The following is a 113,648-nucleotide window of genomic DNA, read 5'->3' on the forward strand; positions in this document are numbered from 1 at the left end:
TAACAATCGTGTGTGTGTTCTATACGGCGGTCCGCCTGGTGGCGAATCGCCTCACCCTGCCCTGCTCCGCAGGAGACCGATTCCTCCCCCGCCTGAAGGCGGGGGTCTCCTCGGAGGTATCCGATGAACCGCTTGAAAGACGCGACGAGCCCCTACCTGCTCCAGCACGCGGACAACCCCGTCGACTGGCATCCGTGGGGCGAGGAGGCGTTCGCGGAGGCCAGGCGCCGCGACGTGCCGCTGCTCATCAGCGTGGGCTATTCGGCGTGCCACTGGTGTCACGTCATGGCCCACGAGAGCTTCGAGGACGCCGAGACCGCACGGCTCATGAACGAGCACTTCGTCAACATCAAGGTCGACCGCGAGGAGCGGCCCGACGTCGACGCCGTCTACATGGGCGCCACGCAGGCCATGACGCACCAGGGCGGCTGGCCGATGACGGTGTTCGCGACGCCGGACGGGCACCCGTTCTACTGCGGTACCTACTTCCCGCGCCCGCACTTCCAGCGCCTGCTCACCGAGGTGCACCGCGTGTGGACGGGCGACAAGGAGAGCCTGCTGCGGCAGGGCGCGAAGGTCGTGGAGGCGCTCAACACGCACACCACGCTGCCCAGCGGCCCGCTGCCGGACGCCGACACGCTCGACCGCGCGATCGCCAACCTGCGCGAGACCTTCGACGCCGCGAACGGCGGGTTCGGCGGGGCGCCCAAGTTCCCGCCGTCCATGGTGCTGGAGTTCCTGCTGCGCTCCGGGGAGCGCGAGATGAGCGGGCAGACCCTGGAGGCCATGGCCCGCGGCGGCATGTACGACCAGCTCGGCGGCGGGTTCGCCCGCTACAGCGTGGACGCGGAGTGGGTCGTGCCGCACTTCGAGAAGATGCTCTACGACAACGCCCTGCTGCTGCGCGTCTACACCCACTGGTGGAAGGCGGGCGGCGGCGAGCCGGCCAGGCGGGTCGCGCTGGAGACGGCCGGCTGGCTGCTGCGCGAGATGCGCACGCCCGAGGGCGGTTTCGCCTCGGCGCTCGACGCCGACAGCGAGGGCGTGGAGGGCAAGTTCTACGTCTGGACGCCCGAGGAGTTGCGCGCCGTGCTCGGCGACGACGACGGCCGGTGGGCCGCCGGGCTGTTCGACGTGACCGGCACGTTCGAGCACGGCACGTCCGTGCTGCAGCTGCCGGACGACCCCGGCGACCCCGCCCGCTACGCGAGCGTCCGCGAGCGGCTGCTGGCCGCCAGGGAGCGGCGCGTGCGCCCGGGGCGCGACGACAAGGTCGTGGCCTCCTGGAACGGCCTGGCCATCGCCGCGCTGGCGGAGACCGGCCTGGTGTTCGAGCGGCCCGAGCTCGTCGCCGCCGCCACCGACGCGGCGGGCCTGCTCGCCGGCACCCACGTGGTGGACGGCAGGCTGCTGCGTACCTCGCGCGACGGCCGCGCCGGCACGAACGACGGGGTGCTCGACGACTACGCCAACCTGGCAGAAGGCCTGATCACGCTGTACGGCGTCACCGGCGAGGCCAGGTGGCTCCGGCTGGCCGGCACGCTGCTCGACACCGTGCTCGACGGCTTCGCCGACGGCGCGGGAGGCTTCTACGACACGGCCGACGACGCGGAGCGGCTGTTCCAGCGCCCCCAGGACCCTACCGACAACGCCACCCCCTCAGGCCAGTACGCCGCCGCGGGCGCGCTGCTCTCCTACGGGGCGCTGACCGGCTCCACCAGGCACCGGGAGGCCGCCCACGCCGCGCTGGGCACCGTGTCCGTGCTGGCGGACCAGCACGCCCGGTTCGCCGGCTGGGGGCTGGCGGTGGCGCGCGCGGCGCTCGACGGGCCCGTCGAGGTGGCCGTCGTCGGGCCGCCCGACGACCCGCGCACGGCCGCGCTGCACCGCGCTGCGCTGCTCGCCGACGTGCCGGGCGTGGTGGTCGCGCTCGGCGACGGCGACGGCGACCGCGGCTCCGGCGATCCGCTCGTGCCCCGGCAGGCGTACCCCGCCCTGCTGGAGGGGCGGCAGCCGGTCGGCGAGGCACCCGCGGCCTACGTGTGCCGGGGCTTCACCTGCCGGATGCCCGTCACCACGGTCGAGGACCTCCGGGCCGAGCTGGCCGGCTGACACCGTCGCACCGGCCGGACACCTGGTGGGCGGGTTGGACGGCTTAGTTGGCGGGTGATCGGCCGGCGCGGTCGTCGGGGCGGGCGCCCCTGTTGGCGGGCGCGTCGGCGGAGGCGTCGTCCTGCCGTCCCAGCGGCTGCTCGGGCAGCAGCGCGGGCGGGTCGTCGGACGGCTCGTCCGGCCGGCTCTCCTGCCGGTCGCCGTCGGGCTCCTCCGTGGCCGACGGGTCGTCGGTGAGCGGCGGCGCGGTGATCTCCGGCTCGGACGTGTCCCCGTCGTCGGGGTTCACCGGGGGCGTGTCCTCCTGCTCGGGCGCGTCACCGTCGTCGGTGGGCGCCGAGTAGTCGTAGCCGTAGCCGAGGTCGGACGGCTCGGGGAACTCCTCGACCGGCTTGCCCTCCATCGCCTCGGTCATGAACGCCCGCCAGATCTGCGCCGGCAGCTGCCCGCCGAACTGCGTGCCGTAGCCGGGGATGGTGACGGTGGCGTTGTCGTCGCGGAACATGGTGACCGCCGCCGCGAGCTGCGGGGTGAAGCCGTTGAACCAGACCGACTTCGACTTGTCCGTGGTGCCCGTCTTGCCGGCCACCGGACGATCGTAGAGCCTGGCCGCCGCGCCGGTGCCGTACTTCACGACCTGCTGCATCGCGTACGTGGTGTCGGCGGCGGCCTGCTCGCCGATCACCCGGGTCGAGGCCGGCTTGACGACCTCCTCGCGGCCCTCGGCGTCGGTGACGGACCTGACCACGTGGGCCTCCATGTGCACGCCCTCGTTGGCGAACGTGGAGAACCCGGAGGCGTTCTGGACGGCGCTGACCGAGGCCACGCCGAGCGGGAACGACGCGGCGGTCTTGTGCCGGTCGAGCTGGGAGGCGGGGATGCCGGCCGCCTCGGCGACCTCGGCGACCTTGTCCAGGCCCACCTTCTGGCCGAGGTCGACGAACGCGGTGTTGACGGAGTTCTGGGTGGCGCTGATCAGGTTGATCTGGCCGTACGAGCGCCCGCTGTCGTTGGGGATCGGTTTGGACGCCGAGGCGACCTGCAGCGGCGAGTTGCCGTCGACCCGGGTGGACAGGTCGAACCCGTTGTCCAGGGCGGCCGCCAGGGTGTACGGCTTGAACGTCGAGCCGGCCATGACCTTGGCCGAGAACGCGCTGTCGTAGTAGGCCGACTGGGAGGGCCGGCCGCCGTAGAAGGCGACGACCTCGCCCGTCGCGGGGTCGACGGCCGCCAGCCCGGTGCGCACCTTCTCCGGTGTGGCGTCGGGCAGCGCGTTCGTGACCGCCCGTTTGGCCGCCTGCATGAGCTTCTTGTCGAACGTGGAGACGATCTTGAGCCCGCCGGAGTTGATGTCCTCGTCGCTGTAGCCGCGCCGGTTGAGCTCGGCGGTGACCTGCTCCAGCATGTACTGGGCCTGGCCCTTGAGCTCGAACGGCTTCTTCGGCGCGGCGAGGCCGGGGAACCGCTGGGCGGCGACCTGCTGGGGCGTGAGCGCGCCGGTCTGCCCCATGGCGTCGATCACCGACTTCCAGCGGGCCCTGGCGGCGGCGAGGTCGGGGCCCTTGGGCGCGGCGAAGCGGCTGGGCTGCTGGATGACGGAGGCGAGATAGGCGCCCTCGGCCACGCTCAGCTCGCCGACGTCCTTGCCGAAGTAGGCCCGGGCGGCCGACTGGACGCCGTTCGCGCCGCGGCCGAAGTAGATCGTGTTGAGATATTGCTCCAGCACCCAGTCCTTCGGCTTGGACTGGTCGACCTTCATCGCGATGAGGATCTCTTTGAACTTGCGGGTGACGGAACGTTCCTGGCTGAGCCCGCTGTAGTAGTTGCGCACGAGCTGCTGGGTGATCGTCGAGCCGCCCTGGAGCTGCTGCCCGGTGACGGTCGACCAGACGGCCCTGGCGGTGCCCTTGACCGAGACGCCGGCGTCTTCGTAGAACGAGCGGTTCTCGGCGGCGATGACCGCGGCGCGTACGTGCCGGGGCACCTGGGCCAGCTCGACCTTCTTGCGGTCGACGCCCTGCCGGGCGAGCACGGTCTTGCCGTCGCGGTAATAGATCACTGAGCCTTGTGCGGTGGCCTGTTTCTGGGTGCTGTCGGGAATTGGCGTCATCGCCCACGCGATGGCAAAAAGTCCGACAAGTACGAGGATTGCGGCGCCGAAAGAAATGGCCAGAAGTCGGAGAATCCGCCGTTTTCGCATCCTGTTTCCACCACCGCTCCGCACTCTCGACCCCCTTAGTCACGTGCCGCCCGACCCCCCGCAAGCAGGGCGAATGTCAAGGTTAAACGGTCGATGACGGTGCCTCGTCCCCAAGCGATAGTACGGCTAGCGCGCCCCATGCCGCGGAACATCGGCGACCAATGGCAACACTCGGTAGGGAACCGGGGTGTCAAGGGCGATGATCGAATTAGTCCTCAGCACGCCGTGGACATCGACGATCTGATCGATGACGCGCTGCAGATCGGCGTTGGTCCGCGCCACCACGCGGCAGAGCAGGTCGCTGTCGCCGGTGATCGTGTGCACCTCCAGAACTTCGGGGATGCGGGCGAGCCGGTCGGCCACGGGGTCGTGCCCCGCGACCTGCCTGATCTCCATGCTGACGAACGCCGTCACGTCATATCCGAGCGCCGCCGGAGAAACGTCGGGCCCGAACCCGGTGACCACGCCCCGGGCGACCAGCCGGTCCAGCCGGGCCTGGACCGTGCCACGCGCCACGCCGAGCCGTCGCGAGCATTCGAGCACGCCCAGCCGTGGCTCGGCCGTCAGGAGGGCGATCAGTCGGGCGTCCAGGTCATCGATCGTCATACTGTACAGATTTACCCGACATCGCCCATGGCTGCTAGGCAGATTGTCCACCGTACGAGGTAACTCTTGCGCAACTCGTCTAGGAATATCGAGAGTTGGAGCTATGAATGATGTCTTTCCGGTTAACGGCATGGACGCCGTCGTGTTCGCCGTCGGCAACGCCAAGCAGGCAGCCCACTACTACTCGACCGCTTTCGGCATGAAGCTGGTGGCCTACCGGGGGCCGGAGAACGGTAGCCCCGACGTGGCCGCGTACGTGCTGACCTCGGGGAGCGCCACGTTCGAGTTCCGGGCCTCGATCAGGCCGGGCACCGACGTGGCGCGGCACGTCGCCGAGCACGGCGACGGGGTGATCGACCTGGCCATCCAGGTGCCCGATGTGGAGGCGGCCTACGCCCACGCGGTCGCCCACGGGGCCGAGGGGCTGGCGGAGCCGTACACGTTGGAGGACGAGCACGGCAAGGTGTTGCTCGCGGCCATCGCCACCTACGGCGAGACGCGGCACACGCTGGTCGACAGGTCCAACTACGGCGGCCCCTACCTGCCCGGCTACGCTCCGGCCGAGCCTCTGGTGGCGCCGCCCGCGACCAAGGGCGGGCGGCTGTTCCAGGCCGTGGACCACTGCGTCGGCAACGTCGAGCTGGGCAAGATGGACGAGTGGGTGGAGTTCTACCGCAAGGTCATGGGCTTCACGAACATGGCGGAGTTCATCGGCGACGACATCGCCACCGAATACTCGGCGCTCATGTCCAAGGTCGTGGCCGACGGCACGCGGAAGGTCAAGTTCCCGCTGAACGAGCCGGCCGTCAGCCGCAAGAAGTCGCAGATCGATGAATATCTGGAGTTCTACCGCGGCCCGGGCGTGCAGCACATCGCGCTGGCCACCAACGACATCCTCACGACGGTCGACCACATGCGGGCCGGCGGCGTGCAGTTCCTCGACACGCCCGCCTCCTACTACGACGACCCCGAGCTGCGGGCGCGCATCGGCGAGGTGCGGGCGCCGATCGAGGAGCTGAAGAAGCGCGGGATCCTCGTGGACCGCGACGAGGACGGCTATCTGCTGCAGATCTTCACCAAGCCCGTGCAGGACCGGCCCACGGTCTTCTTCGAGCTCATCGAGCGGCACGGCTCGCTCGGATTCGGCAAGGGCAACTTCAAGGCGCTCTTCGAGGCCATCGAGCGCGAGCAGGAACGCAGGGGCAACCTTTAGTTTGTCCCGACCCGGTGGTGGCCATCAGGACTCCATGGGATCGCAGCCACCGGGGCTGGCGGGACGGTGGCGGCGGTTGTTCGCCGGCCTTCTCGACTGGCTCATCGTCAACGTCGCCACCGCCCCCTTCACCTGGACGAGCTGGGAATACGCCTGGGACGGCGCCGGGGGCGGCTGGGAGCGCTATCCGGTGGAGCACACCTTCGCGGCCGGACTCGTGGCTTTCCTCTACTTCTGGCTCCTGCATGCCTTCTGGAATGGTCAGACGCTGGGCAAGAAGCTCTTCGGAATCCGCGTCGTGCAGGAGAACGGGGCCAAGATAGGCGTGGGACAGGCCGCGATCAGGCAGGCCGTGATGAGCGCACTCGCCTGGGCCTGCTGCGTCGGCCTCCTCCTCGACCTTGCCTGGATCCTCTTCGACCCCCGGAAGCAGGCCATCCACGACAAGGTCGCGAGGACGGTCGTCGTCCTCACCTGACTCACCGTAGGATTCTCGTCACGATGCGAAGGGGGCTCGTTCGCCCATGCGACAACACAGGCGCGCGATCGCGCTGCTGGTGACGTTCGCCAGCCTCCTGGCCTGCTCGCCCGCGGAAGCGCCGGCGGCGGCCGGGCACCGGCCGGGCGCGTCCGGCATCGGCGACACCGACTTCCCCGACGACGGCAACGGCGGCTACGACGTCAGCCACTACGACCTCGCCATCGACTACACCCCCGCGACCAGGCGGCTGGACGGCGTTGCCACCATCAAGGCCGGCGCCACCCAGGGCCTGTCGAGCTTCAACCTCGACCTGCTCGGGCTCGACGTGCGCCAGGTCACGGTCAACGGCTCCCCCGCCACGTTCACCCACCGGGGCGGCGAGCTGAGCGTGCGGCCGGCCAAGCCGATCGACGACCGCGCGGCGTTCACCGTGATGGTCCGCTACTCCGGCCGGCCCCAGCCGGCCACGAGCACCACCAACCTCGGCACGTTCGGGTTCATCCCGACCGCCGACGGCGCGTTCGTGGCCTCCGAGCCCAACGGCTCCAAGACCTGGTTCCCCAGCAACGACCACCCCTCCGACAAGGCCACGTTCGCGTTCACGATCACCGTGCCGGCCGGGGTCACCGCGCTGGCCAACGGCGAGCTGACCGGCGAGCCCGCGACGTCCGGCGGCAGGACCACCTTCCGGTGGAGCGAGCGCCATCCGATGGCGACCTACCTGGCGACGGCCACGATGGGCACGTTCAAGCTGCGCGAGGGCAGCACGCCCGCGGGCGTGCCCAACCTCGCCGCCGCCGACCCCCGGTTCGCCTCCTCCCTCGACAAGCTCTACAAGGCCTCCGGTGAGATCACCGACTACTGGTCCACGGTCTTCGGCCCCTACCCGTTCGCCTCGACCGGCGGCGTGGTCGACGACTACGCCGCCGGCTACGCGCTGGAGAACCAGACCAAGCCGCTCTACGGCGGCTTCGACCCCCCCGAAAGCATCATCGCCCACGAGCTGGCGCACCAGTGGTTCGGCAACAGCCTGACCATCCGCCGCTGGAAGGACCTCTGGCTCAACGAGGGGTTCGCCACCTACGCCGAGTGGCTGTGGTCCGAGCACAAAGGCAAGAAAACCGCCGACGAGATCTTCAAGGACCATCACAGCCGCCCCGCCGGCGACCCGATGTGGAAATACCCGCCGGGGCGGGCCAAGCCCGACGACCTGTTCAACCAGTCCGTCTACACCCGCGGCGGCATGACGCTGCACGCCCTGCGGCGGGCCGTCGGCGACGACACGTTCTTCAAACTGCTCAAGGCGTGGGCCGCCGACAACCGTTACGGTCATGTCACCACGGAGAAGTTCATCGAGCTGGCCGAGCGGATGTCGGGCAAAGACCTCAAACCCCTCTTCGCCGCCTGGCTCTACCAACCCCGCCGCCCCGCCTGACCCCGGGCCGCCGGGAAACGCTTCTCGTCGCTCCGTCCAAGTACGGATGTAAGGGCGAACGACGAAGGGAGCGAGGCCAGTGCGCCTCAACGAAGACCCTGCGGCCTTTGAGGCCTTCTATCGCCGCCACGTCGATGCCGTCATGAAGTTCGTGGTCCGGCGGGTGAGCGATCCTCACCTCGCCGCCGACCTGACGGCGGACATCTTCCTGGCGGCCCTCGACTCGGCGCACGCTTACGTGCCCGGCAGGGGCAGCGAGATCGCATGGCTGTACGGCGTCGCGCGCAACGTCGTGTCGGCACGGCATCGCCAGGCGGCCAGAGAGACGCGGGCGGCCGGCCGCGTCGCGGGCCGCCGGCTGATGGACGACGACGATCTCGTTCGGATGGAGGAGCGGATCGACGCCGAGCGCCAGATGCGCGGCGCTCTGGAGGCCATGCGTGGTCTGCCGGAGGGCGAACGCGCGGTGCTGGAGCTCGTCGTGATCGATCAGCTCACCGTCACCGAGGCCGCGAAGGCTCTGGGCATCAAGCAGGTGACCGCACGAGTCAGACTGCATCGGGCCCGGCGTGCCCTGGAAAACGTCGCTTCGCCATCGACCGTGTACCTGGAAGGACACGCATGAGCACCTTCGAAGAGCGCCTTCTCAGTGCACTCAAGGAAGAGATCACGACAAGGACGGCGGAGGACGAGATGACGACTGTGACACCGGTTCGGCGTAGCTCCCGGCGGCGCTTCTTCGGGCTGTCCGCCGCGGTGGCGGGGGCCGCGGCGGCCACCACGGCTGTGGTGATGCTGACCGGGATGACCGGCAGCCCGGCCTACGCGGTGACCACGGCCGCCGACGGCGGAGTGCGGGTGCAGATCAACGAGCTGACCGATCCGGAGGGACTGCAGTCCGAGCTGGCCGGCGCGGGGGTGAAGGCCGTGGTCGACTACCTGCCGTTCGGGCAGACCTGCGAGGGGTCCCGTGGCCAGGCGGGATCCGTGAAGGGGCAACTCGCGGTGAGCGTCGGCAAGGCGGGGGACGGCATCTCGTTCTCGATAGAGAAGGGGCAGGTGCCCGCGGGCGAGACACTCGTCCTGGCCGTCACCAAGGCCAGGGAGGGCGACGACAAGCCGCCGGTCGCGACTCATCTGCAGGTGGTCAGGGGCTCCGTCGTCCCCTGCCAGGCGACCTCGATGTCCATCCCGTCCCCCGGCGCGGACGACACGGGTGAGCGAGGAACGAACGACACGGGCAGGAACGACACGGGCACGAACGAGGACGAAGGGCCGAGCCTCTCGACCAAGACGGAGGGCCGTGACGCGGGGCCCCACCTCGACCCCAAGACCAGGTAACGCACCTTGCGCGGCCGGCGATCCCTCACACTGAACCATTCGCCGGCCCGTTCCCCGGCCCGGCGGTCCTCCCGAGCAGAAGGGCCGCCGGGCCTTTCACGTGCTCCAGTAGCTGTCCGTCGCGAGGATCAACGCGGCGGCTCCCACCAGCCCGGCCTCCTGACCGAGAGCGGCGGGCACGACCTTGACCCGGCGGGCGAACTCCACCCTGGCGTGCTCGCGCAGCGCCTCCTCCAAGGGGCCGAACAGCGGCTCGCCGGCCTGGGACAATCCGCCGCCGATGGTGACGAGGTCCAGGTCGCACAGGTGGGTCGCGGAGGCGATGGCGAGGCCGATCGCGCGACCGGCCCGGCTCATCGCCCGCAGCGCGACCGGGTCCCCGGCCAGCGCGTCGGCCGCCAGCGCCCTCCCGGTAACGGCCCGATCCTCCCGATAAGCCGCCCCGGCGTCCCACACCGCCCCGTTACCGGGCCGCGACGCGTCCCCACCCGGTCGCGGCACTTGCGGAGGTCCGTCCGCCGGGGCGGCTCCGGGGGTCCAGCCCTGGGCCAGGGCCCAGTCGGTGAGGGCGGGGCCGCGGGCGACGGCCTCCAGGCAACCGTGGCCGCCGCAACCGCAGCGCGGCCCGCCCACCGGCTCGACCACCACGTGCCCGATGTGCCCGGCGTTGCCCGTCCTGCCGTTCACCAGCCTGCCGTTCAGGATGAGCCCGCCCCCCACCCCGGTCGAGACGACCATGCCCAGCATGTCGGCGACGCCCCGCCCGGCCCCTTTCCAGTGTTCCGCCACGGCCAGGCAGATCGCGTCGTTGTGGAGGCGTACCGGTAAATCGGGGAAACGCGCGGCCAGCCGAGCGCGCAGGGGGAAGCCGCGCCAGGCGGGGATGTTCAGCGGCGAGACCTCGCCCTCGGGCCAGCGCATCGGCCCGCCACACCCCACCCCCACTCCTTCGACCCGCCGCGACAGCGGCTCGATGAGGTCCACGAGGGTCTTCCACAGGGTTCCGGCGTCCGTGTCCTGCGGGGTAGCGGCGCGCCGGGCCTCGACCACCGTGCCGTCGTGGGCGACCAGGCCCGCGGCCATCTTGGTGCCGCCCACGTCGATCGCGAGGATCACGGACGGCCCGCCGTACGGCTCATGGCCCGCCCGCCGTGTTGGAGAACACCAGGACGGAGGCGGTGAAGCCGTGCACGTGGTTGTGGCCCGCGACGGGGCCGACCTCGCCGGCCGCGAAGAAGCCCGCCACGCCGATGGGTCCCAGCGTGTCGCGCAGGGCGACCGGGTCGTGGTCGGCGGTGCCGAACATGGCCGAGCCCCGGCCGTTGCAGGAGAACAGCAGCGCCCCGTCCACCTTGCCGATCTCCTCGCGGTGGGCGTCGAGCAGGTCATAGAGGTCCTCGTCGGCGGTGGCCGCGTCGCGCACCTGGAAGCGCACGGTCCTGCCGATCTCCACGATGTCGCCGATGGCCACGGCCTCACGTTCGGGATCGATGCCGATGACCCCTCTGATGAGGAAGTCTCCGCGTTCGTGGCGTTCGGCGTATTCGTCCATCGCCACGCCGATCTGCAACCCGGAGGCCACCAGCTCGCGGTCGTCCTCGTCCAGCTCGCTGACGATGTCCTCGAGCCGGGCCAGCGCGGGCTGCCCGGCCAGTTCGAGCAGCAGGTTCTCTTCCGCCGCCGTGACCACCATGCTGGGGCCGATCGGGCGGCAACCCTGGCTCACCACGGTGCTGATCTTCACCTGCCCGCTGATGAGCACGCCGATCGCGCCCTCGGAGTAGATCTCTCCGTCGGCGAACAACCGTACGGAGCCCCGCCCCTGCAGCCCGTTGGCGAGCCCGCCGATCAGCGGCAGGTCGCCCAGCACGTCGGCCGAGCGCTCGACGAAGGCATCGGTCGGGAACGTGTACGGATCGGCCAGCAAAATCGCCACATGGTCGTCCCCGTTGCGCTCCGGCAGCCCGACCACCACGAACCTGTCCTCGGCGGCCAGCGTCTCCAGCGCGAACGTGGTCAGTCTCGCCCCGTCCAGGGTCGCGGCCCAGGCGCTCACGGAGGGCGTCAGCTCCACTCCCTGCCCGTCGCCGATCACTCCCGTGGCGCTGCATCCGATCACGTGTGCTTCGGGCGCGAGCTTCATCGCGGCCTCGCCGGCGCGTGCGACGTCGTCAGGATCGTCGCCGCAGATGAAGAAGCAGACCAGGTCGGCTTGGCCGCTGAGCCTCGACAGTGCCCGGCCGACGGCACTCTCCGCGGCCTCCACCAGGTCGGAACCCACGGCGAGGCCGTCGGCGAAGCGGCTTGTCATCAAGGCCACGCGTCTCGCCTCCCCTCGACATGTCCAAGTCCCTAGGCCCGATTCTCCCCACTAAAGGGACAAGCACGCGCACGAACCGTCACGCAATAGTCAAGATCCGAAATCTCCGCCAGATGCGAAAGACTCTGCCGCATTCCGCGCGGGGGACGTAGTCTCGATCCCGTGCATCAGCCACGTATTCTCCGCACGTTGCGAGAGAGCGGCCACGTTCATCGCACCGTCAAAGCCGAGGTCCGGGAAAACCTGCTGGCCAAGCTGCGGGCGGGTGAGCCCCGCTTCCCCGGCATCGTCGGCTTCGACGACTCCGTGCTCCCCCACCTCGAACGGGCCCTGCTGGCCGGCCACGACCTGGTCCTGCTGGGCGAGCGCGGCCAGGGCAAGACCCGGCTCATCCGCACCGTCACCGGGCTGCTCGACGAGTGGACGCCGGTCGTCGAGGGCTGCGAGATCAACGACCACCCGTACGCACCGGCCTGCACGCGCTGCCAGGCGCTGGCGCGCGAGCTGGGCGACGAGCTGCCGGTCGCGTGGAAACACCGGGACGAGCGCTACGGCGAGAAGCTCGCCACACCCGACACCTCCGTGGGCGACCTGATCGGCGACGTCGACCCGATCAAGATCGCCGAGGGGCGAACGCTCGGCGACCCCGAGACGGTCCACTACGGCCTGGTCCCGCGCACCAACCGCGGCGTGTTCTCCGTCAACGAGCTGCCCGACCTGGCCGAGCGCATCCAGGTGTCGCTGCTCAACGTGCTGGAGGAGCGCGACATCCAGGTGCGCGGCTACAACCTGCGGCTGCCGCTCGACATCCTGCTCATCGCCAGTGCCAACCCCGAGGACTACACCAACAGGGGCCGGATCATCACGCCGCTGAAAGACCGGTTCGGCGCCGAGATCCGCACCCACTACCCGCTGACGGTCGAGGACGAGCTGACGCTGATCCGCCAGGAGTCGATGCCCGACATCGGGGCCGACATCCCCGAGCACCTGGTCGAGGTGATCGCCAGGTTCACCCGGCTGGTCCGCGAGTCGACCGCGGTCGACGCCCGGTCCGGCGTGTCCGCGCGGTTCTCGATCGCGGCCGCCGAGACGGCGGCGGCCTCGGCGGTGCGCAGGGCGGCCCTCGCGGGCGAGGAGCAGGCCGTCGCGCGCGTGGTCGACCTGGCCTGCGTGGTCCACAGCCTGCGGGGCAAGGTGGAGTTCGAGGTCAGCGAGGAGGGCCGGGAGACCGAGATCCTGGCCCACCTGCTGCGCAGGGCGACAGCGGAGACGTTCAGGAGCCGGCTGGGCGGCATGGACCTGTCGCCGGTGACCGACAAGTTCGCCGAGGGCAACCAGGTGGAGTCGGGCGAGTTGGTCCCCGCCGGGGAGTTGCTGCACCGGATCGGGCCGGTCACCGGGCTGGCGAAGGTCATGTCGAGGCTCGGCATGGGCGCGGGCGAGGAGTCGCCGGGTCATGCGGCGGCGGCCCTGGAGTTCGCGCTCGAAGGCCTCTATCTCATGCGCCGCCTGTCCAAGGAGGACCTTGACGGAGTGACCGTCTACCGGACGTGAACATCTGGGCGGTCTCCCGCGTCTTACGTGATAGCAGCTCACGACGTCGGGGGAGACCGTCCATGCGCCCGCTTGCCTGTGCCACCGCAGCCGCTCTCGTTCTGTACGGCATCGCCGCGCCCGCCGAGGCCGCCACCACCAAGACCGTTTACGGGTACGCCTGGCCCGACGGCCAGGGCCGCCTGCGCATCGTGCCCCAATCCGCTTCGTTCGTGAAGCAGAGGGGTTTCCTGGGCTACCGCCTCAAGGCGGCCCCGGGCGCCAAGGAGCTCAGGCTCGACTACTCCAGGGCCGCCTACGGGCGGATCACGGTCGCCTGCGACCTGAAGGAGACCGAGGGCCGGGTGGCCGTCGACCGCAAAGGGCTCGGGCGCACCAGGTGCTCGCCCCGCGACCTGTCCACCGGCCTCGGCCGCGGCCCCCTACCCGTGCGCGTCGAGCACCGTGGGGGCAAGGCCACCAGGATCAACGAGTTCGTGGTCGCCGACCGGCCTGACCAGCGCACCGCGCGCGGCACGATCAAGCGGATCGACGACACCACCGTCGTGTTCGCGTCCGGCGGGAAGAAGCTCAAGCTGGGCTACACGTACGCCACGAGCTTCTACCGCACCACCGCCCAGTGCGCGAGCGGCTGGCTCGCGGGCCGGCCGGTCAACGCGGACGCCAACGGCCTGGGCAAGAAGCCGTGCACCCCGGCCGACCTGACGAAGGCGCTCAGGTCGCTCCGCCACCCCGTGCTGGTGAAGATCGAGTACACCCCCGGAGCCGACTCCCTCGACCAGGTATGGGAGGTTTTCGGGGACGCGTGACCGCGCTTGTGGGGTTAGCGTGGTCCTGTGATGGCCTTTCGCTATGGCGAGTACCACGATGGCCCCGATCCCCTGGCCCCGCCCTACGACGTGCGGGCGGCGCTCGACGAGATGGGCGATGCGATCCTGTCGGGCTCGACGCCCGTCCACGCGCTGCGCGACCTGCTCAAGCGCGGTCTGCCCGGCACGCAGGACCGCCGGGGCCTCGACGACATGCTCAAGCAGGTCCGCAGGCGCCGCCGTGACCTGCGCGAGCGGGGGCGGCTCGACGGCACGCTGGAGAAGGCACGGGCGCTGCTGGACAAGGCCATCGGGCAGGAGCGGGCCGAGCTGTTCCCCGACCCCTCCGACGAGGCGCGGCTGCGGGAGGCGGGGCTCGACGCGCTGCCCGAGGACACCGCCGCCGCCATCCAGGAGCTGAGCACGTACGAGTGGCGTTCGGCCGCCGCGCGCCGGACGTTCGAGGAGCTGCGTGACCTGCTGCGGCGGGAGGTTCTCGACAGCCAGTTCAGGGGCCTGCGCGACGCGCTCGCCAACCCCGACCCCGAGGCGATGGAACGCGTCCGCCAGATGATGTCGGACCTGAACGACATGCTGGACAAGGACGCCCGCGGCGAGCACACCCAGGCCGACTTCGACACCTTCATGGCCAACTATGGTGACCTGTTCCCCGAGAAGCCGCGCAACCTGGAAGAACTCGTCGACATCCTGGCCCGCCGCGCCGCCGCCACGCAGCGCATGCTGGCCTCGATGACGCCCCGCCAGCGCGAAGAGCTCGCCGGCCTCATCAACCAGACCCTCGACCAGGCCGGGCTCTCCGAGCAGATGCGCCGCCTCGGCGAGGCCCTCCACGCGCGCCGCCCCGACCTCGCCTGGAACGCCCCCGAACGCCTCACCGGCGAGGAACCCCTGGGCATGGGCGACGCCGTCACCGCCCTGGAGGAGCTGGCCGACCTCACCCAGCTGGAAACCGCCCTGCGCCAGGACTACCCGGGCGCGCGGCTCGACGACATCGACGAGGCCGCCGTACGCCGTGCGCTGGGCCGCTCCGCGGTCGACGACCTGGAGGCGCTCAAACGCATCGAACGCGAGCTGGAGGAGCAGGGCTACCTCCTGCGCCGGCGCGGCAAGCTGGAGCTCACCCCGAAGGCGGTACGCCGGCTCGGCGAGACGGCCCTGCGCCGCGTCTTCTCCTCACTCGACGCGGGCCGCCGCGGCGACCACGACCAGCACGACGCGGGCTCGGCCGGCGAGCTCACCGGCTCGTCGCGGCCGTGGCGCTTCGGCGACGAGCAGCCCATCGACGTGGTCCGCACCCTGGTCAACGGCGTCCGCAGCGGCGGGCTCGCGATCCGGACCGGCCGGGAGAGCACGCGGGCCGGACGGGACGCCGCGCGGGCCGGTGGACGGGCGGCCGTGCGGTTGTCGGTGGACGACTTCGAGGTGGCCGAGACCGAGCGGCGCAGCGCGGCGGCCGTGTGCCTGCTCGTCGACCTGTCCTACTCGATGGCCCTGCGCGGCACCTGGGCCGCCGCCAAGCAGACGGCGCTGGCCCTCCAGGCGCTGGTGGCCTCCAAGTTCCCGCAGGACGCCGTACAGATCATCGGCTTCTCCAACTACGCCAGGGTGCTGCAGCCCGACGAGCTGGCGGGCCTCGACTGGGACATGGTCCAGGGCACCAACCTGCACCACGCGCTCCTGATCGCCGGCCGCCACCTCGACCGTCATCCCGACTTCGAGCCCGTGGTGCTGGTGGTCACCGACGGCGAGCCCACCGCGCACCTGATGCGCAACGGCAGGTCGGCGTTCGAGTGGCCGCCGTCGAGCGAGACGCTGGAGCTCACGCTGTCCGAGGTCGACAAGATGACCCGGCGGCGGGCCACCCTCAACGTCTTCATGCTGGCGGCTGACGACCGGCTGAAGGAGTTCGTGGACGAGGTGGCCCGCAGGAACGGCGGCCGCGTCTTCTCCCCCAGCGCCGAGCGGCTGGGCGAATACGTGGTCAGCGACTTCCTCCGGCTGCGCCGGGCCCGCTGAACTGTCGGTGCTCTCTGCCACACTCGCAGGCCATGAGCGAAGACGTGCGCCTGCGCGACGTGGAGACGACCGACCTCGAGGTGTTCCTGGCCCACGAGCATGATGCCGAGGCCGCGCGGCGGTCCAGGTTCGCGCCCAGGGAGCGGGAGGCGTTCATGCGCCACTGGACCACGCGAATTCTCGGCGACCCGGCCGTCCACGTCCAGGCGGTCACCGTCGACGGCGCGCCGCTGAGGTCGCCCCATCGTCCAGGGCGCACGGTGGCCGACGAGGTCAGGCGTCGACGAGGCGGCAGTAGAAGTCGAGGGCGACGTCGAACCCGTCGCGGCAGTTGCGGTGCGAGCGGTAGCACGGTCGCCAGGCCGAGCTGGCCCCCACGCCTGCTCTGGCGTCGCTGAGCGCCGACGGCACCCGCTCAGGCCTGGGCAGCAGCCCGTGCCCCAGATAGCGCACCCCGGCCAGCTCGCTGCGCACGCCCGGCCCGCCGGAGACGAAGGTGCCGAGGCGCCAGCCGCTCTCCTCGTCCCAGACCAGCGCGCTCCCGTCGGCGAGCTTCAGCGTGACGTCGCGCGGATCGCACGGGCCCTCCCACCAGCCGGCCACCTCTGGTCCCAGCACGTCGATGACCCGCTGCACGTAGCTGATCGGCTGCTGCAGCCACTCGTCGCTATACGGCTCGACATGACTGATGGCCACGGACGGCACCCCCTTGTGCCCTTACGGTAAGAAAAACCGAACGGTGACCAACCATACCCGCGCCGAACTTATTCCGTTGCAGGCTCGTCTAGTCATTACGGACGATATTTACGGTCCAGACGGGGAAGGAGGAGATCCCATGATGGCGGTTCTCCTCATCGTGCTCATGGTCGTCGCGATCGTGATGACCGAGTTGATCATGCGCTGCGCGGAAGACGGCGAAGAGAGTGTCGAGTCCCCGGCCGAGATCGCCGGCGACTAGTCTCTCCCCCATGTCGTCCCTGTTTCTCTGGCTGCACGTCGGGTTCGCGATCTTCACGATCGGCCCGGTCACCGCCGCGACGATGGCCGCTCCGCGCGTCATCCGCAACAAGAACGTGCCCGTGCTGCAGAACATCCAGCGCATGACGAGGGTTTACAGCCTCGGCAGCCTGGGCGTCTTCGTGTTCGGGCTGATCCTCGGCATCGTTCTCGGTGGCGGGGTGCTCGGCCGGTGGTACATGACGGCGTCGATGACGTTGTTCATCGTGGGCGCCGTGCTGCTCGTCATCATCGACCGCGACCTGCGCACCGCCGTCCGCGTGCTCTCCAGCGAGGGCACGGGCGACGACGCGCAGGTGCAGAACGGCCGGATCGCCGCGATCAGCGGGTTGCTGTCGGTGATCTGGCTGGTCATCCTCTTCCTGATGGTGGTGCCCGGCTAGCCGAGCGCCGGGGGCCGGCCGGGCGCCCCGGTTTAGCCGAGCGCCTGGGTGAGGTCGGCCAGCAGGTCGTCGACGGTCTCGATGCCGACCGAGAGCCGCACCAGGTCGGCGGGCACCTCGAGGGGCGACCCGGCCGCCGAGGCGTGGGTCATCCGGCCGGGATGCTCGATGAGCGACTCGACGCCGCCGAGCGACTCTCCCAGCGTGAACAGCCTGGCCCTGTCGCACACCGCCACGGCCTCCGCCTCGCCTCCGGCGACGCGGAACGACACCATGCCCCCGAACCTCTTCATCTGCTTGACCGCGACCTCGTGCCCGGCGTGCTCGGCCAGGCCCGGGTAGAGGACGTGGGTGACGCGCGGGTGGGCGAGCAGCAGGTGGACGACGCGTTCGGCGTTGTCGCAGTGGCGGTCCATGCGCACGCCGAGGGTCTTGAGCCCGCGCAGCGTCAGCCAGGCGTCGAACGGCCCGGCCACGGCGCCGATCGCGTTCTGGTGGTAGGCGAGCTCCTCGCCGAGCCCTCTGTCGGCCGCGATCAGCGCGCCGCCGACCACGTCGGAGTGGCCGCCGACGTATTTCGTGGTCGAGTGCACGACGACGTCGGCGCCGAGCGACAGCGGCTGCTGCAGATAGGGCGAGGCGAACGTGTTGTCGACCACCAGCAGCGAGCCGTTGTCATGGGCCAGCTGCGCCAGCGCGGCGATGTCGGCGATGCCGAGCAGCGGGTTGGTGGGCGTCTCGACCCAGACGATCTTCGTTTTCTGTGTCATGGCGGCGGCCACGGCGTCGAGGTCGTGCAGCGGGACCGGGTCGTAGTGGAGGTCCCAGCGCTCGTTGACCTTGGCGAACAGCCGGTAGGTGCCGCCGTAGGCGTCGTTGGGAATGATCACATGGTCCTGCGGCTTGCAGACCGCGCGCAGCAGGGTGTCCTCGGCGGCCAGACCCGAGGCGAACGCGAGCCCGCGCGCCCCGCCTTCCACCGCCGCCAGCGCCTCTTCGAGCGCGGTCCTGGTGGGGTTGGCGGAGCGGCTGTACTCATATCCGGAACGCAGGCCGCCCACGCCGTCCTGCTTGTAGGTGGACGTGGCGTAGATCGGCGGCACGACCGCGCCGGTCAGCGGGTCGGGCTCCTGACCTGCGTGGATGGCCAGGGTCTCAAAACCGTTGCTCATACAGGCCACGTTAACGGAAGTCGGCCCGCGATCCGTTCCCCTCCGGATCGCGGGCCGCCGACGGGACACCGCCCCCAGAGGGCTCCCGTCGAGGCTCGCGCACCATGCCCGCGCGAGCCACGGATGGTCAGGCGGCCCTGGGCTCCTGACGGTCCCCGCCTGACCGGGGCGGGAGCCGTACGACGTCCGCCTTGATGAACCGGCCGCTGCCGCCCTCCGCGTGCTCCCCGTTGATGCGGGAGAGCAGCACGGGGTCGGCCAGGGCGAGCAGCACCCCGACGACCAGCCCGATACCCAGCAGTGCGAACCCGATGGCCACCATTTCCTGTCCCCTTCCGACCTCTCCAGCATCGGCGACAGGCCCCTGCTCGCGCCTCAGCTCTAGGGCTGGTCTCGTACGCGGTCCCTCGGCCGAACGACTGATACGACCTGTCCGACTTGCGGCTTAGGCTCGGGGCGTGGGGGATTCCAAGCGCGTCGTGTACTGGGTCCGCCGGCTGAGTGAGCTGGCGATGCTCGGCTGGCTCGCCATGATGTGGCTGATCGACCTGGTGCTCGCCCATTCCATCGGGGGGTTCCAGTGGCTGGTCCCCGTCTGCGGCGCGGTGGGCACGGCGGCCGTGGTGCTGCGGCGCCGCCACCGCCTGAGCGGCTTCTGCGTCACGCTGGCCACGTCGTTCTGCGCCTCGCTGACGATCGGCGGCACCGGGCTCGCGGGCGTGCCCGGCATGGCGGAGACCGGGTCGCTGCTCATCCTGCTCATCGGCGCGCTGCGGCACGTGGAGCCGGTGCGGCGGGCCGCGGGCCTGGCGTGCGCGGGGCTGGTCGTCCTGATGTCGGAGTCCATCGGGCGCGACTACAACAGCTCGGGGCTGGTGTTCTCGTTCCTGCTGTTCGCGGCCTGGTCGACGGCCGCCGGCGTCGGCGGCTACCTCCGCTTCCAGCAGGAGCGCCGCGTGGAGGCGGTCCACTCGGTACGCAGGGCCGAACGCCTGGAGCTGGCCAGGGAGCTGCACGACCTGGTCGCCCACTACATCACGGGCATCGTCGTCCAGGCCCAGGCCGCAAGGACGGTCGCCCAGACCAGCCCCGAGGCGGTGACGCCCGCGCTGGACGCGATCGCCACGGCCGGTTCGGAGGCGCTGACCTCGATGCGGCGCATGGTGACGGTGTTGCGCGCGGAGGACGACCCGTCCCGCAAGCCCGGCGTCACGCTGGCCGACCTGCGGATGCTGACGGAGAAGTTCTCCTCCGACGGGCCGAAGGTGGCGTTCGAGATCGGCCAGGGGATCGACGATCGTACGCTGCCTCCCGAGGTGATGACCACCCTGCACCGGGTGCTGCAGGAGGCGCTCACGAACGTGCGCAAGCACGCATCCCGCGCCGCCTGGGTGGAGGCCGACTTACGGCGGCACGCGAAGGTGGTGACGCTGCGGGTGCGCAACTTCGGGGCGGCCTCGGATCCCCGGGTCGCCCGCCTGGGCGGCGGGTTCGGGCTGGTCGGGATGGCCGAACGGGTCGAGGCTCTGGGTGGCAGGCTCTATGCGGGCCCGTCCCCCGAGGGGGCCTGGGAAGTGATCGCCGAGTTCGCGCTGCCCTGAGCCGAAGGACTGCTCGAACGCCTCGTCGCCCAGGGCGGCCCGCAGGCGCCGGGTGATCCTCTCGACGTCCCACCGCTCACCGGACGGCAGCGGCGTGCCGACGGCCTGCCTGATCGCGGTCGCCGCCCCGAGCAGCCCGGCGGCCTCGTGGCCGTGCCCGCCCGGCTGGATGGACAGGGCACCGGCCAGCCCTTCGAGAGACAGGGCGATCGCGCGGGGGTCACCCGTCGCCCGCGCGGCTTCGTACCCTTCGCGCTGCCTGGCCAGCGCCGGCTCCGCGTCGCCGCGCTGCTCGGCGGCGAACCCCAGTTCGGCCATGATGAACGCGACGCCGGGTGTCCCCCGGACCTGTCTGAGCCAGCCGAGCACGGGCTTGAGGTAGGACTCCGCCTGCTCGTAGCGGCCCCGCCGCCTGGCGCTCATGGCCAGGCCGAGCACGGCGTTCTCCTCGGCGGGCTTGTACGACTGCTCGACCGCGAGCCGCCTGGCGCGCTCGTGGTAGTCGTCGGCCCGCTCGTGGTCGCCCGCCAGCAGCGCGATCCGCCCGAGCCCCGCCAGCTTGAACGACACCTCGAACCCCAGCTCCTCCGCCAGCCGCAGCGCCTGCTCGCGCAGCCCCGCGGCCCTGGGGTAGTCCCCGCGGATCTCGGCCGCCCGGTCGAGCGCGTCCATGGCCTCCATCTGCCCCCACGCGTCGCCCAGCTCCTCGAACAGCACCAGCCCCCGCTCCGCGTCGCGCTCCATCGCCGCCAGGTCGCCGCGGCCGACGGCGAGCTTGGCGCGCAGGCACAGCGCCGCCGCCGCACCCCACCGATCACCCAGCTCCTCGTACGCCGCCAGCGCCCGGTCCGCCGCCGCCTCGTGCGCCTCCTGGTCGCCGTAGGCCCAGTGGACGTGGCTGAGGAACCAGTCGGCCAGTGCCGTGCCCGGCCGGTCGAGCTCGGCGGACCGTACGGGCGAGGCGGGCTCCCCGATCAGCCGTTCGATCCCCGCCAGCCAGACCGACGCCCGCGCCACCTCCGTGGGCGCTCCCCCACCCGCGATCGCGGCGGCCAGGGAGCGGCGGGCCTCGCGCAGGCGGCCGCGCAGGACCCAGTACCAGGCCAGGGCGTTGACCAGGCGCAGCGCGTACGGTCCTTCGGCCGCCAGCCGCAGGTTCGCGTGGTCGGCGTCGAGCCTGGCCAGCCACTCCCGCTGCCCGGGGCCTCGCAGGTCGGCGCGCTCGGCCATGGCGGTGTAGTGGCGGGCGTGGCGCTCCCTGATCAGCTCGTGCTCGCCCGCCTCCCCCAGCCGCTCCACGCAGTAGGCGGCCACGGACTCCAGCAGCCGGTAGCGAGGCCCCGGCGTGCGCACCACCAGCGACCGGTCCACCAGCCTGGCCAGCGTGTCGAGCACGTCGACGCCGGGCTCGGCGCACACCTCCTCGGCGGCTTCCAGCGTGCACCCGTCGGTGTGCACGGCGAGCCGGCGCAGCACCACCCGCTCCTGGTCGGTCAGCAGCTCCCAGCTCCAGTCGATCATCGCCCTGAGCGTGCGCTGCCGGGCGGGCGCGCCCCGCAGGCCGACGTTCAGCAGCCGGAACCGGTCGTCCAGGCGGTCCGCGAGCTCCCGCACCCCGAAGGCGCGTACGCGGGTGGCGGCCAGTTCCAGGGCCAGCGGGATGCCGTCGAGCCGCCGGCAGATGGTGTCGACGGCCTCGCCAGGCCCGACGCCCGCCCTGGAGGTGAACAGCCGTGCCGCCTCGGCGAGGGGCAGCGGCGGCACCACGTGGACGCGTTCGCCCGTCACGCCCAGCGGTTCCTGGCCGGTGGCCAGCACGCGCAGCCCGGGGGCGGACCGCAGCAGGCCCGACGCCAGCCCGGCCGCCTGCTCCACCAGGTGCTCGCAGTTGTCGAGCACCAGCAGCGCACGTTTGCCCGCCAGCGCGCCGGCCAGCCGGGAAGCCGGCGGCACGGGGTCGTCGTCGCGGAGGCCGAGCACGGACGCGACCGCCTCGGCGACGTCCGCCGCGCCCGCCAGCTCGACCCACCACACGCCGTCAGGAGATCCGGCGGCGGCGGTGTGGGCGGCGGACAGGGCGAGCCTCGTCTTGCCGACGCCTCCCGTCCCCGTGAGCGTCACCAGCCGGTGGGCGGCCAGCAGCCGGCGCACCTCCGCCAGCTCCCTGTCCCGCCCGACCAGGTCCGTGAGCGGCGCGGGCAGCCCCACGATCGGCGCAGCAGCGCCGGAAGGCGGACGAGAGGCCGGAGGACGGCCCAGGGCCGGAGCTGGATGAGGGCGCCGGTGAGAAGTCGGGGCAGGGCCCGGGTGAGAGGCCGGGGCGGCCAGGTCGGGGTCGTGGCGCAGCATCGCCTGGTGCAGCGCGGCGACGTCAGGCGACGGGTCCAGGCCGAGCTCGTCCGCCAGCCGCTCACGCAGCGCCCCGTACGCCGCCAGCGCCTCGCTCTGCCGCCCGCCCCGGTAGAGAGCCTTCATGTGCGCGGCGACCAGCCGCTCCCGCAGCGGGTGGCGGGCCACCAGGGCGGCGAGGTCCACGGGCCGGCCCAGAACGAGGCGCAGCTCCGCCTGCTCTTCCAGTGCCGCCAGCCGCGCCTCCTCCAGGCTCGCCGCCTCGGCCCTGGCGAAACCCGCGTCGGCGAAGTCGGCGTACGCGGGCCCGCGCCACAGCGCCAGCGCCTCCTCCAGCTCCGCCGCCCGCGTGCGCGGGCAGGTGGAGCGGCGGGCGAGGAGGGCACGGAACCGGGCGGCGTCGCAGTCGTGGGCGGCCAGCGCGTAACCGCCGGGCCCGAGCGTGACCAGGGAGGGGTCGCCGAGGGCGCGTCGCAGCTGGGAGACGCGGGCCTGGAGGGTGCCTGCCGGGTTGCGGGTGGGCCGCGTGCCCCAGAGGTCGTCGATGAGGCGGTCGGGCGTGAGCGGCCCGCCGCCGCTGGCGAGCAGGTCGGCGAGGAGCGCGCGCACCTTGTACTCGGCCACCCGCACGGGCGACCCGTCCTCCGCCCGGACCTCCAGGGGGCCGAGCACCGCGAAACGCACCACATCAGGACCAACCCGTAGCGTGCCCGAAGGAATTCCGAAGCGCCGTGCCGCAGGGTGGCGGGCATGAGTGATGTGACAGTCGTGGGACTGGGCCCGATGGGCTCGAAGATGGCGGAGACGTTCCTGGTCGCGGGCCACCGGGTGGCGGTGTGGAACCGTACGGCGAGCAAGACCGGGCCGCTGGTCGCGAAGGGCGCCAGGCGGGCGGCGACGGCGGCCGACGGCGATCTGCTGGTGGTCAGCCAGACCCACTACCAGGCGATGTACGACAGCCTCGGCGACGCCCGGCTGGACGGCAAGGTGGTGGTCAACCTCAGCTCGGGCACCCCGGAGGAGCTGCGCGCGGCGGCCCGCTGGGTGGAGGGGCGCGGTGGCACCCTGGTCACGGCGGGCATCATGGTGCCGCCGCCCGGGATCGGGCAGCCGGGGGCGTACACGTTCTACAGCGGTCCCAAGGAGGTCCTCGACCGGCACTCGGCCACGCTGGCGGCGCTGAGCGAGGTCACCTACGTGGGGGCCGACCAGGGCCTGGCGATGGTGTACTACCAGGCCCAGCTGCTGATCTTCTGGTCCAGCCTGACCAGCTTCATGCACGCCCTGGCCCTGATGCGCACGGCGGGAGTGTCGCCGGAGGAGTTCCTGCCGTTCGCGCGGGAGACGTTCCAGCAGCTGGGCGGCGACGGCCCGATGGGGTACGCCAGGATCATCGCGGGCGAGGTGGCGGCCGGGGTCTATCCGGGTGCGGACAACTCCCTGCACATGCAGGCCGTCGGCATGGGCCACGTCGTGGAGACGCTGGAGGAGGCCGGGGTGGAGACCACGGTGCCGAAGGCGGTGCGCGCGTTGTTCGACCGGGCCGACGCGGAAGGGCGCGGCGACGAGGGCATCAGCACCGTGATCGAGTCGATCGGGAAGCCCTGACGTCCCTTCCCCAGGCCGCCGTCCTGCGGCGGCCTGGGGAAGTGGGTCAGTGGTTGGCGAGGAAGGCGAGCAGATCGTGCCTGGTGATCAGGCCCGCGGGTTTGCCGTCTTCCAGCACAACGGCCGCATCGGCCTTCTCCAGCGCTTCGACCGCACGCGCCACAGGTTCACCGCTGCCGATCGTGGGGAGCGGCGCCGACATGTGATCGGCGATCGTGTCGTCGGAGGAGATCCTGCCGTGGTAGAGGGCTTCGAGGAGATCGCGTTCGACGATGGAGCCGACCACCTCGGCCGCCATGACGGGCGGCTCCTCCTTCATCACGGGAAGCTGCGACACCGAGTATTCGCGCATGATCGCGATGACCGTGCTGACCGACTCGTACGGGTGCGCGTGCACGAACTCCGGCAGCCCCGCCCCCTTGCGCGCCAGCACGTCGCCGACCAGCCCTTCCTCGGACGTGGTGGTCAGGAAGCCGTAGTCGGCCATCCAGTCGTCGTTGAAGATCTTGGACAGGTAGCCGCGGCCGCCGTCGGGCAGCAGCACGACGATCATGTCGTCGGGCGCGGCGGTGGCCGCCACCCGCAGCGCCGCCACCACGGCCATCCCGCAGGAGCCGCCGACCAGCAGCCCCTCCTCGCGGGCGAGCCTGCGGGTCATGTTGAACGACTCCTTGTCGGTGACCGCGATGATCTCGTCACAGATCTTGGTGTCGTACGTGGCCGGCCAGATGTCCTCCCCGACCCCCTCGACGAGGTAGGGACGCCCGGACCCGCCCGAGTAGACCGACCCCTCGGGGTCGGCTCCGATGATCTTCACCCGGCCGCCGGAGACCTCCTTGAGGTAGCGGCCCGTGCCGCTGATCGTGCCCCCGGTGCCGATGCCGGCCACGAAGTGGGTGACCCGGCCGTCGGTCTGCTCCCAGATCTCGGGGCCCGTCGAGTGGTAGTGGGAGTCGGGGTTGTTGACGTTGGTGTACTGGTTCGGCTTCCAGGCGTTGGGCACCTCGCGGGCCAGCCGGTCGGAGACCGAGTAGTAGGAGTCGGGGTGGTCGGGCGAGACGGCGGTCGGGCAGACGACGACCTCGGCCCCGTAGGCGCGCAGCACGGAGATCTTGTCCTGGGCCACCTTGTCGGGCACCACGAACAGGCACCGGTAGCCCTTCTGCTGCGCCACGATGGCCAGGCCCACGCCGGTGTTGCCGGACGTCGGCTCGACGATGACGCCTCCGGGACGCAGTTCGCCGGACGCTTCGGCGGCCTCGATCATGCGTGCCGCGATGCGGTCCTTGACCGAACCGCCGGGATTGAAGTATTCGACCTTCGCGACCACCTGGGCGGGCAACCCCGCGGTGACTTTGTGCAGCCGGACGAGCGGAGTGTTCCCCATCAGGTCGACCAGGGAATCGTAAACGCGCACCGAGGTGCTCACCTTCTTTGCCGAAGCTTGATCAGCTTGCTTGTGGCCGAGGTCCCAAGGGGGTGGCGGGGCCTCAGCTAGTTTTCAAGCAAACGCTACCGCCGAGTTCGACCAGGGAGGTCCGTACGTGGTGTGGGCAGCTGGCGTGGCGCGCGCGGCGCGGAGGATCGCGACGGCGGCGGCTCTCGGAGGTGGCGGGCTGACCGCCCTGGGAGCCACGGCATACGGACTGCTGATCGCCGAGGGCTTGCTCGCCCGCAGGGTCATCGGGCAGCCGCACGGCCTGGACGGCCCGGTCTCCGACGGCACGTACGGCGACTTCCCCGGCGTGCCGCTCACCCTGGCCATGCTCGGCGACTCCACCTCCGTGGGGCTCGGGGTGAGCGAGCCCAGCCACACCCCCGGCGTCATGCTGGCGAACGGCCTGGCCGCGGTGGCGGAGCGGCCGGTGCGCCTTCTCGTGGCCGGCAAGTCGGGCACCCCGTCGGCCGAGCTGGGCGAGCAGGTCGACGCAGCGCTGGCCATGGGCCCCGACGTGGCGGTGATCTTCGTGGGGGCGAACGACATCATCACGCAGACGCCGCCCGCGGTGGCCGTACGCCATCTGACGAAGGCCGTGCGGCGGTTGCGGGACGCGGGGGCGGAGGTGGTCGTGGGCACGTGCCCCGACCTCGGCACGGTGCGGCCGATCGCGCAGCCGCTGCGCTGGGTGACGCGGCGGTGGAGCCGGCAGCTCGCGGCGGCGCAGACGGTGGCGGTGGTGGACGCGGGCGGCCGTACGGTGGCGTTCGCCGACATCCTGGGGCCGGAGTTTGCGACAAATCCGACAGAAATGTTCGGACCGGATCGATTCCATCCATCTGACCAAGGTTACGCACAGGCCGCTTACGCGGTGCTACCGTCAGTGTGCGCTGCGTTGGGGCTGTGGCCTGAGCCCAGACCCGCACGTGGCGAAGCACTGCAACCGATTTACCTTGCGGCGGCTACGGCCGCGGAGGAGCCCGGCACCGAGGTCACCGCGACCCGGGTCGACGGGCGGGCGACGGGCCTGCACGGCAAGTGGGTGACGTTGCTCCGCCGGCGACTCGGCGAGCCGCTCAACGACGCCTGACCGCGGTCACCCTCCGAGCCCGAGCCGTCACTCCTCGTCCATTTTGGAGTGAATTGCCTGTGCTCCGGCCCTTGTGGAAATCGTCTATCGCCCTCGCGGGAATCCTCGCCGCGACCGCATGCTCCGGCAGCGACGCGGCCACGACGAGCTTCCCGACCTGGCACAACGCCGACGTCAACGCCGTCAGCCGGATGGCGGCGGGCGGCGGGGTCGTCGCGACCACGTCGCTGAAGCCCGACGGCACGCTCGAAACCGTCGCCATCGGCCTGCGCGACGGCAAGCGCCTGTGGGCCTACCCGGCCACGATGGCCGGCCGCCTGCCCGGCATGGGCGTCTCCACCCCCGCGGTCGTGGAGACCTCCGAGGGCCAGAGCGTGGTCGTCGCGCTCGATCCCGCCAAGAAGGGCGGCTGGAACGCGACACTCGTCGCCCGCGACGCCTTCTCCGGGGTGCGCAAATGGACCAGGCCGGTGCACTCGACGTTCGGGCCGCAGCGCTGCGGCCCCTACGTCTGCCTGTCCGAGCACACCGCCCTGGCCAGGGCCCGCATGGTGGTGCTCGACCCGGCCACGGGCAGACAACTGTGGAAGCTGCCCGGCATCGCCGAGGTGGAGTGGTCGGACGGGCGCCGGGTCCTGCTGCTCAGGTTGTCGGCCAACCCCGTGGTCGAGTCGTACGAGCTCAAGACCGGCAAGCTCCAGTGGCAGCAGCCGATCGAGCAGGCGCTCGGCCCCGGCATCGACATGTCGGGCGGGTGGGCGTTCGGCTCGACGGGCGGCAACCTCGTCGGCTACGTCGCCCCCTACACCGACCCGCAGACCAAGAAGATCTCCACGTTCGGCCTGTTCTCGATCGAGATCAGCGACGGGACGATCAACTGGATGCGGCCCTCGGTGGTGCGCGTCTATCCCAGCGGCAATCCCGGCTACGCCCCGGTCGTCCGCCCGGTCGACCGCCAGGGCGCCTATGGCGGCTTCGCCCGGCTCGACTCCGAGACCGGGCGGGTGGTCGGCCAGATCACGGCGGCCGACGTACCGGGCTCCGGCTGGTGGCTGGCCTTCCCCGACGAGATGGACAAGCTCGGCTTCCTCCAGCACAACGCCAAGGGCTCGGCCTTCGACCTCGTCACCGGCAAGCAGGTGCCCGTGGAGGGGCAGCGGGGGTGGTCGTTCTGCGTCACCGACCCCAAGCCGCTGACCCTGCGCGGGCAGGCGCCGGGCTTCTACTCGACGGCCGCCATCTGCCAGTACGACCTCGGCACCGGCAAGCGGGTCTCCCCCGAGTCCGCGCCGCCGGCCTGGTTCACGGGCAGCCAGGACGGGTGGCGGTTGTGGCGCGACGAGAAGGGGGCGATCCACGCCGTGAACGACCACACCGCCACGGCGCCAGGAATGTACGGATAACGGGGGCCCCTCGGGGCTTGCGCGTAGAACTGGAATATAGTTCTACTATTAGCGCCGACAAAGGAGGGGCCATGCCCGAGGCAGTCATCGTCGCAACCGCGCGTTCGCCCATCGGACGAGCCTTCAAGGGCTCGCTCAAGGAGATCCGGCCCGACGACCTGACCGTGCAGATGATCCAGGCGGCGCTGGCCAAGGTGCCCCAACTGGAGCCCGCGTCCATCGACGACATCATGCTCGGGTGCGGGCTGCCCGGCGGCGAGCAGGGGTTCAACATGGCCCGGGTGGTGGCGGTGATGCTCGGGCTCGACAACGTGCCCGGCACCACCGTGACGCGCTACTGCTCCTCCTCCCTGCAGACCACCAGGATGGCCTTCCACGCGATCAAGGCGGGCGAGGGCGACGTGTTCGTGTCCGCCGGGGTCGAGACCGTCTCGCGCTTCACCAAGGGCAACTCCGACTCGCTGCCCGACACCCAGAACCCGGTCTTCAACAACGCGCTGGCCCGTACGAAAGCCTTCACCGAGGGCGGGCGCGAGTGGCACGACCCGCGCGAGGACGGTGAGGTGCCCGACATCTACATCGCGATGGGACAGACGGCCGAGAACCTCGCCCAGCTCAAGGGGGTCACCCGCCAGGACCAGGACGAGTTCGGCGTACGGTCGCAGAACCTCGCCGAGAAGGCGCTGGCCGACGGGTTCTGGCAGAAGGACATCACGCCCGTGACCCTGCCGGACGGCACGGTGGTGAGCAAGGACGACGGCCCGCGACCCGGCACGACCTACGAGAAGGTCTCGACCCTGGCGCCGGTGTTCCGTCCCGACGGCACCGTCACGGCGGGCAACTGCTGCCCGCTCAACGACGGGGCCGCCGCCGTCGTCGTGATGAGCGACGTCAAGGCGGCCGAGCTCGGCATCACGCCGCTGGCCAGGATCGTGTCCACCGGGGTCACCGGGCTGTCGCCGGAGATCATGGGCCTCGGGCCGGTGGAGGCCTCGAAGCAGGCGCTGTCCAGGGCCGGGATGGCGATCGACGACATCGACCTGGTGGAGATCAACGAGGCGTTCGCCGCGCAGGTGATCCCGTCGTACCGTGACCTCGGCATCGACCTCGACCGGCTCAACGTCAACGGCGGGGCCATCGCCGTGGGGCATCCGTTCGGGATGACGGGGGCCCGGATCACGTCCACGCTGATCAACAGCCTGCAGCACCACGACAAGAGCATCGGGCTCGAGACCATGTGCGTGGGCGGCGGGCAGGGCATGGCGATGGTCCTGGAGCGCCTGTCCTGATCAGGTCCGTACGGCAGGCGGCGGTTCTCCGACCGCCGCACGTGGCCGGCCCCCTCCAGGGAAACGGCCGCTGACCGGACGACGGTGGCCCGCCGTGACGCGAGCCCCCGTCGCCCGGTCGCCGTGGCCGGCCCTGGGCCGGGGTCTAACCGTGGCGATCCGGGCCGGCGTGGGTGGGGGCGATGCGGAGGATGACGCGGCGTTCGCGGGTCATGGCGGCGCGGTAGTCGTCCCAGTCGGGGTGCTCGCCCGAGATGTCGCGATAGTAGGCGACCAGGTGGTCCATGGCCTCGGGCAGCGAGATGATCTCGGCCGTGCCGTCCACCTGGATCCACTCACCGTAGAAGCGGTCGGTGAAGGCGCACAGCGAGACGCTGGGATCGCGGCGGGCGTTGTGCACCTTGCTCGCCGTCTCCCTGGTGCTGATGACGACGTGGCCGTCCTGAACGCCGGCCACGACCGGCGACATCTGCGGGCGCCCGTCGCGGTGCCTGGTGAGGAGGATGGCGTGATGATGGGTGCGGAGGAAGGCCAGTGCCTTGTCGACGTCCATCCCCTCATGATGACGCGCCCGTGTGCGGCACACGGGCGCGAGGATGGTAGGGCTTAGACAAAGCCCATGCGGTTACGGCGGTGCCGCTCATGCTCGTGAACGATCGCGGCGGCGTAGCCGTGGGTCAGCCCGTGCTCGTCGGCGAGCCAGTTGGCCCGCTCGTCGCATCTGAGGAAGCTCGGGCCGTTGTCGATGGCTTGGAACCACTCTGGGAGTTCGCGTCCCGTTATGGTCGGGACCCTTGCGATCAGCTTCGTCTGCGTCTCCGGTGAGTGGTTCAAGGACATGGGCACCTCCGCGGATAAGGTTCCTTTCGTTGACACTGCAACACCAGCGTGAGAATGGCAAGCCCTGAGTCAGGCATCATTTTGTGACGGCGGGTAGATTTTCGGTCGCACACAGGCATGCAGAGAGGGCCCCGCCTGAACGGCGGAGCCCTCCGGATGACGCGGGGATGAACGATCAGTCGCTGCTGCTGAAGTAGCTGACGAAGCGCAGCACCTCGAGGTAGATCCACACCAGGCTGAGCGTCAGCCCGAACACGCACTGCCAGGCGAACTTCTCCGGGGCGCCCTGCTTGACGCCCTGCTCGATCGCGTCGAAGTCGAGGAGCAGGAAGAAGCAGCCGATCAGGATCATGACGATGCTGAAGGCCCAGCCGATCGGGCTGTCGGTGCGCAGGCCGAGCCCGCCGTCGTTGAACAGGCCGACGAGCAGGTTGACGAGCAGCAGGCCGATGGCCGCGATGGCGGCGGCGATGCCGAACTTCACGAGCTTGGGCGTGACGCGGACGATGCGCAACGAATAGACGGTCAGCACCGCGCCGAACGCGAATGCCGTGCCCAGCACCGCTTGGAGCACGATGCCGCTGATGGCGCCCTCGAACACGGCGCTGATCTTGCCGAGGAAGATGCCCTCGAACACCGCGTAGGCCAGGATGAGCGCCGGGTTGGTGCTCATCGTGAACGAGGCGACCAACCCGATGATCAGCGCGATGACGGCCGCGCCGATGGCGACCATGGGCGGGACGTTGAGGACCCAGGCCGCGGCCGCGGCCAGGACGAGCACCCCGAGCGTGAGGAACCCGCGCACCACGACGTCATCGAGGGTCATGGTCCGGTGTGCGGGCCTGGCCGGCGGTGCGTACGACGGGGCGTCGTACATGTTCTGCAACTGGTCGGGGGACGGGGTCGGCCCGCCCCAGCCCGCGGCCTGCTGCCGCGACCTGCTGAATACGGGGTTCTTGCTCTCCATCGCTGCCTCCTGTGACGCCGAGCCTACGGGGCCTGGCGGCACCTTGGTCAACTGACGCGTCAGATCGATGTTGGTTCGGGACTTCGGCAGCGTAGACAACGAACGTCCCGGGCTCCGGGTTCCCGAGGTCGGCCAGGAGTTCGGGAGATCATCCCGGCCCGGCCGGCGGCGGCCTTCCGGCGAGGGTCCGTGACGGAGCCCTTCCGGTGCGTGATGACTTTTTCCAACGAGAAAAGGGCGAGCGGTCGTATTCCGTAGTCAACCATTCACACTAAGAAACTCCGGCGATCCCGGAAAGCAGAAAGCGGGCCGTTTGTCAATATGGCCGTGGCGGCCTGGATAGTTTTCCAGGGCGGCAAACGCGGACCCCGGTCGGCGGGCGGGGTCGCCCACCCCAGGACAGGGCCTCCACCAGCGATGGAGCACCCGGAACGCGACAAATCCATAACAAGTCGATATCAGCCGGGAAACGGCCGAAGGGGGCTGTCCGACGATCGCGGCAAACCTCCAGGTCAGAGCCCTGAAGGCGGCGAAAGATGGCAGGTGCCCCCGGCGGGATTCGAACCCGCACGTCAACCCTTTTAAGGGGTTTGCCTCTGCCATTGGGCTACGGGGGCGCCGCAATCATACGAAACGGACCATGCTTCCGAGGAGCACAACTTCGTATCAGGCGTCACAAGTGTGATGACTGCGGTGGAGTGATAGTGCTCCCACCACTCTGTCCAAGAAGAGTAGACCGTCCAGATGGTCCAGTTGGTGCTGAATGCAACGGGCTTCCACGGCATCCGCCTCGATGGTGACCGGCTCGCCCGTGCCTGGCAAATGCCCATGTACGGTGATGCGCGTCGCACGACGTACGTCGGCGGTGAGCCCGGGGACGGACACGCACCCCTCGCGCAGGTGGTTCCAGTGGGCGGCCGTCGCGAGCCGTGGATTGGCCATGACGACCTCTCCGGTGCACGACCGACTCCTGGGGTGGCGCCCGGCGTCAAAGGCGATCAGCCGCCAGCTCAGGCCGATCTGGGGGGCAGCCAGGCCGGTCGTGGAGGGCTCGTGGCGCAGGGTGGCCAGCAGATCGGCGGCGGCGGCCACGACCTCGGGGTCGGTCGGGTCCACCGGCTCGGCGGCGGTGGACAGCAGGGGGTGCGGGGCGTCGATCACCTCGCGGGGCCTTCCGTCCGCCGGCCGGATCACAAGAGATCCGGTTCGACGGGTCGAAACGTTATCTCGGAGTCGAGCCCGGCGCCGACCGCGGCGAGCCTGCGCATGAGCGCCGCCACGTCCACCTCCTTCGGCAGCTCGACGTCGGCGATCAGCACGTAGAGCCGCCCGGTGAGCCGGGTGCTCATGCCGGTGATGTTGCCTCCATCGGCCGCGAGCACGGCGCTGATGGCGGAGATGATGCCGGGCCTGTCGGGGCCGTGGACGGTCAGCACGTAGCCGAGGCCGCCGCCGTCGTCGCAGAAGTGGCGGCGCGCCTCGATCGCCGAGGCGGTCACCACGAGGTCGGGCGCGCACAGGCGCTTGCTCAGCTCGGCCGCGTCCACCTCACCCGACACGAGCAGCATCATCGCCACGTGGCCGCCGAGCAGCGTCATGGTCGAGTCCTGGATGTTAGCCCCGCAGTCGGCGAGCGAACCGGTGACTGCGGCGATCACGCCGGGCCGGTCCACTCCGAGCACGGTCACCGCTGAGAGCCCCACCCGTGGTTCCCCCTTCCGCTCATGCGACCAGGGGCGCCGCCGTTGCCGGGCTAGCGGCGAGTCGTCGCCACCGCGGCCCTGAAGCCCTCTCGCGGGTGCTCCATCTCACCCAGCGAGATCGTCTCCCGTTTGAAGAACAGGGCCAGGGTCCAGTCGACGACGACGCGGACCTTGCGGTTCAGCGTCGGCACCCGCGACAGATGGTAAGTGCGGTGCATGAACCATGCAGGGAATCCGCGAAGCTTGACGCCATAGACGTTCGCGACGCCCTGGTGCAGGCCCAGCCCTGCGACCGATCCGACGTACTTGTGGCGATATTCCGCCAGGTGCTGCCCGCGCAGATACCGCACGATGTTGTCGGCCAGCACCTTGGCCTGGCGCACGGCGTGCTGGGCGTTCGGCGCGCAGTATTGACCGGGGTTGGTCACGTCGGGCACCCCGGCCGCGTCGCCGGCCGCGAACGCGCCTTCCCTGCCCGCGACGGTCAGCATGGCCGTGGCCTTGATCCGGCCGCGCTCGTCGAGCGGCAGGTCACTGTCGTTGACCACCGTGCTCGGCTTGACCCCCGCCGTCCACACGAGGGTCTCGGCGTCGAACTCCGAGCCGTCGGAGAGCACCACGTGGCCGCCCTCGCACGACTCCAGGCGGGTTTCGAGCCGGACGTCGATGCCGCGCTCGCGCAGCTGCTCCAGGGTCCACTTGCCCATCTCGGGGCCGACCTCGGGCAGCACCCGGTCGGTGGCCTCGACGAGCACCCAGCGCAGGTCCGACGGCTTGATGTTGCGGTAGTAGCGCGTCGAGTGCTTGGCCATGTCCTCCAGCTCGGCCAGCGCCTCCACGCCCGCGAAGCCCGCGCCGACCACGACGAACGTGAGCGCCCTGCGCCGCACCTCGGGATCGTCGGCCGACTCTGCCACGTCGAGCAGGTGCAGCACGCGGTTGCGCAGCGCGATGGCCTCGCCCACGGTCTTGAACCCGATGCCGATGTCGGTCAGCCCCGGGATGGGCAGCGTGCGGGAGATCGACCCGGCGGCCATGACGATCACGTCGTAGGCCACCTGCCGCGGCTCGCCCTCGGCGGGCTGGAAGGTCGCGGTGCGCTCGGCGTGGTCGACCTTGGTGACCGTGCCGTTGAGGATGCGCACCTTCGGCAGCACGCGCCGCAGTGGCGCGACCATGTGGCGGGGGGACAGGTTGCCGGCCGCCGCCTCGGGGAGGAACGGCTGGTAGGTCATGTAGGACTGCGGATCGATGATCGTGATGCGCGCCTCGCCGCTGCGCAGCTCGCGGTGGAGTTTGCGCTGCAGCCTGAGCGCTGTGTAGAGGCCGACGTATCCTCCGCCGACGATGAGAATGTGCTGGTTCATCCTGCCCACATCCCTTGGGGAGTGCTTGTGAAAGCATTCACAAGCCTACGCCAAAGATGTCCCATGAAGCCATTCCTGGCATGGTGCGACGCGTCACACAGCCAGCGACCTGGCACGGGCGAAGAGTTCGTCCAGCATCTGCGCGGTGACGCGGCCGGTGAACGTGTTCTGCTGGCTCGGGTGGTAGCAGCCGAGCAGCGTGACGGGCGCGCCGTCGTACGCGATCTCGACCTCCGCGCCGTGCCCGAACGGCGGCCTGCTGCGCGGCAGCGCGTAGCCCGCGTCCTTGAGCGCCGGCCACACCGCCTGCCAGGCGTAGCCGCCGAGCGCCACCACCACCCGCACGTCCCGCGCGACCAGCGCCAGCTCCCGCGCCATCCACGGGAAGCACGCGCTCTTCTCCGCCGGCGTCGGCTTGTTCGCCGGCGGCGCGCAGCGCACCGGCGCCACCACCCGCGCGCCGATGAGCCGCTGCCCGTCGCCCGCGTGCGTGCTCGTCTCCTGCGCGGCCAGGCCGGTGCGGTACAACGAGGCGAACAGCCAGTCGCCGCTGCGGTCGCCGGTGAAGATCCGGCCGGTCCTGTTGCCGCCGTGGGCGGCCGGCGCGAGCCCTGCGATCAGGATCCGCGGATGCTCGTCACCCCAGCCGGGGACGGGACGGCCCCAGTACGTCTCGTCCGCGAACGCGCGCCGGCGCACCCTGGCGACCTCCTCGCGCCACTCCACCAGGCGGGGGCAGGCCCGGCAGACGGACTGCCTGGCCGTGAGCTCCGTGAGGGTGTCGCTGGCGGCGGCCAGGCGGCGCACGTCCGCGGGGTCGAGCGCGACGGGGGTGTCAGGGGTCGCCGGGTCGCCTGGCCATCCTGTGCCGGGAGGTACGAAGCTCATGACATCGATGGTGCCCGATCAGCGCGTCGCCTTGGGACTCGGCGTGGCCGTCGCCGTCGGCTCCGGATCGGTGGCCGACGGGGTGGCGCTCGGCGCCGGCTCCGCACAGGAGGGCGACGGTGACGGCGAGCCGGCGCGGGAGAAGTCCTGCCGGGTCAGCGGCAGCGGGTAGCGGTTGAGTATCGGCTCGCCGCACGACCGGTCGACCGTGTAGCCGTACTGCTCGGGGTCGATGGTGAGCGGGTTGCCGTCCTGGTCGTAGAGGTAGACGTCGGTCAGCGGGGTGCCGTCCTTGGCGTACGGCTTGATGTTGTAGACGCCGTCGGACGACGCGTTGCGCACCCACGCGGGCTCGGCCATGTAGACCGACTCCGGGGCGGGCGAGCGCGGCGCGTCGACCATCGCGGCGAACAACGCCAGCCCGGCCACCGCGTTGGCGGCCACAGCGAGCAGCACGACCAGCCGACCCTTGCGCCTCCTGCCGAACCACACCGAGGCGAGGACGCAGGCCACCGCCACGGCCCAGTCGGCGGCGGTCACCGGAGCGAGCGTCCTGTCGCCCGCCATCGACACCAGGATCATGGCCAGCACGTAGCCGCGCAGCACCCACCACCCCGGCCGCAGCTCCGGCAGGAAGCCCACAAGGCTCCTGTAGGGCGTGTAGCCCATGAGGAAGGCATGCGCCCTCAGCGCCTGCTCCCGCGGGCCTCGACGGCGCCCACGCCGGCGCTCGGGGCGCTCTCCGTAGGCGGCGGCCAACTCCTCGGCGTAGGCGGCGGGCGGCCCCAGCCGGTCTTCCAGCGGCAGGCCGGACTCCGCCGCGATCTCGGCCAGATGGTCGTCGAGATCGTCGAGCAGTTCCTCCCGCTCCGGATGATCGGCCAGAGCATCGCGTACGGCCTGCGCGTATTCTTCTGGAGTCATTCTTGGCCCTCCTTGAGCAGGGATGCCATGGTCTCCGCGAAGGAGGACCAGGTCTTCGCCGAGGCGGCGTACATGCTCAGGCCGACCTCGTTGAGCCCGTAGTACTTGCGGTGCGGGCCCTCGTCGGACGCCATCACATATGAGGTCAGCGCTCCGGCCTTGAACAGGCGGCGCAGCGTCCCGTAGACCGAGGCGTCGCCCACCTCGTGGAGACCCGCCTCCCTGAGCCTGCGCACGATGTCGTAGCCGTAGCCGTCGCGCTCTTTGAGCACGGCCAGCACGGCCAGGTCGAGCACGCCTTTGAGCAGCTGGCTGCTATCCACGCCATGAACACTACTGTGCAAAGCGTAATAGCGGCAACAAGAAACCGGGTGGCGCCAGGAGGCACCACCCGGTTCTTCGTTCAGTCGCTCACTTGGACGGCATGTCCGTGGCCGGGACCGAAGGCACCGGCGACGACGAAGCGGCCGGAAGCGGAACGTCCGGCGTGCAGGGCGCGTAGCTGCTCGTGGAGGAGTCGCTGTTGTTCGGGCCCGTGACCGACAGCGTCACGTTGCCGCCCTTCGCGTGCCTGCCCGTCAGCTTGTCCGAGACGAACCTGACACTCTCGGAGCCGCCGTGACGGCCGAACGTGGCCACACCGCTGGACACGGTCGCGCCGTTGAGCGTCCAGCTCCACTTCACCCGGGCGGCGCCGGTCGAGCGGATGGTGCCGGAGGCGCTCAGCGAGCACGCGGCCGTGGTGGACACCGAGCTGGACGCGCTCACCTTGGCGTGGTGGTCGGGCACGTGCACCGGAGGCTTGTCCTTGCACCAGACCTTGTAGTAGGCGCGGTTGGAGGAGGTGGCGTCCGGACGGAGCACCTGCAGCTGCGCCCAGCCACGCTGGCTGTGACGCGGAGCGAAGCTGAAGCCGACCTTGCGGGCGTCGTAGACCTTGACCTTGCCGTAGTCGACGACGTCACCGTTGAGGACCCAGCGGTAACGCACCCACGTCGGGCGGTCGGTCTTGATGACGCCGGCGACGCCGATCCTGTCGCCGGGGGTGCAGGAGCCGACGTACCTGCTGGGGTGGACCCAGGCACGCGCCGACACCGACCGGTCGAGGTGCGTGCGCACCTCCTTCAGCTTCTCCTCCTTCTCACAGGAGACGGAGAAGTAGCCCTTCTTCGAGGTGACCTTCTTCGGGCCGAGGACCTGAACGGCCTCCCAGCCCTTCTTGACGTCGTCCTTGAAGGTGATGGACTGCTTAACGGTGACCGTCTTGGTGCCCTTGCCCTTGAGCGTGACCGTCTTGACCTTGCTCTTGGACCCGTCGCCGTGCAGCCATCGGTAGGCCAGCTTCGTCTTGCCCTTGACAGGCACCTTGACCTGGGCCGAGAAGTTGATCTTGACCGGGCAGGAACCTTCGTAATCGCGGGTGGAGGCCTTCGGCCGGGCGACCGTGACCTTGGAACCCGCCTTCGCCTTGGCAGCGGCGGCCGTGGCTGCGGTCGCCGCCTGCGCGGGGCTGGAGACCAGGCCCGCGGCCAAGGCGGCCAGCACCGCGGCCGACGCACCGATCGCCGCCGCCTTACGTGCTAACCCAACAGACATCATGTGAGAGTGCTCCATTCCTTGAGGGAAGAGGCGCGCTCGGGAACGGTCGCCACGCCGGCACCTTCCGTGCACAGCGATATGGCAAAGCCCCCGTATGCACCTTTACTCAAGCACAATACTGATCGCGCCCTCAACATGATGCATAGACCGGAAATGTCCGGATTTCTTCAGCTATCCGGCTATAGACCACGCAATACCGTCAAGGATGTCATGCTCGCTAACAACGACCTGCGAAAATGCGAAACGGCGTACGATCCGGTCGAGAATAAGCGCCCCCGCGCCAATGACATCCACACGCCCCGGATGCATGACCGGAACTGCGGCACGCTCACCATGCGTCATCGCGAGCAACCGCCGCGTCACGTCGTGCACCTGCTCGGCGGAGATCCGCGCATGGTGGATGCGGGCCGGGTCGTAGGCGGGCAGATCGAGCGCCATGCCCGCCACCGTCGTCACCGAGCCCGCCAGGCCCACGAGCGTGTGCGCCCGCCGCACCGGCACCGCCGACTCGACCCGGTCGAGCGCCGCCTCGATGTCGGCCACCACGGCCTCCAGAGCGGGCGCCGCGGGCGGGTCGCCGGCACGCAGATGCCGCTCGGTGAGGCGTACGCAGCCGATGTCCACCGACAGCGCCGCCTCGGCGTGCTCCGAGCCGACCACGAACTCCGTGGACCCGCCGCCGATGTCGACCACCAGGTAAGGGGGCAGCGGCCCCTGCGGCACCTCGGTCTCGGGCGACAACCTGACCAGCCCCCTGGTCGCGCCCGTGAACGACAGCTCGGCCTCCTCGTCGCCCGTCACGACCTCCGGCTCCACCCCGAAGATCTCGTGCACGCCGGCCACGAACTCCTGCCGGTTGGCCGCGTCTCTGGTGGCGCTCGTGGCCACCACACGGGTCGCGGTCGCGCCGTGCCTGTCGATCAGCTCGCGGTAGGCGCGCATCGCCTTGAACGTACGTTCCAGCGCGTCGGGGGCCAGCCTGCCGGTGCGGTCGACGTCCTGCCCCAGGCGGACGATCTCCATCCGCCGCTCGACGTCGTCCAGCACGTCGTCTCCGGTGTCGGCGATGAGCAGGCGTACGGAGTTGGTGCCGCAGTCGACGGCGGCTACACGCATGGTCCGTCACTCCACCATTCGGGGAGGGCGTCGAGCGCCTCCCTGCCGATCGGGTTGCCGCCGGGCACCGCCAGCTCGTGCGCGACGAGCGCGTGCAGGCACTTGACCCGCAGCGGCATGCCGCCCGTGCTCTGCATGTCGCGCGGCAACAGCTCCAGACCCTGCTCACGCGCGGCCTGGTCGCGCCTGGCGACGTAGTCGTCGTGCGCGGCCTGGTAGGCCCGCGCCAATTCGGGCTCGGTGGCCAGCCTCGCCTGCATCTCGCGCATCAGGCCGGAGCCCTCCAGCGTGCCGATGGCCGAGGCCGCCTTCGGGCAGGTCAGGTAGTAGAGGGTCGGGAACGGCGAGCCGTCGGGCAGCCGCGGCGCGGTCTCCACCACGTCGGGGTTGCCGCACGGGCAGCGGTGCGCCACCTCGCGCAGCCCTCTGGGCGGCCGCCCGAGCTGCCGGTGGACGACCTCGGCGTCTTTACCGTCCAACACTTTCCTTCCCGGTGACCGCCCGGCGCCCGGTGCCCTTGTCGGCGGCCTCGACGGACTCCCAGAGCGTTTGGTACCACGGCGGCACCGCCGCGGGCTGCTTCACTTCCGCCTGCTCCTTGCCCCGGTGGGGCGCCATCACGACATAGCACTTCTCGCCAGGGCCGCAGTAGTGCAGCCGCTCCTTGGCGGTCTTCTTGATCCAGTTGGGATCGTTGCTCTGCCGGTCGCGGGCCAGCAGGGCCTGCTTCTCCGCCTCGACCCTGGCCTTCTCCTCGCGCAGCTCCGAGATGCTGCGGCGCAGGCTGATGTATTCGCGCACCGGGTAGGCCAGGCTCATCGCGATCGCGCACACCACGACGGCCAGGATGGCCGCCCGCCCGGTCAGCTGCGGTCTCTTCGCCATGTGCTGCACCTCCTGCTCGTCGCCTCACCTCGGGAGGCGGCTCGCTCGCCGTGAGGAGCCGCCGCCCGGGCTTCGGTGCTCCCTCGCTCGAACCTAGCGCCGGAAACGCGGGAAAGCCGCGCGACCCGCGTAACGGGCGGCGTCGTCCAGAAGCTCCTCGATGCGCAGCAGCTGGTTGTATTTCGCGACCCGGTCGGAACGGGCAGGGGCGCCGGTCTTGATCTGGCCGCAGTTGACCGCCACCGCGAGGTCGGCGATCGTCGTGTCCTCGGTCTCGCCGGAACGGTGGCTCATCATGCACCGGTAGCCGCTGCGGTGGGCCAGGTCGACCGCGTCGAGCGTCTCCGACAGCGTGCCGATCTGGTTGACCTTGACCAGCAGGGCGTTGGCCGTGCCCTCCTTGATGCCGCGCTCCAGCCGCTCCGGGTTGGTGACGAACAGGTCGTCGCCGACGAGCTGCACCTTGTCGCCGAGCGCCTCGGTGATGGCCTTCCAGCCCGCCCAGTCCTCCTCGTCGAGCGGGTCCTCGATCGAGACGAGCGGGTAGTTGGCGACCAGGTCGGCGTAGAACTCGATGAGCTCCTGCGCCGACAGGCCCTTGCCGTCGATCGTGTAGACGCCGTCCTTGTGGAACTCGGAGGCGGCCACGTCGAGCGCCAGCGCGACGTCCTCGCCCGGCACGTAGCCGGCCCGCTCGATCGCGACCAGGATCAGGTCGAGCGCGTCGCGGTTGGACGGCAGGTTGGGCGCGAAGCCGCCCTCGTCACCCAGCCCCGTGGCGTAGCCCTTCTCCTTGAGCACGCCCTTGAGCGCGTGGTAGACCTCGGTGCCCACGCGCACCGCCTCGCGGAACGTCCCGGCGCCGATCGGCGCGATCATGAACTCCTGGATGTCGACGTTGGTGTCGGCGTGGGCTCCGCCGTTGAGGATGTTCATCATCGGGACGGGCAGCACGTGGGCGTTGGGGCCGCCGACATAGCGGAAGAGCGGCAGGTCGGCGCTGTCGGCGGCGGCCTTGGCGACGGCCAGCGACACACCCAGGATGGCGTTGGCGCCCAGCTTGGCCTTGTTGGGCGTGCGGTCCAGGTCGATCATGATCTGGTCGATGATGCGCTGGTCCTCGGCCTCGACCCCGTTGATCTCCTCGAAGATCTCGTCCGTCACGGCGAGCACGGCCTTCTCGACGCCCTTGCCGCCGTAACGGTTGCCGCCGTCACGCAGCTCGACCGCCTCGAACTGGCCGGTGGACGCCCCGCTCGGCACTGCCGCACGGCCACTGCTGCCGTCGTCGAGCACGACCTCGACCTCGACCGTCGGGTTGCCCCGGGAGTCGAGGATCTCGCGAGCGTATACGACCTCGATGGTAGCCACGGCATGCGCTCCTAAATCGAAAGGCAATATGCCATCAGAGCCTATCGGTACGCCCGCTCAGCTGGACGACTCCCACGTGCGTACCCGGTCCCGGTAGGTGCGGGCGGCGGCCCGCAGCTCGGCCTCGGCGTCGAGCCCGACCTCCGCGGCCCTGCGCACGAGGTCGAACAGCTCCCTGGCCACTCCCTGGCCGACGGCCGCCGACAGCGACGCCGGCGCCCCCGCGCGCTCGGCCCTGCGCAGGAGCTGGGCGGCGAGCGACAACGCCGGCTGGCCCATGGGCACGCCGTCGAGCGCCGACTCGCTGCCCCTGGCCGCCCGCTCCGCCGCCTTGATCGTCTCCCAGTTGTCGTTCACCTCGTCGGCGCTCTCCGCCCGCACCGAGCCGAACACGTGGGGGTGGCGGCGTACGAGCTTGCCGACGATGCCCTCGGCGACGTCGTCCATGTCGAAGCCCTCGGCCACCCGCGCGTGGAAGACCACCTGCAGCAGCAGGTCGCCGAGCTCCTCGCGGAGCGCGGGATAGTCGCCCTGCTCGATCGTCTCCAGCACCTCGTAGGCCTCTTCGAGGAGGTACGGCACCAGCGACTCGTGCGTCTGCTTACGGTCCCACGGGCACTCGGTGCGCAGCCGGTCCATCACCGCGACCAGGTCGAGCACCCGCGCCCCCGGCAGGTCGTAGGACCCCGGCACCACCTCGATGAGCGGCGGCTCGTCGAGCCCGATGGCGGCGTTGCCCACCGCCCGCATGAAGGCCTCGTCGTCCTCGGCCAGCCACACGACCGTCTCGGCGACCGCCCTGACGGCCAGCTCCCGCGCGTCGGGCTCGACGACCTCGACTTCGACGCCGGCCTCGGCCAGGTAGGGGAGCTGGGGGTGAGCGGCGTTGCCGGTCAGCACCGGACCCGAGCGCAACGCCTGCCAGGCGTGGTGGCTCAGCAGGCCCGGCGCGACCCTGGGCGAGGTGGTGACGACGATCAGCGGCACGGGCTAGCCCTGCTGCTGCGGCTGCTGCTCGGCGACCTTGCCGAACCTGGGGTTCAGCGTGTCGAAGCGAGGGCTGAAGGTGACCTTCACCGTGCTCAGTTCCTTCTTGAACCGATCCTCCCCGCCCTGGCCGCCGAACTGCTGCCGCAGCTTGATCAGGCCGGCCAGCGCCCGGCCGTATTCGCGGGCGTTCTGGGGCGCGACGGCACCCTGGCCGATCAGCAGCTGGAGCTCGGCGGACGGATATTGCGTGCCGTCGGGCCCGAGCGGGCTCTGGATGATCTTGTCGATCTCCGCCTGGCTCACCTGCACGTTGTGGCGCGCCATGAGCTGGCTGTAGGCGCTGACCTCGACCATGCGCTGCAGCACGCGCCGGTTGGCCGGCACGCCGCTCTCCTGCTCCAAAACCTCTTCCAGGCTCCTGCCGGCGAGCGCGGCCTCCAGCTGCGGGGGCAGCTTGGCGTTGCGCAGGGCGGCGACGTAGGCCCGCGTCTCCTCGTTCAGCTGGCTCGCGGAGATGCGCTCGCTGCCCACCACGGCAGCGGCGCCGGCCTGCATGGGCGAGGAGCAGGCGGTCAGCGCCATGCCCGCCGCCGCGGCGGCCACAGCCACTCGTATCGACTTCACGTACGTCCCTTTCCGACCGTAAATCGCCGCTAGCTTACCCGTGCGGGCTCGAGGAACATCGCCTCGACCAGATCGCCACACCACTTGAGCAGGTCGAGATCGCGCAGCGGCTGCCCTCCCAGCGGCTTGGTCTTGGGAACCGGGACCAGCAGAGTCTCCGCCGCCTGCTTGTATATCGCCTTCTTGTAGAGCCGGTCGAGCCGGACCTGCTGCGACTCCCGCAGCCGCACCGGTCCGAACTTGATGTTCTGGCCCTGCAGCGTGACGTCCGTCAGCCCGGCCGAGCGCGCCTTGATGCGGAACCTCGCCACCTCCAGGAGGTTCTCGACCTCCACCGGCGGCCGCCCGTAGCGGTCGGTGAGCTCGTCGCGCACCTCGTCGATGTCGGCGGGCGAGGCGATGGCCGCGATCCGTTTGTACGCCTCCAGCCGCAGCCGCTCGGAGGTGACGTAGTCGTGCGGGATGTGGGCGTTGATCGGCAGCTCGACCTTGACGTCGTGCTGCTCCTCCGGTGCCTCGGCGCCCGACAGCTTGGCCTTCTGCTCCTGCACGGCCTCGGCCATCAGGCGTACGTAGAGGTCGAACCCGACGCCCGCGATGAACCCGGACTGCTCGGCGCCGAGCACGTTGCCGGCGCCGCGGATCTCGAGGTCCTTCATCGCGACGTACATGCCCGCGCCCATCTCGGTGTGCTGCGAGATCGTGGCGAGCCGCTCGTGCGCGGTCTCGGTCAGCGGCTTCTCCGGCGGGTAGAGGAAGTAGGCGTAGCCGCGCTCCCTGCCTCGCCCGACCCGCCCTCTGAGCTGGTGGAGCTGCGACAGGCCGTAGTTGTCGGCCCGGTCGACGATCAGCGTGTTGGCGTTGGGCACGTCGAGCCCGGACTCCACGATCGTGGTGGAGACCAGCACGTCGTATTCGCGCTCCCAGAAGCCGACCATGATCTTCTCGAGCTGGTGCTCGTTCATCTGCCCGTGGGCCACCGCGATGCGCGCCTCGGGCACCAGCTCGCGCAGCCGCGCGGCGACCCGGTTGATCGAGGCGACCCGGTTGTGCACGAAGAAGATCTGGCCGTCGCGCATCAGCTCGCGCCTGATCGCCGCCCCGATCTGCTTCTCTTCGTACGGCCCCACGAACGTGAGGATCGGGTGCCGCTCCTCCGGCGGCGTGAGGATGGTCGACATCTCGCGGATGCCGGTCAGCCCCATCTCCAGCGTGCGCGGGATCGGCGTGGCCGACATGGCCAGCACGTCGACCTGCGTGCGGAGGTGTTTCATCGCCTCCTTGTGCTCGACGCCGAACCGCTGCTCCTCGTCGATGATGATGAGTCCGAGGTCCTTGAACCTGACCTCGGGGCTGAGCAGCCGGTGCGTGCCGATCACCACGTCGACGGCGCCGGACCTGAGCCCTTCGAGGGTGCCCTTGACCTCGCCGTCGGTCTGGAAGCGCGAGACGGCCCTGATCGCGACGGGGAAGCTGGAGAACCGCTCGGCGAACGTCGACATGTGCTGCTGCACCAGCAGCGTCGTCGGCACCAGCACCGCCACCTGCTTACCGTCCTGCACCGCCTTGAACGCCGCCCGCACCGCGATCTCGGTCTTGCCGTAGCCGACGTCGCCGCAGATCAGCCGGTCCATCGGGACGCCGCGCTCCATGTCGCGCTTGACCTCGTCGATGGCCTCCAGCTGGTCGCCGGTCTCGGCGTAGGGGAAGGCGTCCTCCATCTCCCGCTGCCACGGCGTGTCCGACCCGAAGGCGTGCCCCGGCGAGGCCATGCGGGCGGAATAGAGTCTGATCAGCTCGCCGGCGATCTCCTTGACCGCCTTCTTCGCCCGTGACTTGGCCTTGGCCCAGTCGGCGCCGCCCATGCGGTTGAGCGTGGGAGCCTCGCCGCCGACATAGCGGGTGACCTCGTCGAGCTGGTCGGTGGGCACGTAGAGGCGGTCGCCCTTGGCATATTCGATGACCAGATATTCGCGGGTGGCGCCCTGGACCGTGCGCTGCACCATCTCGACGTAGCGGCCCACGCCGTGCTGCTCGTGCACCACGTGGTCGCCGACCTTGAGCTGCAGCGGATCGACCATGTTGCGGCGCCGCGACGGCAGCCGCCGCATGTCCTTGGTGGACGCCTTCTGCCCGACCAGGTCGAGATGGGTGAGCACGGCCAGGCCCGGCGTGATGAAGCCGTGCTCGATCAGGCCCGTCGTGACGTGCACGACCTTGGGCTCGGGCGGCTGGTCGATGAACTCCCTCAGCCGCGCGGGCACGTCGACGCCCTTGAGCAACTCCACCATGCGCTCGGCGGGGCCGTGGCCCTCGCTGAGCAGCACGACCGCCTTGCCGTCGGCCAGCCAGCCCTTGATGTCGGCCAGCGCCCTGGCCGTGTCGCCGCGGTAGGCCTCGGAGTCGTGCGCGTCCAGCTCGACGCCGGCGCCGAACGGCGCCATCGTCCACCAGGGCTGCCCCAGCACGTCGGCGTGGGTGCGGATCTCCTCCAGCGAGCGGAACGCCGCCGCCCCCAGGTCTATGGGCGCCTCACCGCCGGCCGCCGCGTTGATCCACGAGGCCTCCAGGAACTCCTGCGAGGTGCGTACGAGCTCCTCCGCCCTGCTCCTGATGCGCTCGGGGTCGCACACGAACACCGCCGACCTGGCCGGCAGGTGGTCGAGCAGGAGGTCCATCTCCCCGGCCAGCACGGGCGCGAACGCCTCCATGCCCTCCACCGGCGTGCCGTCGGCGAGCTGGTCGAGCACCTCGGCCAGCGCAGGGTGCTCGTCGGCCAGCGCGCGGGCCCTTGCCCGGACTTCGCCCGTGAGCAGCAACTCCCGGCACGGCGGCGCGAACAACCCGTCCCCGGCCGCCTCGAGCGAGCGCTGGTCGGCCACCTTGAACCAGCGGATCTCCTCGACCGTGTCGCCCCAGAACTCCAGCCGCAGCGGATGTTCCTCGGTCGGCGGGAAGACGTCGAGCAGCCCGCCGCGCACGGCCACCTCGCCCCGCTTCTCCACCATGTCGACCCGGTGGTAGCCGTTGTCGACGAGACTGGTGACCACGTCGTCGAGGTCGGCGTCGTCGCCCGCGCGCAGCCTGATCGGCTCCAGGTCGCCGAGCCCTTTCACGATCGGCTGCAGCAGCGCCCTGACCGGGGCGACGATCACGCTGAGGGGTCCGGCGGCGGTGTCGTCCTTGACCGGGTGGGCCAGCCGCCTGAGCACCGCGAGCCGCTGGCCGACGGTGTCGCTGCGGGGCGAGAGCCGCTCGTGCGGCAGCGTCTCCCATGCCGGGAACACCGCCACCGAGCCGAGCTCCGCGGGATCGATCAGGCTGGTCAGCGCCGCGGCCAGGTCTTCGGCCTCACGCCCGGTCGCGGTGACGGCGAGCACGGTGCGCTGGTCGTGCCCCGCCAGCGCGGCCACGCCGAACGGACGCAGCGCGGACGGCGCGACCAGCGCGACGTCGCCGCCCTCCTCGAGAGCGGCGGTCAGTTTCGGGTCAGCGCGAACAAGGTCAAGCAGTCCGGAAAGACTCATCAGATACGCCCACAGCCCCATTTGCGGCAACACGACTACCCCCGGCCGGGACAGGTCGCGGGGGTTCCTCACCCAGGGTACTCGCCGTGCCGCCTCACCCGAGCTTGTAGCCGGGCACCGAGGGCCAGCGCACGGTGAGCACGGTCGACGTCGCCTCCGCCCGCCACGAATGGTCGACGCCCTTGCCCCAGACGACGTAGTCGCCCGGCTCGGCCAGCACCACGTCGCGGCCGCGGAACTCGACCACGAAACGCCCGCTGACCAGGACGAGCAGGGCGGTGCGCGTCTCGCCGACGGCCCACGCCGCCCGCCGGTCGCCCGGCGGGTGCACGCCCCACTTGATCTCGACCTCGTCGCTGTGGCGGGGATCGCCCGGGGGCTTGAAATGGCCGAGGAGCCAGCCGGCGTCACCGGCGCCGTCGACGCCCGCGTTGCCCACGTAGATTCCCGGCTCGGGCACCTCATCGCTCACGGGCCAGGACGCTAGCAGGGAAATACGTCACACATAACGATTGGTTGATTACTGTAGGTGACATGTCTGAGGTGCGAACCGTCGCCCAGCGAGGCGACCTCTTCGGTCAGCGGGTCCGCGAGCACTGCGCGATGCAGCCGCACAGGCGGCTCGACGTGCTGGTCGCCGGCTGTGCGCAGGACGGGCCGCTGGTGCTCGAGCACATCGAGACCAAGGCCACGGGAGCCGACGAGGACCACCCCGCCATCAGGCGGATCCTCGAGGAGCGGGGAGACCTGGCCGCGTGGTCACTGGGCGACCTGCGCTGCGTGCCCATGCCGCCCAGGTCCTACGACGTGGTGCAGGTGTCGTTCCTGCTGGAGCGGGTCAGGCACGCCGAGCTCATCTTCGACCGCCTGCTGCAGTCACTGCGCCCCGGCGGGCTGGTGCTGCTGCGCATGCGCGACCGCGGGTCCGCCTATGGCCTGCTCGACCGGATGACGCCGTCGTGGCTGCGCGGCCTGCTGTGGCGCCCGCTCGTCCCGCCGGGATGGCCGGGGCCGCTGCCGGCCGTCTACGAGCCGCTGACGTCGAGCGACGGCCTGCACGCGTTCTGCCTCAGCCGCGGCCTCATGATCACCGACGAGGTGCGCACCATCAGCGGCCCCGCGCGTTCCCGCCGTATCGGCGCCGCGGCCATCACAGCGGTCTCCAGGCTGACCAACGACCGCTATCCCGCCTCTCACGACGAGATCACCATGGTGATCAGGAAACCCCAGCACCACTTCGCCCGGCTCATCTAGTGCCACACTGTTTCCACCCGCTAGGATTCTTTCCTACCAATTCAATCGGATTAGTTGGGATGACGAATACGTGGAGTGGACCCCCGACCCGCGCGAGCTGGCCGATCTCGAGCTGCTGCTCTCCGGCGCGTTCGAGCCGCTGACCGGGTTCCTCGGCCACGACGACCTGCACGCCGTGCATGAGCGCGGCACGCTCGCCGACGGCACGTCGTGGCCCGCTCCCGTCACCCTCCATCTGCCCGCCGACGTCTCACCCGGCGACGAGGTCACCCTGCTCGATCCCGAAGGGCTGCCGCTGGCCAGGTTGACGGTGAGCGCCCACGAGCCCGACGGGCTGACCTCCGGGCCCGTCCACGGCCTCGGCACGCCCGAGCACGGGCCGTTCGCGCGCCTGCGGCGCACGCCGTCCGACGTGCGGGCCGAGCTCGGCGGGCGGCCCGCGCTCGCCGTCACCATGCGGGGGCCACTCGACGACCTCTCCGAGATCATCGCCACCGCGAAAGAGCTCGACGCGGTGATCCTGCTGCTCCCCCTCGCGTACGGCGAGGCGGGCCCCGCCGTCGTACGCGCCGCGCTGCGCGCGAGAGACCAGTTGCCCGAGGGCACGCTCGTCGTCTCCGTCCCCCTGGCGCCACGCGACGAGCCGGAGATCGATCTGGAGCTGCGCGAGCACGTCGCCACCGCCTACGGCGCGACCGAGCACCTGGCGGGCCCCGACCCCGTGCACATCCCCGGCCCTCCGCACCGGCGCGGCATCGTGGTCTTCTTCACCGGGCTGTCCGGCTCCGGCAAGTCCACCATCGCCCGCGGCCTGCGCGACGCGCTGCTGGAGCTCGGCACCCGCACCGTGACCTACCTCGACGGCGACGTGGTGCGCCACCTGCTGTCCAAGGGCCTGACCTTCTCGAAGGCCGACCGCGACCTGAACATCCGCCGCATCGGCTTCGTCGCCGCCGAGGCCGCCCGGCACGGCGGCCTGGCCATCTGCGCGCCCATCGCCCCCTACGCGGCGACCCGCGCGGAGGTGCGCGAGACGGTCGAGTCCGTGGGGGCCGACTTCCTGCTCGTACACGTCGCCACGCCGCTGGAGGAGTGCGAGCGCCGCGACCGCAAGGGCCTGTACGCCAAGGCCCGCGCCGGGCTCATCCCCGAGTTCACCGGCATCTCCGACCCGTACGAAGAGCCGGACGACGCCGACCTGACGATCGACACCACGCACATCACGATCGAGGCGGCCGTCTCCCGGGTCCTGGAGACGCTGAGGTCCGGAGGCTGGGTCCGGTGAGCGACTCATGAGCAGGGAGCGAACCCGACGCAGTGAGCGGAGTGGAGGGCCGAGGAACGAGGCACTCCGCGGAGCGAATGAGGAGCCGGTGAGCGACCCATGAACAGGGAGCGAACCCGACGCAGTGAGCGGAGTGGAGGGCCGAGGAACGAGGCACTCCGCGGAGCGAATGAGGAGCCGGTGAGCGACCCATGAACACAGATCTGGCGCTGATCGGCGGGTCGTTCCTCGTCGCGATCGTGGTGGGCCTGACCGGCATGGGCGGCGGGGCCCTCATGACACCCATGATGATGTTGTTCTTCAACGTCCCGCCCCTGGCCGCCGTCTCCAGCGACCTGGTCGCCTCGGCCGTGATGAAGCCGGTCGGCGGCGTGGTGCATCTGCGCACCGGCACGGTCAACCTGCGCCTGGTGGCCTGGTTGTGCGCGGGTTCGGTGCCTGCCGCGTTCTGCGGGGTGTTCCTGGCCCGCGCGTTCGCGGTCACCGACGCGGTCAAATACGCGCTCGGCGTGGCGCTGTTGCTGGCCGTGGCGGGCATGGCGGTCAAGTCGTGGCTCGGCGGGCGGGGTGGATCGTCGAGCGCGCATGAGCTCGTCGTGCGCCCATTTCCGACCCTACTGGTCGGTATGATAGGCGGGCTGGTCGTCGGCGTCTCGTCCGTCGGCTCGGGGTCGCTGATGATCGTGGCCCTGCTCGTGCTCTATCCGGCGCTCAAGGCCAACCAGCTCGTCGGCACGGACCTCGTGCAGGCCGTGCCGCTGGTCGTCTCCGCGGCGCTCGGCCACCTGCTGTTCGGCGACTTCCAGGCGGACCTCACGCTGTCGCTGCTCATCGGCTCGATCCCGGGCGTCTATCTCGGCGCCAGGATCTCCTCGCGCGCGCCCGGCGGCCTCATCCGGGCGATGCTGGCGATCGTCCTGCTCGCCTCCGCGCTCAAGCTGCTCGACGTGGACGACCTCGTCACCGTCTGCGCCCTCGCCGCCGCCATCGTGGTCACCGTCGTGGGCTGGCGCCTGCGCGCCAGTGCCGAGACCCCCCAGCCGCGGGGCGAGAAGGTCGGCACCCGCTAGGGCCGCGGCACCGGGGTGGCGCGGAAGTAGGGGTCGCGGGCGAGCGCGGTGAACGCGCGGTCGGCCGCCTCGTCGGAGTCGAAGCTGGTGTCACCGCGCGGCGCCTGCGGCGAGTCGAAGTAGATCAGCGCCTTGATCTGGGGGTAACGCTTGATCTGGCGGCGTACGGACTCGAAGAAGGCCCGCTTGAACGACCGGTCGAGCGGCCGCGAGAACGCCCCCCACTCGGCCACCATGACCGGCTTGCCGGGGAAGCGGGCCTGCATCCAGCGGTAGAAGCCCGGCCAGTCGGGATATTCCTTGCGGGTCTTGTTGACCAGGCCCTCGAAGTCGTCGACCCGGTGGTCGGCATAGGGGTCCATCGCCACCCAGTCGACCACGTCGTCACCCGGATAGAGGTCCTCGAACCAGGGCTTGGCCGCCCAGTTGGGCGCCCCCATGTACGTCATCACCATGACGGCGTTCTTCACGCCCCGCTCCCGCAGCCGCAACACGATGTGCCGGAACATCGCCGCGTAGTCGGTGGCCTGCATGCCCGAGCCCGACGAGGCGTCCACGTCGTTCTCCGGCTCGTGGTGCAGGGTGAGGAAGAACCGCTCGGGGAAGGTGCGCCGAAGGTGGCCGGCCAGCCGGTCGATCCTGGCGTCGAGCGCCCCGTCGGCGATCTCGGCCCAGGTGCGGTCGAACGACGGCTTCCAGTTGATCAGCAGCAGCCTCGGCCTGGCCGGGTCGCGGGCCAGCCTGATCTCGGCGTCGGTCGGGAACAACTCGCTGCCCCGGTGGTAGACGTGCAGCACGTCGGCGCCGGCGTCCATGCGCGACTCCGCGCCGCGCAGCGCCTCCTCCACCGGGGCGCCGGTGAAGATCTCGGGCGCGATGCCCCACCAGGCGCCGCACGACGGGATGAGCTTGCTGGTCGCCGTGCACGCGGGCGGGCCCGCGACGTCACGCGCCGGCTCCTCGACCGCGACCGGCGCCCCGGCGCCGGAGTCGACCACGGTGGAGCAGGCGGCCATCGTCGTGGCCACGGCCAGGATCATGCCGGCGAATGCCGTGTTCGTCGCGTTATGAGAAATGCCCCGTTGCCGCAAAGCCTTCCAACCCCCCTTGCCGAACGACCCTGCCTGTCAAACCTGAACCTTGCCATGACATTCCGCGAACTTCAGCCAGTGTGGAAGTCTCCCCACGTCACCACGGCCACAATTCGCCCGACTTATCCAGGTATTTCGATATATGGAGGGGCTTCTTTGTGGCCGTACCGGAGAAAATCTTGTGTATTCAGCCGAGGTAAAGGCGGGCGGCCCTATAGTGGGCGCACACCCGGCCGGTGACGCAGAGTCGCTGATCGATGACGACGCGCACATGATCCAGGAGAGCCCCTCATGAGCCTGCCGCCGGACCCTCAGGTCCCCCGCACCGGCGCCCAGCTGGGTGAGCATCTCGCGCCGCTGCGCCGGCGCTGGGCCATCCTCGTCGGCTGCGTCGTCGCCGGCGGCGCCGCGGGGCTCGCGCTGCTGTGGTTGACGCCGGCTTCCTACACCGCGACCACGCAGGTGCTCGTCATGCCCGTCGGCACGCAGGAGCCGGGCAACCAGGTGACCAACCGCCAGCGCGAGGCGCTCAACCTCGACACCGAGGCCCAGGTCGCCCAGTCCGCCGTGGTCGCCGCGCGGGCCGCCATGGCGCTGCAGGGCGCCGAGCTCGAGGAGGTCGAGGTCTCGGTGCCGCCCAACTCCGCGGTGTTGTGGATCGCGGTGACCGCCGCCGAGCCCGCCGCAGCGGCCGCCCAGTCGCGCGCCTACGCCGAGGCCTACCTCGCCCACCGCCGCCACAACGCGCTGACCGCGATGGCCGAGCAGCAGCGCACGGTCCTCGCCAAGTTCAAGCACGTCAACTCCGCGATCGAATTGACGATCAAGCAGCTGCACACGCTGCCCCGCGGCAGCGCCGAACACGCGATCGCCGCCCAGCGCCAGAACGTCCTCAACCGGCAGGCCGCCAACCTCGCGCTGAAATACGACGAGCTGCGAACCGTCGCGGTGACCCCCGGCGCGATCATCAGCAAGGCCGAGCCGCCGGCCGAGCCCAGCGGCCCCGTCCTGCCGCTCCACCTCGGCACCGGGCTCATGGCAGGGCTGCTCGCCGGCACGGCCGCCGCCCACGCCCGCGACCGGCTCGACACGCGGCTGCGCACAGCCGCCGACATCGAGCGCCTGACCGGGCTGCCCGTCCTCGCCGACCTGTCGAGACCGGGCGAGCACGAGCTGCCCCACGACCTGGCCGGCGCCGTGGTCGCCGCATGCCCCGGCAACCGGCTCCTGGTCAAGGCGCTGCCCGCGCACCTCTACGTCTCCTCGCCCGCCGAGCCGCTCGCGGTCGGGGCGCACCTGACGGTGCTCGACGGCTCCGACGTGCGCGACCTGTCCAGGGCGGACGCGGCCCTGCTGCTCGTCGGGCTCCGCCGGGTCACCTCCACCGAGGTCGCGGCCACCGTACGCCGCCTCGCCCGGCACGACGTGCCCGTCATCGGCGCGGTGGCCGCCACCGACGCGGTGCCGTCGTTCGTCCCCTTCATCGAGGCGCGTCCGCACACCTCGCTCGGCAAGCTCGTCGCGACCGGCGAGCTGCAAGTGAGCGTGCCGGCGGAGAGCACGCGCATGCAGGCGCTGCACCGGCCCAGGCGGAGGGGCAAACCAGCGTGAAAGGCCCCGCGTGGCCCATCGCCGCGCTGCTGGTCGGCTATCCGATCTGGTGGGCGCTCGGGTTCGGCGGCCTGGCGGTGATCGTCGTGGCGGCGCCCATGGCGGTGATCCTCTGGCGGCGCAGGCCGATCAGGGTGCCGCGCGGGTTCGGGCTGTGGCTGCTGCTGCTGGCCGGCTATCTGGTGAGCGGTCTGATGCTGGCGGAGATGCCGCCCGGCACCTACGGCGAGCTCGGGCCCGGCAGGATCATCGGCTACGGCATGCGGCTGGCGCTCTACACGGCGATCCTCATCGTGGTGCTCTACCTCGGCAACCTGACCGAGCGCGAGCTGCCGCAACTGCGCCTGGTACGGATGATGGGCGCGCTCTTCGTCACCACGGTCGCGGGCGGGCTGCTCGGCGTGCTGTTCCCGTCGTTCTCCTTCACCTCGCCGGTGGAGTTGCTGCTGCCCGGCTGGATCGGTGACAACCCGTTCGTCCAGAACCTCATCCACCCCACCGCCGGCCAGACGCAGAAGGTGCTCGGCTACGCCATGCCCAGGCCCGAGGCGCCCTTCGAATGGGCCAACGCGTGGGGCAGCAACGTGTCGGTGCTGCTGGTCTGGTTCGTGGTCGGCTGGTGGGTGTACGGCGGGCGGCGGCGCAGGGCTCTCACCGTCGTGCTGATCGCTCTGGCCGCCGTCCCCATCGTGTACTCCCTCAACCGCGGCCTGTGGATCGGTCTCGGCCTGGCCGTGCTCTACCTGATCGTCCGGGTGGGCGGGCGCACGCGGGTCGCGCTCTGCGCGGGCGTGACCGTGGCGGTGCTGGCGTTCGCGCTCAGCCCGCTCGCCCCGCTGTTCGCGCAGCGGCTGGACAACCCACATTCCAACGACATCAGGGCCTTCACCGTCACCGCGACGCTCGCCGCCGCCACCCACTCGCCGGTCATAGGCTACGGCAACACGCGCAACGCGACCGGCAACCACCGCACGATCACCACGGGCAAGACCCAGTGGTGCACGGGCTGCGGGCATCCCCCGCTGGGCAGCGACGGGCAGCTCTGGCTGCTCATCATGACGCAGGGGTTCACCGGGGCGGCGCTCTACGTGGCGTTCTTCGCGGGCGCCATCCGGCGGCACCGGCGTGACCGCAGCCCCATCGGGCTGGCCGGGGTGCTCGTGATGGGGCTCGTGCTGCTCTACATGTTCGTCTACGACGGGCTGGTCACGCCGCTCAGCCTGTATCTCATCTCGTTCGCCATTCTGTGGAGGAACGCATGACCGACGCCGCCGTCCGCCTCGGCTATCTCGCGGAGACCGTGCGGCTGCTGTATCCCGGGCCGGGCGCGCCCCGCCCGTACACCGTGCTGCCGCACACGGCCCTGCCGCGCCGGCTCGCGCCGCGCCGCTGGTGGCATGTGGGGTCGCGGGTCGTGGTGCCGGTCGAGGGCTCCATCGCGGCGCACCTGAGCGAGGTCTTCGCCCGGCCGGTCGAGACGGTCCTGCACGTACGTCCCGCGCGGCGGGCCAACCGCAAGCCCGTTCTGGAGGTGCGCTCGGGAGCGCGGCGGCTGGCGTTCGTGAAGATCGGCGACAGCCCGCGCGCCCGCGAACTGGTCGCCGCCGAGGCGGCCGCCCTGCGCCGGCTGGCCGGGATGTCGCTGGACACGGTGGTCGCGCCCAGGGTGCTGCACCACGGCGGCTGGAAAGGGCTCACGGTGCTGGCGCTCGCCCCGCTGCCGGTCAGGCGCGGCCGGGTGAGCGAGCCGCTGCGGGTCGCCGCGATCAAGGAGATCGCGGCCACCGGAGGGCCGTCGCCGGCCTGGCACGGTGACCTCGCGCCCTGGAACATGTGCCCCTCCCCCGACGGGCGGCTGCTCGTGTGGGACTGGGAGCGCTACGAGGTCGGCGTGCCCTACGGGCTCGACGCCGTGCACCACTTCTTCCAGCGGGCCCTGCGCAGGATGAGCCCGCCGGTCGCGGCGCGGGCCTGCCTGGCACAGTCCGTACGCGTGCTCGCGCCCCTGGGGGTGTCGGCGGCGGTGGCGAGGCAGACCGCCCTGCGTTACCTGATCGCGCTGGCCGACAGGCACGCGTCCGACGGACACGCCCCGCTCGGGCCTCCCGAGACCTGGCTCTGCCCTGTCGTGGACCACGAGGAGCTGCTCACGTGAAGGCCTTCAAGGCGCCGGTGTTGTCGTTGTCCAGGAACACGGGCAGGTTCACGTCGGGCGCTCGGATGGTGCCGTCGTTCCTGATCGCGGGGGCTCAGCGGTGCGGCACCACCTCTCTGTACCGCGCCCTGGAACAACACCCGCTGCTGCTCAAGCCGGTGTTGCACAAGGGCGTGCACTACTTCGACGTCGGCTATGAGCGGGGAATGTCCTGGTATCAGGGGCATTTCCCGCTGCGGGCCGGCGCGGCGCTGCTCAGCCGCCGGTACGGCGCGCGGGCGCTGGCGTTCGAGTCGTCGCCCTACTACCTGTTCCATCCGCTGGCCGGGGAGCGCATCGCGGCCGACCTGCCCGGTGTGAAGCTCATCGTGCTGGTGCGCGACCCGGTGGAGCGGGCCTGTTCCGCGCACGCCCACGAGCTGGCACGGGGGTTCGAGACGGAGTCGCACTTCGAGCGCGCGGTGGAGCTGGAGGAACGGCGCCTGGCCGGGGCGGAGGAGCTGCTGCGGAACGAACCCTTCGCGCTCCACCACGCCCATCGCCACCAGGCCTACCTCGCCCGGGGCCGCTACGCCGACCAGCTCGACCGGCTGGAGCCGTTGTTCGGGCGCGAGCGCATCCTGGTGCTCGACAGCCACCTGTTCTTCGCCCGGCCGAAGGCCGTCTATGAGCGGGTGCTGGACTTCCTGGAGGTGCCCCGGCTGGGCTGTCCGGAGTTCGAGCGGCACAACGGCCGGGCGTTGCCGCGCCGGGTGCCGGCCGATCTGGCGCGGGCGCTGCGGGAGCACTTCGCCCCGTACGACGCCCGGCTGGCGCGGTGGCTGGGCGGTGAGCCGTCGTGGCGTCAGTGACCGGCCCAGTGGTCGGCCCAGTGGTCGGCCCAGTGATCGGCCCAGTGGGGCGGTGCGGTGTCGCCGGGGTCACGGGGGCGGTGTTCAGCGCGCTCGCGCAGTTCGCCCTGGTCGTGGTGGTGACGAGGGCGTTCACGGCGGCGGAGGCGGGGGCGTTCTTCACGGTGACCGCGCTGGCCCTGATGGCGGCCGGGATCGCCAAGCTGGACGCCGGGAACGGGCTGATCTACTTCATCGCCCGCGCTCGAACCTACGAGTACCGCGGCATTACGGGATATATCCGGGCGGCGCTCCTCCCCAGCGTGGTGGCGGCCTGCGCCGCGGGCGCGCTGCTGTACCCGCACCTCGGCCTGCCCGCCGCGGCGATCCCGCTCATCGTGGCGGGCGACGTCCTGCTGGCCGCCACCAGGGGGTTCGGGGCCATGCGGCCCACCGTGGTGCTGGACGGCGTGCTGGTGCCGGGGTGCCAGCTCGCCCTGGTGACCGCCGTGGCGCTGGCCGGGGCGGTGTGGTGGTTGCCGGTCGCGTGGGCGGCGCCGTACGCGCTGCTGCCGATCCTGGCCGCCACCATGTTGCGGGGACGGGCGCCGCGCACGCCGTACCTCTCGGGCACGGGCCGGGACCTGTGGCGCCACACCGCGCCCCGCTCGGTCGCGGGGGCGATCCAGGCGGTGTTCCAGCGGGTGGACATCGTGATCGTCGCCGCGCTCGGCGGGCCCGCGCAGGCCGCCGTCTACACTGCCGCCACCCGGTTCAAGGTGGTCGGGCAGCTCGCCAACCAAGGGCTGGCGCAGGCCGTACAGGCTCGGCTGGTGAGGGCGCTCGCCGAGGGCGAGCGGGCGCGCGCAGGGGAGCTCTACCAGACCGCCACGGCCTGGCTGGTGCTGATGACCTGGCCGGTCTGGCTGGGGTACGCGGCGCTGGCGCCCTGGCTGCTGCACCTGTTCGGCCCCTCCTACGGCCAGGCGGCGCCGGTGGCGCTCGTGCTGGCGGGGACGATGATGGTGGCCACGGCCTGCGGGATGGTCGACGTGGTGCTGACCGCCGCCGGGCACACCGGCGCGAGCCTGCTCAACCTGCTGGCCGCGATCGCCTGCACCGTGACCCTCGACCTGGCCCTGATCCCCTCGCACGGAGCGCTCGGAGCGGTCATCGGCTGGTCGGGCGGCGTCCTGGTGAAGAACCTGCTCCCCCTGTGGCAGCTCCACCGCCGCTACGGCCTGCACCCCTTCGGGCGCCACACCCTGACGGCGCTGCGCCTGCGCACATGGGCGGCCGCGTGACCCGAGTCCCCGTGCTGGTGACCGGCCTGCCGAGAAGCGGCACGAGCTGGACCGGCAAGATGCTCGCCGCCGGCGGCGACCTCGTCTACGTCAACGAGCCGCTCAACCCGCAACACCCGCCAGGACGCTGCCCGGGAGTGCTCAGGGCCGAGGTGACCCACCGGTTCCAGTACATCTGCGACGACAACGCCGCCACCTGGCTGCCCGCCTTCCGCGACACGGTCGCCCTGCGCTACCGCTGGCTGTCCGAACTGCGGGCCAACCACTCGCCGTACGACCTGGCCCGCCTCGTCCGTTACGGCACCGCGTTCACGTTCGGCCGGCTGGCGGGCCGGCGGGCGCTGCTGGACGACCCGTTCGCCGTGCTGAGCGCCGGATGGTTCGCCCGCCGCCTGGGGTGCCGGGTGATCGCGCTGGTGCGCGATCCGGTGGCGTTCGTGGCGAGCTGGCAGCGGCTGGGGTGGACCGTCCACTTCCACGAGCTGCTGGAGCAGCCGCTGCTCGTGCGCGACCACCCCGGCCTGCTGGAACTGCGCGCCCTGGTCGGCTCGCAGGACCGCATCGCCAAGGCCGCCGCGCTGTGGCGGGCCACCCGCGCGATCCTGGCCCGCACGCCGGGCATCCTCATCACATCGTACGAATCCCTGGCCGCCGACCCGCTCCCCCGCTTCCGCGACCTGTACGACCACGCCGGCCTGCCCTGGACGCCCGCCGCCGAACGCCGCATCCTGCGGGCCTGCACCGGCCCCTCATCGCCTGGCAAGGGATTCGCCTGGTCGGGCCTGTCACGCACGGCGTACCGGCCCATGGACTCCCGCCGGGCCCTGCGCGACGCGGCCCGCGGCCTCACCCCCGAGGACGTCGCACGCGTACGAGCCCTCACCTCCACCTGATGGGAGCTACCGGGCACCGGACCTGACCCGTGCGATGAGCGAGCCGCCCAGCAACCTGGCCGCGAACGGCAGGTCGTCGACCAGGTAGCGGCGCGCCAGCCGGCCGGGTTCGACGGCCAGCCGGAACGCCCATTCCAGCCCGGCCCGCCGCATCCACTCCGGAGCCCTGGCGACCGTCCCCGCGGCGAATCCGATCGCCGCCCCGCACCCGAGGAACCACGTCCCCGGCAGCTCGTGCCGCAGGTCGGCGATGAGCCGGTCCTGTCTCGGGAATCCCAGCCCGGCGAACACGAGCCGCGGCCGGGCGGCGACCACCCTCCGCAGGACGCGCTCCCTGCCCTCGGGGGTCGCGTCGAAGCCGTACGGCGGGCCGTGGGCACCGCATACCCGCAGTCGCGGAAAGCGGCCGGTGAGCTCGGTCGCGGCCCTGCGCGCGACACCGGGCGGGCCGCCGAGCAGGTAGACGGGCCAGCCGTGACGGGCGGCGCACCGGCTGAGCGACCAGATGAGGTCGGCTCCCGTGACGCGCTGGGGCAACGGGGTGCCCTGCAGCCTGGCCGCCCACACCAGCGGCATGCCGTCGGCCACGACGAGCTCCGCCGAGCACACCAGGTCGTGCAGCGCGGGATCGGCGAAGGCGGCTCTGCAGATGTCGACGTTCGGGGTGACGATCCGGCCGCCCTTTCCCGCCTCCAGCTCGCCTGCCACCCATGCGACCACCTCGTCCTCGGTGAGCGCGTCCACCTCGACCCCGCCCACCCGCACCCGCGCCGCGCGCCGCCCACCCGGGCCGAGGGCCTCCGCTCCGGGCACCACGGACGGCACCGGCCCCGCACAGAGCCGTGTCGCGAGAACAGGCACCGCCCGCCCGGAGGAAGGCGAAGGCCCGGCCGGGCCGGGGTCCCCTTGGGACGGGGCGCCCGGGACGATGGCCTGTAGCGGGGTGGTGGCATGGGCCGGGGTGGTGGCGTGCGCCGGAGCGGCGACGTGGGCCGGGGCGACGTGACCCGGAGCCGTGGCGTGGGCCGGGGTGGTGGGTGGAGTCAAATGCCGTGCCCCCTGTGGTGGAGCGCGGTGAGGACGGTGGGCGCGGAGACGAGACCGGCCGCCACGGCGAGCGCGATGGGCGCGCGCGGCTCGCCCGGCCGGGCCGCGAACGCGCGCAACGCCCAGCGGGCGGCCTCGCGGCGGTGCCCGAGCGCGGCGTGGCTGAAGGCGAGCTGGCCGTAGACCCGCGCCGCGCCACGGCGGTCCCCGGCGAGTTCGGGGTGGCGGGCGAGCATCCAGTCGAGCCCGGCGATGCGGTCGGCCCAGCGCGTGGCGTAGTGGGATCCGCCCCATCGCACCCGGACCAACGGGCGGTCGACCTGCACGATCGGCCGGCGCCTGGCGGCGCGCAGGGCGAGGTCCCAGTCTTCGTTCTGCCCGGCGGGGGCGCTCTCGTCCACCCACAACGAGCCGCGCTCGAACAGGAACGTCGACGAGTGCACCATCACCATCCGCGAACGGACCAGGTCGCCGGCCGTCACCGTCGAGGCTCCGGCGAGGCGGGTCACCCGGCGACCGGCGTATTCGACCTCGATGCCGCAGCTGGCGAACTCGCCGCCGTCGCGCAGCGCCCGCACCTGCGCGGCGAGCTTGCCGGGCAGCCACACGTCGTCGTCGTCGCAGAACGCGACGAGGTCGGTGTCGCACGCCGCGATCCCGGTGTTCCGCGCCCCGGGGAGCCCGGGGGTGAGCACGTTGGGCAGGACCCGCAGCCGTGGAGAGGCCACGCCGGCCACCTGCTCGGCGACGTCGCGGGCCGCGGCGGCCGGCTCGGCGTCAGGGGTGTCGGCCACCACGACCACCTGGAGCCCGCCGGGATGGTCTTGGGCGAGGACCGCCGCCACGGCCTCGCGCAGCTGGGCGGGGCGGTTGCCGCGGGTCGGGATCACCACGCCGACGGACGGGGTCATGCCGCGCTCCGATAGCCGTAGCGGGCTCTGAGCGGCCAGGTGAGAAGGTCGACGGCGCGCCGGTCGCGGCCCGCCAGCCCCGACACCCAGTCGTCGTCCCGCCGTAGCTCCACCCGCCCCACGTGGAAGCGCATCGGGTTGCCGGAAGCCGTGTGGGAAGGGCCGAGCCAGGCGGTCGAGCCGTCGATGAACGGCAGCTCCGCCGCGGCCAGGCCGAGGCCGTGGGCCAGCCGGGTGAGCGTGGCCACGGGCGCGGCCACGAGGTCTTCGTAGCGGACGCGGATCACCCGCGCCCCGCGCCCGGCGAGCAGCTCGAGCGCGGCGTTCTGGGCCGTCCAGTGGACGGCCGCCCTGGCGGGGCCCCAGCGGGTCATGGGACGCCCGTCCTCGGGGCGCTCGACGGTCCTGCCCCAGGAGTGGGCGACGGCGCGCGGGTCTCGGACCACGTGGACGATCGACACGTCCACGCCCGCGGCGACCAGGCAGCACGCCAGGGACGCGTGCTTGCTGGAGTCGATCACGACCGGCGCGCCCGCGGCGGAGTAGAGCGTTCGGTAGGCCTGCGCGTATTCGGCCAGGTCGGGATGCGCGATGCGCGGGATCCTGCGGGTGCGGTCGACCCGGCGCCGCAGCGCCAGGACCCTTCCGGCCACCGACGTGGTCCAGCCACCGAACGCCCGCTCACCGACCGCACGCCAGAAGGCGCAGGCCGGGAAGGCCGCACCGCACCCGCAGAGCTCCTGCGCGAGGACGCCCCTCTCCCAGAGGTGCACCACCTCTCCCAGCGCCACCACGCCGGGCAGCTCGCCCAGCAGCCTCTCCAGCAGCGTGGTGCCGCTACGGCCGAGGCCTCCCAGGTAGATGACCCGGGTAAGTGGGTGGTCGGTCACGGAAAAGGGCCTTCGCGTCGCCAACACGGAACGCGAAGACCCTAGCGCGGAGCGTAATCAGATGGTCACGGATTCGCCAAAAGATCTACCTCAGTGCGCGTCCATGACCATGCCGGCGGCGACCGTGCCGTTCGTGGCCTCGTCGACGAGGATGAAGCCGCCGGTCATCCGGTTGCGGGAGTAGTCGTCGACGAACAGCGGCTGGGTGACCCGCAGCGACACCCGCCCGATCTCGTTGAGGCCGAGCGACGTGGCCTCTTCGTCCCGGTGCAGCGTGTTGACGTCGAGCCGGTAGTGCAGGTCGCGCACCAGGGCGCGCGCCGTACGGGTGGTGTGCTTGATCGTCAGCTTGGTGCGGGGCGTCAGCTTGATGCCGTCGGCCATCCAGCAGATCATCGCCTCCAGCTCCTGCGCGACGTGCGGCTGGTTGTTGGGCCTGGCGATCATGTCGCCGCGCGAGATGTCGAGGTCGTCCTCGAAGCGCAGCGTCACCGACATGGGCGAGAACGCCTCCTCCACCGGACCGTCGAACGTGTCGATCGACGCGATCCGCGTGGTGAGGCCGGAGGGCAGGTGCATCACCTCGTCGCCCGGCTTGAGCACGCCGCCCGCCACCTGGCCGGCGTAGCCGCGGTAATCGTGGAAGGCGTGGTCGGTGGCCCGCTGCGGGCGGATCACATATTGGACGGGGAAGCGCACGTCGGTCAGGTTGCGGTCGGAGGCGATGTGCACGTTCTCCAGGTGGTGCAGCAGTGACGTGCCGAGATACCAGGGCATGTTCTCCGAGCGGGAGACCACGTTGTCGCCGTTGAGCGCGGAGATCGGGATGAAGGTGAGGTCGCCGACGTTCAGCTTGGACGCGAACGAGGTGAACTCCTCCCTGATCTCCTCGAACCGCTCCTGCGAGTAGTCGACCAGGTCCATCTTGTTGACGGCGAGCACCAGGTGCGGCACGCGCAGCAGCGAGGCCAGGAACGCGTGGCGCCGCGACTGCTCCAGCACCCCCTTGCGGGCGTCGATGAGGATGATCGCCAGGTCGGCCGTGGAGGCGCCGGTGACCATATTGCGGGTGTACTGGATGTGCCCGGGCGTGTCGGCGATGATGAACTTGCGGCGCGGCGTCGCGAAATAGCGGTAGGCCACGTCGATCGTGATGCCCTGCTCGCGCTCGGCCCGCAGCCCGTCGGTCAGCAGCGACAGGTCGGTGTATTCGGTGCCGCGGTCGCGCGAGGTGCGCTCGACGGCCTCGAGCTGGTCCTCGAAGATCGCCTTGGAGTCGTAGAGCAACCGTCCGATGAGGGTGGACTTGCCGTCGTCGACGCTCCCCGCAGTGGCAAAGCGAAGGATGTCCATCAGAAGTAGCCCTCTCTCTTCCTGTCCTCCATGGCGGCCTCGGACGATCGGTCGTCGGCCCTGGTGGCGCCGCGCTCGGTGATCCGGGTGGCCGCGATCTCCTCGATGATCTCCTCGACCGTGGTGGCCGTGGACTGCACGGCGCCCGTGCAGGTCATGTCGCCCACGGTGCGGTAGCGCACCACCGCTTCGTACAGTGGCTCGTCGTCGCCGCGCTGGACGACGTCGGCGTCGGGCAGCAACATGCCGTCGCGCTCGAACACCTTGCGAGTGTGGGCGAAATAGATGGAGGGGATCTCGATGCCCTCGCGCCTGATGTAGTCCCAGACGTCGAGCTCGGTCCAGTTGGACAGCGGGAAGACACGGATGTGCTCGCCCTTGCGGATGCGGGCGTTGTAGAGGTTCCACAGCTCGGGGCGCTGGTTCTTCGGGTCCCACTGGCCGAAGTCGTCGCGGAAGGAGAACACCCGCTCCTTGGCCCTGGCCTTCTCCTCGTCGCGCCTGGCTCCGCCGAACACGGCGTCGAACTCGTGCGCCTCGATCGCGTCGAGCAGCGTGGTGGTCTGCAGGCGGTTGCGCGAGGCGCGCCGGCCCGTCTGCTCGACGACCCTGCCCTGGTCGATCGACTCCTGCACGCTGGCCACGATCAGCCGCGCGCCGAGCTCGGCGGTGCGGCGGTCACGGAACTCGATGACCTCGTCGAAGTTGTGGCCGGTGTCGACGTGCATGAGCGGGAACGGGATGGGCGCGGGCCAGAACGCCTTCTCCGCGATGCGGAGCATGACGATCGAGTCCTTGCCTCCGGAGAAGAGCAGACAGGGGCGCTCGAACTCGGCGGCCACCTCACGCATGATGTGAATGGCCTCTGCCTCGAGCACGTCGAGCTGCGACGTCGTGTAGTCGCGCTGGAGCATGGAAGCTTCCTCCGGAGGTCAGCGGTGCAGGTCCCGGATCCCGGCCAGCAGAGATGCCGCCAGCTCGGGTAGGGAAACCAGGATATCGGGTAGGGACGGGTCGGCTTGGTTGTAGACCAGCTCGGAGCCGTCGATGCGGCTCGCGTGAACCCCTGCGGCCAGGGCGACGGCGACCGGCGCGGCGGAATCCCACTCGTACTGGCCCCCGGCGTGTACGTACGCCTCGACCTCGCCCGTGAGCACCGCCGAGATCTTCGCCCCCGCCGACCCGATCGGCACGAGATCGGCGCCGACCAGGTAGGCCAGCTTCTGGACGAACTCGGGCGGCCGGGTGCGGCTCACCGCGATGCGGAAACGCCCCTTCACGTGGGCGGGAGGCTTGGGCGGGTCGGCGGTCGTCAGCGTACGGCCCTGGGCGGGCAGCGCCACGGCGCCCGCGGTCAGCCTGCCGCGCTCCCACAACGCCACGTGCACGGCCCAGTCAGCCCGGCCCTCCTCTGTGTCCATGGTCGCGCTCCCCACGGCCCCTTCGTGGTCACGCAAGCTACCGCCTCCGGGGCCTGCTCGCCGCTCAGTGCCCATGGTCGCGCTCCCCACGGCCCCCTCGTGGTCACGCAAGCTACCGCCTCCGGGGCCTGCTCGCCGCTCAGTGCCCATGGTCGCGCTCCCCACGGCCCCTTCGTGGTCACGCAAGCTACCGCCTCCGGGGCCTGCTCGCCGCTCCGAGAACTCGCGGGTGCCGTCCAGGGGATCCACGATCCACACCCGGTCGGCGGTGAGGCGGCGCGGGTCGAGGCGCTCCTCGCGGGTGGCCTCCTCCGACAGCACGCAGTCGCTCGGCCGCAGCCTGGAAAGCGACTCCATCAGCAGGACGTGGGCGGCGCGATCGCCCTCGGCCCGCAGCGCGGCGGGGTCGTCGAACCCGGTGCGCTCGCGGACCCTCAGCAGCAGCTCGCCGGCCTCGGTGGCCAGGTCAGCGGCGAGGGCGTGATCGTCGCGAATCGTCATCAATAAGCTCCTTGCCCGCGGGCGACGGCCGACCAAGTCTTCCACAGGATCTGGAGGTCCAGAGTGAGGGACCAGTTCTCGACGTAACGCAGGTCTAGACGGACGGATTCCTCCCACGATAGGTCAGATCTACCATTGACCTGCCACAGCCCGGTCAGCCCAGGGCGTACGAGGAGTCTTCTGCGCACGTCGTCACCGTAGCGCGCCACCTCCTCGGGCAGCGGCGGGCGGGGGCCGACGAGCGACATGTGACCGCGTAGGACGTTGATGAGCTGGGGCAGCTCGTCGAGCGAGTGGCGGCGCATCAACACGCCGAGCGGCGTGACCCGCGGATCGTTGCGCATCTTGAACAGCAGCCCGTCGCGGTCGCTGACGAGGGTGATCTTCTGCCGTTCCGCGCCGCGCCGCATGGTGCGGAACTTCACGATGGTGAACAACTTCCCGCCCTTGCCGACCCGGGTCTGCCGGAACAGCGCGGGCCCCGGGCTCGTCACGCGGACGGCGATCGCCAGCACCACCAGCACGGGCGCCAGCAGCACGAGCAGCGCGGCCGCGACCAGCCGGTCGAAGACGTTCTTGACCAGTTGCCTGGCCCCGGTGAGCTCGGGATGCTCCACGTGCAGCAGCGGCAGCCCGGCGACGGGCCTGATCGTGGTGCGCGGGCCGGCGACGTCCATCAGCGCGGGAGCCACCACGAGCTCGGTGTGGGTGCGCTCCAGCCGCCAGGCCAGCCGCCGCAGCGCCTGGCCGTCCATCTCGGGGCAGGCCAGCACGGCCACGGTGTCGGCGGTGTACTGGCCGACCGCGATCGGCACGTCGCTGAAGTCGCCGGCGACCGGCACCTCGCCCACGTTGTCGCCGGCCCGTCCGCCGGGCAGGCAGGCCGCCACGACGTCCATGCCGTGGTGGCGTTCCCTGCGGAAGAGCCGCACCAGTTCGGCGATCGCGACCGGGTGGCCGACCGCGACCACCCGGCGCATGCACTCGCCCGCCGCCCTGCGCCGGTGCAACGAGCGCCGCAGGCCGTAGCGGAGCATCAGCGTGAAGAGGGTGACCAGGGGCAGCGCCAGCACGACGTAGCCGCGGGCGACGTCGGTCTTGGTCACGTAGGAGCCGATGGCGGTGCCCGCGGTCAGCGCCACGCCCGCCTGCAGGATCCTGCGGAACTCCTCGGAGCCGACGCCCAGCATGCGCGGCTCGTAGGCCCTGTTGAGCGCCACCGCGCAGCACCACACCACCGGCAGGGCCAGGCTGACCAGAAGGTACGGCAGCACGTAGGGGGTGAGCCCGCCGAACCTGATCGTGAAGGCGATCGTGGCCGCGGCGCCCGCCCCGCACAGGTCGGCCAGCACGGCGCGCAGCTGGTAGGAGCGCACCCAGGAGGGCACGCGCGGCCCGACCCCCCAGGAGACGGCATGACCGTTTCCGGCGACGGCCATGAGCCCTTCACCGCGCACACGCGCCTCCCCGGTGACCATTCCCGTACGGACAGTCACAGATCGTAGCGGCGGGGACGCGGAGGAACCGGCGAACGACTCTATGCGGCGATCAGCGAGGTGGGCCGGATATGTGCAGATCAGCCCGATGGAAGTCGTTCTGGGTGGCCTCAAGACCTCGGGCCATCAGTGACTCCACCACGTCGGCCGCCCGGTCGACGAGGAAGGGCAGGTCTTTGCGATCGGCGGTGGCGAAGTCTCTGAGCACGTAGGAGGCGGGGTCCATGCGGCCGGGCGGGCGCCCGATGCCGAACCGCACCCGCAGGTAGTCGCGGGTGCCGAGGACCTTGGTGATCGACTTGAGGCCGTTGTGGCCGTTGTCGCCGCCGCCCAGCTTCGCCCGCAGCGCGCCGTAGGGGACGTCGAGCTCGTCGTGGACGACGATCAGCCGGTCGACGCCGATCTTGTAGAAGTCGGAGAGCGCCTTGACGGGCCCGCCGGAGAGGTTCATGTAGGTCAGGGGCTTGGCGAGGATGGCCTCGCGGGTCTCGCAGACCTCGGCCCTGCTCTTGTGCGCCTTGAACCGCCCGCCGGCCCTGGAGGCCAGCTCGTCGAGCACCATGAAGCCCGCGTTGTGCCGGTTGCCCGCGTATTCGGGCCCTGGATTGCCCAGCCCGGCGATCAGCCAGCGATCCATGTGATCCCCTCATAGCGCAACGGAGCGGCTCGCGCGAAGCCGCCCCGTTGCCCGGATGACCTTATTCGGCGGCGGCCTCGGCGCTCTCGGGAGCCTCGGCGACCTCGCCCTCGGCGCCCTCCTCCGGAGCCTCGACCGGCTTGTTGATGACGTGGAGGACCACGGCGTCGGCGTCGGCGGACAGCGTGGTGCCCTCCGGGAGCGGGAGGTCGGAGGCGGTGATCACACTGCCGACCTCCAGCCCCTCGACGTCGACCTCGACGCCGGTCGGGATGTGCGTGGCCTCGGCCTCGACGGCGATGGAGACGAGCTGCTGGTCGAGCAGGCCGTCGGGGTGGACGTCGCCGACCGTGGTGACCGGGATCTCGACGGTGACCTTCTCGCCCCTCTTGACCAGGAGCAGGTCGACATGCTCGACGAAGCCCTTGATCGGGTCGCGCTGCACGCCCTTGGGCAGCGCCAGCTCGTCGACGCCGGGCCCTTCGAGGCGGATCAGCACGTTGGGCGTGCGGAGCGCGAGCAGCACCTCGTGGCCGGGCAGGGTCAGGTGCTGGGGGTCGGCGCCGTGCCCGTAGAGAACGGCGGGCACCTTGTCCGCGCGACGGATCTTGCGGGCGGCGCCCTTGCCGAACGCGGTGCGCTGCTCGGCGGCGATACGTACTTCAGACACGACATCTCCTAGGGATGCATCAACGTCGGATCGGTGAGCGCTCCCCCTCACCCGCCCTAGCGGAAGGCGTTACGAGCGCAACCCTCATAGTCTACCGGCTGGCCGGCCTCCGGCCGACCGGCCTTCATTCGCCTCGTGCGATCACGTGTCGCCCTCGAACAGGCTTGTGACGGAGCCGTCCTGGAAGATCTCGGTGATGGCGCGGGCGATGAGCGGCGCGATCGTCAGGACGGTCAGCTTGTCGAACCTGTTGGCCGCCGACAGCGGCAGGGTGTTGGTGACGATCACCTCGCTGATGCGGGAGTTCTTCAGCCGGTCGACCGCCGGCTCGGAGAAGACCGCGTGGGTGGCGGCGGCGATGACGTTGGTGGCGCCCTGCTCATAGAGGGCGTCGGCGGCCTTGCAGATCGTGCCCGCGGTGTCGATCATGTCGTCGATCAGCACACAGGTGCGGCCGCGCACGGTGCCGACGACTTCGTTGACCTTGACCGAGTTGGCCACGTCGAGGTCGCGCCGCTTGTGGATGAACGCCAGCGGCGTGCCGAGCGTGTCGGCCCAGCGCTCCGACAGGCGGACCCGGCCGGTGTCGGGCGAGACGATGGTGGTGTTGGCCAGGTCGAGTTTGTTCTTCAGGTAGTTTTCCAGCACCGGCATGGCGAACAGGTGGTCGACCGGGCCGTCGAAGAAACCCTGGATCTGCGAGGTGTGCAGGTCGATCGACATGAGGCGGTCGGCGCCGGCGGTCTTGAACAGGTCGGCCATCAGCCTGGCCGTGATGGGCTCGCGGCCGCGGCCCTTCTTGTCCTGGCGGGCGTAGCCGAAGAACGGCATGACCACGGTGATGCGCTTGGCGGAGGCCCGCTTCAGCGCGTCGACCATGATGAGCTGTTCCATGATCCACTGATTGATGGGCGCGGTGTGGCTCTGGATGACGAAGGCGTCACAGCCGCGTACGGACTCGAGGTAGCGGGCGTAGATCTCGCCGTTGGCGAAGTCGATGAGTTTGGTGGGTGTGAGCGAGACGCCGACGTGCTCGGCCACCTCTTCGGCCAGTTCGGGGTAGGCCCGGCCGGAGAAGAGCATGAGATTCTTCTCGCCCGGCTGCTTGATGCTGGTCATGAGACCCCCTTCGTCGCTCTCACGACCACGGTGCTGTGCTGCTCGATGACCTCGGCAAGCTCGGTCATGCTTCTTTCTCCTGATCCCGCTCGGCCAGCGCCCGCTGGGCGGCCGCGGCCGACTTGGTGCCCGCGCGCCTGCGCAGGACCCATTTCTCGATGTTGCGCTGCCGCGCTCGTGCCACGCCCATCGAGCCCGGCGGGACGTCGTCGATGATCACCGAGCCCGCCGCCGTGTAGGCGCCGTCGCCGACGGTCACGGGGGCGACGAGCATGGTGTCGCAGCCGACGAACGCGCCGTCGCGCACGGTGGTGTGGTGCTTGTCGACCCCGTCGTAGTTGACGAAGACGGTGGAGGCGCCGATGTTGACGTCGTCGCCGATCGTGGCGTCACCGGCGTAGGACAGGTGCGGCACCTTGGAGCGCTCGCCGACCTTGGTGTTCTTCATCTCGACGAACGTGCCGGCCTTCGATCTGCGGCCGATCACCGTGCCGGGGCGGAGGTAGGCGTAGGGGCCGACGTTGGCCTCCGGCCCGATGTCGGCGTGGTCGCAGACCGCGTTGCGGACGGTCGCGCCCGCCCCGACCCGGGTGCTGGTGAGCGTGGTGGCGGGGCCGATCTCGGCGCCCGCCTCGATGACGGTGTCGCCGTGGAGCTGGGTGCCCGGGTGGATCACCGCGTCGGGCGCGATGCGCACGCTCACGTCGACCCAGGTGCCGGCCGGGTCGATGATCGTGACGCCGGCGCGCATGTGGGCCTCCAGCAGCCGCCGGTTGAGCACCTGGCGGGCGGCGGCCAACTGGACGCGGTCGTTGACGCCCTCGACCTCGACGAAGTCGCCGGCCACGCACGCGCCGACCCGGTGGCCGTCGCCGCGCAGGATGGCCAGCACGTCGGTGAGGTATTCCTCGCCCTGGGCGTTGTCGGCGGACACCCGCTTGACGGCGTCGGCCAGCAGCTCGCCGTCGAAGGCGTAGATGCCGGAGTTCATCTCCTTGATGGCGCGCTGCCCGGCGTCGGCGTCCTTCTCCTCGACGATCTCCAGCACGGCGCCGGAATCATCGCGGATGATCCGCCCGTAGCCGGTCGGGTCGGGCACCTCGGCCGTCAGCACGGTGACCGCGTTGCCGTCGGCGTCGTGCCGTTCGAGCAGCGTGGCGAGGGTCTGGGGGCGCAGCAGCGGCACGTCACCGTAGGTGACCAGGACCGTGCCGGAGATCGTGCCGACCTCTTCGAGGACGGTGCGCACGGCGTGGCCGGTGCCACGCTGCTCGTTCTGGACGACGGCGCGCGCGTCGGGGCTGGTCGCCGCCAGATGGTCGCGCATGCGTTCGAGCGCGTGGCCGATCACCACGATGAGCCGCTCGGGGCCGAGGTCGCGGGCGGCGGCGAGCATGTGGTCGAGCAGCGCGCGGCCGCACAGCTCGTGCAGGACTTTCGGGGTCTGGCTTTTCATCCGGGTGCCCTCGCCCGCGGCGAGGACGATGACGGCTGCCGGGCGCGGCACACTCACGGACTGAGGCTCCCTGTGGCTGGACGGATCAGGGTTGTACGGTGCGGCTACCGCACCGACACCCTCCCGACACCGTGAGGATACCTGGCCTCAGCCGGGACGCTCAGCGGGGGGATCACCTCTAAGCTCCCGGAAGAGGACTCGAACCCCTACAAAGTGGACCAAAACCACTTGTCCTGCCGATTAGACGATCCGGGACAGATCGGACACGTGGCTGTCCGACACATCCCTACGATACCGAGCCCGCACGTGCGCGCGCGCCCGTAATTACGCCTCGGCTCCGCGTGGCGGGTGATCCGCCCAGGTGAGAGCGACGATACGGATACGCCCCACCCTTAACAGACCAGCCAAAAAGTCGCAAGGCATGAACCCCACCCACCTGGCCCGGCGGATCTTCACCTTCGCCATATTCCCGGCTTAGGTCTTCCTAACTTACGCTGGCGTAGGTTACGGTTGCGTAGCCGGACAATCGTCCCCATACAGGCACTTGGAGGTCGCCCATGACCGTTACCACCGAACGTTCCACCCCTGCCCCGAAGCCGGACTTCGAACCGGAACCACGCTCGAAGACCGAACTCGTCACCTTCGCCCTCGTCGTCGGGCTCCCCCTCGTCGCGATCGCGGCGGCCGTACCGCTGGCGTGGGGATGGGGCCTCGGATGGACGGACGTCATCATCGCCCTCGTCTTCTACGTCGTCTCGGGGCTCGGCGTCACCGTCGGCCTGCACCGCTACTTCACGCACGGATCGTTCAAGGCCAAGCGGCCACTCAAGATCGCGATGGGCGTCGCCGGCAGCCTGTCGCTGGAGATGTCGGTGCTCGACTGGGTGGCCACCCACCGCAAGCACCACAAGTTCTCCGATAAGGAGGGCGACCCGCACTCGCCGTGGCGCTTCGGCCCCGGCTTCAAGAACATGAGCAAGGGCCTGCTCTACGCCCACATGGGCTGGCTGTTCGAGAGCGAGCGTGTGAACAGGGAGAAGTACGCCCCCGACCTGTGCAAGGACCCCGACGTCATCAAGCTGCACAAGTGGTTCGGCCCGCTGGCCCTCGTCTCGATCCTCTTGCCCGGCCTGCTCGGCCTGCTCATCACCTGGTCCTGGCAGGGCGCGCTGACCGCGCTGTTCTGGGGCTCGCTCGTCCGCATCGGCCTGCTGCACCACGTGACCTGGTCCATCAACTCCATCTGCCACGTCTTCGGCGACGAGGACTTCCAGGTGCGTGACAAGTCGCGCAACGTGTGGTGGCTGGCCATCCCGTCCTTCGGCGAGTCGTGGCACAACCTGCACCACTCCGACCCGACCTGCGCCAGGCACGGCGCGCTCAAGGGCCAGATCGACCTGAGCGCCGGCCTCATCCGCATCTTCGAGCGGCTGGGCTGGGCATACGACGTTCGCTGGCCCACTCCGGAGCGGCTGGCGGCGAAACGCATTGCCTGACGCCGAACAGCCGACGGGCGGCCACACTGCCGTGGCCGTCATTATGGAGACCGTGACGGAACCCCGATCCCGCAGGCGCATGTCCGGTAGCGAGCGAAGAGAGCAGCTGGTCCGCATCAGCCGCACGCTCTTCGCGGAGAAGGGGTTCGACGGGACCTCCATCGAAGAGATCGCCGCCACCGCACAGGTGTCCAAACCCGTGGTCTACGAACATTTCGGCGGCAAGGAAGGCGTCTACGCCGTCGTGGTCGACCGCGAGATGCAGAAGCTGCTCGGCATGATCACTGAAGCCCTCGCCGCCTCCCACTCCCTCATCAAGCTGGAGCGGGCCGCACTGGCCCTGCTGCAGTACATCGAGGAGAGCAGCGAGGGCTTCCGCATTCTGGTGCGCGACTCCCACGCCGCATCGGGCACGGGCACGTTCGCGAGCCTCATCAGCGAGATCGCCAGCCAGGTGGAGGACGTCCTCGCCGACGAGTTCGCCGGCCGCGGCTACGAGCCCAAGCTCGCGCCGATGTACGCGCAGATGCTGGTCGGCATGGTGGCGCTGACCGGGCAGTGGTGGCTCGACGTACGCAAGCCGGGGCGCGAGGAGGTGGCCGCCCATCTGGTCAACCTGGCATGGAACGGTCTTACGGGGCTCAACCCCAACCCGGTCATCAGCCTCACGACCCGCCAGCTGGCCCCGCCGGTCAAGGCGCGCGCCAGCGAAAAGGAGCTGCGCGAGCTGGAGAAGGCGCGCGAGAAGGAGCTCAAAGAGGCCGAGAAGCTGCGCCAGCGCGAGCTGAAAGAGGCCGAGAAGGCCAGGGTGCGCGAGTTGAAGGAGCGCGAGCGGCTGTTGAAGGAGGCCGAGAAGGCCCGCGAGCGGGAGGAGAAGATCCGCCAGCGGGAGGCCCGCCTGGCCGAGCGGGCGGCGCGTCTCGGTCAGGCCGATCACCCGGAGTGACCTCTTGAACATGCAGGTCATCACGGGTGACGATGGGGTCGAGCAGGGCTGACCGACAAGAGTGAGCCGTTGCGACGACGTTAACGTTCTGTTCAACCAATCGGGGCAATATACGACATATGTCCGCGGAAGCGTTTCACCCCGCCAACGACCTGCCCCTCCCCCAGGAACGATTTCTCAACCGCGAGGAGAGCTGGCTCCAGTTCAACGAGCGGGTGCTCGAACTGGCCGAGGACGCCTCGGTGCCGCTGCTGGAGCGGGTGCGCTTCCTCGCGATCTTCGCGAGCAACCTCGACGAGTTCTTCCGCGTACGGGTGGCAGGGCTGAAACGGCGGATGGCCACCGGCCTGCTGCTGCGGACCAAGAGCGGGCTCAAGCCCCGTGAGGAGCTGGCCAGGATCGGCACGGTGGCCGACGAGCTGGCCAGACGGCATGCGGCGGCCTTCCACCACCACATCCTCCCGCAACTGGCGGGCGAGGGCATCGAGATCGTCAGATGGGACGACCTGGGCCGGGAGGAGCGCACGGAGCTGCGCAAGCTCTTCAGGGAGCGGATCAGGCCGGTGTTGACGCCGCTGGCCGTCGACCCCGCCCATCCATTTCCCTATATTTCAGGGCTCAGCCTGAATCTGGCCGTCCTGGTGCGCAACCCGTCGACCGATCACACCGTGTTCGCGCGGGTCAAGGTCCCTTCGCAGTTGCCGCGGTTCGTCCCCGCGTCCAAGGACCGGTTCGTGCCGCTGGAGGACGTCATCGCGGCGCATCTCGGCCAGCTCTTCAAGGGCATGGAGATCCTTCAGCACCACGTCTTCCGCGTGACCAGGAATGAGGATCTCGATGTGGACGAGGACGTCACGGAGAACCTCATGCAGGCCCTGGAGAAGGAGCTGCTCAAGCGGCGCTTCGGCCCGCCGGTGCGGCTCGAGGTCGAGGACACGATCACGCCCGAGGTGCTGGCGCCGCTCGTGGAGGAGCTGGAGCTGGCACCCCACGAGATCTACCGGCTGCCGGGGCCGCTCGACCTGAGCGGCCTGCACGCCATCGCCGACCTCGACCGCGGCGAGCTCGGCTACCGGCCGTTCGTGCCCGCCGAGGTGATCAACGCCGAGGACGACGTCTTCTCGATCCTGCGCGAGCGCGACGTGCTGCTGCACCACCCGTACGACTCGTTCGCCACCAGCGTGCAACGTTTCATCGAGGTCGCCGCGGCCGACCCCCGCGTCCTGGCCATCAAGCAGACCCTCTACCGCACCAGCGGCGAGTCGCCCATCGTGGACGCGCTGATCGACGCGGCCGAGGCGGGCAAGCAGGTCGTGGTGGTCGTGGAGATCAAGGCCCGCTTCGACGAGCACGCCAACATCTCCTGGGCCCGCAAGCTCGAACGCGCCGGCTGCCACGTCGTCTACGGCGTCGTCGGGCTGAAGACGCACTGCAAGCTGGCGCTGGTGATCCGCCAGGAAGCCTCGGGCGAGTTGCGCCGCTACTGCCACATCGGCACCGGCAACTACAACCCCAAGACCGCCCGCCAGTACGAGGACTTCGGCCTGCTCACCGCAGACCCGCTGGTCGGCGAGGACGTCACCGACCTGTTCATCCACCTGACCGGCTACTCCAACCACTCCGCCTACCGGCGGCTGCTGGTCGCCCCCCACTCCATGCGCAGCGGTCTGCTGGCCAGGATCGAGCGGGAGATCGCCCACCAGCAGGCCGGGCGCCCGGCCAGGATCAGGATCAAGACGAACTCGCTGGTGGACGAGCCGATCATCGACGCGCTCTACCGGGCGTCCAGGGCCGGCGTGCCGGTGGATCTCTGGGTGCGGGGCATCTGCACGCTCCGGCCAGGGATTCCAGATTTGTCCGAAAATATCCGCGTAAGGTCGGTCTTGGGGCGCTTCTTGGAGCACTCCCGGGTGTACGAGTTCGGCCTGGGACGGCGGCCCGAGGTCTGGATCGGCAGCGCCGACCTGATGCGCAGAAACCTGGACCGCCGCGTCGAAGCCCTGGTCAAGGTGACATCCCAGCAGCACAAGACGTACCTCGTCGAGCTGATGGACCGGGCCATGGCCGAGACGACCAACACGTGGTGGCTCGGTTCCGACGGCACGTGGGTCCGCCACCCGGGCGAGGACCTGCAGAGCCACCTCATCGGCACCCGCCGCTGGAGGACCGTTGACGACTGACCTGCTCCGCGCGGCCGGGGCCGTGGTCTGGAGGGGCGAGGAGAGCAGCCCCGACGTGGCCGTCATCCACCGCCCCGCCTACGACGACTGGACCTTCCCCAAGGGCAAGCTGAAGTCCGGCGAGCACGTGATCGCCGCCGCCCTGCGCGAGGTGCGCGAGGAGACCGGCATGACGGTCGCGCTCGGCCGCGCGCTGCCGCCCATCCACTACCTCAGATCCGAGCGGCTCAAGCGGGTGGACTACTGGGTGGGCAGGGTGGTCGCCGACGACGGGTTCGTGCCCGGCGACGAGGTGGACGAGCTGCGCTGGCTGCCGGTGGACGAGGCCAGGCGGCTGCTGACGTACGAGTGGGACGCGGGGCTGCTGCGGGCGCTGGCCGCCGCGCCCCTGGAGACCACGCCCCTCGTCCTCGTCCGGCACGGCTCGGCCGGCTCCAGGAGCGAGTGGCCGGGCGAGGACGCCGAACGCCCGCTCGACGACGCCGGGCGAGCCCAGGCGGCGAGCCTGGCCACCGCGCTGCCCGCCTACCGGCCCGAGCTGCTCGTGAGCTCCCCCAGTGCCCGGTGCGTCCAGACCGTGGAGCCGTACCGGGACACGATGCCGCATGGAGCAACGATCCGGATCGAGCCGCTGCTCAGCGAGGAGGACCAGGACCCGCGCGAGACCCCCGCCCTCGTCGGCGAGCTCACGGTGCCCGCGGCGGTGTGCAGCCACGGGAAGGTGCTGCCCGGGCTCATCGAGGCGCTCAGCGGCAAGAGCGTGCACCTGCGCAAGGGCGCCTTCGCCGTGCTGCACCGGGCCGGCGGGCACGTCGTCGGCGTCGAGCGTTACCCGGCGTGAGAGCGCTCACCAGGTGACGGGCCGCCGGGCCGCCCGGCGTGATCACCACAGCCTCGCCCCTGCGGATCGTGGCGTCGCCGATCATGATGTCCTCGTGGGCGTATCCGGGCAGGCCGTGCGGGATCGGCGAGGCGGCACCTCGACCAGCCCGCTCCGTGCGAAGGGGATGACCGGAAGAGTCGTCACAGAACCTGGTCAACCGCTTCGACGGTCTCTGCCCAGACCTTGGGGAACTCGGCGTGTGCCCGCTCGGCCGTGCCGCGCTCGAGCCCGACGAGCAGCCCGTACGTGAAGGTGTCCTCGCCTGCCTGGCGGGCCTTCCCGGCCTCCTTCTGCAGGGTTTCCTGCGCGACCACGCCGTCCTGGTGCGTCCCCAGGATCTCCTGGATGCCCTCGGCGAGTTGGGCCAGCTTGGCCATGGTTCTGCCCAGCGTGGGCCGGAGCGCTTCCGCGGTGTACCGAGCACGTTTGGCCGCCTTGCGCACGTCGTGCATGGCGATCTCACGGCGTTCGGGGTCCTCGATGGCCTGGGCGGTGTCGTACGCCTTGGTCACGCGGTCCCAGTTGGCCGCCGCGATGGTGCTGAGCCGCTCCTGCGCGGGCTTGGCCGCGGCCTTACCCAGCTTCGGGGCTGAGACGAGGGCATCGAGCGAGTCGAGGAGGGTGTAGTAGCGTTCGCCGCTGAGCGCGTCCTTGATCCGCTCGTACGCCTCCTGCTCGCGTTCGTGCAGATCCGCGCCCAGCCGGGTCCGGATGGGGCCCGTGACCAGCTCGGGGGCCAGCCCGTCCAGCGCCTTGCCGAACCTGGCCCTGATGACCTCCAGGTCGCGGGCCTCGCCGAGGACGGCGCCGAGCCAGCGCAGCTCGTCCTGGAGCCGATCGGTGCCGGTCACGACGGTCTTGAACGCCTTGAGCGCGCTGCGCATCCTGCGTGCGGCCACCCTCATCTGGTGCACCGCGTCGTCCTCCGCCCAGCGTACGCGGGGGTCCTGCGAGAGGAGGGCGGACACCTGGCCGGCCAGGTAGGCGACGACGATCTCGCCGGCCGTGCCCGGCTCGGTGGGGGCTTTGGGGAGCGGGGCGGGTTCGAGGAGTTTGGCGAGCTTGCTGGAGGAGGCCGACGGGGTCGCGCCCGCCTTCCTGAGCCGCTTGCCGACCTTGGCCAGCAGCGCCTTGTCGCCGCCTTCGAGCAGTTCGGCCTCGACCTCGCGCCACCGCACGACCATGGGCTCCACGCCGAAGACGGTGCCTTTCACGCGGTCGTCGGCGACCTCGACGAGCCTGGCGTCTCCGTCGAACAGGACCGTGACGCTCCTGCGCGTGTCGAGCTGGGCGACCGGCTGGAGCTCGGCGCCGCGGGTGAAGGCGCGGACGAGCTCGGCCAGCTCCGCTGGAACGATCTTGGTGCTGCGGGTGAGGGGACGGGTGATCTCCTGGCGCGCGCCCTTGGCCTTGGGCAGCTTCAGGTGCCAGCCGGCATCGGCGCCGCCTCGTCGTCTTCTGAGGGTGACGCCCCGGGAGGCCAGCCGCAGATCGGGGGTGTCATAGTAGAGCGCCACGAGCTGGTAAGTCTTCGGGCCGACGACCTCGGCTAGACCGCTCAGGTCCGGAATTTCGTACTCTGCGGTGACATCAAACTTGTCCTCGATCTCGATTCCCACTACACCTCACAAAAGTCCGATTTAGGACAATAATGCCACCCTTAGGTGAACATCAGGCGAATTGCAGGAGCTCGATTCTGTTGCCCACCGGGTCGGAGACGTAGATGCGGCGGAAGCCGGGAAAAAGGTCGTCCGGCACGGCTCCGGGGATCTTCGCGGCGTAGGCGTCGATGTCGTCGACCAGGAACGCGGGGTGGGCCTTGCGCGCGGGCCTGAAGCCGTCCTCGATGCCGAGGTGCACCTCCACGCCCTCGCCCCTGAACCACGCGCCGCCGCGTCCGGCCAGCTCGGACGGCTTGGGCACCTCCTCCAGGCCGAGCACGCCCGCGTAGAACTCGCGCAGCAGCGGCTCGCTCCCCGCGGGCGCGGCGAGCTGCACGTGATGCAGTGCTCTGATCATTATCGTCCCTCCCTCATTTCTGCAGCACGACGAAGATTCTTCTGAACGGAAACGGCGTGCCGTAATTTCTGGCCGGATAGGCGTCGGCGAGCACCGGGGCGAGGTCGCGCTTGAACCGCCGCTGCTCGTCCGGGGCGAGGCGGTCGAACACCGGCCGCAGAGCGGTGCCCGACACCCAGTCGAGCACCGGATTCTCACCATGGAGCACGTGGATGTAGGTCGTCTCCCAGGCGTCGACCTGAGAGCCGCCCTGGTTGAGCAGGTCGAGGTAGTCGAGGGGCTCGTCGACCGGCTTCACCCTGAGAACGTCGCCGAGCCGGTCGGACCAGGCGCGGGAGGCGCACAGCTCGCGGATCGCGACATGGCTGGGCGCATCGAAGTTGCCCGGCACCTGGAAGGCCAGCCAGCCGCCCGGCGCCAGCTCCTCGACCCAGTGCTCCAGCACCGAGTGGTGCTCGGGCACCCACTGCAGCACGGCGTTGGAGACGATCACGTCCACCGGCCGGTCGGGCCGCCACATGGCCACGTCGGCGACCGCGAACCTGGCCTTCGCCTCCAGCCGCCGCGCCTTGGAGATCATCGCGGGCGAGGAGTCGAAACCCTCCACGGTCGCGCGGGGCCAGCGAGCGCCCAGCTGGGCGGTGAGCTCGCCGCTGCCGCAGCCGGCGTCCACGACATAGTCGGGATCGACCGCCCCTACCCTGGAGATCAGCTCGATGAAGGGCCTCGACCGCTCGTCCGCATAGACGGCGTACGTCACAGGGTCCCACATATCTCTTGACATGAAGATAATTGATATCGAGAGAGATATCTCGATGTCAAGACAGTACACTCTTGTGTCATGACCGAGGATGCTAGAGACGAGGTCGACCGCCTCGTCGCGGCTTGGCGGACGGAGCGCCCCGACCTCGACGTCGAACCGCTCCAGGTGCTCTCCAGGGTGTCACGACTGGCCAAGCATCTCGACCGGGCTCGACGGGCGGCGTTCGCCGAACACGACCTGGAGCCGTGGGAGTTCGACGTGCTGACAGCGCTGCGGCGGGCCGGCAAACCGTACGAGCTCAGCCCAGGTGCCCTGCTGCGGGCCACACTCGTGACCTCCGGCACCATGACCAACCGCATCGACCGCCTCGCACAGGCCGGGCACGTACGGCGTCGCCCCGACCCCGAAGACCGGCGCGGCGTGCTCGTCTCCCTCACCGAGACCGGCCTCGCCCGCGTCGACGCCGCCTTCTCCGACCTGCTCCGCCGCGAACACGACCTCCTGTCCGGCCTAGGCCCCACCGACCAGCGCGCCCTCGCCTCCCTCCTCCGCACCCTCCTCACCCCGTTCGACTCTCCGCCGTGAACCGCTCCCTCTCGGTGGCATGCCATCACCCACCCGGCTCTCCCTCAGCGGCACGTCATCACCCACCCCGGCCGCCCCGCTCTCCCACTGTGGCGGGTCGAGCCGCCCCGGGTCGGCGTGCGCGCTCTTACTTCTTTTACGGCAAGCCGACTTACCCGCCTCGCCGACGTCGGCGGCCCTCTGTCACGCGCCGGTCGTGAGGGCCAACGGCGCACCCGCCGTTACGAGCGTCCCTTCACCGTCCGCTTCGCTGCGGCGGCACCGGAACGCCAGGTGGTGAGGTCAGTCGCCGAGGCGGTCGGCGGTCTCCAGCCACTCGGCTTCGATGGTGTCCTTCTGGGCGGTGATCTCGCGGAGCTCGGCGTCGAGGGCGCCCAGCCGGGCATAGTCGGTGGCCGCATCGGCCATCGCGGCGTGCAGCCTGGACTCCTGGTCGCTCAGCTTGTCGAGCTGGCGTTCGAGACGGTTGAGCTCCTTGCGGAGCTCGCGCTCCTCCTTGGCCGAGAGCCCGCTCGGAGCGGCAGGGGCCGGATCCGCCGCCGACCCTGGGGAGCCGGCCGCACCGGCGGCGCCGGGGCCCGCAGTCGTGGTGGTGGTCGTGGTGGTGGTCGTGGTGGTGGTCGTGGTGGTGGTACCGGCCACGCGGGCCGTCAGGGCCGTGCCGGCGGCGCGGCGTTCGAGATATTCGTCGACCCCGCCGGGCAGCAGCGACAACTTCCCGTCACCCAGAAGCGCGACGCAGCGATCGGTCACCCGCTCAAGGAAGTAGCGGTCGTGGCTCACCAGGATCAGCGTGCCGGGCCAGCCGTCCAGCAGGTCTTCGAGCTCGTTGAGCGTCTCGATGTCAAGATCGTTGGTGGGCTCGTCGAGCAGCAGCACGTTGGGGTCGTCCATGAGGAGCCGGAGCAGCTGCAGCCGTCGCCGCTCACCACCAGAAAGGGAGCCGACGACCTTCCACTGCGCCTCACCCTTGAACCCCAGGCGTTCGAGCAACTGGGACGCCGACCATTCCTTCTTGCCGACCTGGAGGTATTTGCGAATTTCCTCCACCGACTCCAGCACCCGCCGCTGCGGGTCGAGCTCGGCCAGCTCCTGTGACAGGTGCGCCAGGCGTACCGTCTTGCCCCTGACCACCCGGCCCTCGTCGGGCTTGACCGTGTCGGCGAGCAGCCGCAACACCGACGACTTGCCGGACCCGTTGACGCCGATCAGACCGATCCGGTCTCCCGGGCCGAACTGCCACGTCAGCCGATCGAGCACCAGCGGCCCGCTGCCCGGCCCGCCCGCGTGCAGGGTGACGTCGTCGAGGTCGTAGACCGTCTTGCCGAGGCGGGCCGCGGCGAACCGCATCAACTCCACGGTCTCCCGCGCCGGCGGCTCGTTCGCGATCAGTGCCTGGGCGGCCTCGATGCGGAACTTCGGCTTCGACGTACGGGCGGGCGGACCGCGCCGCAGCCACGCGATCTCCTTGCGCATGAGGTTCTGGCGGCGCTCCTCGGCGGCCTGGGCGATCCGCGCCCGCTCCGCCTTGGCCAGCACGTAAGCGGCATATCCGCCCTCATACCGTTCGACCCGTCCGTCCACGACTTCCCACGTGCGGGTGGACACCGCGTCGAGGAACCACCGGTCGTGCGTCACGACCACCAGCGCGCTCTTCCGCCCCGCCAGATGCCCGGCCAGCCAGGCGATCGCCTCGATGTCGAGGTGGTTGGTGGGCTCGTCGAGCATGACCAGGTCATGGTCGTCGATCAGCAACTGCGCCAGCGCCGTACGCCTGCGCTCGCCACCGGACAGATCGGCGGCCCTGGCCTCCAGGTCGAGGTCGCCGATCAGGTTGGCCAGGATCTCGCGAACCCGCTGATCGCCGGCCCACTCGTGCTCCGCCAGCCCGCCGAGCACGATCTCCTTCACGGAGGCGTCGGGGTCGAGCTCGTCACGCTGCGACAGGAAGCCCACGCGCAGCCCGCGGTTGTGGGTGACCCGGCCGGTGTCCGGCCGCACTGCCCCGGCGATGACGGACAGCAGGGTCGTCTTACCGCCCCCGTTGCGCCCGACAACCCCGATGCGCTCCCCCGCTTCTACGCCCAGGGAGACGTCGCTGAGGAGTGGCTTGGGCCCGTAAGCATGTGAGACCGACTCAAGGTTGACCAGATTCATGGCGATCCCAGGGTATCGGCTCGCCGCGGGCCGACCGACAGCAAGAGCGGTCCACCCCGGGCGGGTCGGCGGCGAGACGGGAGTGCGACGGTCACCGTACAGGGATGACGGCGCTCAGCCGGACATGGCGGCACCGGTGAGGGATGACGGCCCTCGAACGAGCGACCACCGCGCAGAGAAGAGGACGGAAGGGCGGTTCCTCAGAGGAGGAACTGGGCGGTCAGAGGAGGGTGGCGCCGGCGACGGGGCCGTGGGCGGGGACGGCGGTGTGAGCGGCGCCTGTCGTGGTCAGCCCGCGGGCCAGATCGCGGGCGTGCAGGGCGTCGATGGCCAGGAACGCACACGTCGGGCCGGAGCCGGAGACGATCGCCCCCAGCGCGCCGTGCTGGCGTCCTGCTTCGAGGGTCGGCGCGAGCTCCGGGCGGAGGCTGAACGCGGCCTCCTGGAGGTCGTTGCTCAGGTGGGCGCCCAGAGCGTAGGCGTCGCCGGTGCCCAGAGCCTCCATCAGCGAGTCGTCGATCTGGGGCCAGGGCACCTCGGCGGCCGCGGCCTCCCTGAGGCGGTCGCACTCCGCGTAGACGCTGGCGGTGGAGAGACCACCGTCCGCCAGCGCGAACACCCAGTGGAACAACCCCCCGGTGGGCAACTCGCTCAGCTGCTCGCCGCGGCCCGTGCCGACCGCTGTGCCCCCGAGCAGGGAGAACGGCACGTCGCTGCCGAGGTCGGCGGCGATCTCCATGAGGTCTTCGAAGGGCAGCCCGAGCCCCCACAGCTCATTGCAGGCCACCAGCGCGCCCGCCGCGTCGGCGCTGCCACCCGCCATCCCGCCGGCGACCGGGATGTCCTTCTGGATGAGCAGGTCGGCGCCGTAGCCGCGGCCTGCGTGTTTGGCGAGCGCGCGGGCAGCCCTGATCGCCAGGTTGCCGTCGTCGACCGGCACCTGATCGGACCACTTTCCCGACACCGACACGGTGATCGCCTCGGACTCCTTGGCCGTCACCTCATCGAAGATCGATACGGCGTGAAAGACGTTGACCAGGTCGTGGAAGCCGTCCTCCCTGAGCGGGCCGACAGAAAGTTGCACGTTGACCTTCGCAGGCACACGTACGGTCACCGAACTCATCGATCTTCTGCCACTTTCATCACTTGCCGGGGTCAAGGACACTCGATGTTATCGGGGCACGCCGCCCTGACATGCGGTTCTCGAAAGATCGCGCCGCTGGCAACGGCCCTGCAACACATAGAGTCAAGGTCATGGGCTTATGCCCCGATCCCAATCGGTTACAAATCGTGATGTCTTGCCGCCGGTCGCTCCACTGCGGTTCGGCGCCGAGAACACGCACGCCGACGCTACCCCGCCCAGGCGAGATCACCGCATCTCGACGGCTCGACCAGGTCGCCGGACTGGCCGGGTTTGCGGTCGGGTGCGGAGGGTCGACCGCGAGCGAGGAGGGTGTGTGCGTTGGCTGAGGTGACGGTGATCGAGGTGCCGCAGTGGCGGGGGTCGGGAGCTCCCACGGCGCAGCGGCTGCGGGAGGGCGCGCGGTTGCTCGCCGACATGGTGGACGCCGATCACCGGGTGCTGGTGGACGCCGATGACGATCTCGTCGGCACCGCCGCCAGGGTGCGGGAGGCAGTCGCGCCGGTGCGTGCTGGGCTGGTGGTCACCGCGGGCGGCGACTGCGGGGTCGAGTTGGAACCTGTGGCGGCGGCGCGGAAGCGGTTTGGGGATCGGCTGGTCGTCGTCTGGTTCGACGCTCATGGGGATCTCAACACGCCTGAGTCGTCGCCTTCCGGGGCTTATCACGGGATGGTGCTGCGCGCGCTCACCGGAGAGGGGCCCGAAGGGTTGGTGCCGGAGGTGACGGTGCCGCCGGAGCGGATCGTGCTGGCCGGCGGACGCGATCTCGACCGCGCGGAGGCGGAATTCGTCCAAACGCGAGGGATCCGGCATGTCCTGGAGGCGGATGCCGCGGCCCTCGTGGACGCGGTCGCGGCCTGCCACGGCACCCCGCTCGACGCAGCGGTCGGCTCTTCGCGCGGCACGGCGGCCGGTGCGACCGACGGGGATTCGCGTGGCGCGGCGGCCGTTTATGTGCACATCGATTTTGACGTGCTCGATCCGCAGGTCTTCGCGAGCGTCGGTAGCCCGGCGCCTGGTGGACTGCATCCCGATCAGCTCCTTGCTCTGGTCGGCGCCATCGCCGAACGGTATGAGGTGGCAGGCCTGGGACTCACGGAATATGAGCCGTCCAGGCGGGAGGACCAGGAGTTGCTCTCCGGCCTGGTCGAGCAGGTGGTCGATGTCTGCTCGGGACGGTGAGGGGCGAGCCCGGCCGTGGCCCGCGGAGGGCGGCGCGGACAGCGGTCAGCCCGGGCGTACGGCGCCGCGGAACGCGGAGCGGAAGTAGGGCGAGCGGAGGAAGTTGACCCTGCGCACCACGTCGCCCGTCTTGGGAGCATGGATCATGACGCCGCCGCCGAGGAACAGGGCCACGTGGGTGGGGTCGCCCGTGCCACCGCCGAAGAACAGCAGGTCACCTCGGCGGCGAGCGCTCAGCGGAATTCTGCGGCCCTGGCGGAACTGGGCGCCGGTGTAGTGGCTCAGCCGCACCCCGGCTCTGGACCAGGCGTAGAGGGTCAGGCCGCTGCAGTCGAAGCCGGTCGTGGCGGCTCCTCGCCCGATGCCGATGGTGGGGCCCTTGGCTGAGCCTCCTCCCCAGGAGAAGGAGACGCCCAGCTGGCTGAGGGCCGCGGCGGCGGCTGTCTCGCCTCTGGTCGGGGTGCGTTTCGGCTGTGCCAGGGCGGGATCGGGAACGGCGACGAGCGTGGTGCAGAGGCCTCCGCCGAGGGCGAGCCAGATGAGAGCGATGCGTCGGAGCATGCGAGCCTCCCGGGTTCGTACGTGGGTTCGGGAGGCCAGGATGATCCGGCGAGGTGAGGGGACATGGGGCCGAGCGGCATTCTGTGGATGAGGAGCCGCCACAGCAGGCGGGCTGTGGAAAGACCCTGCCCACAGGTTCGCAGGCCACGGCACGAAGAACGTCGCCTCTCTCCGGCGCATTCACGGACGATGTCGTACGCCCTTCGCATCAGTCCTGCAGGATCGTGAGCTCCCCTTCGTCGACGGGCTCCTCGAATCCGGCCAGGTACCTGTTGAGAAGATCCTCGGACACGGTCACAGAGTTGGCCCCGTGCAGCTTGTTGCGCACGGCCAGCCGCCGACGCAGCGTCTCCGGGCTGGCCTTGAGATAGACCAGTTTCCACCGGCACCCATGACTCTCGATCAGGGCCTTGTAGTCGTCACGAGTCGTCCGGCGCCAGAAGCTGTAGTCCAGGACCACCGGTTGGCCGGCTTCCATCAGGTCTACGAGCCGCTTCCTCAACGCTTCCTCGGCAGCCGCCTTGCGGCTTTCGTACTCTGCCGAATCGAACTCGGCGGCATCGCGCCCGAACCGGGTCCAGATCACTTCATCGATCGACAGCCTGACATAGCCGCGTCGCTCCAACGCCTGTGCATAGGTCGACTTGCCTGATCCCGCGATCCCGCACATCATCACGACACACCGCGCCGACGAGCCGGCCGAGCCGGCTGGGGGTTCTTCAGCCACATCAGCGAGATCGTCCAGGCCCTGGGTTCTTGTCTCCACCCCTGCGATTCAACCAGCGTGGCGCACCCCGACGCCGTTCGGGCACCCGGAGGTGCTCGGCGCGTTCGATCAGGGGGCGGATTCGGCTATGCGGACGAAGGCGTGGATGTCGAGTTGCTCGCCGCGCGCCGAAGGGTCCACCCCGGCGGCTCTGAGCGCCCTCTCCGCCCGGGCCGGGCTGCCCGCCCACGAGGCCAGGGCCGCGCGCAGGGTCTTGCGGCGTTGCGCGAAGGCCGCGTCGATCACCGCGAACACCTCTTCCCTCGACGCCGTCGTCGCGGGCGGGTCGCGGCGGACCAGGGAGACCAGCCCGGAATCCACGTTGGGCGCGGGCCAGAAGACCGACCGGCCGACGGGGCCCGCCCTGCGCACGTCCGCGTACCAGGCGGCCTTGACCGACGGAACGCCGTACACCTTGGAGCCGGGACCGGCGGCCAGGCGGTCGGCCACCTCCGACTGCACCATGACCAGGCCCTTGCGCAGCGACGGCAGGGCCTCCAGGAGGTGGAGCACCACCGGGACGGCCACGTTGTAGGGGAGGTTGGCCACCAGGGCCGTGGGGGCGAAGCCCAGCAGATCGGTCTCGGAGATCTTCATGGCATCCGCGTTGATCACCGTGAGCTGCTCGGAGGCGCCGCGGTCGGCGACGGTGAGGGGAAGCTGGTGGGCGAGCACCGGATCGATCTCCACGGCCACCACGTGCGCGGCCGACGCCAGAAGTTCCAGGGTGAGCGAGCCGAGACCGGGGCCCACCTCGATGACGACGTCGTCCGGGGACAGATCGGCCACGCGCACGATGCGGCGGACGGTGCCCCCGTCGATCACGAAGTTCTGCCCTAGCTTTTTTGTCGGACGAAGATCTAGCTTGTTCGCCAAAATACGTATTTCCGCAGGGCCCAACAGCCTCATCATCCCATCAGTCTCCCGCATCGAAGAACCTGCGATGGCGTACGGGGAGACCAGAGGAGAGGATGGCGTGGAACAGGAAGGGACGCACCTGATGGAGCCAACGGGCGCCGCGCCCCTACGCCCGACGGACATGCGGGAGGTCGGGCCCTACCGCCTGCTCGGGCGGTTAGGCGAGGGTGGCATGGGGACCGTGTTCCTCGCGCGGGCGCCGACGGGGCGGTTCGTGGCGCTCAAGGTCGTGAAGGCGGAGTTCGCCAACCAGGAGGGGTTCGCGGCCAGGTTCCACGCGGAGGTCGACAGCGCCCGGCGGGTGGCGTCGTTCTGTACGGCCCAGGTGCTGGACAACGGCAACACCGCGGACGGCAGGCCCTACATGGTGACCGAGTACATCGCGGGCACCCCCCTGTCCGACCAGATCTCGAAGCAGGGGTCCCTGGATCCTGGCCCGCTGCACGGCGTCGCGCTCGGGGTCGCCGCGGCGCTGGCGGCCATCCACGTCGCCGAACTCGTGCACAGGGACCTCAAACCGGCGAACGTGATCCTTTCGCTGTCCGGCCCGAGGGTGATCGACTTCGGGATCGCCAGGGCGCTCGACCGGGAGAGCGGGTTCACGCTCTCCGGCGAACTCCTGGGGAGCCCGGGCTGGTGGGCGCCCGAGCAGGTGCGCGGCGAGCCGGTCAGCCCGGCGGCGGACATCTTCGCCTGGGGCTGCCTGGTGGCGTACGCGGCCAACGGGCGGCACCCGTTCGGCCGGGGCGATCCCATCACGCTGGCCCACCGTGTCCTGAACACCCCGCCCGACCTGGGTACGCTGCCCGCGCCGCTGGACGACCTCGTCCGGCTGGCCACCTCGATGGACCCCTCGCAGCGCCCCACGGCGCAGGACCTGCTGATCGCGCTGGTGGGAGGGAACACGCCCACGCCGTCGATCAATCCGCCCACGCTGGTGGCGACCGAGCTGCTGAACGACCGGCGGCCGCCGCAGGAGGACGATCCGGACGTCACGGCCGCCTTCACGGCTCCCTCGCCGGGTGACACCACGCGCCTGGAGACGGTGATCGGCGGCCCGGGCGTCCCTCCTGACCCGGATGCGCCCCCGCAGGGCGATCCGCGTGACTCCGGCGCCCCGCCTGGCAGGCCACAGCCCGGTGCGGAAAGCCCTCGCGCGAGCTCCCCCGGCGGGACCGGGACGCGGGCGGCACGATCGGACGCGACGCCCGCCGAAGAGCAGGCGCGATCGGGTGCGGCGCCCGCCGAAGAGCAGGCGCGGCCGGGTGCGGCGCCCGCGACCCGTACGGACACCTGGCCCGGGGAGCGGGGCACCCCCACGCCCGCCGGCGAGCCGGCCACGCTCGGCGGCGCGAGGACGTCCGGCACCCGCTGGCTCATCGCCGCCGCGGCCGCCGTGCTGGCCGTCGTCGTGACGGCCGGCGTGCTGATCGTGACCTCCGGCCGTACCGGCACCACCCCCGGCGACGCGGGTGCCGCCTCCCCGACCGGCGCGCGCTCCAATGACGTGGGCCGCAGGTTCGCGCTGGGCTCGGACTTCGACGACCCCGTCGCCGTCGTCGCCTCCGCCCCGGAGTGCGGGCTGAAGACGTACGAGGGGACGACGGCGTCCAGGGGCCAGTTCTGCGTCATCCGCTGGACGATGATCAATCCTGGTGGCGAGCGGAAGCCGCTGGTCCAGCCGGTCATCTCCATGGTCGACGACCGGGGCGCCGAGCATGATCCGGCCGCCGTCACCCTTCCCCCTGCCATCCTGCCCGGCGGGCGGGTGGACAGCGCGTTCGTGTTCGACCTGCCCAACTACCGCAGACCCGTGAAGGTGACGGCGACCATGCTGGAGAACGGCAAGCAGATCGAGGTCACGCTGTGATGATCCGGTCCGCCCTCGTCGCGCTCCTGCTCGCCGCGGTGATGCCGCTCGTGTCCGCCTCGGGGGCCGCGTGCGCGGGAGAGTCCGACTTCGACGGTGACGGCGTGGCCGACGTCGCGGTGGGCGACCCGTTCGGCGACGGGCAGAAGGGGTCGGTGCACGTGCTGTCGGGCGGCAAGGTCGTTCCCGTCACCGTTCCCGGCCTGGCCAGGGGCGACGCGTTCGGCTGGTCGGTGCGGCTGGCCAGGGTCGACGGTGACGCCTGCGCCGACCTCGTGATCGGCGCCCCGTACGCGGACGTCGACGGCGCCGAGGACGCCGGGGCCGCCTACGTCGTCTACGGCGCCGGCTCCTCGCCCCCGCAGCGGCTGACGGCGGCCCGGCCGCAGCGGTTCGCGCACTTCGGCTGGTCGCTGGCCGCGCGTGGCGACCTGGTGGCCATCGGCGCGCCGTACGAGGACGAGAACCGGCTGCTCGACGTGGGCGCCCTCTACGTGCGCAAGGGCACGGGCGAGCTGCGCAGGATCAGCCAGGAGTCCGTGGACGTGCGGGGTAACAGCGAGGTGGGCGACCAGTTCGGCTGGTCGATGGTGTACGGGCCGGGGAACGCGCTGCTCGTCGGCGTCCCGTACGAGAACGACGACGGCCTGGGCCGCCAGGTCGAGGACGGCAAGATCGACTCGGGCTCGGTCGTCTTCATCGACGACGTCCTGGCGACCCAGCTGACGACGGTGAAGCTGGACTCGCCGACGAACGCCTCGGGCGACAGGTACGGCTACGCGGTGGCCTACGCCGACGGCGCCGGGTACGCGGTGAGCTCGCCGGGCCCGGGGGACGTGCAGCTTCTCGACGAGAACAGGAAGCCGGTGCGCACGGTGACGCAGGCGGGCGAGCAGGCGTTCGGCTTCTCGCTGGCCACGTCCGACGACGGCAGGCTGGCCGTCGGCGCGCCCTTCGGCGGCGGCGTCCGGGTGATGTCGTGGCAGGACCCCTCCGAGGAACGTATCCTGCCGACCCGCGACGGGCTGTTCGGCTGGTCGGTGGCCTTCAGCGGCAACAAGCTCTTCGTGGGGCAGCCGGACGCGCAGCCGGACGGGCGGGTGGAGGTGACGGGCCGCAACGCGGAGACGCCGCGGCCGCTGCAGCCGCCCAAGGGGGCCGACTTCGGGGTGTCGGTGGCCGGTTAGCGGGTCACGAGGTCAGAACAACGGGCGGTCGCCCGTCAGCGCGACAGGCGGTCGCCGCAGGCCGGCCACTGGCTCTCCCGGCCCTCCCGCTGGTAGAGGATCTGGGCCCGGTAGGTCTGCTCGTCGGCGGGCCAGTCGCTCGGCAGCCCGATGCCGCCCACGGCCTCCCACATGCGCACGCTGAACTGGTACATCCCGTAGTGGGGCCCGTCGGGGTTGTAGGCGAGCGGGTCGCCGTGGGCGACGCACTCGGCCAGGGCGGGCCAGTCGAGCCGCGTCACGGCGGGTTCGACCGGCTCGATGTGCTGCGGGGTGAGCGTGATGACCGTGCCGTCCTCGGGGAAACCGCCCAGCGGCGGGCTCACGTGGTAGCCGTGGCGTGGCGCGATGTGGTGCTGCCTGAGCACCTGCCGTACGGTCCTGGCGGTCGTCCGCGAGGTGAGCCGCCGGTTGCCCGCGACGATGTGCACCTCGCGCCTGGTGTGGACGGTGAGCGCCATCCCCGACAGCGGCACCGCGTGGCCGGGCGACGCGGAGAGCGTGCCGCGCGCCGCCTCGATGTCCAGCTCGGTCAGGGCGTCCGCGACGTTCGTGGCGGTGACGAGATGCGTGCTCGTGCGGCCGTCCACGGTCACCGTGAGCGGGCGGGCGCGGCGCACCTCGATGACGGCGCCGTCGGCGACGCGTTCGCGCGCGGCCGGGCGAACGACGTCGCCCGTGCCCACCGAGATCCCGGCGTCGGTGAGCACCTCCTCCACGGTCCCCGCGAAGCCGCGGATGGCCGCCTGTTCGCCGTCCACGATGACGACGACCTCTTTGACCAGCAGCGACACCGCCACGAGCGTGCCGAGCGCCACGGCGCCCGCCAGGCACACGACGGGCGTCCACGGAGAGCGCCACGGGATCGGCGGGCGCGGCGCGCGCCTCTTACCTCGCACGGACCACCTCCGGTTACGGACGGGAAACGCCCGAACGCTAGCGGTGGTCGTGGCGCCGGATCCGCCGGTTCACCAAACGATGGTCACCACTCGCCGAAGACCGTGACTCCGTTGGCGCTGATCGCCTCGCACAACCGGTCCGGATGGGCGCCCTTGACCTCCGCGAGGCAACGAAGGGTGAGCGGGATGAGATAGGGGGCGTTGGGCTTGCCGCGGTGCGGGACGGGCGGCAGGTAGGGGGCGTCGGTCTCGACCAGCATGAGCTGCTCGGGCGCGACCTCGGCGGCCTCGCGCAGGTAGGCGGCGTTCTTGTACGTCACCGGGCCGGAGAACGACATGAAATATCCCGCTTCCGAGCATTTTTTCGCCATCTCGGCGTCGCCGGAGAAGCTGTGGAACACCACCCTCTCCGGCGCCCCCTCGTCGGCCAGCACCTTCAGCACGTCGTCGTGCGCCTCGCGGTCATGGATGACCAGCGCCTTGCCGGTGCGCTTGGCGATCTCGATGTGGGCACGGAAGCTCGCGTGCTGGTCGTCCCTGCTCGACCAGTCGCGGTAGTAGTCGAGCCCCGTCTCCCCCACCGCGCGCACCTCCGGCCGCCGGGCCAGCGCCTCGATCTCGGCCAGCACCTCGGGCGTGGCCTCGTGGGCCTCGTTGGGGTGGACGGCCACGCCGGCGTAGACGCCTTCCTGCTCGGCCGCCACCCGCGCGTTCCACCGGGAGGAGGCCAGGTCGTAGCCGATCGTGACGAGCCGGGTCACGCCGACCGCCCTGGCGTCCTCCAGGATGCCGCGCACGCCGGCCGACGCCGCCTGCGCGGCCTGCGCCACCGGATCGCCCGACGACGCCTGCCTGTCGCCCACCATGATGTCGAGGTGGCAGTGGCTGTCGAACACGGGCGAGGAAAGCGGCTCAGGCGCGGCGGGAAGCTTGGTCACGGCATCCACCGTAGCCCCCGTGCGGCGGCACCCGGCCCGCCGGAGCGCCTCAGTCGGCCAGGCGGGCCAGCTCCTCGTCGACGACCTTCGGGTCGAGCTTCTTGAACAGCGGCACCGGCGGCGCGAGCGGCGTGCCCGGCTTGATGGGCTGGTGCTCCCAGCGGGCCGCCCCGTCGTAGTCGCCGGTGATCACCGGGTAGGGATCGCCGCCGTCCTCGTCGACCTCGTGGATCTCCGGCATGCCCGCCCACACACCCTCGCCGCCCAGCATGGCGTGGACCTTGTTGGACGAGCTGGGCAGGAACGGCGTGAGCATCGTCTTGGCGTCGTCGACCACCTGAAGCGCCACGTGCAGAATCGACTTCTGCCGCTCGGGGTCGCCCTTGAGCTTCCACGGCTCCTGCTCGGCCAGGTATTTGTTGGCCTCGCGGACCACGTCGAGCGCCTCACTGATCGCGTTCTTGAACCTCGACCTGCCGAGCTCCTCACCCACCGGGCCGAACGTGTTGCGCGAACGCTCCAGCAGCGCCCGGTCGGCGTCGGTCAGGTCGCCGGCCTCGGGCACGGCCCCGAAGTTCTTCGCCGCCATCGAGATCGACCGGTTGACCAGGTTGCCCCAGGCCGCGACCAGCTCGCCGTTGTTGCGGTTGACGAACTCCTGCCAGGTGAAGTCGGTGTCCTGGTTTTCCGGGCCGGCCACCGCGATGTAGTAGCGCAGGGCGTCGGCATCGTAGCGCTCGAGGAAGTCGCGCACGTAGATGACGACCTGGCGGGAGGAGGAGAACTTGCGGCCCTCCATCGTCAGGAACTCGCTGGAGACCACCTCGGACGGCGCGTCGAGCGCACCCAGCGAGCCGGGCGTGCCGCCGCGGTCGCCCCGCCCGCTGTAGCCGAACAACATCGCCGGCCAGATCTCGGCGTGGAAGACGATGTTGTCCTTGCCCATGAAGTAGTAGCCGCGGGCGTCGGGATTCTGCCACCACTGGCGCCACGCGTCGGGGTCTCCTGAGCGCCTGGCCCACTCGATCGAGGCCGACAGGTAGCCGATGACGGCGTCGAACCACACGTAGAGCCGCTTGTTGGGCTGGTCGCGCCAGCCGTCGAGCGGGATCGGCACCCCCCAGTCGAGGTCGCGGCTGATCGCCCGCGGCTGCAGGTCGCCGAGCAGGTTGAGCGCGAACTTCAGCACGTTGGGCCGCCACTCGCCCTGCTTGGACTGCAGGTAGGAGCCGAGCACCTCGGCGAAGGCGGGCAGGTCGAGCATGAAGTGCTCGGTCTCGGTGAACACCGGCGTCTCGCCGTTGATGCGGCTCACCGGGTTGATCAGCTGGATCGGGTCGAGCTGGTTGCCGCAGCTGTCGCACTGGTCGCCGCGCGCGCCGTCGTAGCCGCAGATAGGGCAGGTGCCCTCGATGTAGCGGTCGGGCAGCGTGCGGCCCGTGGACGGCGAGATGGCGCCCATCGTGGTCTGGGGGAAGATGTAGCCGTTGTCATAGAGACCCTTGAAGATCTCCTGCGTGACGGCGTAGTGGTTTTTCGTCGTCGTCCTGGTGAACAGGTCGTAGGCGAGCCCGAGCCCGGTCAGGTCTTCGGCGATGACGCGGTTGTAGCGGTCGGCCAGCTCCTTGGCGCTGACGCCCTCCTTGTCGGCCTGCACCTGGATCGGCGTGCCGTGCTCGTCGGTGCCGGAGACCATCAGCACCTTGTTGCCCGCCATCCGCTGGTAGCGGCTGAAGATGTCGGACGGCACGCCGAAACCTGAGACGTGCCCGATGTGGCGAGGGCCGTTAGCGTACGGCCACGCGACGGCGGTCAAGATGTGCTGGGACATGGTCCTAAGCCTACGGGGTCTCTGAAGATCATTTGTTACGGTCACCCGTGGTCCGCCGCCCGCCCATCTTCGAGATTCCTCGTTACGGTCACCAGTGGTCCGCCACCCGCCGCACTCCGGCTGAGGGCCCTCCAGGAAACGGCCTCTGACCCTTCACCGCTGACCGACCGCAACGCGAGCCCACCCTTGCCCGTGCTCCGTGGTCCACGCCTTGACCACGGACCGGGCCGGCAGGGCGCTCCGTAACGGCGGCGCGCCACTGACCGGTCAGAGGGCGTTTCCCTGGACGGACGGGAACCCACGCCAGCGGGTGGACGACCCCAGCAGCGCGTAAAAGATGCTTTGGCCCCGCGCGCCCGCCCGCAGCGCTAAAGGGCGTTTATCGCTCTGACTTCTCGAGGGAGATCGCCTCGGCGGCCTCTTCGGCTGCCTTGGCGGCCACGTCGATGGAGCTCTCGCGCGTGCGGCGGATGCCCAGGATGCTGATGAACAGCGAGGCGAAGATCGTCTGGAAGCTCATGACGAGCGCCGTCGCCGACGGCACGACGAGCCGCAGCGACTCGCGCGGGTTGAGTTCGCCGAAGCTGCGCACCTGCCAGTGCACCAGCGACATCACCAGCCCGACCAGGCCGGCCAGCGCCAGCAGGCCGCCCACCACGAGCCCCTTCTCCAGGGTCACGATGTCGATGATCCTGCGGATGCGCGGCGACTCCGGCAGGAAGCCCTCCTCGGCCGCGTAGACCTTCGTGAACAGCGCGAACAGCGCGGCCTGGAAGCCGATCACCATCAGCGCGGACGTGCCGACCAGCGTGTCGACGTCGAAGGCCAGCTCGCCGATCTCGACGGGGCCGAACGTCAGCGCGGTGCTCGCGACCAGGCCGATGACCATCATCAGCACGCCGGGGTAGAAGAACAGCCACTTGGGGCTGTAGAGGAGCAGGAAGCGCAGGTGACGCCAGCCGTCGCGCCACGAGCGCAGGTGCGGCGGGCGTGAGCGGCCGTCGGGCGAGAGCGTCGTGGGCACCTCGCGCACGTCGAGGCCGGACAGCGTGGAGCGGACCACCATCTCCGAGGCGAACTCCATGCCGCCGGTCTGCAGGTGCAGCCGCAGGATGGACTCGCGCCTGAAGCCGCGCAGCCCGCAGTGGAAGTCGCCGATCGCCGACGGGAAGAACAGCCTGCCGATGAACGACAACACCGGGTTGCCGAGATAGCGGTGGAGCGGAGGCATGGCCCCCGGGGCGATGCCGCCCTTGAAGCGGTTGCCCATCACCAGGTCGGCGCCGTCGCGCAGCTGCTCGACGAACGGCAGCAACGAGGTGAAGTCGTAGGAGTCGTCAGCGTCGCCCATGATCACGAACTTGCCGCGCGCCGCCCGGATCCCGCCCATGAGGGCGTTGCCGTAGCCCTTCTCATCGACGTGGACAACGCGGGCGCCGGCATCACGGGCCAGTTGTTGCGAGCCGTCCGTGCTGCCGTTGTCGGCGATCAGGACTTCGCCCTCGATGCCGTGCTCCTCCATGCACGCCAGTGCCTTGCGCACACAGACTTCCACGGTCTCCGCCTCGTTGAGGCAGGGCATGACCACCGTCAGTTCCACGTGTCTACCCTTCAGTTAAGGCTGTTCCAGTCAACCATCATGCCCTGTGCCCGAGTGTGGTCGGGTCAAGACCCACAAACGACTGGCATTCTTTACAGCATGGTGAGCGTCGCGGAGATTACCCCTGTGGACCACTCCGCTCCTGGCCCTGCAGCCCGTGCGCTGTCCATGGTGCGCCGGCATCGGGTGTTCGCCGCGGCCTTCGGCGTCGGCGCCGTGCTGCGGCTCATCACCATGCTCGGCTACGGCCCGGCCATGTGGTTCAACGACTCCTACGAGTACGTCTCGGTGGCCCTGCACCCGAGGCCCCACCCGATCAGGCCCGACGGTTACAGCTTCTGGCTGATGCTGCTCAAGCCTTTCCACAGCTTCACCCTGGTGGTCCTGACGCAGCACCTGATGGGCCTGGCCACGGCCTGCCTGATCTACGCGCTGCTGCGCATCAAGTTCAGGCTGCCGAAGTGGGGGGCGACGCTGGCCGCCGCGCCGGTGTTGTTCGACGCCTACCAGATCCAGCTGGAGCAGCTGGTGATGTCCGACACCATGTTCATGCTGCTCGTGGTCGGCGTCATCACGATGGTGTTGTGGAAGCGGCGGCTGACGTGGCAGGCGGGCACCGTGATCGGCCTGCTGCTGGCGCTGACGTGGCTGACCCGCTCGATCGGCCTGCCCATCCTGGCCCTGGTGGTGCTCTATCTCCTGGTCAAGCGCACCGGCTGGCGGCCCATCACGGCCGTCATCACGGCCTGCGCGCTCCCGGTGCTGGCCTACATGGGCTGGTTCGCCTCCGCGTACGGCAAATTCGCCATGACCAACAGCGACGGCCTCATCCTGTACATGCGCACGGCCATCTTCGCCGACTGCAACAAGATGGACATCGACAAGTACACCGAGGTGCAGCTGCTCCTGCTCTGCATCAACGACCCGGTCAACCAGCGCAAAGACTACGCCCAGTGGTATCTGTGGGGGCAGGGCAACGGCGACGGCACGGGCACCGGCGAGGTGCTGCACCGCTGGGGCACCAACAAGAAGTTCAGCGAGATCACCAACGAGGCCGCCAGCAAGTTCGCCACGCGCGCGATCCTGTCGCAGCCGGGCGACTACCTGCAGGTGGTCGTGCGCGACTTCTTCCGTTCGTTCCACTGGGCCCGTCCGCGCTTCCCCGACGAGTCCACGTACAACATGTACCAGTTCAAGCCCTACTACGAGATCGACGCGAACGGCCAGCCCAAGCGGCTGCCGAAGTGGTCGTCGTACGCGGGCGGCCGCACCGACACCGACGCGTTCAGCTACGAGCAGGGCCCGCCCGAGACGAGGATCGTGCATCCGTGGGCCGACATCATGAGCGGCTACCAGAAGGTGTTCTACCTGCGCGGCATCGTGCTCGGCGGGATCCTGCTGATCGGCCTGTACGGCGTCGCGGTCCGGTGGCGCAAGTTCGGCGGCCCGGTCGTGCTGCCGTGGCTCGGCGCGTTCGGGTTGCTGCTGGCCCCGGCCGCGACGGCGGAGTTCGACTACCGTTACGTGCTTCCGGCCGTGCCGCTGGCCTGCATCGCGGCGGCGATCACGCTGCGCAAGGGCGTCACTTCGGCGCGACGGTCACCCAGGAGCGCAGGAACATCCGGGCCCACCACTCTGCGTGTGCGATGGTCTCGGCGGTCAGCACGGGGTAAAGCCACCAGAAGTTGACCAGGGCGATGAGCGCGAACGCGCCCACGACCGCGGCCCCGAACGCCCTCCGTGCGGGCGTGGCCGCGGCCCTGCCCAGGATCAGCCCCGCCACCAGCACGAGCGCCAGCACCATGAACGGCACGACGGGGATCATGTAGAACAGGTACATCGTCCGGTTGTCGGCGATGGCGTAGTAGAACCACGGCAGCCAGCCGACCGCGTAGGCCAGCAGCACGGCGCCGGCCCGCCAGTCACGCGTGTTGAAATACCACACGACGAGGGCGATCAGCGCGAGCGCGGCTCCGTACCAGAGGGCGGGGGTGCCGGCCCCGATCACAGCCTGGGAGCACTTGTCGGCCCCGCACGCCGACGGCGGCAGGTCCCCGGCGTAATGGAAGGTGACGGGACGCAGCAGCACGGGCCACTGCCAGGGCTCGGACATGTTCTGGTGGTAGGTGTCCAGTCCGCTGTGGAAGCCGAGCACCTGCAGCTGGTACTGCATCCACGACCGCACCGAGTCGACCACGAAGAACGCGGGCCCCGACGAGGTGGCCTGCGCCCAGTTGCGTCCCCAGCCGTCCGCGCTGACGAACCACCCGGCCCACGACGCCGTGAACGTCGCCGCGGACGCGAGCGCCATCGCCCCGAACCCGCCGGGCAGGTCGTACGCCAGCGCCCCCCTGACCGGCTCGCGCGCCCCCAGCGCCCGCCTGGCCCCCATGTCCCACATGAGGCTCATGACGGCGAACGCGAGCAGGAAGAAGATGCCCGACCACTTGACCGCGCACGCGGCGCCGAGGCAGACGCCCGCGGCGATGCGCCAGGGCCTGAGCCCGAGCCGCGGCCCCATGCCGGCGACGGGCGAGCTCTCGTACCAGGAGACCAGCCGCTCCCTCGCCTGGTCGCGGTCGGCCACCAGGCAGGCGAATCCGGCCAGCACCCAGAACATCAGGAAGATGTCGAGCAGCCCCGTGCGCGACAACACCAGGTGCAGCCCGTCGAGCGCCAGCAGCAGCCCGCCCAGGCAGCCGAGCAGCGTCGAGCGGGTCATCCGCCGCGCCACCCTGGCCAGGATCAGGATCGACAGGGTGCCGATCAGCGCGGCGGCGAAGCGCCAGCCGAACGGGTTCATCCCGAACAACCACTCGCCCACGCCGATCATCCACTTGCCGAGCGGCGGATGCGCCACGAACGACGCGCAGTCGGACGGCTGCGCGCACTGCTTGAAGATGTCCAGGTTGCCGGCGATGAGCCGGCGGTCGGCGATGGGGTTGTCGGCGTCGCCGAGCATGGTCCGCTCCACGCCGTGGGTCAGCAGCGAGTAGGCGTCCTTGACGTAGTACGTCTCGTCGAAGACGACGGATTTGGGATCGCCGAGCCTGACGAACCTGAGGATGCCGCCGAAGATCGCCACCACGATCGGCCCGACCCACCCCAGCAGGACGCCGTCCTGCATGGGTGGGATCAGTCGACGCGGCGAAGCCCCCCAATTACTCACGAAGCGCACCTTATGGTGTCGCTGATCTCCTGTGCACCAGATCGTAAAGCTCGCGCTTGGGAATCCCCGCCCCCTTGGCCACCTCGGCGACGGCCAGCTTGCGCTGCGTGCCCTCGGCGACCATCCGGTCGACCTGAGCGACGAGCGCGTCCATGTCCTGCTCCTCCGCCCGCGCGACGTGACCGGCGACCACGACCGTGATCTCGCCCTTGACGCCGCCCTCCGCCCAGGCGGCCAGCTCGCCGAGGCCGCCCCGGCGCACCTCCTCGTAGGTCTTGGTCAGCTCGCGGCAGACCGCCGCCTCGCGGCCGGGCCCGAACGCCTCCGTCATGGCCGTGAGGGAGCTCGCCAGCCGGTGCGGCGCCTCGAAGAAGACCATCGTGCGTTCCTCGCCCGCCAGCGCGGCCAGGCGGCGGGCGCGCTCGCCCGGCTTGCGCGGCGGGAAACCCTCGAAGCAGAACCGGTCGCTCGGCAGCCCCGACACGGCCAGGGCGGTGGTGACGGCGCTCGGGCCCGGCAGCGCGGTGACCGTGACGCCCGCCTCGACCGCGAGCCTCGTCAGGCGGTAGCCCGGGTCCGACACGCCCGGCATCCCCGCGTCGGTGATCACGACGACCGTGCGGCCCTCCCACAGCGCCTCGACGAGTTCCTGGGCCCGGCCCGCTTCGTTCTGGTCGTAGTAGGACACGATCCGGCCGGTGATCTCCGCCCCCAGCTCCGCGGCGAGCCTGCGCAGCCTGCGGGTGTCCTCGGCGGCCACCACGTCGGCGTCTTCGAGCGCCTCGCGCAGGCGGGGCGAGACGTCGCCCGCCTGGCCTATGGGGGCTCCTGCCAGCACCAGCCTGCCGCGCTCTCCAGTCACCTGGCCATTGTGGCAGGCTATCCCTATTAGACGGTGTTTCTGCATGGCTTTCCGCTGAGGGCCCGTACGATGGCCGAATGGCGGTGACCGACTCCTCGTACCAGGCCTTTGACGACTCGGAGGCCGGCGACGGCCAGCACGAGGTCGCCCGGTCCGTACGCGATCGGGTGATTCCTCCCATGCGCGGAAGCGTGATGTGGGGGTGGCTCGGCCCGCTGCTGGTCACCGTGTTCGGCGGGGTCCTCCGTTTCCTCGATCTCGGCCATCCCAAGGCCGTGGTGTTCGACGAGACGTACTACATGAAAGACGGCTACTCGCTGATCACCTGGGGGGTCGAGCGGGTCACGGTCAAGGACGCCGACAAGGCGATCATCGCCGGCGACACCGGCGGCATCTGGCAGTCGTGCACGGCCGAGACCATGGACAAGTGCGCCTCCTACGTCGTGCACCCGCCCCTGGGCAAGTGGATGATCGGCGCGGGCGAGTGGTTGTTCGGGCTCAACCCGTTCGGCTGGCGCTTCGCCGCCACGCTGATCGGCACCCTGTCGATCCTCGTCCTGGCCAGGGTGGCACGGCGGATGACCCGCTCGACGCTGCTCGGCTGCTTCGCCGGCCTGCTGCTGGCCCTCGACGGCCTGCACTTCGTGCTCTCCCGCACGGCACTGCTCGACATCTTCCTCATGTTCTGGGTGCTGGCCGCGTTCGCCTGCCTGGTGGCCGACCGCGACCAGGCACGGGAACGGCTGGTCTCCTGGTACGAGAGCTCGCCCCTGTCGCCGCAGGGGCCGTCGCTGGGCATCAGGTGGTGGCGGATCGCCGCCGGCGTGTGCCTGGCCTTCGCGATGTCGGTCAAGTGGTCGGGGCTGGCGTTCGCGGTGGCGTTCGCGGTCATGTCGCTGATGTGGGACTTCGGGGCGCGCAGGGCCGTGGGACTGCGCAGCCCCTACATGGGGGCGTTCAACAAGGACGTGCCGCAGGGGGCGCTGGCGTTCGTGGCGGTGCCGTTCGTGGCGTACATGGCCACCTGGACGGGCTGGTTCGCCAACGCCACCGGCTACGGCCGCAACTGGGACCAGGCCACCTCGTCCGGGCCGCTCTACTTCGTCTTCGACTCGATGCGGTCGTGGATCCAGTACCAATGGCAGGTCTTCACCTTCCACAGCGGGCTGGAGACCTCACACCCCTACATGTCCGAGCCGTGGCAGTGGCCGCTGCTGCTGCGTCCCGTGGCCTTCTACTACGAGGCCAGGCAGGACGCCTGCGGCGTCAAGGACTGCTCGGAGGCCGTGCTGGGCGTGGGCACGCCGGTGATCTGGTTCGGCGCGGTGGCCGCGCTGGTGGCCCTCATCGCGTGGTACGTCTCCTCGCGCGACTGGCGGGCCGGCGCCGTGCTGCTGGCCTACGGCATGGGCTGGCTGCCGTGGTTCTACTTCGCCATCGCCGGCAACCGCACCATGTTCCTGTTCTACGCCATCCCGATGGTGCCGTTCATGGTGCTGGCCATCACGCTGTGCGCGGGGCTGATGATCGGGCGCGCGGGCAAGAGGCTGCCGGGGACCAGGTACTACCGCCGTCCCACCGCGGCCGCCGTCGTCGGCGCCTTCGCCCTGCTCGCACTGATCAACTTCTGGTGGCTGCACCCCGTCCTGTCGGGTGAGCTGATCCCGTACGTCGAGTGGAAGGCCCGCATGCTGTTCGAGAAGCAGTGGATATGATCACGTTTCCGTCGGCTCAATAGTGGTTTCTTAGGGCAGTCGCAGTGCAAGACCCGATACGCACCACCTTCGGACATCGTCAGGTCCGGGGTCGATACGGCAAACTTCGAGGCATGAGTGCACCGGATGTCACCGCCCTTCTCGCCGAGTTGGAGCGCTCTCAGCCGGACCTTGCCGAAGAGGCCAGGACCGCCGTCGAATGGTTGACGGGTGGGGAGCCGTTGGAGACGGTAACCCAGCTCGACGTCTGCGAGTTTCTCTGGTACACCCTGCCGATCAAGGTGGGGCCGCTCAAGCCTGGAGGCGACCACGAGCGCCTCGCACGTTCGCTCGGCCAACTGCTGCGGCTCGGCGGGCTGGAGCGGTACGCCGACCTGTGCACGTCCCCCACGACGATCAAGATCCTGCGCACGTACGCCCGCGAGGGCGATGACGCCGGCGCGAGCGCCTACCAGCAGGCGCTCGAGGCCACGGGCGTGCTCCCGCCCGATGTGCCAGAACTCCAGTGGAGCATGATCATGGGCCCGGAGGAGCTGGGCGCCCACCTGGCCTGCTCCGCCGCGCTCGAGCTGGCCATCGTCGCCCGCGCGAGCGTCGACCGCACCGCGCTGACCCGCCGCTGGCTCACCGAGCCACGGGCCGAGCTGGGCGGCGACAGCTGGCTCAACCGGGTGCACGGCGAGCGGCTCAACCGCTGGGTGCTGGGCCGCGGCCCCGCCAGGCGCGAGCTGGCCCAGCCGTTCGAGGTGCGCCTGCACGCACCCGTCACCCCGCAACCCCTGCCCGCCCTGCACCGGCTGCTCTCCCTGGCCGCCGCCTCGGAAGGCAGCCTGCCGCTGCGGCTGGCCCCGTCACCCGAGGCGCTCAGGCTGCGCGAGCTCGCCGAACGCGAGCTGGGCGCGATCAGCCGTGACGGCACCAAGCTGATCATCACCGACTACGGCAAGCGGCTGCTCAAGTCCCCGAAGGCCATGTGGAGGGCGGTCACCAAGCTGCTGCTGGCCAGGGGCGAGCACGAGTTCGAGGTGTCGGCCCGCGAGGCCGCGCTCATGCTGCTCGCCGACGGCACCCTGATGTCGCCCGCCGAGCTGCGCGAGCGGGTGGCGGAGGTGGTCGGCGGTGAGGGCTGGCATCCCGCGACGAGCCTGGAGGACGTCTCCGCGCCCGTGACCGACCTGGTGGCCCAGCTCACGGCGCTGGAGCTGGCCTACAGCGACGAGCTGGCGGTGCGGATGCGCCGCCCGGGCCAGCTGGCCGCGCTGGCGGCGCTGCGCGCACACGCGCTGCGACCGAGGAAATACGTCAGCTCAGGATGAGCTCCGGCCTCCATCCATGACCCCGGAGAGCCGTTCGAACACTCCCGGTAGTTACGATGGCGGGGCAGCACCAGAAGGGGGGGCCGTCATGGAGCTGTTTCCCGCCATGCCGCTCGCCGAGTGGACGGAGGCCAAGGAGACCTTTCACAGGTTCGCGCAGATCGTGGGCAAGATCCGGCTGGCGTCGAGCAACCGGCGCAACCACTGGTGGCAGGTGCCCTTCCACCCGACAGGGCGAGGGCTCACCACGCGCCCCATGGGCGGCCTGGGCGAGCAGCCGCTGTTCTGCATCGACTTCGACCTCGTACGCCACCGCCTGGTGATCGACGTGCTCGACGGGCGCAGCGCGGAGTTCGGCCTGATCGGACGGTCCGTGGCGTCGTTCCACGACCGGCTGTTCGAGACCCTGGCCGGGCTGGGCATCCGGCCCGAGATCTGGGCGGTGCCGTTCGACATGGGGGACGACACGCCGTTCCCCGAGGACACCCTGCACGCCCGCTACGACCCCGTGCTGATCAACCGCTACTGGCGGATCCTGTCGCAGGTGGTGCAGCTCCTCGACCGGTTCGCCGCCGGGTTCGCCGGCAAGACGAGCCCGGTGCACCACTTCTGGCACACGTTCGACATCGCCGTCGCCCGGTTCACCGGGCGCGTGGTCCGGGTCTCGCCCGACGCCGACCCGGTGACCCGCGAGGCCTACAGCTGGGAGGTCATCAGCTCGGGCTTCTGGTTCGGCGACAAAGAACGTCCATGGCCGGCGTTCTACTCCTACACCGCGCCCGAGCCCGAAGGGCTGGAGCGCGAGCCGCTGCGGCCCGCGCAAGCCGAATGGCTGCCGGCCAGGGGCAGCCACCTGGCCGTGCTCCGCTACGACGACGTGCGAGGCATGGAAGAGCCGGTGGCGGCGGTGCTGGAGTTCCTCGACAGCGCCTACCTGGCGGGCGCCAAGCTGACCCGGCTCGACACCGAGGCGCTGGCCTCCCCGGGCGGCGTGACCGACCCCTACTACGGGAAGGCCTGAGACGCGCGAAGCGCCCGCCCTCCGGAGAGGGCGGGCGCCCCACGAGTGCGCACCGGTGTGCAGGTCGCCTCTCGGCGAAAGGCACAACGCGGCTCCAGCCGAACGGTAGTCCGCGAAGGCAATAGGTGAGGCCCGGGGACACTGATCACACCGGCCACGCGTCATATAACCCCGCCAGGCGGCCGGACATTCCCCGATCGGCCTGGTCGATTTCCGCCGCGGTCAGGAGCGGGCGGCGGCGTGCTCGGGAGCTGCCGGGCTCGTGACCCCGTCAACCGGCATCGTCGAAGTGACCGGCGGCGAACTCGGCGAACGTTCGACCGTCAAGGAGTTGATCCAGCATCCCCACCAGGAACTCGCACTCCCTCGCCGGATGCTCAGCCGGGCACTCCAGCGCGTGCCGCAACACCTCCTGCGCCGCTCTGGCCCGCGCGATGAGCTCGTCCAACTCCCCGATCCGCTCGCCCACCGCCTTGCGCCACTCCTCGCCCGGCGCGTCCAGCACCGCCCCCGCGGTGTCCAGCGAGATGCCGAGCTGCTGCAACGTCCGCAGGAAGACCAGGCGCCGCAACTCCTGCCTGCCGTACATGCGGCGGCCCCGGCGGCGCGCGACGGGTACGACCAGGCCGCGCTCCTCGTAGTAACGCAGCGCGGAGGCGTTCATGCCGAGGACGCGGGCGGCCTCGCCGATCGAAATCAGGTCCATGACCTCATTTGACTTCAAGTCGGCTTGAACCGCTTCGCTGGGGGCATGCCAATCACCTCCTGGGTCACGGGCGGCCCCATCAACTCGCCCTTCGCCTCCCCGAACGGCCTGCGCGGCCGCCTGGCCGGACGCTTCATGCTGGTGGCCAACCACCAGGAACAGCTGCTACCCGCCCTCGACGTGCGGCCGGGCGAGCACGTCCTGGAGGTCGGCTATGGTCCCGGCGCGCTCATCAAGCTGCTCGGCCGGACCGGTGCCGCACAAGTCTGTGGCGTGGACCCGTCGCCCGACATGCGCGCGCTGGCCGGCCGCCGGGCGGGCGGGGCCGAGCTGCGGCTGGGCACCGCATCCGACACAGGATTCCCTGAGGGCAGCTTCGACTGCGTGGTCTCGGTCAACAACGTGGCCCTCTGGCCGGAACTGGAACCGGGCCTGCGAGAGCTCCGCCGCGTCACCCGCCCGGGCGGCCGGGTGGTGATCGCCTGGCACGGCGGCACCTCACCCTCCCCGATCGGCCGCCGGCTGCGCCTGCCCGAGGACAAGCTGGAGCGCGTCCACAAGGGTCTGGACGAGCTGTTCTGCGAGGTCAGCAGGCAGGAGCTGAGGGCGCTGACGGTCTTCGCGGCCCGCTGAGCCCGCCACTTCTGCGCCCAGCCGTGGCCGGCCTTCGCCGGCGTGGATCAACGGCCCGCTCACCACCGGCGCCGACGGTCCGCTAAGTCGTCGGCTGCGGCGGATCCGCGTCAGCCCGTGGCACGTGAGGTTCCACGGTGCCCGTGAGCTTTGCGGCCCTGGCGCGCAGGTAGCGCTCCTGGGGCCGGCTCATCGCGCGCCCGGCCGCATCGTGGGTGGGTCCTTCCTCCGTTGCCTCTCGCCAGGGACGTCGGAGCCGAGGCCGCGCACCGGACACGTTCCGGAAAAGATTCACACGAGCACGCCGCCGCCGTCCACGCCCATGACCGCCCCGCTGACGTACGGGCCGGCGCGTAGGGCACCATCGAAGGCGTGCCATACGCGAACGCCACCGGCGTCAAGCTGTCCTACCAGGTCCGCGGCGCCGGGCCGCCCCTCGTGCTGCTGCAGGGCCAGGCCAACGACCACCGCTGGTGGGACCCGGTGCGGGCCGACTTCGAGTCGTCGTACACCACGATCACCTTCGACTACCGGGGCACCGGCCACAGCGACAAGCCCGACGAGCCGTACACGACCCGCGGGTTCGCCTCCGACGTGCTGGCCGTGCTCGACGAGCTGGACGTGGAACGGGCGCACCTCTACGGCACATCGATGGGCGGGCGGGTGGCCCAGTGGCTGGCGGCCGACCATCCGGAGCGGGTCGGGGCGCTGGTGCTCGGGTGCAGCTCGCCGGGCGGCGCCCACGGGTTCGAGCGGGGCAACGACGTCCGCCGGTCGCTGGCCCAGCCGGACCGGGCGGCGGCCGAGCGGGCGCTGCTGGAGCTCATGTACACACCCGCCTGGCTGGCCACGCACCCCGGCCCGCATCGCACCGTCGGCGACCCGCGCATGCCGGCGTACGCGCGGCGCCGCCACCTGGCCGCCAGCGCCGGGCACGACAGCTGGGACGCGCTGCCCACCATCACCGCCCCCACGCTGATCGTGCACGGCACCGACGACGTGCTCAACCCGGCGGCCAACGCGCCGCTGCTGGCCGGCCGCATCCCGGCTGCGCGGCTGCGGATGGTGGAGGGGGCACGGCACGCGTACTTCGAGGAGTTCCGCGAGGTCGCGAGCCCGCTGGTGCTGGAGTTCCTGGCCGGCGCGGTCTAGCCCACGGCCATCACAGGAGCACGCCGTGTTCACTGGCGTACGGCGGGGATGGCTCTCAACCTGCGGAGGTGGGCAGATTCCAGCTCGGGCCGTCAGGGGTTCCCAGCCATACCCGTTGTGCGCTGGGCGTGATGGTGATCCCGAACGCGGACTGATGGGGACGTCCTGCGCCGTCCCAAATGTGGATCGCCTTCTCGATGACATCCCACAAGCGTTGTGGGCCGTTCTGGCGGACCACCCATCCATCGCCGTTCGCCGAGATCCATGCCCATGACTGTGAGACGTGGTCGGTGAGCAGGTGCTCGGCGGGCCCGTCATCGGCGAAGACCAGCGTGTGCTGGGTGTCGGGGGCGGCGAGCTGGGCCACCCACGTGGAGGTCCAGTCTTCCCAGATGTCGTTGGGGTCGAGGCTTGCCGGGCGGAGTGACCCGCCCCTGCCTGGCAGGCCGGCGTCCGGCAGTGGGGCGCGGTGAGGGCGGGCCATCATGAATGACACGTGGCCGGGCAGGAATTCGCCATGCGCGGTGCCGGGACCGTCAACTGTCATTTTGGCCAGGCCGAATCCGTGCTGCCAGCCCGACAAGGTGGCCAGGATGATCGCGCCCGTGCGGCTCTGCCGCAGCCATGCCCTGGGGATGTGGCGCACGGCACACGTGGCGATGATCCGGTCGTAGGGTACGCCGCCCGGATGGCCGTGAAGCCCGTCCCCGGTGATCAGCTCTGGTTCGTGACCGAGCCCGCGCAGTGCCGCGGCGGCGCGTTCGGCCACAGCGGGGTCTATCTCGATGGAGGTGACCAGCTCGGGGCCCAGTCGCTGGCACATGAGCGCCGTGGAATAGCCGGTGCCTGTGCCGATCTCCAGCACCTTGTCCCCTTCGCACAGGTCAAGGTATTCCAACATGCGAACGACCAGGCCGGGCAGCGTCGAAGAAGAGGTCGGCTCGCCGATCTCATTGCACTGCGTGACGATGGTCCGGTCCTCGTAGACCAGACGCAGCCACGCTTCGTCACCGACCTCGGCACGACGGACCGGCTCCCACTGCCCGTCGACGTTGCGGAACGCGTCGTCCGGCAGAAAAGCCTCGCGGGGTACTGTCTCGACCGCGCGACGCCACAGTGGGCTGCGGAGGTCGCGGCCCTCTGCAAGCTGGTCGGCCAGGCTACGGCGTAGCCGCATCCCCAGGTCGTCGCCGTGGTATGCGTTCACTTTCGCTCCAGGAGCAGGTCAGCGATCGCAGATGCGATCGGTAGCCGGGTGGCGTCTTGCAACCATGCCCATTGACCGTTCGGATTCGCTTCGAGGAACACCCACCGCCCATCGTCGGTCACAGCGAAGTCGAAGGCGGCAAAGCGCAGGTCCAGGTGCTTGAGATAGGCCAAGCACGCCTCGATGATGGCAGAAGGGGGATCGACGACCACATAGCGATGTTTCTCATAGTCCTGCCGCCAGTCCAGCATCCCAGATTCGATGCGGACGCTGAACAAACGATTTCCTACGGCGGTGACTCGGATATCGGCGACTTTGTGGACACGGGCCTGAAACAGATGGGCGGCGTGGTTCACCCGTTGGTCGAGCTGATCGGGGTTCACCGGCGTGGCCCAGATGGTTGCCGGCTGCCCGTCCGCGCCGTCGAGGGGTGTCATACGGAGTGGCTTGTAGATGATCGGCCCATGCTCATCGGCGAAGGCACGTGCGTCGGCCATGCAGTTCGTGATCAGCGTCGCCGGGATCGTGAATCCTGCGGTACGAGCGACAGCGAGTTGCAGCGGCTTGTGTTCGGCTGCCGCGATCCGCCATGGATGGTTGATGTACGGACACCTTAGCGACGCCAGAACACCACCGAGCCCGAATCGTGCCTGCGTCGCGGTGAACCGGGCGTGCTGTTGTACGGCGTGTGCGTGGAGGTATGGGGTGGGCCGCCGGTAGTACACGGCCCTGGGTTATTACCGTCCGCAATCGACAGTGTTCGGTTGCCGTCGACTAGGACCCTTCGCTCACGCGAGAAGGGCAGGTGAACGCTCGTTCAATATGCCTCGCCGGACAGAAGCCGCGTCCAGACATCTTCAGCGCGCTTGCTACGCCAGCTCTCCGTTTCGTGGACGAGGACGGCGGCCGGCGTGTGAGTGGTCCGCCTGATGAACATCAGGCCACCCGCGACGCACAGTTCGAACGCCATGTCCTGGCAGGCGCAGGTGTGTCGTCGAACGCGTACATGTGCGCCGCGAGAGGGTGGTTCGCTCCACGCAAGTTTCTTGTGATCCGGTTTAGGGGGTTGGACGTGGATGCCGTGGTAAGGCCAGTTCATGGAGTCACCATAATCACTTCTTGTCTACCTCGTCTAGGACGTTGGCCATATGATCAGCGTCGACTACGTGTCTAACGTCACTCACGTGGGTGTGGACAGGTTTGACCCGACGCCGATTTACCAGCAGGTGGCGGCGATCATCAGAACGCAGATCAAGAATGGTGAGCTGGGCCCCCGCGACCGGATTCCGTCCGAATCGGAGATGGTTCGAGACCATGGGGTGGCGCGTGACACGGCCCGTCAGGCCGTTGCCCTGTTGCGTGAGGAAGGCTGGGTGATGACCCTGCCACAACGGGGCAGTTTCGTCGCCGACCGGGAGAGCTGGCCGGCGCAGGGCTGAGCGGCGCGGTCCGCGCGGTCAGCCGGCGGCCCGGGCGAGGCGGGCGGCCAGTTCCCGCAGGTGCGCGACCAGCTCGGCCGGTTCGTGCACCTCGAACTCGCCGCCCAGCGAGAGCAGCCGGAAGGCTAGCCAGTCCAGGGTGTCGGCGTGCATGCGCAGCCGGCAGGTCCGCTCGTCTTCTCCGACGACCTCGCCGAGCGCCCTGACGACCTCCGTACCCGGGCCGTGCAGTGTGACGACGGCCTCGTACGTGGGGGCGGTGGAGTAGAGCTGGTCCGCCACGTAGGCGGCGGCGTCGGCCGGCGGCTCGCGCGGTGTGATCCTGGCGCCCGTCCGCAGCAGATCGGCGATGCGGTCGATGCGGAAGATCCGCCAGTCGTCGCGGTCGTGGTCGTGTCCGAGCAGGTACCATCGCCGCCCGGCCGCGACCAGCCGGTGCGGGTCGACCAGCCGCCCGCCCGTCCTGCCGTCGTTGGTCCGGTACACGAAGCGCACGCGTTCCTTCCCCGTCACGGCCATCGACAGGGCGGCGAGCAGTTCCGGATCGACCTCGGGCGCGCCGGGCACGGGCATCGGCACGGTGGCGGCGCCGAGCGCGCCGACGCGATGGCGCAGGCGGGCCGGCAGCACCTGTTCGAGCTTGGCCAGGGCGCGTACCGACGCCTCCTCGATGCCCTGCACCGGATGCCGGGCGGCGGTGGACAGGCCGACGGTGATGGCCACCGCCTCCTCGTCGTCCAGCAGCAGGGGCGGCATCGCCGTACCCGCGACCAGGCGGTACCCGCCGTCGGCGCCCATACTGGCCTCGACCGGGTAGCCGAGGGCGCGCAGGCGTTCGACGTCGCGCCGGACCGTACGGCGGCTGACCCCGAGCCGCTCGGCCAGCTCGCCGCCCGGCCACTCGCGTGGGGTCTGGAGCAGGGACAGCAGGGTCAGGAGGCGGGAGTCGCTCATGAATTTCAGCATGCCCGACATGTAGGACAAGTCCTGACCTACTGGACATTTAGCGTGGTCAGCACCTACGCGAGCCAGGAGGAAACATGACCGTCAGCACGACCCCCGAGGGCTACACCAGCGTCACGCCGTGGATCATCGGCCACGACACGGCCGGCCTGATCGACTGGCTGAAGGCCGCTTTCGACGCCGTCGAGCTGGGCCGCATGACCGACGCCGAAGGGCGCATCGGGCACGCGGAGGTCCGCGTCGGCGACGCGGTGGTGATGATGTTCGACGCCCAGCCCGGCTGGCCGCCCACCCCGGCCTTCCTGCGCCTGTACGTCCCCGACGCCGACGCCGTCCACCGCCGGGCCGTCGAGGCGGGTGGGACGTCGGTCACCGAGATCACCCACCTGTTCTTCGGCGACCGGGTGGGGCGGGTGCGTGACCCGTTCGGCAACCTCTACTGGATCCAGACCCACATCGAGGACGTCTCGGAGGAGGAGATGGAGCGCCGCCTGGGCGACCCGGAGTTCACGAAGGCGATGGAGTACGTCCAGAGCGCGGACTTCTTCCCTGGCAGAGACCGGTGAGGCCGGCGATCGCCGGCATCGGGAAGGGCGTGAGGCAAGGAAAGGGTTGGACGGGCCGCCCGCCGGGTTGCTAGGTTGCCGCGTATGTCCAGCCCCGAGGCGTCAAGACGCTAGCCACCGGTCGTCCGGTGGCTGATACGCGCTGTCGCCTCTCCCGGCCTCGCTGAGGCCGGGATCTTCGCTGTGCCGCGACCGCTCGCCACTCGGATCACCGCTGCGGGCTGTTTCCCACCTGAGCCGTGCGCCGCTCCCGCGTGCCGCCACTCAGGTTCCCCTTCATCGGCGGGCCGACGTCCGGCCTGCCCGATCCGTGGTCGCGGAGTTCTTCTCATGCCATTCGCTGTTTACCTGCTCGCGCTGGCGGTCTTCGCCCAGGGCACATCCGAGTTCATGCTGTCCGGTCTGGTGCCGGGCATCGCGCGAGATCTGCACGTATCCGTCCCCGCCGCGGGGCTGCTGACGTCGGCCTTCGCCGTGGGGATGGCGGCCGGCGCGCCGCTGATGGCGGTGCTGAGCCTGCGCTGGCCCCGGCGGCGCGCGCTGCTGGCCTTCCTGCTCACGTTCCTGCTGGCCCACGTGGCCGGCGCGGTCACGCCCGGCTATGAGGTCCTGCTGGTCAGCCGGGTCGTGGCGGCGCTGGCCAACGCCGGTTTCCTGGCCGTGGCCATGGCGACCGCGATCGGCCTCGCCCCTCCGGACGCCAAGGGCCGCGCCACCTCCGTCCTGCTCGGCGGCATCACGCTCGCGTGCGTCGCGGGCGTGCCCGGGGGTGCCCTGCTGGGCGAGGTGTGGGGGTGGCGCTCGGCGTTCTGGGCGGTGGCCGCCGCCCTGCTCCCGGCCATCGTCGCGGTCGTACGATCAGTCCCCGCCGCCCCCGCGGACCTCGAAGGGCCCACGGCTCGGGGCGAGTCGCGAGTGCTGCGCAGCCCGCGCCTGCTGGTGCTGCTGCTCCTGGGCGCGCTGGTGAACGGCGCCACCTTCTGCACGTTCACCTACCTCGCCCCGCTGCTCACCGGGACCACCGGGCTCGGGCCGGGCTGGATGCCGGCGATGCTGGCCCTGTTCGGGCTGGGCTCGTTCGCCGGGGTGACGATCAGCGGGCGGCTCGCCGACGTGCGTCCCGTCGGGCTGCTGGTGGGCGGCGGGGTGGCGCTGGCCGCCGGATGGGCGGCGTTCGCGATGACGGCCGGGGAGCCGGCGCCGGCGATCGTGCTCGTCTTCGTGCAGGGAACGTTGTCGTTCGCCGTCGGGTCCACGCTGATCTCGCAGGCGCTCTACGCGGCGGCGGACGCGCCCACCCTGGGCGGCGGCTTCGCCACGGCGGCGCTCAACGTCGGCGCCACGGCCGGGCCCTGGCTCGGCGGGCTCGCCATCGGGGCCGGGCTCGGCTTCCGCTCCCCGCTGTGGGTGAGTGCCGCGCTGGTGAGTGTCGCGCTGGTCGTGGCGGGAGCCGCGTACACGATCGGGCGGGCTCCGCGCGGCGTCGGCCGCGCTGCCCGAGACGCCGGCCGCAGGCGATAAACCGGTGGTGTGCGCCGGTCGGGCGCGGCTACCGTAACAGCAGGTCAGCACGGGGGCCAGGGGCACGGCGATGCGGACGCCGGTGCTTGGCCGCGCCCTTTTCCCCCTGCGGGCCGTACGAACCCGCGGCTCACCCGACCGACGGCGAGGCGATGGTCACCAGGGGCACCGTCCTGATCCCCCAGATGATCCCGAGCCGCGGGTTCGCTCTCACTTGCCGGCGAAACGGTCGAGAGCCGCGAAGATCGTATTCCTGAACGTCGTGCTGCCGGTGTGCCCGGAGTCCTCCACCACGACCAGTTCGGCGCCGGGCCAGGCCTGGGCGAGCTGGTAGGCCGTCTCCAGCGGACCGCCCATGTCGAGGCGGCCGTGGATCAGCACGCCGGGGATGCCGGCCAGCTTGTGGGCGTCGCGCAGCAGCGCTCCCTCCTCCAGCCACGCGCCGTTGGAGAAGTAGTGGGAGCAGATGCGGGTCATGGCCATCACCGCGTCGGCGGGCCGGTCGCTGTAGGCGTTCGGCTTGCCGTTGACCTCCATGGAGATCACGGCGTCCTCCCAGGTGACCCAGTCGGTGGCGGCCTTCTCCCGCACCTTGGGGTCGGGGTCGGACAGCAGCCGCGCGTACGCCGCCAGCAGCGCGAACGTGTCGCCGTCACGGTCGGCCTCGGGCACCCCTTGCCTGAACCGCTCCAGCGCCTCGGGGAAGAACCGCCCGACGCCCCGGTAGAGCCAGTCGATCTCGTAGCGGCGGGTGGTCGTGACGGCGGGGATGACGATCTCCGACACCCGCTCGGGGTGGGTCTCGGCGTAGGCGAGGATCAGCGTCGACCCCCACGACCCTCCGTACAGCAGCCACCGGTCGATCCCGAGGTGCTCGCGCAGCAGCTCCATGTCGGCGATCAGGTGGTGGGTGGTGTTGGCGCTCAGGTCGGTCGCCGGGTCGGCGGCATGGGGGCGGCTGCGCCCGCAGTTGCGCTGGTCGAACAGGACGATCCGGTAACGCTCCGGGTCGAAGGTGCGGCGCACGTTGGTCGAGCAGCCCGATCCCGGCCCGCCGTGCACGACGAGAGCGGGTTTGCCCTCCGGGTTGCCGCAGACCTCCCAGTAGACGAGGTTGCCGTCACCGACGTCGAGCATGCCGTGTTCGTACGGCTCGATGGGGAGATTCAAGGCGGTTCCTCTCGAAATATAACAGTGCTTGGATAAATGTAACAGCACTTAGATATCCGAGGGCCGGTGGTCAGGAATGCTCGGCGAGCAGGACGTCGAGCCGGCGGAGCTGCTGGTCGAGGGCGGGGTCCGGGCTGCCCGTCCAGGGGCCCGCCAGATCCGGGCGGTGGCGGGCGACGTGCACGTCGAACGCGGCCAGCTGGTCGCGGGCGTTCTGCTCGTACGTGACCTCCTCCCCCACGGCCCGGCGGGCCTCCCAGCAGAGGTCGATCCGCTCGCGCAACCACGGGGGCGCCAGCCGTTCACGCCCGGCCGCGTCGCCGGCATGCGCACCGGCCAGGCGGGCGATGCGCTCGGCCAGGGCCTCCTCCCCACGGGCGGCCGCCATCCGCTCGAACCTGGTCCATTCCCTGCCCATGGAGCCCAGCCGCTCGCCCCACCGCTCCAGCACGGCCAGGCGAAGGGCCCGCGCCGCCTCCCGCAGCTCGTACGTGGCCGCGTCCAGGCGCCGCGCCGCGCGTTCCCGATGGGCCCGGTCACGGGCGTCGGCCGCGCTCCGCGACCACCAGCCGATCCTGGCCTCGACCACGGCGGGATGGAAGCGCATCTCCGTCAGCCAGGCCACGAAACGGCCCGTGAGCAGGTCGCCGGGGTCGGCGGGACGCCCGCGGAAGGCCTTGTCCATCCCGTGGAACCAGCGCCGGTCACGCGTCAGCCGTTCCACCGCCCACGCCGCGTCCGCCGACGCCGCCTCCCGCGCCTCGGCGACGGTGAACGCCAGCCAGCCGAGGTCGAGCGTCTGAGCCCGGCCGCTGGCGGCCCACCAGTCCACGAGCTCGGCCTGCTCGCGTTCGACGTGCGCCGCGGCCTGCTCGGGGTCGCCGCCGTAGAGGGGGAGCACGTCGATGTCGGACATCGGCCAGGGTTCGCCGCGCCCGACGCTGCCGCCGACGATCAGGCCGTGCACGCCGGGGATCGCGGACAACCGGCGCACCGCCTCGTCCAGGCGGTCGCGGTGCAGCTCTCTCCAGCGCGGCGAGACGCTCATGCGGCGCCGCCCCGCCGCGCGTCCACCTCGATCTCGATCTTCATGCGCGGGTCGGCGAGGCCGCACACGAGCATGGTGGCGGCCGGCCGCACCTCGCCGAAACACCGGCGCAGGACCGGCCAGCAGGGCTCGAAGTCCGCACGGTCGGGCAGGAGGTAGCGCACTCGTACGACGTCGGCGAAGGTGCAGCCGGCCTCGGCCAGGGCGTCCCCGATGTTGCGCAGGCACTGGGCGGCCTGCTCCACCACGTCGTCGGAGATGGTCATCGTCGCGTAGTCGAAGCCGGTCGTGCCCGACACGTGCACCCGGTCGCCGTCCACCACGGCGCGGGCGTACCCGATCTGCTCCTCGAAGGTGGAGCCGCTGAGAATCGTGCGTCGCTCTGTCATGGACGGAACCGTACGGGAGCCGGCGGTCGGGGTCAGCGGCTCAGCAACACCGTGGCGTGATTGCTTCCGGGCACCACGCCGGCCCGCCGGTGCGCCTCCTGGAGCGCCTCCGACGCGTAGTGCCGCTGCATGGCCTGCGCGTCCTCGCACTCGAACAGCACGACGGCCTCGTCGGGCTGGTCGGCGTTGACGCTGACGAGCGCCGTACGCATGCCGGCCGCCGCCCGGGTGTCAGCAAGGCTGTCGAACGCCGCGCGCCACTGGTCGTAGTCGGTGAACCGCTGGCGGACGAGCAGGTACTCCATGGTCACGCCTCCATATATCAACAGTGTTGAGGCCAAGTTAGTTGGAGTGTCCGGGAAATTCAACATCGATGACTATGCTTGAACGAGTGAGCACAAGGCCAGGAGGACGCCGGCCTGGCGCGACACGGACACGGGTCGACATCCTGGCCGCCGCGCAGCAGAGCTTCGCCGAACACGGCTACGTCCTCACCACGATCAGGGGGGTCGCCCGCGCCGCGGGTGTCGATCCGGCTCTGGTCCTGCAGTTCTTCGGCAGCAAGGACGGCCTTTTCGACGCCGCGCTCCGCGACGACCCGCCCGTCGGCTCGCTGGTCTCGCTCGCCCGCGAGGGTGACCCGTCCGACCTCGGCGCCCGGCTCGCCGCCCGCTACCTGGAGTTGTGGGAGGACCCGCACACCGGCCCCCGGATGCTCGCCGTGATCAGGGCCGCCGCCGCGGCTCCCAGCGCCTCGGCGATGGTGACGGCGTTCATGACGGACGCGGTGATGTTGCCTCTGGCGCGCGCCATCGGGGCCGACCAGGCCGAGCTCCGGGCCACCCTCACCGGCGCCTACCTGTTCGGCGTCGCGACCGCGCGCTACGTCCTGCGCGTCGAGCCGCTGGCCGCCCTGGACCGGCCGACCGCGGTCGCGTACGTGGCCCCGGTCGTGCAGCACCACCTCACCGGCGACCTCACGCCCCCCTGAGCGACCGCTGTCACGAGTACGTCAGTTCTCCCCCGCCCCAGGTCCCGGATCTTGTATCCACCGGGCGGACGCGATCCGTGGTCACACTGCTACACAATGTGACGGAGTCGCCGGGCAGCAGCCCGCGGCAGCACCGACACGAGGAGAACTGCATGAAGACCACTCGCACGCGGATCGCCACCCTCACCGCCGCCATCGGCCTCGTCCTGGTGGCGGGCGCCGTCCCGGCCGCGGCCGCCCCGGGATCGTCCAGGGCGGGTGACATCTGCCTGTGGAGCGGCAGAAACTACACGGGCGCGTCCTGGTGCTGGAACCCGGGCAACGGCTACGTCGACGTGCCGCCGGCACTGCACGACAACGTCGGGTCGTTCCGGGCCCACGCCGCCGGCTGCTTCATCAACTGGATCCACGTGCCCACCAGGAAGGAGACGCGCATCGTCAGGAACGGCGACTACCGCAGGGTCTACGACAACGACTTCGGCGGCCGCATCGACGCGGTGGCGCCCCGCTGCTGACCCGGACGCAGGACACGACCTCCGCGCTCGCCCGTGACCTCTCCGGCGGGC

General features: G+C 70.6%; 104 protein-coding genes, 2 tRNA genes and 1 pseudogene. 44 read left to right on the top strand and 63 right to left on the bottom strand.

Going from position 1 to position 113,648, the window contains the following annotated elements; all coding sequences use genetic code 11:
* The first annotated feature begins 123 nt into the window (after positions 1–123).
* A complete protein-coding gene (locus tag ABGA98_RS42095) occupies positions 124–2,112 on the top strand; it encodes a thioredoxin domain-containing protein (RefSeq protein WP_347624084.1) in 1,989 nt (662 codons plus the stop codon).
* Positions 2,113–2,155: 43 nt separating this feature from the next.
* On the opposite strand, the gene ABGA98_RS42100 is transcribed toward ABGA98_RS42095, so the two are convergent.
* The gene (locus ABGA98_RS42100) at positions 2,156–4,222 is read right to left on the bottom strand and encodes a transglycosylase domain-containing protein (protein WP_347624085.1); all 2,067 of its coding nucleotides are present in this window, start codon (positions 4,220–4,222) and stop codon (positions 2,156–2,158) included.
* 216 nt (positions 4,223–4,438) lie between these two features.
* Complete coding sequence (locus ABGA98_RS42105; RefSeq protein WP_347624086.1) at positions 4,439–4,918, bottom strand: Lrp/AsnC family transcriptional regulator; 480 nt, start codon at positions 4,916–4,918, stop codon at positions 4,439–4,441.
* Positions 4,919–5,021: 103 nt separating this feature from the next.
* On the opposite strand from ABGA98_RS42105, the gene hppD reads away from it, so the two are divergent.
* The 5 genes from hppD to ABGA98_RS42130 all read left to right on the top strand — a co-directional run bounded on the left by hppD (position 5,022) and on the right by ABGA98_RS42130 (position 9,388).
* Positions 5,022–6,131 carry a 4-hydroxyphenylpyruvate dioxygenase gene (gene hppD / locus ABGA98_RS42110; protein WP_347624087.1) on the top strand — a complete coding sequence of 370 codons (1,110 nt, stop codon included), beginning with the start codon at positions 5,022–5,024 and terminating at the stop codon, positions 6,129–6,131.
* Between the two features lie 34 nt (positions 6,132–6,165).
* Positions 6,166–6,609, top strand: a complete 444-nt coding sequence (locus tag ABGA98_RS42115) for an RDD family protein (RefSeq protein ID WP_347624088.1) — start codon at positions 6,166–6,168, stop codon at positions 6,607–6,609.
* 46 nt (positions 6,610–6,655) lie between these two features.
* Positions 6,656–8,047, top strand: a complete 1,392-nt coding sequence (locus tag ABGA98_RS42120; protein ID WP_347624089.1) for a M1 family metallopeptidase — start codon at positions 6,656–6,658, stop codon at positions 8,045–8,047.
* 79 nt (positions 8,048–8,126) lie between these two features.
* Entirely contained in the window at positions 8,127–8,672 is a 546-nt protein-coding gene (locus ABGA98_RS42125) for an RNA polymerase sigma factor (RefSeq protein ID WP_347624090.1), read from the top strand.
* A 68-nt stretch (positions 8,673–8,740) separates the two neighbouring features.
* Positions 8,741–9,388: a hypothetical protein gene (locus tag ABGA98_RS42130; RefSeq protein WP_347624091.1), complete on the top strand. Its 648-nt coding sequence runs from the start codon at positions 8,741–8,743 to the stop codon at positions 9,386–9,388.
* A gap of 96 nt (positions 9,389–9,484) precedes the next feature.
* Here the strand turns inward: ABGA98_RS42130 and ABGA98_RS42135 are convergent, their stop codons facing one another.
* Together ABGA98_RS42135 and ABGA98_RS42140 are read right to left on the bottom strand one after the other, a co-directional pair.
* The gene (locus ABGA98_RS42135) at positions 9,485–10,504 is read right to left on the bottom strand and encodes an ROK family protein (protein ID WP_347624092.1); all 1,020 of its coding nucleotides are present in this window, start codon (positions 10,502–10,504) and stop codon (positions 9,485–9,487) included.
* A gap of 19 nt (positions 10,505–10,523) precedes the next feature.
* Complete coding sequence (locus tag ABGA98_RS42140) at positions 10,524–11,699, bottom strand: FIST N-terminal domain-containing protein (RefSeq protein WP_347624190.1); 1,176 nt, start codon at positions 11,697–11,699, stop codon at positions 10,524–10,526.
* Between the two features lie 171 nt (positions 11,700–11,870).
* On the opposite strand from ABGA98_RS42140, the gene ABGA98_RS42145 reads away from it, so the two are divergent.
* From ABGA98_RS42145 to ABGA98_RS42155, 3 genes are all read left to right on the top strand, one after another.
* Positions 11,871–13,262 carry a sigma 54-interacting transcriptional regulator gene (locus ABGA98_RS42145; protein WP_347624093.1) on the top strand — a complete coding sequence of 464 codons (1,392 nt, stop codon included), beginning with the start codon at positions 11,871–11,873 and terminating at the stop codon, positions 13,260–13,262.
* A 62-nt stretch (positions 13,263–13,324) separates the two neighbouring features.
* On the top strand, positions 13,325–14,071 hold the full coding sequence (locus ABGA98_RS42150) for a hypothetical protein (RefSeq protein ID WP_347624094.1): 747 nt from the start codon (positions 13,325–13,327) through the stop codon (positions 14,069–14,071).
* 30 nt (positions 14,072–14,101) lie between these two features.
* Positions 14,102–16,108, top strand: coding sequence for a hypothetical protein (locus ABGA98_RS42155; RefSeq protein ID WP_347624095.1), 2,007 nt, complete (start codon positions 14,102–14,104; stop codon positions 16,106–16,108).
* Between the two features lie 273 nt (positions 16,109–16,381).
* Here ABGA98_RS42155 and ABGA98_RS42160 read toward each other — a convergent pair whose 3' ends face one another.
* Positions 16,382–16,804: a DUF6292 family protein gene (locus ABGA98_RS42160; RefSeq protein ID WP_347624096.1), complete on the bottom strand. Its 423-nt coding sequence runs from the start codon at positions 16,802–16,804 to the stop codon at positions 16,382–16,384.
* Between the two features lie 139 nt (positions 16,805–16,943).
* On the opposite strand from ABGA98_RS42160, the gene ABGA98_RS42165 reads away from it, so the two are divergent.
* Together ABGA98_RS42165 and ABGA98_RS42170 are read left to right on the top strand one after the other, a co-directional pair.
* Positions 16,944–17,066, top strand: coding sequence for a hypothetical protein (locus ABGA98_RS42165; protein WP_347624097.1), 123 nt, complete (start codon positions 16,944–16,946; stop codon positions 17,064–17,066).
* A 10-nt stretch (positions 17,067–17,076) separates the two neighbouring features.
* Positions 17,077–17,508 (top strand): hypothetical protein, encoded by a 432-nt coding sequence (locus ABGA98_RS42170; RefSeq protein ID WP_347624098.1) that lies wholly within the window; start codon positions 17,077–17,079, stop codon positions 17,506–17,508.
* A 32-nt stretch (positions 17,509–17,540) separates the two neighbouring features.
* Here the strand turns inward: ABGA98_RS42170 and ABGA98_RS42175 are convergent, their stop codons facing one another.
* Entirely contained in the window at positions 17,541–18,680 is a 1,140-nt protein-coding gene (locus ABGA98_RS42175; RefSeq protein ID WP_347624099.1) for a cystathionine gamma-synthase, read from the bottom strand.
* A gap of 127 nt (positions 18,681–18,807) precedes the next feature.
* The gene (locus tag ABGA98_RS42180; RefSeq protein ID WP_347624100.1) at positions 18,808–19,002 is read right to left on the bottom strand and encodes a hypothetical protein; all 195 of its coding nucleotides are present in this window, start codon (positions 19,000–19,002) and stop codon (positions 18,808–18,810) included.
* 511 nt (positions 19,003–19,513) lie between these two features.
* Between ABGA98_RS42180 and ABGA98_RS42185 the strand changes: the two are divergent.
* A pseudogene (locus ABGA98_RS42185) lies at positions 19,514–20,200 on the top strand (histidine kinase); the annotation flags it as partial.
* Here ABGA98_RS42185 and ABGA98_RS42190 read toward each other — a convergent pair.
* Entirely contained in the window at positions 20,084–23,317 is a 3,234-nt protein-coding gene (locus ABGA98_RS42190) for a BTAD domain-containing putative transcriptional regulator (RefSeq protein WP_347624101.1), read from the bottom strand. The pseudogene ABGA98_RS42185 and the gene ABGA98_RS42190 sit on opposite strands and share 117 nt — an antisense overlap.
* Before the next feature lie 63 nt (positions 23,318–23,380).
* Between ABGA98_RS42190 and ABGA98_RS42195 the strand changes: the two genes are divergently transcribed.
* Positions 23,381–24,238 carry an NAD(P)-binding domain-containing protein gene (locus ABGA98_RS42195; RefSeq protein ID WP_347624102.1) on the top strand — a complete coding sequence of 286 codons (858 nt, stop codon included), beginning with the start codon at positions 23,381–23,383 and terminating at the stop codon, positions 24,236–24,238.
* 46 nt (positions 24,239–24,284) lie between these two features.
* Here the strand turns inward: ABGA98_RS42195 and ABGA98_RS42200 are convergent, their stop codons facing one another.
* Entirely contained in the window at positions 24,285–25,655 is a 1,371-nt protein-coding gene (locus tag ABGA98_RS42200) for a cystathionine beta-synthase (RefSeq protein WP_347624103.1), read from the bottom strand.
* A gap of 127 nt (positions 25,656–25,782) precedes the next feature.
* Between ABGA98_RS42200 and ABGA98_RS42205 the strand changes: the two genes are divergently transcribed.
* The 3 genes from ABGA98_RS42205 to ABGA98_RS42215 all read left to right on the top strand — a co-directional run bounded on the left by ABGA98_RS42205 (position 25,783) and on the right by ABGA98_RS42215 (position 29,458).
* Positions 25,783–26,766, top strand: a complete 984-nt coding sequence (locus ABGA98_RS42205) for an SGNH/GDSL hydrolase family protein (RefSeq protein WP_347624104.1) — start codon at positions 25,783–25,785, stop codon at positions 26,764–26,766.
* A 71-nt stretch (positions 26,767–26,837) separates the two neighbouring features.
* Positions 26,838–28,169, top strand: coding sequence for a PQQ-binding-like beta-propeller repeat protein (locus ABGA98_RS42210; protein WP_347624105.1), 1,332 nt, complete (start codon positions 26,838–26,840; stop codon positions 28,167–28,169).
* Positions 28,170–28,240: 71 nt separating this feature from the next.
* Positions 28,241–29,458, top strand: coding sequence for an acetyl-CoA C-acetyltransferase (locus ABGA98_RS42215; protein WP_347624106.1), 1,218 nt, complete (start codon positions 28,241–28,243; stop codon positions 29,456–29,458).
* 145 nt (positions 29,459–29,603) lie between these two features.
* Here the strand turns inward: ABGA98_RS42215 and ABGA98_RS42220 are convergent, their stop codons facing one another.
* The 19 genes from ABGA98_RS42220 to ABGA98_RS42310 form a co-directional block, all read right to left on the bottom strand.
* Entirely contained in the window at positions 29,604–30,011 is a 408-nt protein-coding gene (locus tag ABGA98_RS42220; protein ID WP_347624107.1) for a PPOX class F420-dependent oxidoreductase, read from the bottom strand.
* A gap of 53 nt (positions 30,012–30,064) precedes the next feature.
* Positions 30,065–30,298, bottom strand: coding sequence for a DUF4287 domain-containing protein (locus tag ABGA98_RS42225; RefSeq protein ID WP_347624108.1), 234 nt, complete (start codon positions 30,296–30,298; stop codon positions 30,065–30,067).
* Positions 30,299–30,473: 175 nt separating this feature from the next.
* Positions 30,474–31,265: a Bax inhibitor-1/YccA family protein gene (locus ABGA98_RS42230; RefSeq protein WP_347624109.1), complete on the bottom strand. Its 792-nt coding sequence runs from the start codon at positions 31,263–31,265 to the stop codon at positions 30,474–30,476.
* Between the two features lie 544 nt (positions 31,266–31,809).
* A tRNA-Leu gene (locus ABGA98_RS42235) sits at positions 31,810–31,882 on the bottom strand.
* A 49-nt stretch (positions 31,883–31,931) separates the two neighbouring features.
* A complete protein-coding gene (locus ABGA98_RS42240; RefSeq protein WP_347624110.1) occupies positions 31,932–32,426 on the bottom strand; it encodes a peptide deformylase in 495 nt (164 codons plus the stop codon).
* Between the two features lie 29 nt (positions 32,427–32,455).
* Positions 32,456–32,968, bottom strand: a complete 513-nt coding sequence (locus ABGA98_RS42245; protein ID WP_132597469.1) for an ACT domain-containing protein — start codon at positions 32,966–32,968, stop codon at positions 32,456–32,458.
* Positions 32,969–33,018: 50 nt separating this feature from the next.
* On the bottom strand, positions 33,019–34,335 hold the full coding sequence (locus ABGA98_RS42250; RefSeq protein ID WP_347624111.1) for an NAD(P)/FAD-dependent oxidoreductase: 1,317 nt from the start codon (positions 34,333–34,335) through the stop codon (positions 33,019–33,021).
* Positions 34,336–34,428: 93 nt separating this feature from the next.
* Positions 34,429–35,223, bottom strand: a complete 795-nt coding sequence (locus tag ABGA98_RS42255; protein ID WP_347624112.1) for a uracil-DNA glycosylase — start codon at positions 35,221–35,223, stop codon at positions 34,429–34,431.
* 18 nt (positions 35,224–35,241) lie between these two features.
* Positions 35,242–36,147, bottom strand: coding sequence for a hypothetical protein (locus ABGA98_RS42260; protein WP_347624113.1), 906 nt, complete (start codon positions 36,145–36,147; stop codon positions 35,242–35,244).
* Positions 36,144–36,470, bottom strand: coding sequence for a PadR family transcriptional regulator (locus ABGA98_RS42265; protein WP_347624114.1), 327 nt, complete (start codon positions 36,468–36,470; stop codon positions 36,144–36,146). The genes ABGA98_RS42260 and ABGA98_RS42265 overlap by 4 nt, the downstream gene beginning before the upstream one ends.
* 88 nt (positions 36,471–36,558) lie before the next feature.
* Positions 36,559–37,743 carry a hypothetical protein gene (locus tag ABGA98_RS42270; RefSeq protein ID WP_347624115.1) on the bottom strand — a complete coding sequence of 395 codons (1,185 nt, stop codon included), beginning with the start codon at positions 37,741–37,743 and terminating at the stop codon, positions 36,559–36,561.
* Between the two features lie 174 nt (positions 37,744–37,917).
* Positions 37,918–38,862 carry a Ppx/GppA phosphatase family protein gene (locus tag ABGA98_RS42275; protein WP_347624116.1) on the bottom strand — a complete coding sequence of 315 codons (945 nt, stop codon included), beginning with the start codon at positions 38,860–38,862 and terminating at the stop codon, positions 37,918–37,920.
* Positions 38,853–39,341, bottom strand: coding sequence for a DUF501 domain-containing protein (locus tag ABGA98_RS42280; RefSeq protein WP_347624117.1), 489 nt, complete (start codon positions 39,339–39,341; stop codon positions 38,853–38,855). Before ABGA98_RS42280 ends, ABGA98_RS42275 begins: the two co-directional genes overlap by 10 nt.
* Positions 39,331–39,747: a septum formation initiator family protein gene (locus ABGA98_RS42285; protein ID WP_347624118.1), complete on the bottom strand. Its 417-nt coding sequence runs from the start codon at positions 39,745–39,747 to the stop codon at positions 39,331–39,333. Before ABGA98_RS42285 ends, ABGA98_RS42280 begins: the two co-directional genes overlap by 11 nt.
* A 93-nt stretch (positions 39,748–39,840) precedes the next feature.
* Positions 39,841–41,118, bottom strand: a complete 1,278-nt coding sequence (eno, locus tag ABGA98_RS42290; RefSeq protein WP_347624119.1) for a phosphopyruvate hydratase — start codon at positions 41,116–41,118, stop codon at positions 39,841–39,843.
* Positions 41,119–41,175: 57 nt separating this feature from the next.
* Complete coding sequence (locus ABGA98_RS42295; RefSeq protein WP_347624120.1) at positions 41,176–42,105, bottom strand: MazG family protein; 930 nt, start codon at positions 42,103–42,105, stop codon at positions 41,176–41,178.
* A 3-nt stretch (positions 42,106–42,108) separates the two neighbouring features.
* Complete coding sequence (locus ABGA98_RS42300) at positions 42,109–42,732, bottom strand: hypothetical protein (protein ID WP_347624121.1); 624 nt, start codon at positions 42,730–42,732, stop codon at positions 42,109–42,111.
* 29 nt (positions 42,733–42,761) lie between these two features.
* On the bottom strand, positions 42,762–46,259 hold the full coding sequence (gene mfd / locus ABGA98_RS42305; RefSeq protein ID WP_347624122.1) for a transcription-repair coupling factor: 3,498 nt from the start codon (positions 46,257–46,259) through the stop codon (positions 42,762–42,764).
* 94 nt (positions 46,260–46,353) lie between these two features.
* Positions 46,354–46,731 carry a signal peptidase I gene (locus ABGA98_RS42310; protein ID WP_347624123.1) on the bottom strand — a complete coding sequence of 126 codons (378 nt, stop codon included), beginning with the start codon at positions 46,729–46,731 and terminating at the stop codon, positions 46,354–46,356.
* A 62-nt stretch (positions 46,732–46,793) separates the two neighbouring features.
* On the opposite strand from ABGA98_RS42310, the gene ABGA98_RS42315 reads away from it, so the two are divergent.
* The 3 genes from ABGA98_RS42315 (at position 46,794) to ABGA98_RS42325 (ending at position 49,868) form a co-directional block, all read left to right on the top strand.
* Positions 46,794–47,513, top strand: coding sequence for a class I SAM-dependent methyltransferase (locus ABGA98_RS42315; RefSeq protein WP_347624124.1), 720 nt, complete (start codon positions 46,794–46,796; stop codon positions 47,511–47,513).
* A gap of 70 nt (positions 47,514–47,583) precedes the next feature.
* The gene (cysC, locus tag ABGA98_RS42320; protein WP_347624125.1) at positions 47,584–48,798 is read left to right on the top strand and encodes an adenylyl-sulfate kinase; all 1,215 of its coding nucleotides are present in this window, start codon (positions 47,584–47,586) and stop codon (positions 48,796–48,798) included.
* Between the two features lie 191 nt (positions 48,799–48,989).
* Positions 48,990–49,868: a sulfite exporter TauE/SafE family protein gene (locus ABGA98_RS42325; RefSeq protein WP_347624126.1), complete on the top strand. Its 879-nt coding sequence runs from the start codon at positions 48,990–48,992 to the stop codon at positions 49,866–49,868.
* Here the strand turns inward: ABGA98_RS42325 and ABGA98_RS42330 are convergent.
* Positions 49,865–50,896, bottom strand: a complete 1,032-nt coding sequence (locus tag ABGA98_RS42330; RefSeq protein WP_347624127.1) for a hypothetical protein — start codon at positions 50,894–50,896, stop codon at positions 49,865–49,867. The two genes, ABGA98_RS42325 and ABGA98_RS42330, sit on opposite strands and share 4 nt — an antisense overlap.
* A 354-nt stretch (positions 50,897–51,250) precedes the next feature.
* On the opposite strand from ABGA98_RS42330, the gene ABGA98_RS42335 reads away from it, so the two are divergent.
* From ABGA98_RS42335 to ABGA98_RS42360, 6 genes are read left to right on the top strand one after another with little or no spacing between them, the layout of a single operon-like run.
* Positions 51,251–52,570 (top strand): Wzz/FepE/Etk N-terminal domain-containing protein, encoded by a 1,320-nt coding sequence (locus ABGA98_RS42335; RefSeq protein WP_347624128.1) that lies wholly within the window; start codon positions 51,251–51,253, stop codon positions 52,568–52,570.
* Positions 52,567–53,832, top strand: coding sequence for a hypothetical protein (locus ABGA98_RS42340; protein WP_347624129.1), 1,266 nt, complete (start codon positions 52,567–52,569; stop codon positions 53,830–53,832). The genes ABGA98_RS42335 and ABGA98_RS42340 overlap by 4 nt, the downstream gene beginning before the upstream one ends.
* The gene (locus ABGA98_RS42345; protein ID WP_347624130.1) at positions 53,829–54,725 is read left to right on the top strand and encodes a hypothetical protein; all 897 of its coding nucleotides are present in this window, start codon (positions 53,829–53,831) and stop codon (positions 54,723–54,725) included. Before ABGA98_RS42340 ends, ABGA98_RS42345 begins: the two co-directional genes overlap by 4 nt.
* A complete protein-coding gene (locus ABGA98_RS42350) occupies positions 54,722–55,576 on the top strand; it encodes a sulfotransferase domain-containing protein (protein WP_347624131.1) in 855 nt (284 codons plus the stop codon). The genes ABGA98_RS42345 and ABGA98_RS42350 overlap by 4 nt, the downstream gene beginning before the upstream one ends.
* Positions 55,577–55,608: 32 nt before the next feature.
* A complete protein-coding gene (locus ABGA98_RS42355) occupies positions 55,609–56,859 on the top strand; it encodes a polysaccharide biosynthesis C-terminal domain-containing protein (RefSeq protein ID WP_347624132.1) in 1,251 nt (416 codons plus the stop codon).
* Positions 56,856–57,752, top strand: a complete 897-nt coding sequence (locus tag ABGA98_RS42360; protein ID WP_347624133.1) for a sulfotransferase — start codon at positions 56,856–56,858, stop codon at positions 57,750–57,752. Before ABGA98_RS42355 ends, ABGA98_RS42360 begins: the two co-directional genes overlap by 4 nt.
* A gap of 6 nt (positions 57,753–57,758) precedes the next feature.
* On the opposite strand, the gene ABGA98_RS42365 is transcribed toward ABGA98_RS42360, so the two are convergent.
* The 12 genes from ABGA98_RS42365 to ABGA98_RS42420 form a co-directional block, all read right to left on the bottom strand.
* Positions 57,759–58,568, bottom strand: coding sequence for a WecB/TagA/CpsF family glycosyltransferase (locus ABGA98_RS42365; protein ID WP_347624134.1), 810 nt, complete (start codon positions 58,566–58,568; stop codon positions 57,759–57,761).
* Positions 58,569–58,795: 227 nt separating this feature from the next.
* Positions 58,796–59,710, bottom strand: a complete 915-nt coding sequence (locus ABGA98_RS42370; protein ID WP_347624135.1) for a glycosyltransferase family 2 protein — start codon at positions 59,708–59,710, stop codon at positions 58,796–58,798.
* Positions 59,707–60,600, bottom strand: a complete 894-nt coding sequence (locus ABGA98_RS42375) for a sulfotransferase (protein WP_347624136.1) — start codon at positions 60,598–60,600, stop codon at positions 59,707–59,709. Before ABGA98_RS42375 ends, ABGA98_RS42370 begins: the two co-directional genes overlap by 4 nt.
* A 90-nt stretch (positions 60,601–60,690) precedes the next feature.
* Positions 60,691–61,953, bottom strand: coding sequence for a sulfate adenylyltransferase subunit CysN (gene cysN / locus ABGA98_RS42380; RefSeq protein ID WP_347624137.1), 1,263 nt, complete (start codon positions 61,951–61,953; stop codon positions 60,691–60,693).
* On the bottom strand, positions 61,953–62,867 hold the full coding sequence (cysD, locus tag ABGA98_RS42385) for a sulfate adenylyltransferase subunit CysD (protein WP_347624138.1): 915 nt from the start codon (positions 62,865–62,867) through the stop codon (positions 61,953–61,955). The genes cysN and cysD overlap by 1 nt, the downstream gene beginning before the upstream one ends.
* A gap of 18 nt (positions 62,868–62,885) precedes the next feature.
* On the bottom strand, positions 62,886–63,875 hold the full coding sequence (locus ABGA98_RS42390) for an inositol monophosphatase family protein (RefSeq protein WP_347624139.1): 990 nt from the start codon (positions 63,873–63,875) through the stop codon (positions 62,886–62,888).
* The gene (locus ABGA98_RS42395) at positions 63,875–65,314 is read right to left on the bottom strand and encodes a sugar transferase (RefSeq protein ID WP_347624191.1); all 1,440 of its coding nucleotides are present in this window, start codon (positions 65,312–65,314) and stop codon (positions 63,875–63,877) included. The genes ABGA98_RS42390 and ABGA98_RS42395 overlap by 1 nt, the downstream gene beginning before the upstream one ends.
* Positions 65,315–65,423: 109 nt before the next feature.
* Entirely contained in the window at positions 65,424–66,008 is a 585-nt protein-coding gene (gene pth / locus ABGA98_RS42400) for an aminoacyl-tRNA hydrolase (protein WP_347624140.1), read from the bottom strand.
* A gap of 61 nt (positions 66,009–66,069) precedes the next feature.
* Positions 66,070–66,678: a 50S ribosomal protein L25/general stress protein Ctc gene (locus ABGA98_RS42405; protein ID WP_347624141.1), complete on the bottom strand. Its 609-nt coding sequence runs from the start codon at positions 66,676–66,678 to the stop codon at positions 66,070–66,072.
* Positions 66,679–66,819: 141 nt separating this feature from the next.
* Positions 66,820–67,797 carry a ribose-phosphate diphosphokinase gene (locus ABGA98_RS42410; protein ID WP_347624142.1) on the bottom strand — a complete coding sequence of 326 codons (978 nt, stop codon included), beginning with the start codon at positions 67,795–67,797 and terminating at the stop codon, positions 66,820–66,822.
* 64 nt (positions 67,798–67,861) lie between these two features.
* Positions 67,862–69,310, bottom strand: coding sequence for a bifunctional UDP-N-acetylglucosamine diphosphorylase/glucosamine-1-phosphate N-acetyltransferase GlmU (gene glmU, locus ABGA98_RS42415; RefSeq protein WP_347624143.1), 1,449 nt, complete (start codon positions 69,308–69,310; stop codon positions 67,862–67,864).
* Between the two features lie 126 nt (positions 69,311–69,436).
* Positions 69,437–69,508 (bottom strand) — tRNA-Gln (locus ABGA98_RS42420).
* Positions 69,509–69,810: 302 nt separating this feature from the next.
* Here ABGA98_RS42420 and ABGA98_RS42425 point away from each other — a divergent pair.
* The 4 genes from ABGA98_RS42425 (at position 69,811) to ABGA98_RS42440 (ending at position 74,716) form a co-directional block, all read left to right on the top strand.
* Complete coding sequence (locus ABGA98_RS42425) at positions 69,811–70,749, top strand: acyl-CoA desaturase (RefSeq protein ID WP_347624144.1); 939 nt, start codon at positions 69,811–69,813, stop codon at positions 70,747–70,749.
* 79 nt (positions 70,750–70,828) lie between these two features.
* The gene (locus ABGA98_RS42430; protein WP_347624192.1) at positions 70,829–71,695 is read left to right on the top strand and encodes a TetR/AcrR family transcriptional regulator; all 867 of its coding nucleotides are present in this window, start codon (positions 70,829–70,831) and stop codon (positions 71,693–71,695) included.
* A 119-nt stretch (positions 71,696–71,814) separates the two neighbouring features.
* The gene (locus ABGA98_RS42435; RefSeq protein ID WP_347624145.1) at positions 71,815–73,875 is read left to right on the top strand and encodes an RNA degradosome polyphosphate kinase; all 2,061 of its coding nucleotides are present in this window, start codon (positions 71,815–71,817) and stop codon (positions 73,873–73,875) included.
* The gene (locus tag ABGA98_RS42440) at positions 73,865–74,716 is read left to right on the top strand and encodes an NUDIX hydrolase (protein ID WP_347624146.1); all 852 of its coding nucleotides are present in this window, start codon (positions 73,865–73,867) and stop codon (positions 74,714–74,716) included. The genes ABGA98_RS42435 and ABGA98_RS42440 overlap by 11 nt, the downstream gene beginning before the upstream one ends.
* A gap of 182 nt (positions 74,717–74,898) precedes the next feature.
* On the opposite strand, the gene ABGA98_RS42445 is transcribed toward ABGA98_RS42440, so the two are convergent.
* The 3 genes from ABGA98_RS42445 to ABGA98_RS42455 are packed head-to-tail and all read right to left on the bottom strand — an operon-like array spanning position 74,899 to position 77,561.
* Complete coding sequence (locus ABGA98_RS42445; protein ID WP_347624147.1) at positions 74,899–76,377, bottom strand: CYTH and CHAD domain-containing protein; 1,479 nt, start codon at positions 76,375–76,377, stop codon at positions 74,899–74,901.
* A gap of 52 nt (positions 76,378–76,429) precedes the next feature.
* Positions 76,430–76,777 (bottom strand): glyoxalase, encoded by a 348-nt coding sequence (locus ABGA98_RS42450; RefSeq protein WP_347624148.1) that lies wholly within the window; start codon positions 76,775–76,777, stop codon positions 76,430–76,432.
* Between the two features lie 13 nt (positions 76,778–76,790).
* Complete coding sequence (locus ABGA98_RS42455; protein ID WP_347624149.1) at positions 76,791–77,561, bottom strand: trans-aconitate 2-methyltransferase; 771 nt, start codon at positions 77,559–77,561, stop codon at positions 76,791–76,793.
* Between the two features lie 57 nt (positions 77,562–77,618).
* On the opposite strand from ABGA98_RS42455, the gene ABGA98_RS42460 reads away from it, so the two are divergent.
* Positions 77,619–78,125: a MarR family winged helix-turn-helix transcriptional regulator gene (locus ABGA98_RS42460; protein WP_347624150.1), complete on the top strand. Its 507-nt coding sequence runs from the start codon at positions 77,619–77,621 to the stop codon at positions 78,123–78,125.
* A 282-nt stretch (positions 78,126–78,407) separates the two neighbouring features.
* On the opposite strand, the gene ABGA98_RS42465 is transcribed toward ABGA98_RS42460, so the two are convergent.
* Complete coding sequence (locus ABGA98_RS42465) at positions 78,408–80,282, bottom strand: ABC-F family ATP-binding cassette domain-containing protein (protein WP_347624151.1); 1,875 nt, start codon at positions 80,280–80,282, stop codon at positions 78,408–78,410.
* Between the two features lie 220 nt (positions 80,283–80,502).
* Complete coding sequence (locus ABGA98_RS42470; RefSeq protein WP_347624152.1) at positions 80,503–81,405, bottom strand: 4-(cytidine 5'-diphospho)-2-C-methyl-D-erythritol kinase; 903 nt, start codon at positions 81,403–81,405, stop codon at positions 80,503–80,505.
* 348 nt (positions 81,406–81,753) lie between these two features.
* Here ABGA98_RS42470 and ABGA98_RS42475 point away from each other — a divergent pair, with 348 nt between their 5' ends.
* Positions 81,754–82,605, top strand: a complete 852-nt coding sequence (locus ABGA98_RS42475; RefSeq protein ID WP_347624193.1) for an arginase family protein — start codon at positions 81,754–81,756, stop codon at positions 82,603–82,605.
* A 45-nt stretch (positions 82,606–82,650) separates the two neighbouring features.
* On the opposite strand, the gene ABGA98_RS42480 is transcribed toward ABGA98_RS42475, so the two are convergent.
* The 3 genes from ABGA98_RS42480 to rsmA form a co-directional block, all read right to left on the bottom strand.
* The gene (locus ABGA98_RS42480; protein ID WP_347624153.1) at positions 82,651–83,166 is read right to left on the bottom strand and encodes an NlpC/P60 family protein; all 516 of its coding nucleotides are present in this window, start codon (positions 83,164–83,166) and stop codon (positions 82,651–82,653) included.
* Between the two features lie 208 nt (positions 83,167–83,374).
* Complete coding sequence (locus ABGA98_RS42485; RefSeq protein WP_347624154.1) at positions 83,375–83,932, bottom strand: ATP-binding protein; 558 nt, start codon at positions 83,930–83,932, stop codon at positions 83,375–83,377.
* A gap of 69 nt (positions 83,933–84,001) precedes the next feature.
* The gene (gene rsmA / locus ABGA98_RS42490) at positions 84,002–84,862 is read right to left on the bottom strand and encodes a 16S rRNA (adenine(1518)-N(6)/adenine(1519)-N(6))-dimethyltransferase RsmA (protein ID WP_347624155.1); all 861 of its coding nucleotides are present in this window, start codon (positions 84,860–84,862) and stop codon (positions 84,002–84,004) included.
* A 46-nt stretch (positions 84,863–84,908) separates the two neighbouring features.
* On the opposite strand from rsmA, the gene ABGA98_RS42495 reads away from it, so the two are divergent.
* Both ABGA98_RS42495 and ABGA98_RS42500 read left to right on the top strand, forming a co-directional pair.
* Positions 84,909–86,720 carry a protein kinase gene (locus ABGA98_RS42495; RefSeq protein ID WP_347624156.1) on the top strand — a complete coding sequence of 604 codons (1,812 nt, stop codon included), beginning with the start codon at positions 84,909–84,911 and terminating at the stop codon, positions 86,718–86,720.
* The gene (locus tag ABGA98_RS42500) at positions 86,720–87,907 is read left to right on the top strand and encodes a hypothetical protein (RefSeq protein ID WP_347624157.1); all 1,188 of its coding nucleotides are present in this window, start codon (positions 86,720–86,722) and stop codon (positions 87,905–87,907) included. The genes ABGA98_RS42495 and ABGA98_RS42500 overlap by 1 nt, the downstream gene beginning before the upstream one ends.
* 35 nt (positions 87,908–87,942) lie before the next feature.
* Here the strand turns inward: ABGA98_RS42500 and ABGA98_RS42505 are convergent, their stop codons facing one another.
* From ABGA98_RS42505 to ABGA98_RS42520, 4 genes are all read right to left on the bottom strand, one after another.
* Positions 87,943–88,845, bottom strand: a complete 903-nt coding sequence (locus ABGA98_RS42505) for a ubiquitin-like domain-containing protein (RefSeq protein WP_347624158.1) — start codon at positions 88,843–88,845, stop codon at positions 87,943–87,945.
* An 83-nt stretch (positions 88,846–88,928) separates the two neighbouring features.
* On the bottom strand, positions 88,929–89,783 hold the full coding sequence (locus ABGA98_RS42510; RefSeq protein ID WP_347624159.1) for a TatD family hydrolase: 855 nt from the start codon (positions 89,781–89,783) through the stop codon (positions 88,929–88,931).
* A 49-nt stretch (positions 89,784–89,832) separates the two neighbouring features.
* Complete coding sequence (gene metG / locus ABGA98_RS42515) at positions 89,833–91,614, bottom strand: methionine--tRNA ligase (protein ID WP_347624160.1); 1,782 nt, start codon at positions 91,612–91,614, stop codon at positions 89,833–89,835.
* A gap of 379 nt (positions 91,615–91,993) precedes the next feature.
* On the bottom strand, positions 91,994–93,214 hold the full coding sequence (locus ABGA98_RS42520; RefSeq protein WP_347624161.1) for a glycosyltransferase family 2 protein: 1,221 nt from the start codon (positions 93,212–93,214) through the stop codon (positions 91,994–91,996).
* A 99-nt stretch (positions 93,215–93,313) separates the two neighbouring features.
* Here ABGA98_RS42520 and ABGA98_RS42525 point away from each other — a divergent pair, with 99 nt between their 5' ends.
* Positions 93,314–94,903, top strand: a complete 1,590-nt coding sequence (locus ABGA98_RS42525; protein WP_347624162.1) for a hypothetical protein — start codon at positions 93,314–93,316, stop codon at positions 94,901–94,903.
* Here ABGA98_RS42525 and ABGA98_RS42530 read toward each other — a convergent pair.
* Both ABGA98_RS42530 and rsmI read right to left on the bottom strand, forming a co-directional pair.
* The gene (locus ABGA98_RS42530) at positions 94,797–96,341 is read right to left on the bottom strand and encodes a phospholipid carrier-dependent glycosyltransferase (protein WP_347624163.1); all 1,545 of its coding nucleotides are present in this window, start codon (positions 96,339–96,341) and stop codon (positions 94,797–94,799) included. The genes ABGA98_RS42525 and ABGA98_RS42530 overlap by 107 nt on opposite strands.
* A 52-nt stretch (positions 96,342–96,393) precedes the next feature.
* Entirely contained in the window at positions 96,394–97,245 is an 852-nt protein-coding gene (rsmI, locus tag ABGA98_RS42535) for a 16S rRNA (cytidine(1402)-2'-O)-methyltransferase (protein WP_347624164.1), read from the bottom strand.
* A 77-nt stretch (positions 97,246–97,322) separates the two neighbouring features.
* On the opposite strand from rsmI, the gene ABGA98_RS42540 reads away from it, so the two are divergent.
* The 3 genes from ABGA98_RS42540 (at position 97,323) to ABGA98_RS42550 (ending at position 101,297) form a co-directional block, all read left to right on the top strand.
* Positions 97,323–98,960: a phospholipid carrier-dependent glycosyltransferase gene (locus ABGA98_RS42540; protein WP_347624165.1), complete on the top strand. Its 1,638-nt coding sequence runs from the start codon at positions 97,323–97,325 to the stop codon at positions 98,958–98,960.
* Positions 98,961–99,073: 113 nt separating this feature from the next.
* Positions 99,074–100,276: a hypothetical protein gene (locus tag ABGA98_RS42545; protein WP_347624166.1), complete on the top strand. Its 1,203-nt coding sequence runs from the start codon at positions 99,074–99,076 to the stop codon at positions 100,274–100,276.
* An 88-nt stretch (positions 100,277–100,364) separates the two neighbouring features.
* A complete protein-coding gene (locus ABGA98_RS42550; protein WP_347624167.1) occupies positions 100,365–101,297 on the top strand; it encodes a DUF5996 family protein in 933 nt (310 codons plus the stop codon).
* Positions 101,298–101,568: 271 nt separating this feature from the next.
* Here ABGA98_RS42550 and ABGA98_RS42555 read toward each other — a convergent pair whose 3' ends face one another.
* The gene (locus ABGA98_RS42555) at positions 101,569–102,003 is read right to left on the bottom strand and encodes a MerR family transcriptional regulator (protein ID WP_347624168.1); all 435 of its coding nucleotides are present in this window, start codon (positions 102,001–102,003) and stop codon (positions 101,569–101,571) included.
* Positions 102,004–102,048: 45 nt separating this feature from the next.
* On the opposite strand from ABGA98_RS42555, the gene ABGA98_RS42560 reads away from it, so the two are divergent.
* Together ABGA98_RS42560 and ABGA98_RS42565 are read left to right on the top strand one after the other, a co-directional pair.
* Positions 102,049–102,636, top strand: coding sequence for a methyltransferase domain-containing protein (locus ABGA98_RS42560; protein WP_347624169.1), 588 nt, complete (start codon positions 102,049–102,051; stop codon positions 102,634–102,636).
* Between the two features lie 372 nt (positions 102,637–103,008).
* Positions 103,009–103,788: an alpha/beta fold hydrolase gene (locus ABGA98_RS42565; protein WP_347624170.1), complete on the top strand. Its 780-nt coding sequence runs from the start codon at positions 103,009–103,011 to the stop codon at positions 103,786–103,788.
* 55 nt (positions 103,789–103,843) lie between these two features.
* On the opposite strand, the gene tgmC is transcribed toward ABGA98_RS42565, so the two are convergent.
* Together tgmC and ABGA98_RS42575 are read right to left on the bottom strand one after the other, a co-directional pair.
* Entirely contained in the window at positions 103,844–104,995 is a 1,152-nt protein-coding gene (gene tgmC / locus ABGA98_RS42570) for an ATP-grasp peptide maturase system methyltransferase (RefSeq protein ID WP_347624171.1), read from the bottom strand.
* Positions 104,992–105,720, bottom strand: a complete 729-nt coding sequence (locus ABGA98_RS42575; protein WP_347624172.1) for an ATP-grasp ribosomal peptide maturase — start codon at positions 105,718–105,720, stop codon at positions 104,992–104,994. Before ABGA98_RS42575 ends, tgmC begins: the two co-directional genes overlap by 4 nt.
* A gap of 423 nt (positions 105,721–106,143) precedes the next feature.
* Between ABGA98_RS42575 and ABGA98_RS42580 the strand changes: the two genes are divergently transcribed.
* Complete coding sequence (locus ABGA98_RS42580; protein WP_347624173.1) at positions 106,144–106,434, top strand: winged helix-turn-helix domain-containing protein; 291 nt, start codon at positions 106,144–106,146, stop codon at positions 106,432–106,434.
* A gap of 18 nt (positions 106,435–106,452) precedes the next feature.
* On the opposite strand, the gene ABGA98_RS42585 is transcribed toward ABGA98_RS42580, so the two are convergent.
* Positions 106,453–107,400: a YafY family protein gene (locus ABGA98_RS42585; protein ID WP_347624174.1), complete on the bottom strand. Its 948-nt coding sequence runs from the start codon at positions 107,398–107,400 to the stop codon at positions 106,453–106,455.
* A gap of 74 nt (positions 107,401–107,474) precedes the next feature.
* Here ABGA98_RS42585 and ABGA98_RS42590 point away from each other — a divergent pair, with 74 nt between their 5' ends.
* Together ABGA98_RS42590 and ABGA98_RS42595 are read left to right on the top strand one after the other, a co-directional pair.
* A complete protein-coding gene (locus ABGA98_RS42590; RefSeq protein ID WP_347624175.1) occupies positions 107,475–107,963 on the top strand; it encodes a VOC family protein in 489 nt (162 codons plus the stop codon).
* Between the two features lie 330 nt (positions 107,964–108,293).
* Positions 108,294–109,484: a Cmx/CmrA family chloramphenicol efflux MFS transporter gene (locus ABGA98_RS42595; protein ID WP_347624176.1), complete on the top strand. Its 1,191-nt coding sequence runs from the start codon at positions 108,294–108,296 to the stop codon at positions 109,482–109,484.
* 210 nt (positions 109,485–109,694) lie between these two features.
* Here the strand turns inward: ABGA98_RS42595 and pip are convergent, their stop codons facing one another.
* The 4 genes from pip to ABGA98_RS42615 form a co-directional block, all read right to left on the bottom strand.
* Entirely contained in the window at positions 109,695–110,654 is a 960-nt protein-coding gene (gene pip, locus ABGA98_RS42600) for a prolyl aminopeptidase (protein ID WP_347624177.1), read from the bottom strand.
* 70 nt (positions 110,655–110,724) lie between these two features.
* Positions 110,725–111,702 carry a nucleotidyltransferase domain-containing protein gene (locus ABGA98_RS42605; protein WP_347624178.1) on the bottom strand — a complete coding sequence of 326 codons (978 nt, stop codon included), beginning with the start codon at positions 111,700–111,702 and terminating at the stop codon, positions 110,725–110,727.
* On the bottom strand, positions 111,699–112,091 hold the full coding sequence (locus ABGA98_RS42610) for a RidA family protein (protein WP_347624179.1): 393 nt from the start codon (positions 112,089–112,091) through the stop codon (positions 111,699–111,701). Before ABGA98_RS42610 ends, ABGA98_RS42605 begins: the two co-directional genes overlap by 4 nt.
* Before the next feature lie 32 nt (positions 112,092–112,123).
* Entirely contained in the window at positions 112,124–112,396 is a 273-nt protein-coding gene (locus tag ABGA98_RS42615; protein ID WP_347624194.1) for an antibiotic biosynthesis monooxygenase, read from the bottom strand.
* A gap of 86 nt (positions 112,397–112,482) precedes the next feature.
* Between ABGA98_RS42615 and ABGA98_RS42620 the strand changes: the two genes are divergently transcribed.
* Both ABGA98_RS42620 and ABGA98_RS42625 read left to right on the top strand, forming a co-directional pair.
* Positions 112,483–113,082 carry a TetR family transcriptional regulator gene (locus tag ABGA98_RS42620; RefSeq protein ID WP_347624180.1) on the top strand — a complete coding sequence of 200 codons (600 nt, stop codon included), beginning with the start codon at positions 112,483–112,485 and terminating at the stop codon, positions 113,080–113,082.
* 152 nt (positions 113,083–113,234) lie between these two features.
* On the top strand, positions 113,235–113,597 hold the full coding sequence (locus ABGA98_RS42625) for a peptidase inhibitor family I36 protein (RefSeq protein WP_347624181.1): 363 nt from the start codon (positions 113,235–113,237) through the stop codon (positions 113,595–113,597).
* Positions 113,598–113,648: the final 51 nt, after the last annotated feature.

The organism is Nonomuraea sp. B1E8 (assembly GCF_039871515.1).
Taxonomy (GTDB): Bacteria; Actinomycetota; Actinomycetes; order Streptosporangiales; family Streptosporangiaceae; genus Nonomuraea.

What these genes read in the sequence shown, in the direction of transcription:
- ABGA98_RS42580 (WP_347624173.1), top strand. Translation starts at nt 106,144, where the DNA reads ATGATCAGCGTCGACTACGTGTCTAACGTCACTCACGTGGGTGTGGAC.
- mfd (WP_347624122.1), bottom strand. Translation starts at nt 46,259, where the DNA reads ATGAGTCTTTCCGGACTGCTTGACCTTGTTCGCGCTGACCCGAAACTG.
- ABGA98_RS42155 (WP_347624095.1), top strand. Translation starts at nt 14,102, where the DNA reads ATGGCCTTTCGCTATGGCGAGTACCACGATGGCCCCGATCCCCTGGCC.
- hppD (WP_347624087.1), top strand. Translation starts at nt 5,022, where the DNA reads ATGAATGATGTCTTTCCGGTTAACGGCATGGACGCCGTCGTGTTCGCC.
- ABGA98_RS42465 (WP_347624151.1), bottom strand. Translation starts at nt 80,282, where the DNA reads ATGAATCTGGTCAACCTTGAGTCGGTCTCACATGCTTACGGGCCCAAG.
- ABGA98_RS42270 (WP_347624115.1), bottom strand. Translation starts at nt 37,743, where the DNA reads ATGTCTGTTGGGTTAGCACGTAAGGCGGCGGCGATCGGTGCGTCGGCC.
- ABGA98_RS42450 (WP_347624148.1), bottom strand. Translation starts at nt 76,777, where the DNA reads ATGATCAGAGCACTGCATCACGTGCAGCTCGCCGCGCCCGCGGGGAGC.
- ABGA98_RS42130 (WP_347624091.1), top strand. Translation starts at nt 8,741, where the DNA reads ATGACGACTGTGACACCGGTTCGGCGTAGCTCCCGGCGGCGCTTCTTC.
- pth (WP_347624140.1), bottom strand. Translation starts at nt 66,008, where the DNA reads ATGGATCGCTGGCTGATCGCCGGGCTGGGCAATCCAGGGCCCGAATAC.
- ABGA98_RS42540 (WP_347624165.1), top strand. Translation starts at nt 97,323, where the DNA reads ATGGCGGTGACCGACTCCTCGTACCAGGCCTTTGACGACTCGGAGGCC.
- ABGA98_RS42180 (WP_347624100.1), bottom strand. Translation starts at nt 19,002, where the DNA reads ATGGTGGCCATCGGGTTCGCACTGCTGGGTATCGGGCTGGTCGTCGGG.
- ABGA98_RS42100 (WP_347624085.1), bottom strand. Translation starts at nt 4,222, where the DNA reads ATGACGCCAATTCCCGACAGCACCCAGAAACAGGCCACCGCACAAGGC.
- ABGA98_RS42150 (WP_347624094.1), top strand. Translation starts at nt 13,325, where the DNA reads ATGCGCCCGCTTGCCTGTGCCACCGCAGCCGCTCTCGTTCTGTACGGC.
- ABGA98_RS42215 (WP_347624106.1), top strand. Translation starts at nt 28,241, where the DNA reads ATGCCCGAGGCAGTCATCGTCGCAACCGCGCGTTCGCCCATCGGACGA.
- ABGA98_RS42325 (WP_347624126.1), top strand. Translation starts at nt 48,990, where the DNA reads ATGAACACAGATCTGGCGCTGATCGGCGGGTCGTTCCTCGTCGCGATC.
- ABGA98_RS42425 (WP_347624144.1), top strand. Translation starts at nt 69,811, where the DNA reads ATGACCGTTACCACCGAACGTTCCACCCCTGCCCCGAAGCCGGACTTC.
- ABGA98_RS42625 (WP_347624181.1), top strand. Translation starts at nt 113,235, where the DNA reads ATGAAGACCACTCGCACGCGGATCGCCACCCTCACCGCCGCCATCGGC.
- ABGA98_RS42590 (WP_347624175.1), top strand. Translation starts at nt 107,475, where the DNA reads ATGACCGTCAGCACGACCCCCGAGGGCTACACCAGCGTCACGCCGTGG.
- ABGA98_RS42410 (WP_347624142.1), bottom strand. Translation starts at nt 67,797, where the DNA reads ATGACCAGCATCAAGCAGCCGGGCGAGAAGAATCTCATGCTCTTCTCC.
- ABGA98_RS42455 (WP_347624149.1), bottom strand. Translation starts at nt 77,561, where the DNA reads ATGTCAAGAGATATGTGGGACCCTGTGACGTACGCCGTCTATGCGGAC.
- ABGA98_RS42550 (WP_347624167.1), top strand. Translation starts at nt 100,365, where the DNA reads ATGGAGCTGTTTCCCGCCATGCCGCTCGCCGAGTGGACGGAGGCCAAG.
- ABGA98_RS42605 (WP_347624178.1), bottom strand. Translation starts at nt 111,702, where the DNA reads ATGAGCGTCTCGCCGCGCTGGAGAGAGCTGCACCGCGACCGCCTGGAC.
- ABGA98_RS42220 (WP_347624107.1), bottom strand. Translation starts at nt 30,011, where the DNA reads ATGGACGTCGACAAGGCACTGGCCTTCCTCCGCACCCATCATCACGCC.
- ABGA98_RS42335 (WP_347624128.1), top strand. Translation starts at nt 51,251, where the DNA reads ATGAGCCTGCCGCCGGACCCTCAGGTCCCCCGCACCGGCGCCCAGCTG.
- ABGA98_RS42140 (WP_347624190.1), bottom strand. Translation starts at nt 11,699, where the DNA reads ATGACAAGCCGCTTCGCCGACGGCCTCGCCGTGGGTTCCGACCTGGTG.
- ABGA98_RS42195 (WP_347624102.1), top strand. Translation starts at nt 23,381, where the DNA reads ATGAGTGATGTGACAGTCGTGGGACTGGGCCCGATGGGCTCGAAGATG.
- ABGA98_RS42115 (WP_347624088.1), top strand. Translation starts at nt 6,166, where the DNA reads ATGGGATCGCAGCCACCGGGGCTGGCGGGACGGTGGCGGCGGTTGTTC.
- ABGA98_RS42610 (WP_347624179.1), bottom strand. Translation starts at nt 112,091, where the DNA reads ATGACAGAGCGACGCACGATTCTCAGCGGCTCCACCTTCGAGGAGCAG.
- ABGA98_RS42345 (WP_347624130.1), top strand. Translation starts at nt 53,829, where the DNA reads ATGACCGACGCCGCCGTCCGCCTCGGCTATCTCGCGGAGACCGTGCGG.
- ABGA98_RS42430 (WP_347624192.1), top strand. Translation starts at nt 70,829, where the DNA reads ATGTCCGGTAGCGAGCGAAGAGAGCAGCTGGTCCGCATCAGCCGCACG.
- ABGA98_RS42370 (WP_347624135.1), bottom strand. Translation starts at nt 59,710, where the DNA reads ATGACCCCGTCCGTCGGCGTGGTGATCCCGACCCGCGGCAACCGCCCC.
- ABGA98_RS42545 (WP_347624166.1), top strand. Translation starts at nt 99,074, where the DNA reads ATGAGTGCACCGGATGTCACCGCCCTTCTCGCCGAGTTGGAGCGCTCT.
- ABGA98_RS42170 (WP_347624098.1), top strand. Translation starts at nt 17,077, where the DNA reads ATGTCGTCCCTGTTTCTCTGGCTGCACGTCGGGTTCGCGATCTTCACG.
- ABGA98_RS42560 (WP_347624169.1), top strand. Translation starts at nt 102,049, where the DNA reads ATGCCAATCACCTCCTGGGTCACGGGCGGCCCCATCAACTCGCCCTTC.
- ABGA98_RS42260 (WP_347624113.1), bottom strand. Translation starts at nt 36,147, where the DNA reads ATGACTCCAGAAGAATACGCGCAGGCCGTACGCGATGCTCTGGCCGAT.
- ABGA98_RS42230 (WP_347624109.1), bottom strand. Translation starts at nt 31,265, where the DNA reads ATGGAGAGCAAGAACCCCGTATTCAGCAGGTCGCGGCAGCAGGCCGCG.
- ABGA98_RS42435 (WP_347624145.1), top strand. Translation starts at nt 71,815, where the DNA reads ATGTCCGCGGAAGCGTTTCACCCCGCCAACGACCTGCCCCTCCCCCAG.
- ABGA98_RS42225 (WP_347624108.1), bottom strand. Translation starts at nt 30,298, where the DNA reads ATGTCCTTGAACCACTCACCGGAGACGCAGACGAAGCTGATCGCAAGG.
- ABGA98_RS42120 (WP_347624089.1), top strand. Translation starts at nt 6,656, where the DNA reads ATGCGACAACACAGGCGCGCGATCGCGCTGCTGGTGACGTTCGCCAGC.
- ABGA98_RS42480 (WP_347624153.1), bottom strand. Translation starts at nt 83,166, where the DNA reads ATGCTCCGACGCATCGCTCTCATCTGGCTCGCCCTCGGCGGAGGCCTC.
- cysN (WP_347624137.1), bottom strand. Translation starts at nt 61,953, where the DNA reads ATGGACATCCTTCGCTTTGCCACTGCGGGGAGCGTCGACGACGGCAAG.
- ABGA98_RS42255 (WP_347624112.1), bottom strand. Translation starts at nt 35,223, where the DNA reads ATGAGCTTCGTACCTCCCGGCACAGGATGGCCAGGCGACCCGGCGACC.
- ABGA98_RS42395 (WP_347624191.1), bottom strand. Translation starts at nt 65,314, where the DNA reads ATGGCCGTCGCCGGAAACGGTCATGCCGTCTCCTGGGGGGTCGGGCCG.
- ABGA98_RS42175 (WP_347624099.1), bottom strand. Translation starts at nt 18,680, where the DNA reads ATGAGCAACGGTTTTGAGACCCTGGCCATCCACGCAGGTCAGGAGCCC.
- ABGA98_RS42460 (WP_347624150.1), top strand. Translation starts at nt 77,619, where the DNA reads ATGACCGAGGATGCTAGAGACGAGGTCGACCGCCTCGTCGCGGCTTGG.
- ABGA98_RS42555 (WP_347624168.1), bottom strand. Translation starts at nt 102,003, where the DNA reads ATGGACCTGATTTCGATCGGCGAGGCCGCCCGCGTCCTCGGCATGAAC.
- ABGA98_RS42500 (WP_347624157.1), top strand. Translation starts at nt 86,720, where the DNA reads ATGATCCGGTCCGCCCTCGTCGCGCTCCTGCTCGCCGCGGTGATGCCG.
- ABGA98_RS42275 (WP_347624116.1), bottom strand. Translation starts at nt 38,862, where the DNA reads ATGCGTGTAGCCGCCGTCGACTGCGGCACCAACTCCGTACGCCTGCTC.
- ABGA98_RS42390 (WP_347624139.1), bottom strand. Translation starts at nt 63,875, where the DNA reads ATGACGATTCGCGACGATCACGCCCTCGCCGCTGACCTGGCCACCGAG.
- ABGA98_RS42595 (WP_347624176.1), top strand. Translation starts at nt 108,294, where the DNA reads ATGCCATTCGCTGTTTACCTGCTCGCGCTGGCGGTCTTCGCCCAGGGC.
- metG (WP_347624160.1), bottom strand. Translation starts at nt 91,614, where the DNA reads ATGTCCCAGCACATCTTGACCGCCGTCGCGTGGCCGTACGCTAACGGC.
- ABGA98_RS42585 (WP_347624174.1), bottom strand. Translation starts at nt 107,400, where the DNA reads ATGCTGAAATTCATGAGCGACTCCCGCCTCCTGACCCTGCTGTCCCTG.
- ABGA98_RS42095 (WP_347624084.1), top strand. Translation starts at nt 124, where the DNA reads ATGAACCGCTTGAAAGACGCGACGAGCCCCTACCTGCTCCAGCACGCG.
- ABGA98_RS42525 (WP_347624162.1), top strand. Translation starts at nt 93,314, where the DNA reads ATGGTGAGCGTCGCGGAGATTACCCCTGTGGACCACTCCGCTCCTGGC.
- ABGA98_RS42250 (WP_347624111.1), bottom strand. Translation starts at nt 34,335, where the DNA reads ATGAACCAGCACATTCTCATCGTCGGCGGAGGATACGTCGGCCTCTAC.
- ABGA98_RS42105 (WP_347624086.1), bottom strand. Translation starts at nt 4,918, where the DNA reads ATGACGATCGATGACCTGGACGCCCGACTGATCGCCCTCCTGACGGCC.
- ABGA98_RS42285 (WP_347624118.1), bottom strand. Translation starts at nt 39,747, where the DNA reads ATGGCGAAGAGACCGCAGCTGACCGGGCGGGCGGCCATCCTGGCCGTC.
- cysD (WP_347624138.1), bottom strand. Translation starts at nt 62,867, where the DNA reads ATGCTCCAGCGCGACTACACGACGTCGCAGCTCGACGTGCTCGAGGCA.
- ABGA98_RS42530 (WP_347624163.1), bottom strand. Translation starts at nt 96,341, where the DNA reads ATGCAGGACGGCGTCCTGCTGGGGTGGGTCGGGCCGATCGTGGTGGCG.
- rsmA (WP_347624155.1), bottom strand. Translation starts at nt 84,862, where the DNA reads ATGCGGGAGACTGATGGGATGATGAGGCTGTTGGGCCCTGCGGAAATA.
- ABGA98_RS42470 (WP_347624152.1), bottom strand. Translation starts at nt 81,405, where the DNA reads ATGAGTTCGGTGACCGTACGTGTGCCTGCGAAGGTCAACGTGCAACTT.
- ABGA98_RS42165 (WP_347624097.1), top strand. Translation starts at nt 16,944, where the DNA reads ATGATGGCGGTTCTCCTCATCGTGCTCATGGTCGTCGCGATCGTGATG.
- ABGA98_RS42315 (WP_347624124.1), top strand. Translation starts at nt 46,794, where the DNA reads ATGTCTGAGGTGCGAACCGTCGCCCAGCGAGGCGACCTCTTCGGTCAG.
- ABGA98_RS42615 (WP_347624194.1), bottom strand. Translation starts at nt 112,396, where the DNA reads ATGGAGTACCTGCTCGTCCGCCAGCGGTTCACCGACTACGACCAGTGG.